The sequence below is a fragment of the Pseudescherichia sp. genome, assembly GCF_031979925.1.
Classification (GTDB): Bacteria; Pseudomonadota; Gammaproteobacteria; order Enterobacterales; family Enterobacteriaceae; genus Pseudescherichia.
In genome coordinates this window covers 1-114954 of sequence record NZ_DALZFB010000012.1, presented here as the reverse complement: position 1 = coordinate 114954, position 114954 = coordinate 1, and the positions used below count along the sequence as shown (strand labels likewise).

Genomic DNA, 114954 nt, shown 5'->3' with positions numbered 1-114954 from the left:
GGGCCTGCGCCTTCAGCTCTTCCGACAGGGGCGGCAGCTGCTTGCCGAGCATAATCAGCTGGCGATACTTATCCTCCCACTGGGTCAGCGAGGCAAAGGTCTTTCTTAGCGTCTCTTCGGTGACGGCGGTGCCAAACGGGTGTCCGGCAAAAGCAGGGCTAGTCATTAATCCACCAGTATCTCAAGGGCGCGATCGACGGCGTTAACCAGCGCGTCGACGTCCGCTTTCGTGTTGTAGGGGGCAAACGAGGCGCGCAGCGTCCCGCTCACCCCAAGGGCTGCCAGCAGCGGCTGGGCGCAGTGCTGCCCGGCGCGCAGGGCGATGCCATACTCCGCCAGCAGGGTGACCATATCGCTGTGGTGCACCCCGGCAAAATCAAACGCCAGCAGGCTGGAGTCCTGGCAGCGGAACGAGCGGAAACCTGGTCGCTGAGCCAGCGCCTCTTCGGCCAGGGTTGCCAGACCACGGCTATAGCTCTCGGCCTGCACGATATCAAACCCCTCCAGCCACTCCAGCGCGGCGCAGAGACCTATCACGCCAGCAACGTTCGGCGTACCCGCCTCCAGCCTGTAGGGTACGGGCTGGGTCGTGAAGCCGTCGAAGTTGACCTCAGCGATCATTTTGCCGCCGCCCAGCCAGGGCGACATCTCGTCCAGCAGGCTGGCCTTGCCGTAGAGTACGCCGATACCGGTCGGGCCATACAGCTTGTGGCCGGAGAAGGCGTAGAAATCGATGCCCAGCTTCTGGACGTCGGCGGGGAAGTGCACCGCCCCCTGCGCGCCGTCGACCACCACCACCACTCCTGCGCTGTGGGCCCAGGCGATAGCTCGGGCCAGATCCGGACAGCCGCCGGTGACGTTGGACATCTGCCCGAGGGCAAGAATGCGGCTGCGCGGGGTGATCAGCTCATCGAGCTGCTCAACGTCCGGCACGCCGTTGGCCGCCAGCGGCAGCTGAACGATGCGCGCCCCGGTCTGCTCCGCCACCATCAGCCACGGCACCAGGTTAGCATGGTGCTCGGCCACGCTGACGATGATCTCATCTCCCGCCTTCAGACGCGGGCGGGCGTAGCACTGGGCGACCATATTAATGGCTTCGGTGGTGCCCCGGGTCCAGACGATATTCTTGCCAGAGGGGGCGTTCAGCAGGGCGGCAACGCGATCCCGCGCCGCTTCATAGCGTGCCGTCAGCCGCTGAGCCTCGGCAAACTGGCTACGGTGGACGTTGCCCGCGCTCAGGCTGTAAAACTGCTGCGTCGCGTCGATAACCGCCTGGGGCTTTAGCGCCGTAGCGGCAGAGTCCAGATAGATACCGGCATCGGCAAGCGCCGGGAACTGGGCACGAAATTGCGCCGGGTTAAAAGCGTTCATAGAATTCCTCATATCGATATAAGGATCGTCGCGCAATTTTCACCAATGTACAAGCAAAGTGCTAACCATCGGAATTATCTGTTTATCCTGGCGAATTTTTGTAAGCCGATTATGCTGATAAGTGTTAGGTGTCGATTGAAGCCTGTTATGAAAAACGGTTTGAATAGCATTTATTGCTAAAAGGAGAAGAAAATGAAAAAGACTGCCGCAATTATCTCTGCTTGTACACTGGCTTTTGCCCTGAGCGCCTGTTCTGGTCCGAACTACGTCATGCATACCAACGACGGTCGTACTATCGTTTCCGACGGTAAGCCGAAGACTGACGATCAGACCGGAATGATTTCGTACAAAGATGCGAATGGTAATAAACAGCAGATTAACCGCAGCGACGTGAAAGAGATGGTCGCGCTGGAGAAATAATCTCTGGTTAAGCTACTGAAATTTAAGCTACTGAAAATAGCCTAAAAAAAAGCACCGCAATTCGCGGTGCTACATTAATCACTATGGACAGACAGGGTAAATGTACAGGAAGTGAAATAGGGTAGTTTTACTACCGTGGTCTGAAGCGCAGACCAAATGCAAACACAACAACACAACATCACAACCGTAAGCCAAAAGCCCATCAGAACACGCATTCCAAAAAAAGCTTTTCGTTCCGGCTCAGGAAGTGCCGCCACTATAGGTATTTGCTGGTAGTTCCTCAACGGACAATTTATAATGGCTCAGATAAAAAAAACTAATAGGTAACCTGTTGTTTCCTGTTTGTTAAAATGATTTAACACCTAAGCCAAAATAACCCATGTCTAAGCGATTACCGCCCCTAAATGCATTACGTGTTTTTGATGCTGCCGCCCGTCATTTAAGTTTTACTCGCGCCGCCGATGAGCTTTTTGTGACGCAGGCCGCAGTAAGCCACCAGATCAAGTCCCTTGAGGATTTCCTTGGACTCAAGCTGTTCCGCCGCCGCAACCGATCGTTGCTGCTGACGGAAGAGGGGCAGAGCTATTTTCAGGATATCAAAGAGATTTTTTCTCAGCTCACCGAGGCCACGCGTAAGCTTCAGTCGCGCAGCGCAAAAGGGGCGTTAACCGTCAGTTTACTGCCCAGTTTCGCTATCCAGTGGCTGGTGCCAAGACTCTCTAGCTTTAACTCAGCTTATCCGGGAATTGACGTTCGAATCCAGGCCGTGGACCGTGAGGTTGATAAGCTGGCGGACGACGTCGACGTGGCCATTTTTTACGGCCGGGGTAACTGGCCAGGCTTGCGTGTAGAAAAATTATACGCAGAATATCTGCTGCCGGTCTGCTCACCGCTGCTGCTTACCGGTGACAAACCGTTAAAAACGCCAGAGGACCTGGCAAAGCATACGCTGCTGCATGACGCCTCCCGCCGCGACTGGCAGACCTATACCCGTCAGCTTGGCCTGAATCTTAACGTGCAGCAGGGGCCAATCTTCAGCCATAGCGCAATGGTGCTACAGGCCGCTATTCATGGCCAGGGCATTGCGCTGGCAAATAACGTGATGGCCCAGTCGGAGATTGAGGCCGGGCGCCTGGCCTGTCCGTTTAACGACGTGCTGGTCAGTAAAAACGCCTTTTATCTGGTTTGTCATGACAGTCAGGCAGAACTGGGTAAAATAGCCGCCTTTCGCCAGTGGATCCTGGCCAAGGCGGCAGCCGAGCAGGAAAAATTTCGCTTTCGCTATGAGCAATAACTTATTTAGACGCGTGGTTAGCGCATGACTTTAGGGTAAGACTATGACCAGCCGATTTATGCTGATTTTTGCCGCTATCAGCGGTTTTATTTTTGTGGCCCTCGGCGCCTTTGGCGCACACGTATTAAGCAAATCGTTAGGCGCTGCCGAGATGGGCTGGATCCAGACCGGTCTTGAGTACCAGGCGTTCCATACCCTGGCAGTGCTGGGCCTGGCAGTCGCGATGCAGCGCCGGATCAGCATCTGGTTCTACTGGAGCAGCGTCTTCCTGGCGCTGGGTACGGTACTGTTCAGCGGGAGCCTTTATTGCCTTGCGCTGTCGCATCTGCGCCTGTGGGCGTTTGTCACCCCGGTCGGCGGCGTCAGCTTCCTTACCGGCTGGGTATTAATGTTAATTGGCGCAATTCGTCTGAAACGTAAAGGCCCTGGTCATGAATAAGCTTGTATTGTTGTGTCGCCCCGGATTTGAAAAAGAGTGCGCCGCAGAGATTACCGATAAGGCCGGACGGCTGAACGTGTTCGGCTTTGCCCGCGTCAAAGAGAACGCCGGGTATGTGATTTTTGAGTGCTACCAGCCGGAAGAGGCCGACAAGCTGGCACGCGATCTGCCCTTTAGCTCGCTGATTTTTGTCCGCCAGATGTTTGTGGTTGGCGAACTGCTGCAGGATCTGCCGCCGGAAGATCGCATCACGCCGATTGTTGGCATGCTGCAGGGCGTAGTAGAGAAGGGCGGCGAGCTGCGTGTTGAGGTTGCCGATACCAACGAAAGCAAAGAGCTGATGAAGTTCTGCCGCAAGTTCACCGTGCCGCTGCGCGCTGCGCTGCGCGAGGCGAAGATCCTCACCAGCTACGAAACCGCCAAGCGCCCGGTGGTGCACGTCTTCTTTATCGCCCCTGGCTGCTGCTATACCGGCTACTCGTACTCAACCAACAACTCGCCGTTCTACATGGGCATTCCGCGGCTGAAGTTCCCGGCCGATGCGCCGAGCCGCTCTACGCTGAAGCTGGAAGAGGCTTTCCACGTCTTTATCCCGGCGGACGAGTGGGATGAACGTCTGGCGAACGGTATGCACGCTGTCGATCTGGGTGCCTGCCCTGGCGGCTGGACCTATCAGCTGGTGAAGCGCAACATGTGGGTCGCGTCGGTGGATAACGGCCCGATGGCGCAGAGCCTGATGGATACCGGGCAGGTGACCTGGCTGCGGGAGGATGGCTTTAAGTATCGCCCGACGCGCAGCAACATTACCTGGCTGGTGTGCGATATGGTGGAGAAGCCCGCCAAGGTGGCGGCGCTGATGGCCCAGTGGCTGGTGAACGGCTGGTGTCGGGAGGCTATCTTCAACCTCAAGCTACCGATGAAGAAGCGCTATGAGGAAGTATCGAACAACCTGGCGTACATCCAGCAGCAGCTGGAGGAGAACGGTATTAACGCCCAGATCCAGGCTCGTCAGCTCTATCACGACCGCGAAGAGGTGACGGTGCACGTTCGCCGCTGGTGGGCGGCCGTGGGTGGCCGTCGCGACGAGCGTTAGGTTATTGGTTTTGTAGGCCCGGTAAGCGCAGCGCCACCGGGCGGTTACGTTAACCTTAGCTGCTGTAAGTTGCCGTCGAGGTGCAGATCCGTCTGGAGTTTTGCCACCTCGCGGCAGATAAACGCCATCTCCCGGTGCGCCTCCAGCTTGCTGCGCCACTTCTCCGGCACGTCATTCAGATGGGCATAGATCCCTTCCAAAGTTTGAAACTGCGTCAGCAGCTGGGCGGCGCTCTTCTGGCCAATCCCCGCGACGCCGGGTATTTTCGAGCTGCTGATGCCCGCAAGCCCCCAGAAATCCGTTAGCTGCTCCGGCAGGACGCCAAACTCGCTCTCAATAAAGGGAGCATCCAGCCAGCGCTTCTGGAAGTAGTCGCGAATGCGCAGGGTAGGAGAGAGAAGCTGGCAATAGCCTTTGTCAGTTGAGACGATAGTAGCCTGATGTCCCGCCTGGGCCACCTTCACCGCCAGCGTGGCGGCGAGATCGTCCGCCTCGTTGCCTTCGGAGATCCAGCAGCGCACGCCGCGCTGTTCAAACGCAGCGCGCAGAGCAGGCATTTCACCGTGCAGGGTATCGGGCATCGGCGGGCGGCCTGTCTTGTAGTCCGGGAGCTTCTGGTGCCGCCAGCCGCTGCTGCGGGCCTCGTCATCGAATACCGCGACCGCATGGGTTGGCTGGCTGTGAACAATCAGCTGCCCCAGAGCGTGCGAGCAGGCATCCACGCAGGGCGAACCCTGTACGGCATGAATACGGCGAATAAGGTTAAGCGCATCAACGATAAGCAGATGAACGGCCACATGAGCCTCCCGGCAATGACAGACCGGCTAAGGGTATCATTGACGGGAGGCGGAGACCATTCATCGCTCAGGGGATCAATCGCAGGCGACGATTTTCATTGCCAGCCCGCCGCGGGAGGTTTCGCGATATTTTGCGTTCATGTCCTTGCCGGTTTCGTACATGGTTTCGATCACCTTGTCGAGGCAGACGCGCGGCTCGCTGGTGCGACGTAGCGCCATCCGGGCGGCATTCACCGCTTTGACGGAGGCGATGGCGTTACGCTCAATGCAGGGAACCTGCACCTGACCGGCAACCGGATCGCAGGTGAGACCCAGGTTGTGCTCCATACCAATCTCTGCCGCAATGCAGACCTGGGCCGGACTGCCACCCAGCAGCTCTGTCAGCCCGGCCGCCGCCATTGAGCAGGCGACGCCCACTTCGCCCTGGCAGCCCACTTCTGCACCGGATATCGATGCGTTCATCTTATAGAGCGAGCCGATGGCGCTGCACACCAGCAGATAGCGCGCCAGCGAGTTAGCGTTCACTTCGCGGATGAACTTGTCATAGTAGGCCAGCACGGCGGGCACGATACCGCATGCGCCGTTGGTGGGTGCGGTTACTACGCGTCCCCCGGCGGCGTTCTCTTCGTTTACCGCCAGCGCAAACATGTTGATCCAGTCGACGACCGCCATCGGATCGGTCGTCGTTTTATCGCTGCTCACCAGCATCCGGCGCAGCGCTGCCGCCCGACGCGGAACGCGCAGCTTGCCCGGCAGCGCCCCTTCCGTGGTGATCCCGCGCTCGATGCCGCCGCGCATGACCGCCCAGACGCTGGCAAAGTGCTGCTCCAGCGCCACTTTGCTGTGCAGGGCCAGCTCGTTCTCCATCATCAGCCCGGAGAGGGACAGGCCGGTTTGCTGGCAGTGGCGCTGCAGATCGGCTGCGTTTTTATAGGGGTAAGGTACGGCAACCGGCGAGTCGCTGGTCTGGCCGAAATGCGCCTCATCAACGATAAACCCACCGCCAATAGAGTAGTAGGTCTGGCTGTAGAGCAGCCTGTCGCCCGCCAGGGCGCTGATGCGCATCCCGTTTTCATGCAGAGAGAGATTGTCGGCATGGAAGTTCATGCAGTGTTCGAGAGGGAACTCTACTTCGTGCTGGCCGTTCGCCAGCGGCAGGCGGCCCCGGGCGCTCACATCGGCAATAAATGCCGGGATAGCATCGATATCGACGCTGTCCGGCAGGTTGCCTGCGAGGCCCATAATAATTGCAATATCGGTATGGTGGCCTTTGCCAGTGAGCGACAGCGAGCCATACACGTCGACTACGACGCGGGTGGTATCGGCAATGATCCCGCGCGTAATGAGGTCATCGGTAAACTGCTTTCCGGCTTTCATTGGCCCGACGGTGTGCGAGCTGGAGGGGCCAATACCAATTTTAAAGATATCGAATACGCTGATCATAATGCATTGTCCGTGGCGTTGGTCTGGGTTCGCCGCCCGGGTGGGCGGCGAGGGGGGGATTAATGAAGCAGTGAAGCGATAAGCTGATACAGCGAGTAGAAGATAGCGGAGATAGCGATCAGGCCCATCACCACCACAAACGCGTTGCTGATATGGCCGCTGTATTTACGCATGGCCGGTACTTTCTGAATGGCATACATCGGCATCAGGAACAGGATCATCGCGATAACCGGACCACCGAGGGTCTCGATCAGGCCGAGGATGCTCGGGTTCAGCGTCGCCACCAACCAGGTAGTCAGCAGCATGAAGATCGCGGTAATGCGGTTCAGCTTGCTCAGCTCAATGGTCTTGCCTTTGCCACGCAGGGACTTAATGACCATGCCGTTAAAGCCTTCGCGCGCGCCCAGGTAGTGGCCGAGGAAGGATTTGGTAATCGCGACCATGGCGATAATCGGTGCCATCCACTCAATCACCGGAGCATGGAAGTGGTTAGCCAGGTAAGAGAGGATAGAGATGTTCTGCTCTTTCGCGGACACCAGGTCGGCTGGGGCCAGGCTCAGCACACAGCTGAAGACGAAGAACATCACCGTCAGCACCATCATGATGTGGGCGTAAGAGAGGATGCGGGAGCACTTTTTCTCTGCGTCATCGCCATACTCTTCGCGCTTGGCAACGGCGAAGGAGGAGATGATCGGCGAGTGGTTGAAGGAGAAGACCATAACCGGAATTGCCAGCCACAGGGTCATCCACAGGCCCTGACCGGTATTAGCGGCAGACTCAAAGGAGAGGGTCTCCAACGCTGCGCCGTTCCACTGCGGGATCAGGTAAACCGCCAGCAGCATCAGGGCAATGACGAATGGGAACACCAGGATGCTCATCGCCTTCACGATCATCTTCTCGCCGAAGCGTACGATGGTCATCATGCCAACGATTAGGATCAGTGAGAGCACGACGCGCGGTGGCGAGACCATGCCCAACTGGTGGGTCAGGAAGCTGTCAACGGTGTTGGTGATCGCCACGCTGTAGACCAGCAGGATCGGGTAGATAGCAAAGAAGTAGAGCAGGGTGATGACCTTACCGGCCCCCACGCCAAAGTGCTCTTCCACCACTTCGGTGATGTCTTCCCCTGGGTTTTTCCCTGACAGCACGAAGCGGGTCAGGCCGCGGTGGGCAAAGAAGGTCATCGGGAAGGCGATAATCGCCATGATGATCAGGGGGATCATGCCGCCGACGCCGGCGTTAATCGGCAGGAACAGGACCCCTGCGCCAATCGCCGTGCCGTACAGGCCCAGCATCCACATGGTATCGCTCTTACGCCACGAGCTTCGCGTTTCCTGCGAAACAATGGTGCTGGTTTGCGTGGTTTCCATCTCTATCTCCATTTACTTTAAAAGCTAAATGTCAGGCGCTTAGTCAAAACCAATGAAAAAGCGCCTGACGGTAATATGAAATTCGGGAAGTAACGTATTGGAATAGTTTTTCTTCGTTACATTTTGCGGCGGCAAGATACATTTATGTTATGACTCTGACAGTGATCGCGATCTCAAATGCAATAATCCACTTTCTATGTGGATAGGTTTAGACCAACACGCTGCTAAAAAAGCGCATTGGGAGATTTATGGTGGCGAAGGCTACCATCGCCAGGATTAGCGATCAAAGCGGCAGACGTGAAATACGATAATCACACGGTAAAAGACGCAGATAGCAGCGTTTTATCAGATTTAAGCAAAACTTTTCTGCATAAATAACGGGGGGTGTTTTATAGGCAATCGATTGCCTATCGAGGGGGAAGTTCAGAGATATAAGTCTGGCGTATAGGTTGGGTAGGCCGGGTAAGCGCAGCGCCACCCGGCATGACAGAAGACTCAGGCACAAATTTCGTAGCAGGGGATATAGGCCGAGCCTGGCAGTTTCATACGGTGCTGAGCAACAAAGCCCTGCAGCAGATCGTCCATCCGGCGCATCATCGCCCGGTCGCCGTGGATCTTATACGGTCCGGCGGCTTCGATAGCGCGAATACCCACCTCTTTGACGTTACCCGCCACAATCCCGGAGAAGGCCCGACGCAGATCCGCCGCCAGCACCTCGACCGGCCGATCCGGATAGAGCTGAAGGTTGGCCATGTTCTCGTGGGTCGGCTCGAAGGGCATCTGCAGATCCGACGCAATACGGATAGACCAGTTGAAGCTGTAGGCATCTCCGGTATTGCGGCGGTGCTCTTTCACCAGCGGCATCGCTTTTTTCATCTGGCGCGCCACTTCCGGCGCATCGTCAATGATGATGCGGTAGTAGCGGCGGGCCGACTCGCCGAGGGTATGGGTGATAAATTCGTCCAGCACGCGGAAGTAGTCGGCGCTCTGTTTTGGCCCGGTGAGGATCAGCGGCAGCACCTGATGCTGGTTGGCTGGGTTCATCAGAATGCCGAGCAAATAGAGCAGCTCCTCCGCCGTACCCACGCCGCCGGGGAAGATGATAATCCCGTGGGCGATACGCACGAAGGCTTCCAGACGCTTCTCGATATCCGGCATGATCACCAGCTCGTTGACCAGCGGGTTAGGCGGCTCGGCGGCGATGATGGACGGTTCGGTCATGCCGATAAAGCGTCCCTCTTTATAACGCTGCTGGGCGTGCCCCACTGCGGCACCCTTCATTGGCGCTTCCATCGCTCCTGGCCCACAGCCGGTGCAGATATTCAGCTCGCGCAGCCCCAGCTGGGTTCCGACGCGGCGGGCATAGAGATACTCAGTCTCGTTGATCGAGTGGCCGCCCCAGCACACCACCATATTAGGCGCTTCGCCCACGTGCAGCGCCCGGGCGTTGCGCAGGATCGAGAACACCAGGTTGCTAATGTGGGTAGAGCTTTCAAGGTTAAGGTGCTGAAAGCGTCCGGCGTTGTGGATCTGTCCGTTAACGAACAGGATATCGCGCAGCACGGCAAAGAGGTTAGCCTGGAGCGAGCGGATAATACGCCCGTCAACGAACGCCTCTTCCGGCGGGTTGATCAGCTCCAGCTTTACGCCACGTTCACGGCGTAACACATTGATATCAAAATTCTCGAAGCGGGACAGTAGCTCTTTACTGCTGTCGGTCTGGCTTCCTGAGTTTAGAACGGCAAGTGAACAGTTACGAAACAGTTGGTAAAGGTCGCTGCTGGCCGAGCTTTTGAGCATATCGACTTCCAGCTGCGACAACAGATCCATTGAGCCTAGCGGGCTAATATGTGTAATCAAGTGAACTCCTTATGGGGCGAAGATCGCCGCTCCCTGTGATTACAATAGCCCTGGCATATGACGTTTAACAACCTCAGGCGCGGAATCCACCGCGCAAATCAGTAAAAAATCGTACTTTTTGCCGCCGTTACTGACGTACCAGACGCCCCGTAGCAGGCTGGAAGTCAGTGTTGCTACGCCATGGGTTGATATCCAGGCCACCGCGACGGGTGTAGCGAGCGTAGACGCTCAGTGTCTCCGGCTGGCAGAAGCGCAGCAGATCGTTAAAGATGCGCTCCACGCACTGCTCGTGAAACTCGTTATGATGGCGGAAGGAGACCAGATAGCGCAGAAGCTTCTCGCGATCGATCTGCGGCCCGCGATACTGAATCTGGACTGAACCCCAGTCCGGCTGGTGGGTGATCAGGCAGTTGGACTTCAGCAGGTGGCTGACCAGCGTCTCCTCCACCACGCTGCCAGCGGCGGCGTTTTGCAGGTAATCAGCATTGAACTGGTAGTCATCGATCGCGATATCCTGATTATCAATGCACTTGCCGTTAAAATGGGCGATCGGCTGGCCTTCGATCTCATCCAGCGGATAGAGCATCACGCTCACCTTGCCCTGCGCGCAGGCGCTGAGATCCCGCTCCAGCGTGGCGCGGACCTCTTCCCAGCAGCTAAAGCGCGTCTGGTTAAAGCTGTTCAGATAGAGCTTAAAGCTTTTTGACTCTACCAGGTTAACGCTGGCGTAGTCCAGCTCGACATGGCCCACCGCCACCTGCGGCAGGCCGTTGGCATTGAGCCATGACAGCTCATAGAGCGTCCAGATGTCGCCGCCGTGAAAAGGCAGGCTACCGGCGTGCAGGCCAAGGGGATCGCGATTCAGGCTGCGGGGAACGCCCTGCAGCAGAGTCGCATCGTAAATATCCTGGTAGCGGGTCGTTTTACCCAGGGTCAGGCCAGCCAGCGCCTGGTGGTTATCATAAGAAGAAGACATGTTTCATCGCCGTTTTGCAGGTAAACTCTCAGCCTTAAGTTTATCCTGGCTGAGTGAAGAGAGGAACCGGTGGACCAAGAGACATCCCATGCCCTGAAGGCTTTTACCGCACGCTACTGCGACGCCTGGCACGAAACGCACAATAGCTGGCCGCAGAGCGAGGCGCTTTACGGCGTGCCGTCGCCCTGCGTGATCTCCTCCCTCAATGACCGGGTGATCTGGCAGCCTCAGCCTTTTGATGCAGAGCCGAATGTAAACGCTGTTGAACGAGCATTAGATATTGTGATACAACCTGCAGTTCATAGCTTCTATTCCACACAGTTCGCCGGTGATATGCTGGCACGATTCGATAATGAGACGCTGACGCTCCTGCAAACCTGGAGTGCAGACGATTTCCTGCGTGTTCAGGAGAATCTCATCGGTCATTTGGTGACGCAAAAGCGGCTAAAGCTTTCACCAACGCTTTTTATCGCCACGCTTGACAGCGAACTTGACGTCATCTCAATCTGTAACTTGACCGGTGAGGTGGTGAAAGAGACGCTGGGTACTCGCCAACGCACCGTGCTTGCCCCTTCAGTAGCATCATTCCTCAACCAGCTTGAGCCGGTTATGTAATCCAATCCGCTATTACTTTGTGAGATATCTCTTACACGGCTGTAAGATATTGCCATTTTGTTAAAAAATATTTTTAATATGTAAAAACGATAAAGCAATTTTAAATCAGTTATTTACTAAAAATTGAGCAATATTTAACGCAAATTAATCGGTACTAAAGTCTTATGGCATCCTTGCAAGGCGAAGCGGAAAGTCCGATTCTATCTGTGTCGACAGGATGTTGCGTACGAAGTGAACGTCAGGATGATGTCGCTTCCGACTCAGGACATACCGGGAAGGTATTACAGGGAAGGCTTCAGGATGAAGCAGAGAGGATAACGCCGGAGCGCGTTAAAGGACACCTCCAGGAAGGAGAATGTGAGCCGGGCAGGATATCCGGTGGATCAGGACGATTTGGAAGCCGCTTTATGGATTAAGCGTGTCGTATCGGGCGATGCGAGCAGGCAGCACGGTTTACGGATGAACAGGTCAGGAGACCGCAGGAAAAGTTTTCATGGATGAGCAGGGAGCACCAAGGTAGCCGGACTGCTGCTAAACGAACCGGGAGCACTGTGTATACAGTGCTCCCTTTTTTTATTTCTCTCCCCGCAATGCTATTCTGCGCGCCAGTTCGATCGTCATTCGAGGTTTCTATGTCCCTTCATATCAGCGTACGCGAGCAGCTGCACGCCATTGAGGCGCTGCTGCGTGAAAAAAATGCCTGGCAGGGCGTTGCCCCAGAGAGCAGCGCGTTTGCCAGTACCCAGCCCTTCTGCCTGGATACGCTTGCGCCGCTGGAGTGGCTGCAGTGGGTGCTGATCCCGCGTATGCACGCTCTGCTGGACAGCGGTCAGCCGCTGCCGCAGGCTTTTGCCGTTACCCCCTACTATGAGATGGCGCTCGACGCCAGCGATCCGCTGCGTGATGTCGTCCTTGTGCATCTGCAACGCCTCGACGCGCTCTTTGCCGGTAGCGACGCCTGATGCTGGAGATTATCTATCAGGATGAGTGGCTGGTGGCGGTGAACAAACCCTCCGGCTGGCTGGTACACCGTAGCTGGCTCGACCGCGATGAAAAAGTGGTGGTGATGCAGACCGTGCGCGACCAGATTGGTCAGCACGTCTTTACTGCCCACCGCCTGGATCGGCCCACCTCCGGCGTGCTGCTGATGGGGCTATCCAGCGAGGCGGGGCGGCGGCTCTCCCAGCAGTTCGAGCAACATCAGATTCAGAAGCGCTACCATGCGATTGTCCGCGGCTGGCTGACGGACGCCGCAACGCTGGACTACCCGCTGGTGGAGGAGCTGGATAAGATTGCCGATAAGTTCGCCCGGGCTGACAAAGAGCCGCAGCCGGCGGTGACCCGCTACCGCGGGCTGGCTACCGTTGAGCTGCCGGTTGCCATCAGCAAGTTTCCGACCACCCGCTACGGGCTGGTAGAACTCGATCCGCAAACCGGGCGCAAGCACCAGCTGCGTCGCCACCTTGCCCACCTGCGCCACCCGATTATCGGCGACAGCAAGCATGGCGATCTGCGCCAGAACCGCAGCGCGGCGGCGCACTTTGGCATGAACCGGCTGATGCTGCACGCCAGTGAGCTGTCGTTCATCCACCCCTTTACCGACGAGCCGTTAACCCTGCGCGCCGGGCTGGACGATGTCTGGATGCAGGCGTTAACCCAGTTTGGCTGGCGCGGCCTTCTCCCGATGCATGAAAGGGTTGAGTTTGTGCCGGACAGCGGCCAGGATGAGACGTATCAGGTAGCAACCAGGGAGTGAAAAATGGCAGAGATTGGTATTTTTGTTGGCACCATGTATGGCAACTCATTGCTGGTGGCCGAAGAGGCGGAGACGCTGCTGACCGGACAGGGGCATAAGGTTAAGGTCTTTGAGGACGGGACGCTGGCGGACTGGGCCTATTACCAGGACAAGACCGTGCTGGTGGTCACCTCCACGACGGGGCAGGGCGATCTGCCGGATAACATCGCGCCGCTCTATCAGGGGATCCGCGACTCGCTCGGCTATCAGCCCAACCTGCGCTACGGCGTGATTGCGCTGGGAGACAGCACCTACAGCCACTTCTGCGGCGGCGGGAAGCGGTTTGCCGAGCTGCTTGCAGAGCAGCAGGCGCAGCGCGTCGGTGAGGTTCTGCTTATTGACGCCAGCGAGCATCCTGAGCCAGAGACGGAGTCGAACCCGTGGGTTGAGCAGTGGGGAACGCTGCTAAAATAGATTCCATTTAGCCCTCCCGCCAGGGGAGGGCTATCATCCTTTTTCCTCTTTTTATCCCTGACGCTTTTCAATTCCGTGAACTTCCCCCCATCGGCTTGTGCCTTTGCCCCAAAGCAGAGTGATAAGCATCCTGAATGTTGTGTGCTTGCACGGTGAGCCGAATCTGGCTGCTTCATATACTTTTCTCGCCAGTTATTAAAACGCAGTACGCAGGGTGATAACGAGCCGCTGCACAGATGCTGCAATAAAACACCAGTACGTCATTCTGATCTCCCTACAGGTTGTGCTTTTCAGAATGAATGTAGCTCAACGCTATAATTCAGGAGTGCAATAATGAGTTCATTAAGCCACGCAGCGAGCAGCGCCGAAAAGCGTACTAACGCCCGCTACTGGATAGTGGTGATGCTGTTTATCGTCACGTCCTTCAACTATGGTGACCGCGCGACGCTGTCTATTGCCGGCTCCGAAATGGCAAAAGATATCGGTCTCGATGCTGTTGGCATGGGGTATGTTTTCTCTGCATTTTCATGGGCCTATGTTATCGGCCAAATACCGGGCGGCTGGCTGCTTGACCGCTTTGGTTCAAAACGCGTCTACTTCTGGTCAATCTTCATCTGGTCACTGTTTACCCTGCTGCAGGGCTTCGTGGATATCTTCAGCGGCTTCGGCATCATCGTTGCGCTCTTCACCCTGCGCTTCCTGGTGGGCTTAGCGGAAGCGCCATCCTTCCCCGGCAACAGCCGCATCGTGGCGGCCTGGTTCCCGGCGCAGGAGAGGGGCACAGCGGTCGCCATCTTTAACTCCGCTCAGTACTTTGCCACCGTTATCTTCGCCCCGATCATGGGCTGGCTGACCCACGAGGTGGGCTGGTCACATGTCTTCTTCTTCATGGGCGGACTCGGCATTGTCATCAGCTTTGTCTGGCTGAAGGTGATCCACGAGCCGAATCAGCACCCTGGCGTGAACAAGAAAGAGCTGGAGTACATCGCCGAAGGCGGCGGGCTGATTAACATGGATCAGCCGGGCACCAAAGTGAAAGTGCCGTTCAGCGTCAAGTGGGCCCAGATTAAGCAGCTGCTTAACTCGCGCATGATGATCGGTGTTTATATCGGCCAGTACTGCATCAACGCCCTGACCTACTTCTTTATCACCTGGTTCCCGGTTTATCTGGTGCAGGCACGCGGTATGTCGATTCTGAAAGCGGGCTTTGTCGCCTCCGTCCCGGCCATCTGCGGCTTCGCCGGCGGCGTGCTGGGCGGCATTATCTCCGACTGGCTGATGCGTCGTACCGGCTCGCTGAATATCGCCCGTAAAACGCCTATCGTGCTGGGTATGCTGCTCTCGATGGTGATGGTCTTCTGTAACTATGTTGACGCAGAGTGGATGATCATTGGCTTTATGGCGATGGCCTTCTTCGGCAAAGGTATCGGCGCGCTGGGCTGGGCCGTTATGGCCGACACCGCGCCGAAAGAGATTAGCGGCCTCTCCGGCGGTCTGTTCAACATGTTCGGCAACGTGTCCGGGATCGTTACCCCGATCGCCATCGGCTACATCGTCGGCACCACCGGCTCCTTTAACGGTGCACTGATCTACGTCGGTGTCCATGCCCTGGTCGCGGTACTCAGCTATCTGGTCATCGTGGGCGATATCAAACGTGTCGAACTGAAACCTGTGACAGGACGCTAATAATGAATACACAATCCAGCCCCGTTATTACCGATATGAAAGTGATCCCCGTCGCTGGCTACGACAGCATGTTGATGAATATCGGCGGGGCACATAACGCTTACTTCACCCGCAATATCGTGGTGCTGACCGACAGCGCCGGGAATACCGGCGTTGGGGAAGCCCCCGGCGGAGAGGTGATCCTCAAGACGCTAACTGACGCGATCCCAATGGTTATCGGTCAGCAGGTGGCCCGCTTAAACCAGGTGGTACAGCGGGTGCACAAAGGTAACCAGGCCGCTGACTTCGATACCTTTGGTAAAGGTGCCTGGACCTTTGAGCTGCGGGTGAATGCGGTCGCGGCCCTGGAGGCCGCGCTGCTCGACCTGCTGGGTAAAACCCTTGGCGTGCCGGTCTGCGAGCTGCTGGGTCCAGGCAAACAGCGCGACGCCGTGACGGTGCTCGGCTACCTGTTCTACGTCGGCGATCGTCAGAAGACCGATTTGCCGTATCTCGTCAAAACCGAGGGCAACCACGACTGGTATCATCTGCGTCATCAGGAGGCGATGAACAGCGAGGCGGTGGTGCGCCTGGCCGAGGCGTCGCAGGATCGCTACGGCTTCAAAGATTTCAAACTGAAAGGCGGCGTGCTGCCGGGCGAGCAGGAGATCGACACCGCCCGCGCGCTGAAAAAACGCTTCCCCGACGCCCGCATTACCGTCGATCCCAACGGCGCGTGGCTGCTGGATGAGGCTATTGAACTCTGCAAGGGGCTGAACGATGTACTGACCTACGCGGAAGATCCGTGTGGGGCAGAGCAGGGCTTCTCCGGGCGGGAAGTGATGGCGGAGTTCCGGCGGGCAACGGGCCTGCCGGTGGCGACCAATATGATCGCCACCAACTGGCGTGAGATGGGCCACGCGGTAATGCTCAACGCGGTAGATATCCCGCTGGCGGATCCGCACTTCTGGACCCTCTCCGGCGCGGTGCGCGTGGCGCAGCTGTGCGACGACTGGGGCCTGACCTGGGGCTGCCACTCCAATAACCACTTTGATATCTCGCTGGCGATGTTTACCCACGTCGGTGCCGCCGCGCCGGGTAATCCGACCGCCATCGACACCCACTGGATTTGGCAGGAGGGTGAGGCGCGCCTGACCAAACAGCCGCTGGAGATTAAGCACGGCCAGATTGCCGTGCCGGACGCGCCAGGCCTTGGCGTGGAGCTGGACTGGGACCAGGTACAGAAAGCCCATGAGCTGTATAAGAAGCTCCCGGGCGGGGCGCGTAATGACGCAGGCCCGATGCAGTACCTGATCCCCGGCTGGACGTTCGATCGCAAACGTCCCGTCTTTGGTCGAAACTAAATTTGTCAGAAAAAGGATTAAACGATGAGTAACCAATTCTCTACCCCGGTTGTAACGTCCATGCAGGTTATCCCGGTTGCGGGCCACGACAGCATGCTGATGAATCTGAGCGGGGCACATGCGCCGTTCTTCACCCGTAACATCGTTATCATCAAAGACAACTCTGGTCACACTGGCGTGGGCGAGATCCCGGGCGGCGAGAAGATCCGCCAGACGCTGGAAGATGCCGCCGCGCTGGTGGTGGGTAAAACCGTTGGCGAGTACAAAAATATTTTGACCGCGGTACGCAACCAGTTTGCGGATCGTGACTCTGCGGGCCGCGGCCTGCAAACCTTCGACCTGCGCACCACCATCCACGTGGTGACCGGTATCGAAGCCGCGATGCTGGATCTACTGGGCCAGCACCTGGGCGTCAACGTGGCGACCCTGCTCGGCGACGGCCAGCAGCGCAGCGAAGTGGAGATGCTCGGCTACCTGTTCTTCGTCGGCAACGCCAAAGCGACGCCGCTGCCGTACCAGAGCCAGCCTGATGACAAGTGCGACTGGTACCGCGTGCGCCATGAAGAGGCGATGACCCCAGATCGCGTGGTGCGCCTGGCCAAAGCGGCGTATGAAAAATATGGCTTTAACGATTTCAAACTCAAAGGCGGCGTGCTGGCGGGGGAAGAGGAGGCCGAGTCTATCGTGGCGCTGGCGAAACGCTTCCCGCAGGCGCGCGTTACCCTCGACCCGAATGGCGCATGGTCGCTGAACGAAGCCATCCAAATTGGTAAATACCTAAAGGGCGTGCTGGCCTACGCGGAGGATCCGTGCGGCGCTGAGCAGGGCTTCTCTGGCCGTGAGGTGATGGCCGAGTTCCGTCGCGCCACCGGCCTGCCGACCGCCACCAACATGATCGCCACCGACTGGCGGCAGATGGGCCATACGCTCTCCCTGCAATCCGTCGATATCCCGCTGGCGGACCCGCACTTCTGGACCATGCAAGGCTCGGTGCGCGTGGCGCAGATGTGCCACGAGTTCGGCCTGACCTGGGGCTCGCACTCCAATAACCACTTCGACATTTCGCTGGCGATGTTTACCCATGTGGCCGCCGCCGCGCCGGGCAAAATCACCGCCATCGACACCCACTGGATCTGGCAGGAGGGCAACCAGCGCCTGACCAAAGCGCCGTTTGAGATCAAAGGCGGGATGGTGCAGGTGCCGAGCACGCCGGGCCTGGGCGTTGAGCTGGACATGGACCAGGTGATGAAGGCGCACGAGCTGTATCAGAAGCACGGTCTCGGCGCGCGTGACGATGCCATGGGCATGCAGTATCTGATCCCTGGCTGGACGTTTGATAACAAACGTCCGTGCATGGTGCGTTAATGCAGAGGCCGGTCCCGGCGGGATCGGCCTGTTCCCTGTTTTTCCGGCTGTAGGGTTTAGGCAATCACTCTGCGTAAGGACGGCTTATGAAAATTGTTATCGCACCGGACTCCTATAAAGAGAGTTTGAGCGCCCTTGAGGTCGCGACCGCCATTGAGGAGGGCTTTCGTGAGATCTTTCCGGCGGCGGAGTATATCAAACTGCCGGTGGCGGATGGTGGTGAAGGCACGGTTGAGGCGATGGTCGCTGCCACGCAGGGGCGGATCGTCCAGGTTACCGTGACCGGCCCGCTAGGCACCCAGGTAGAAGGATTCTACGGTCTCTCCGGCGACGAGCAGAGCGCATTTATTGAGATGGCAGCCGCCAGCGGTCTTGAGCTGGTCGCACCCGAGCAGCGTAACCCGCTGATCACCACCTCGTGGGGAACGGGAGAGCTGATCCGCCACGCGCTGGACGTGGGCGTTAAGCACATCATTATTGGCATTGGCGGCAGCGCCACCAACGACGGCGGCGCGGGCATGGTGCAGGCGCTGGGGGCAAAGCTGCTGGATAGCGAAGGCAACGCCATTGGCCAGGGCGGCGGCGCGCTGGAGACGCTGGCGCAGATCGACACCAGCGCACTCGACAAGCGGCTTCACGCCTGCCGTATCGAGGTCGCCTGTGACGTCACTAATCCCCTGACCGGTAAAGAGGGTGCATCGGCTATCTTTGGGCCGCAGAAAGGGGCGACGTCAGAGATGATCGCTCATCTTGATGAGGCACTTGGACACTATGCCCAGCTGATCAAACGCGATCTCGATCTCGACGTATTGAATCTGGCCGGAGGTGGGGCAGCAGGCGGTATGGGCGCGGCGCTGTATGCGTTCTGCGGAGCCGAGCTGCGTCAGGGCATTGAGATTGTCACCGACGCCCTGCATCTTGATCGCTATGTCGCAGAAGCCGATCTGGTGATCACCGGCGAAGGGCGGATCGACAGCCAGACCGTGCACGGCAAAGTACCGGTGGGCGTAGCAAAGGTGGCTAAGCGCTACAACAAGCCGGTAATAGGCATTGCCGGTAGCCTGACGGCGGACGTCGGCGTGGTGCATGAGCACGGGATCGACGCGGTATTCAGCGTGATCTATGGCATCTGCACGCTGGATGATGCCCTGAAAAACGCGGCGGAAAACGTGTGTATGACGGCGCGTAACGTGGCAGCGGTGTTAAAGGCAGGCCAGGCGCTGTAACTATCGAATGAACGCCCGGTGGCGCTACGCTTACCGGGCCTACGCTGAACACGGTGTGGGTTTGTAGGCCTGCGTAAGCGAAGCGCCACCGGGCATTACCACGGTATCACCCAATCCACCGGCGCGCTTCCCGCGTCACGTTATCCATCTCATCCAACAACTCCAGAAACTCCGGCTCCAGATCCTCGGCGGGCATGCCGCTGCGCAGGTGGTGCTCTATCAGGTGGCAAAGCTGCTTGAGGCGCGGCACGCCGCTGTAGCCGCAGCTGCCGTGCAGCTTGTGAATAGCCTCCGTCAGCTCCTCGGGCGCTTCCCCCACCAGCTGCTCTTCGACTTTATTGCGGATCTCCGGCAGGAAGGCGATCAGCATCTGTAACATTTCCCGAGCCAGATCGGGTTTATTTGCCGCCTGGCGCAGGGCCAGCTGCCAGTCCAGCGAGACGTCAGCGTTCACCGGCGCTTCCACCGGCTCCGGCGGCGTGAGCCACTGACTGACCCCTGGGCCGGGGAGATAGCGCAGCAGCAGGCTGCGGAGCTTATCCTCTTCAATCGGCTTCGCCAGGTAGCCGCTCATGCCGGCATTCAGCAGCTTCTCTTTTTGCCCGGCCATGGCGTGGGCCGTAACCGCGATCACCGGCGTCTGCTGCTGGTGCGGCAGCTGGCGGATGGTTTCGCAGGCGCGAATGCCGTCGATATCGGGCATCTGAATATCCATCAGGATCAGATCGAACTGCATCTGCTTCGCGCGATCGATCGCGTTATGTCCGCTGTCGCACAGCTCGACGTACTGCACCTGATCGTCGAGCAGCGCGCCGATAAGCTTCAGGTTGGCCGGGTTATCGTCTACCGCCATCACGCTCATCGGCAGCTTGCTGTCGTCGTTCAGCGCCTGCTCGCGAGGGCGGTTAAGGCGGCAGTACTCGGTCAGCGCGGGCAGCAGGCGCGTGCTGGTAAGCGGTTTTAACAGGCACGCGGCGGCCCCCTCCTGCTTAAGCTGCTCGGCGTTGATCTGCACGTGACACGGCAGCGCCAGCAGCAGGAAGTCGGTCATAGCGGCGGCCTTCGCCAGCCGCTCATGCTGCATAGTGAGCGGCTCGCGCAGCGTCACCGGCACCGCCAGCAGCAGAATATCGTAGCGATCCTCCGGCAGGGCAGAGAAGGTCGGGCTGTAGATCACCTCCAGCGGCGTTCCCTGGAGCAGATCCAACGTGCTTTGTGCGGCGGCGGCGTTCGGCTCGACGTAGGCCAGCCGCTTGCCAGCGAGGCAGTCGGTAGGCAGCCCCTCGCTGCTGACGTTGGGGTTAAGATCGAGATTGATATGGAACCAGAAGGTCGAGCCGCGACCGGGCTGGCTGTGGAAGGAGATATCGCCCCCCATTTCATTAACCAGCTTCTGAGTGATCACCAGCCCCAGTCCGGTACCACCATGGCGTCGGGAGATGCTGGCATCCGCCTGGCGAAATGCCTGGAAGAGCCGGGACTGGTCGCGCTCTGGAATGCCGATCCCGGTATCACGGATCTGCATCTCAATCTGCACCTTGTTATTACTCAGGGCGCGCTTCTCCACCAGCACGTCAATGTTGCCGTTTTCGGTAAACTTAATGGCGTTGCCCACCAGGTTGGTAATGACCTGCTGCAGGCGCAGCGGATCGCCAATCACGTTATCCGGCACATCGTTTTTAACGTTGAGGGTCAGCTCCAGACCTTTGTCGTGGGCGGAGTGGGCCAGCAGGATCACCACCTCGTCGAGGGCGTTACGCAGCGGGAAGGGAATGCTCTCAAGCATCAGCTTGCCAGCCTCCAGCTTGGAGAAATCGAGCACGTCGTTAATGATGGCGAGCAGGTTGTTAGCCGAGCGCTCAATAGTATGCAGGTGATCGCGCTGGGTAGGCGTCAGCTCAGATTTCAGCGTCAGCCGGGTGAAGCCAATTACGCCGTTCAGCGGGGTGCGCAGCTCGTGGGACATATTGGCCAAAAATTCGGACTTGATGCGTGCCGCCTCCTGGGCGCGCTTCTTCGCCAGGTCCAGCTCGACGTTCTGGATCTCCATCTGCTCAAGGGTTTCGCGCAGGTCCGAGGTCGACTGATCGATGTTGTGCTGCATCTCCTCGTGGTACGCCGCCAGCGACATCGCCATCGAGTTGATACCGTTTTTCAGCATATCCAGCTCGCCCAGCATAAAGCCCTCTACGCGGCTGTCGAGCTGTCCCCGGCGGATACGGTCTACCGTATTGACCATGTTGCGGATCGGCCCGGTGACGTCGCGCATCAGTCGCCAGCCAAAGATCAGGGCAATCCCGGTACAGAAGAGCATCATCAGGGTGGCGATAAAAATCTCTTTATACTGCTGTAAACGCACGGAGCGGAGATCCAACTCCAGCGCGACGTAGCCCAGCGTATTTTTAGCCGCTTTGACATCCGGCAGGGCCGGCTCGTCCGGGGAGTAGCTCTCAGAGACAATGGGCGTGCGCAGGATCAGCAGATCGCCCTGGCGCGTGACGTCCAGGACAGGGGGAAAGGCCACGCCATCCGGCAGCTTTAACGCTTTGGGATCGAGATGAGAATTAGAGGTGACAAACAGCTGATTATGCTCATCGTAGACTGAAATTGCCCGCACGATGTCGGAGTGACGGCGATGGAGAACGCTGATTAGCTGCCCGATAGAGTCCCGGTTTTGCAGGTTCATGCCATATTCGCTTGCCACCGCCAGCGGCTCGATAATACTCGCCCCCGCGTCCTCAAGCTGCTGCTGTAAGTCATTGTAGCGATGGACAACAAAGAAAATGCTGAGCAGTAAACCGATCAGGACGGTTGGCGCTAAGATTAAAATCATCATTCGCGCCCGCAGGCTGTAGTTGGTCATGGAGTTCCGTTATGGGACAATTAGAGTCATTATGTTTGATTGAGAAAAATCCCGGCAATGGCGCAATTCTACTCTGCAAAACGGCGCGTGACGACGCGTGAGATCATAACCGTAACAGTAAACGACCTGGATCCCTTTGGCCAGGGCGTTGCACGCCATAACGGCAAAGCGCTGTTCGTGCCCGGACTGCTGCCCGGCGAGCGTGGCGAAGTGACGCTAACTGAAGATAAGCGCCAGTTCGCCCGCGGGGCAGTGAAGCGGCGACTGAACGACAGTCCGGAACGTGAAACGCCGCCATGTCCGCACTTTGGCGTTTGCGGCGGCTGTCAGCAGCAGCACGCCAGCGTAGCACTGCAACAGCGCAGCAAAAGCAGCGCGCTGGCACGCCTGATGAAACATGAGGTGGACGACATCATTGCCGCCGAGCCGTGGGGCTATCGGCGACGGGCACGGCTGAGCCTCAACTATCAGCCGAAGACGCAAACGCTGGAGATGGGCTTTCGCAAAGCCAGCGCCAGCGACATCGTGAACGTGGTGCGCTGCCCGGTGCTGACGCCCCAACTTGAGGCGTTAATTCCTTCACTACGTGAATGCTTGCAGAGTCTGGAGGGGATACGCCATCTCGGCCACGTTGAGCTGGTACTGGCCGATAACGGCCCGCTGATGGTGCTGCGCCATACTGCACCTCTCACGCTCGCCGATCGCGAAAAACTGGAACGCTTTTCGCATTCTCAGGGCGTTGCGCTTTTTCTTGCTCCGGAAAGCGCCATACTGGAGCAGGTATCCGGCGAGCTACCCTGGTACACTTCTGCTGGGCTACGCCTGACCTTTAGCCCACGTGATTTCATTCAGGTTAATGATAAAGTGAATCAGCAGATGGTAGACCGGGCGCTGGCCTGGTTGGATATTCAGCCGGATGACCGAGTGCTGGATCTCTTCTGCGGCATGGGCAACTTTACCCTGCCGCTGGCAAAACGTGCCGCCAGCGTGGTGGGCGTGGAGGGGGTAGCCGCGCTTGTCGAGAAGGCGAAGGAGAATGCGCAGCAGAACGGTTTGCACAACGTGACCTTTTTCCATGAAAACCTGGAAGATGACGTCACAAAGCAGCCTTGGGCACAGCACGGTTTTAACAAGGTACTGCTCGATCCGGCCCGCGCCGGTGCGGCTGGCGTGATGCAGCATGTGCTAAAACTATCCCCAAAAAAGGTGGTCTACGTGTCATGCAACCCCGCGACGCTTGCCCGTGACAGCGAAGCATTATTAAATGCGGGCTACACTATGTCGCACCTCGCGATGCTGGATATGTTCCCGCACACCGGGCATCTGGAATCCATGGTGTTGTTTGAGCACGAGTGATTAATTCTGGCTTGCCGAATTCGGCAGGCTTCGTCCCTGAAAGGAGAGGACAATGGTTGCGGTAAGAAGTGCACATCTTAATCGAGCGGGTGAATTCGATTCGAAAAAATGGATCGCAAGTCTGGGGATCTCCAGCCAGCCCTCGTGTGAGCGCCTAGCCGAAACCTGTGAGTACTGCCTGCAACACACCCAGGGCCACCCTGACGCCGAGCTGCTGCTGTGGCGCGGCGTCGAGATGGTCGAAATCCTCTCCATGCTCAGTATGGACATCGATACGCTGCAGGCCGCGCTGCTCTTCCCGCTGGCGGATGCCGAGGTGGTGAGCGAAGCGGTGCTGCGCGAAAGCGTGAGTAAGTCCGTTGTTGCGCTGATCTATGGCGTGCGTGATATGGCGGCTATCCGCCAGCTCAAGGCCACGCATACCGATGCCGTCTCCTCTGAGCAGGTCGATAACGTCCGCCGCATGCTGTTGGCAATGGTGGATGATTTCCGCTGCGTGGTCATTAAGCTGGCCGAGCGCGTCGCCCACCTGCGTGAGGTGAAGGACGCGCCGGAAGACGAACGCGTGCTGGCGGCCAAAGAGTGCACCAATATCTACGCCCCGCTGGCAAACCGGCTGGGTATCGGCCAGCTGAAGTGGGAGCTGGAAGATTACTGCTTCCGCTATCTGCATCCGGCGGAGTACAAGCGCATCGCTAAACTGCTGCATGAGCGGCGGATCGATCGCGAACGCTATATTGATGAGTTTGTCAGACACCTGCGCGCCGAGATGAAGCAGGAGGGCGTCAAAGCGGAAGTTTATGGGCGTCCGAAGCATATCTACAGCATCTGGCGCAAAATGCAGAAGAAGGATCTCGCCTTTGACGAGCTGTTTGACGTGCGGGCGGTGCGTATCGTCGCCGAGCGCCTGCAAGACTGCTACGCCGCGCTGGGGATCGTCCATACCCACCATCGTCATCTGCCGGATGAGTTTGATGACTATGTGGCAAACCCGAAGCCGAACGGCTATCAGTCGATCCATACCGTGGTGCTGGGGCCGGAGGGTAAAACCGTTGAGATCCAGATCCGCACCAAACAGATGCATGAGGATGCCGAGCTGGGCGTCGCCGCCCACTGGAAATACAAAGAGGGGACGGTGGCAACCGGGGCGCGCACCAGCCACGAGGATCGCATCGCCTGGCTGCGTAAGCTGATCGCCTGGCAGGAGGAGATGGCGGATTCTGGCGAAATGCTCGACGAGGTGCGCAGCCAGGTCTTTGACGATCGCGTCTATGTCTTTACGCCGAAAGGTGACGTTGTGGATCTGCCCGCCGGATCGACGCCGCTCGATTTTGCCTACCATATCCACAGCGACGTCGGTCATCGCTGCATCGGGGCCAAGATTAGCGGGCGCATTGTGCCCTTTACCTATCAGCTACAGATGGGCGATCAGATTGAGATCATCACCCAGAAGCAGCCGAACCCGAGCCGCGACTGGCTGAACCCGAACCTGGGCTATGTGACCACCAGCCGCGGACGCTCGAAGATCCACGCCTGGTTCCGCAAGCAGGATCGTGACAAGAATATCCTCGCGGGTCGCCAGATCCTCGACGATGAGCTGGCGCATCTGGGCATCAGCCTGAAAGAGGCGGAGAAGCACCTGCTGCCGCGCTACAACTTCAATGAGATGGAGGAGCTGCTGGCAGCCATCGGCGGAGGCGATATTCGTCTCAACCAGATGGTGAACTTCCTGCAGTCGCACTTTAACAAGCCCAGCGCCGAAGAGCAGGACGCCGCCGCGCTGAAGCAGCTGCAGCAGAAGACCTATGCCCCGCAGGGTCGTAACAGCAAAGACAATGGCCGGGTGGTGGTCGAGGGCGTCGGTAATCTGATGCACCACATTGCCCGCTGCTGCCAGCCGATCCCAGGGGATGAGATCGTTGGCTTTATCACCCAGGGGCGTGGGATCTCTATCCACCGCGCCGACTGCGACCAGCTGACGGAGCTGCAATCCCATGCGCCGGAGCGCATCGTTGATGCGGTGTGGGGCGAGAGCTACTCGGCGGGCTACTCGCTGGTAGTGCGCGTCACCGCCAACGATCGCAGCGGCCTGCTGCGCGATATCACCACTATTCTCGCTAACGAGAAGGTGAACGTTCTCGGCGTGGCCAGCCGGAGCGATACCCGGCAGCAGCTTGCCACTATCGATATGAATATCGAGATCTATAACCTGCAGGTGCTGGGACGCGTGCTCGGCAAGCTCAACCAGGTTCCGGACGTGATTGACGCCCGTCGTCTGCACGGCGGTTAACCGCATATTATGTTGTAAGCCGGGTAAGCGTTAGCGCCACCCGGCGTTTTATTCAGGAAATCATATGAATCAAATCAATCGCCTGCTGGGCATCATGCAGCGCCTGCGCGACCCGGAAACCGGCTGCCCGTGGGATAAAGAGCAGACCTTCGCCACCATCGCGCCCTACACGCTGGAGGAGACCTACGAGGTGCTCGACGCCATCGCTCGCAACGATCTTGACGATCTGCGCGGCGAGCTGGGGGATCTGCTGTTCCAGGTGGTGTTCTACGCCCAGATGGCCCAGGAGCAGAGACGTTTTGACTTTAACGACATTTGCGCGGCTATCAGCGACAAGCTCGAGCGCCGCCATCCGCATATCTTTGCCGACGCTACCGCCAGCAACAGCAGTGAAGTGCTGGCGCGCTGGGAGGAGATCAAAACCAGCGAGCGGGCCGAAAAAGCCCAGCACTCGGCGCTGGACGATATTCCCCACGCCTTTCCGGCGCTGATGCGGGCGCACAAGATTCAGAAACGCTGCTCGGCGGTGGGCTTTGACTGGGACTCGCTTGGCCCGGTGCTCGGTAAGGTGCATGAAGAGATCGACGAGGTGATGCACGAGGCGCAGCAGGCGGTAGTGGATCAGGCCAAACTGGAGGAGGAAGTGGGCGATCTGCTCTTCGCTACCGTGAATCTTTCCCGCCATTTAGGAGTAAAAGCTGAAACCGCCCTGCAAAAAGCAAACCTGAAGTTTGAGCGTCGCTTCCGTGAAGTTGAACGAATTGTCGCCTCTCGCGGCCTGGCGATGACCGGCGTTGACCTCGAAACCATGGAAGAAGTCTGGCAGGAGGTAAAGCGCCAGGAAACTGATCTCTAACGAGTTTTGTGAATCAAGCGCGATTAGTAAGATTTTTAAATAACAAGCGCTTGATTTACGTCAAAAACATTTGCCGTAAACGAGCTATTTTCTCACTCCCCGTGGTTCGCTGAAGATGAGAAGAGGAGGGATAATGAAAGTTTGTGGCGACTGCGTAGTTCCGGTATACTACTTTCCCGTCCTGGTTATTCCATCGTCTTTTAAACCTAACTTCTCAGGTTCAGCATGACAACGAACTATATTTTTGTGACCGGCGGGGTTGTATCCTCTCTGGGTAAAGGCATTGCAGCCGCCTCCCTCGCAGCCATTCTTGAAGCCCGTGGCCTTAACGTGACCATGATGAAACTGGATCCGTATATCAACGTCGATCCGGGTACCATGAGTCCTATCCAACACGGGGAAGTGTTCGTTACGGAAGACGGCGCCGAAACCGACCTGGATCTGGGCCACTACGAGCGTTTCATTCGTACTAAAATGACGCGCCGCAACAACTTCACTACCGGCCGTATCTACTCTGACGTACTGCGCAAAGAGCGCCGTGGCGACTACCTGGGCGCAACCGTTCAGGTTATTCCGCACATCACCAACGCCATTAAAGAGCGCATCATTGCCGGCGGCGAAGGCCACGATGTGGTGCTGGTTGAGATTGGCGGTACCGTGGGTGATATCGAATCCCTGCCGTTCCTCGAAGCGATCCGCCAGCTGGCGGTAGATATTGGCCGTGAACACGCGCTGTTTATGCACCTTACCCTGGTGCCTTACATGGCTGCCGCGGGCGAAGTGAAAACCAAGCCAACCCAGCACTCCGTAAAAGAGCTGCTCTCTATCGGTATTCAGCCAGACATTCTGGTTTGCCGCTCCGATCGCGCCGTACCTGCTAACGAACGTGCGAAAATTGCATTGTTCTGTAACGTGCCGGAAAAGGCCGTTATTTCAATGAAAGACGTCGATTCGATTTATAAAATTCCGGGCCTGTTGAAATCACAGGGGCTGGACGATTATATTTGTAAACGATTCAGCTTGAGCTGTCCGGAAGCTAACCTGAGCGAATGGGAACAGGTTATCTACGAAGAGGCGAATCCGTCAGGTGAAGTCACTATCGGTATGGTCGGCAAGTACATCGAGCTGCCGGATGCCTACAAGTCGGTGATTGAAGCGCTGAAGCATGGCGGCCTGAAAAACCGTGTTACCGTCAACATCAAATTGATCGATTCGCAAGATGTTGAAACACGTGGTGTAGAAATCTTGAAGGATCTGGATGCTATCTTGATCCCTGGTGGCTTCGGCTACCGTGGCGTAGAAGGTAAGATCGCCACCGCACGCTATGCGCGTGAACACAATATTCCTTATCTGGGCATCTGCCTGGGTATGCAGGTTGCGCTGATCGAGTTTGCGCGCAACGTGGCGGGGATGGACAACGCTAACTCAACGGAATTTGTGCCAGACTGTAAGTTCCCGGTTGTGGCTCTCATTACCGAATGGCGTGACGAAGAAGGCAACGTCGAAGTGCGCTCTGAGAAGAGCGACCTGGGCGGCACAATGCGTCTTGGTGCGCAGCAGTGTCAGCTTGATGACGATAGCCTGGTGCGTCAGATGTACGGTTCGTCGACTATTGTTGAACGTCATCGTCACCGCTATGAAGTTAACAACATGCTGTTGAAACAAATTGAAGCTGCGGGTCTGCGTGTTGCAGGCCGTTCCGGCGATGATCAGTTGGTCGAGATCATCGAGGTGCCAAACCATCCGTGGTTTGTTGCCTGTCAGTTCCACCCGGAATTTACTTCAACGCCGCGCGATGGGCATCCGCTGTTCTCAGGCTTTGTGAAAGCCGCCAGCGACTACCAGAAGCGTCAGGCGAAGTAAGAGTTAGAGCGACAACGCGTACCTAAGGTACGCGTTGTTTGTCTGGAGTTTTAATTAACTTGTACTGAGGAAATCCTAATGTCCAAAATCGTTAAAGTCATCGGTCGTGAAATCATCGACTCCCGTGGTAACCCGACTGTTGAAGCCGAAGTACACCTGGAAGGTGGTTTCGTCGGTATGGCTGCTGCCCCGTCAGGTGCTTCTACCGGTTCCCGCGAAGCGCTGGAACTGCGCGATGGCGACAAATCCCGTTTCCTGGGTAAAGGCGTGACCAAAGCTGTTGGCGCAGTTAACGGCCCGATCGCTCAGGCTATCCTTGGCAAAGACGCCAAAGATCAGGCTAACATCGATAAGATCATGATCGACCTGGACGGTACTGAGAACAAATCTAACTTCGGTGCTAACGCAATTCTGGCCGTTTCCCTGGCGAACGCCAAAGCTGCCGCTGCTTCTAAAGGCCTGCCGCTGTATGCGCACATCGCTGAACTGAACGGCACCCCGGGCAAATACTCCATGCCGGTTCCGATGATGAACATCATCAACGGTGGTGAGCACGCTGACAACAACGTAGACATTCAGGAATTTATGATTCAGCCGGTTGGCGCGAAATCCCTGAAAGAAGCCGTACGTATGGGTTCAGAAGTGTTCCACAACCTGGCAAAAGTGCTGAAGTCTAAAGGCATGAACACCGCTGTGGGCGACGAAGGCGGCTATGCGCCGAACCTGGGCTCCAACGCCGAAGCACTGGCTGTTATCGCTGAAGCGGTAAAAGCTGCGGGCTACGAGCTGGGCACCGACATCACTCTGGCGATGGACTGTGCAGCCTCTGAGTTCTACAAAGATGGCAAATACGTTCTGGCTGGCGAAGGCAACAAAGCATTCACCTCTGAAGAGTTCACCCACTTCCTGGAAGATCTGACCAAACAGTATCCGATCGTCTCCATCGAAGATGGCCTGGACGAGTCTGACTGGACCGGCTTTGCTTACCAGACCAAAGTGCTGGGCGACAAAATCCAGCTGGTTGGCGACGATCTGTTCGTAACCAACACCAAGATCCTGAAAGAAGGCATCGAGAAAGGCATCGTTAACTCCATCCTGATCAAATTCAACCAGATCGGTTCTCTGACCGAAACTCTGGCTGCGATCAAAATGGCGAAAGACGCTGGCTACACTGCGGTCATCTCTCACCGCTCTGGCGAAACTGAAGATGCAACCATCGCTGACCTGGCTGTGGGCACCGCTGCTGGCCAGATCAAAACCGGTTCTATGAGCCGTTCTGACCGCGTTGCTAAGTACAACCAGCTGATTCGTATCGAAGAAGCGCTGGGTGAACAAGCACCGTACAACGGTCGTAAAGAGATCAAAGGCCAGGCATAATCCCCTGACTTTTCACTCTTAATAGAAAACCCGCTTCGGCGGGTTTTTTTATTGCTGCAATAGCGCAGCTGCGGCACATGACCTTAGGGCAGGGATCTGCGATACTTACCTTTTATAGCCAAACAGAGATGAGTATGCAGTACCCGATTAATGAGATGTTCCAGACCCTGCAAGGCGAGGGTTACTTTACCGGCGTTCCCGCTATTTTTATCCGTCTGCAGGGATGCCCGGTAGGCTGTGCCTGGTGCGACACCAAGCACACCTGGGATAAGCTCGCCGATCGAGAAGTGTCCCTTTACAGCGTGCTGGCGAAAACCAAAGAGAGCGACAAGTGGGGCCCGGCAAGCAGTGAAGATCTGCTGGCCATCATTGAGCGTCAGGGCTATACCGCCCGCCATGTGGTGATTACCGGCGGCGAACCCTGCATTCACGATCTGATCCCGCTGACCATGCTGCTGGAGAAAAACGGCTTTAGCTGCCAGATCGAAACCAGCGGCACGCACGAAGTACGCACCTCGACCAATACCTGGGTAACGGTTTCACCGAAGGTAAATATGCGCGGCGGGTACGATATTTTACAGCAGGCGCTGGATCGTGCAGATGAGATCAAGCACCCGGTTGGCCGGATGCGCGACGTTGAGGCGCTGGATGAACTGCTGGCGACCCTGCACGACGATAAGCCGCGTGTGATCGCACTTCAGCCGATCAGCCAGAAAGAGGATGCGACGCGTCTGTGCATTGAGACCTGTATTGCGCGCAACTGGCGTCTGTCGATGCAGACGCATAAATACCTGAATATTGCCTGATATAAACCGATACGCCCGGTGGCGTTAACGCTTACCGGGCCTGGGTTAACTGCACCGCGACATTTTACTCTCCGCGATAGACGCAACCCGCCGTACAGGTCTCTTTGATTGTCACCGCGCTCAGCAGCGGCACAAGCGGCTTCATCTCATCCCAGATCCACTTCGCCAGCACTTCGCTGGTCGGGTTCTCCAGGCCAGGAATATCGTTGAGATAGTAGTGATCCAGTCGGTCATAGGTCGGCTTGAAGGCGGCCTTCAGCTCGGAGAAGTCCATGATCCAACCCGTATGGGGATCGACTTCACCGGTAATTTCCAGGCGCACCATAAACGAGTGGCCATGCAGGCGACCGCATTTGTGGCCCTCGGGCACGTGTGGCAGACGGTGAGCGGCTTCGAAGATGAAATCTTTAAATAACGTGGTAGACATGATGAATTCTCAGACAGGCAAAAACCGCCGCATACTACCGGAATTGACCATTTTTGGCATTAACTAAAACAGGCAAAAGCGGTAAAGCCTGGGGTGCAAGGGTGAAACCTCTATTTTATCCTTCTAAATCAATTAATTAATCAACCTGTTTTACTGTTAATAACTATGACTAAAAGCGGTTAGCGTTTTTAGTTATTTGTTATTTCCAACCCTTCTTTAATTGTTATTATTCACGCCGTTACCCTTACACTCTGTTCTGTTTTTACGCTTTTTTAATAGCTTTGCTTACTGGAACATAACGACGCATGACGACACAGGCCCCACCTTCCGCTTTGCTTCCGCTGAACCCGGAGCAGCTGGCACGCCTTCAGGCAGCCACCACCGATTTAACACCGACTCAGCTCGCCTGGGTTTCCGGCTACTTCTGGGGCGTGCTTAACCAGCAGCCTGGTGCAGCAGCAATGGCCGCAGCACCGGCCCCGGCGGCAGAGACGCCGACGATCACGCTGCTTAGCGCATCGCAGACCGGTAACGCCCGTCGCGTAGCGGAAGCGCTGCGTGACGATCTGCTGGCGGCGAAGCTCAACGTCAACCTGGTTAACGCTGGCGACTATAAATTCAAACAAATTGCCAATGAAAAGCTGCTGGTTGTGGTTGCTTCGACCCAGGGGGAAGGGGAGCCGCCGGAAGAGGCGGTCGCACTGCATAAGTTCCTGTTCTCGAAAAAAGCACCGAAGCTTAATGGCGCAGCCTTCGCTGTCTTTGGCCTGGGCGATACCTCCTACGAATTCTTCTGCCAGTGCGGTAAAGACTTTGACAGCAAGCTGGCGGAGCTGGGCGCAGAGCGCCTGCTGGATCGCGTGGATGCCGACGTCGAGTATCAGGCGGCGGCCAGCGAGTGGCGTACGCGCATCGTGGATATTCTGAAGGCCCGCGTGCCGACCGAAAGCCCAGCTCAGGCAGCGGTCACCGCTACCGGCGCGGTCAACGAGGTCTTCTCCAGCCCCTATACTAAAGAAGAGCCGCTGGTGGCGACGCTCGCCGTCAACCAGAAGATCACCGGCCGCGACTCTGAGAAAGACGTGCGCCATATCGAGATCGATCTGGGTGATTCTGGCCTGCGCTATCAGCCGGGCGACGCGCTGGGCGTCTGGTACCAGAACGATCCGGAGCTGGTGCGCGAGCTGATAGAGCTGCTGTGGCTGAAAGGCGACGAGCCGGTTAGCGTGGATGGCAAGACGCTGCCGCTCACTGAGGCGCTGGAGTGGCACTTTGAGCTGACGGTAAACACCGCCAGCATCGTTGAGAACTACGCTAAGCTGAGCCGCAGCGAAACCCTGATGCCGATGGTGGGCGACAAGGCCCGTCTTCAGCACTACGCTGCCACAACGCCGATCGTCGACATGGTGCGCTTCTCTGCCGCCCAGCTGGATGCCGAGGCGCTGATTGGCCTGCTGCGTCCGCTGACTCCGCGCCTCTACTCCATCGCCTCATCCCAGGCGGAAGTAGAGAGCGAAGTGCACGTCACCGTTGGCGTGGTGCGCTATGACGTTGAAGGCCGCGCCCGCACTGGCGGCGCATCAGGCTTCCTCGCCGATCGCGTGGAAGAGGATGGCGAGATCCGCGTGTTTATTGAGCACAATGATAACTTCCGCCTGCCTGCTAACCCGGAAACACCGGTGATCATGATTGGCCCAGGCACCGGCATCGCACCGTTCCGCGCCTTTATGCAGCAGCGTGCAGCGGACGAAGCGCCGGGTAAAAACTGGCTGATCTTCGGTAACCCGCACTTTACGGAAGATTTCCTGTACCAGGTGGAGTGGCAGCGCTACGTCAAAGAGGGCGTGCTGAACCGCATCGATCTGGCCTGGTCCCGCGACCAGAAAGAAAAAATATACGTACAAGATAAACTGCGCGAACAGGGCGCAGAGCTGTGGCGCTGGATCAACGAAGGCGCGCACATTTATGTCTGCGGCGACGCGACGCGTATGGCGCGCGACGTTGAGCAGGCTTTACTGGAAGTGATTGCCGAGTTCGGTGGCATGGATACCGAAACGGCTGACGAATATTTAAGTGAGCTGCGCGTAGAGCGCCGTTATCAGCGAGATGTCTACTAATGAGCGATAAACACCCAGGTCCGCTGGTGGTCGAAGGTAAACTGACCGACGCCGAGCGTATGAAACGTGAGAGCAACTACCTGCGCGGTACGATTGCTGAAGATCTGAATGACGGCCTCAGCGGCGGTTTTAAAGGTGACAACTTTCTGCTGATCCGCTTCCACGGTATGTATCAGCAGGATGACCGCGATATTCGTGCTGAACGCGCCGAGCAGAAGCTGGAGCCACGCCACGCCATGATGCTGCGCTGCCGTCTGCCGGGCGGGATCATCACTCCGGCGCAGTGGCAGGCCATCGACAAGTTCGCCGAAGAGAAGACCATCTACGGCAGCATTCGGCTGACCAACCGTCAGACCTTCCAGTATCACGGCATCCTGAAGAAGAACGTCAAGCCTGCCCACCAGATGCTGCATGAAGTGGGTCTGGACGCGCTGGCGACCGCCAACGACATGAACCGTAACGTGCTCTGCACCTCTAACCCGATTGAGTCCGAGCTGCACGCGGAAGCCTACGAGTGGGCGAAGAAGCTCTCTGAGCATCTGCTGCCGCGCACCCGTGCCTATGCTGAGATCTGGCATGACGCGGAGAAGGTAGCGACCACCGACGAAGAGCCGATCCTTGGGCAGACCTATCTGCCACGTAAGTTCAAAACCACGGTGGTGATCCCGCCGCAGAACGACGTCGATCTGCACGCCAACGACATGAACTTTATCGCTATCGCAGAGAATGGCAAGTTGATCGGCTTTAACCTGCTGGTGGGTGGCGGTCTCTCTATCGAGCACGGTAACAAGAAAACCTACGCCCGCACCGCGAGTGAGTTTGGCTTCCTGCCGCTGGAGCACACCCTGGCGGTGGCGGAAGCGGTAGTGACCACCCAGCGCGACTGGGGCAACCGTACCGATCGTAAAAATGCTAAGACCAAATATACACTGGAGCGTGTGGGCGTCGAGACTTTCAAAGCGGAAGTTGAGCGTCGGGCAGGCATGAAGTTTGAGCCGGTTCGTCCGTATGAGTTTACCGGCCGCGGAGATCGCATCGGCTGGGTAAAAGGTATCGATAACAAATGGCACCTGACGCTGTTTATCGAAAACGGTCGCATCCTTGATTATCCGGATCGTCCGCTGAAAACCGGCCTGCTGGAGATCGCGAAGATCCATAAGGGCGACTTCCGCCTGACCGCGAACCAGAACCTGATCGTCGCGGGCGTGCCGGAGAGCCAGAAGGCGAAGATTGAGAAGCTGGCACGCTCCCATGGACTGATGGATGCGGTTAAGCCGCAGCGCGAGAACTCCATGGCCTGCGTCGCCTTCCCGACCTGTCCGCTGGCGATGGCGGAAGCGGAGCGTTTCCTGCCGAGCTTTGTTGATAAAGTCGAAGCGATCATGGAGAAGCACGGCGTTGGCGACGATCACATCGTGATGCGCGTGACTGGCTGCCCGAACGGCTGTGGCCGTGCGCTGCTGGCGGAGATGGGTCTGGTAGGTAAAGCCCCGGGGCGTTACAACCTGCATCTTGGCGGCAACCGTATGGGTACGCGTATTCCGCGCATGTACCGTGAGAACATCACCGAGTCAGAGATCCTTGATTCTATCGACGTGCTGGTAGGCCGCTGGTCGAAAGAGCGTGAAGCGGGCGAAGGCTTCGGCGACTTCACCATCCGTACCGGGATTATCCGTCCGGTGCTGGATCCGGCGCGGGATTTCTGGGAGTAACGTAGTCATGCCCGGTAGCGCTTCGCTTACCGGGCCTACAAAACCGTAGGCCGGGCAAACGCAGTGTCGCCCGGCAGAAGTGAGGGGTATATGTCCAGACTCGATCTTACTGCTTTAAACGATCTGCCAAAAGTCGAACGCATTCTTGCGCTGGCAGAGACTAACGGCCAGCTGGAAAAACTGAGCGCGGAAGAGCGCGTCGTCTGGGCACTAGAGAACCTGCCCGGTGAGTACGTGCTCTCCTCAAGCTTTGGTATCCAGGCGGCGGTGAGCCTGCACCTGGTTAACCAGATCAGCCCGGATATTCCGGTGATCCTCACCGATACCGGCTACCTGTTCCCTGAGACCTACCAGTTCATTGATGAGCTGGCGGACAAGCTCAAGCTGAACCTGAAGATTTACCGTGCGGAGCAGAGTCCGGCATGGCAGGAAGCGCGCTACGGCAAGCTGTGGGAGCAGGGTGTCGAAGGCATTGAGAAGTACAATGAGATCAACAAAGTGGAGCCGATGAACCGCGCCCTGAAAGAGCTGAATGCGCAGACCTGGTTCGCCGGCCTGCGTCGGGAGCAGTCAGGCAGTCGCGCCACGCTGCCGGTGCTGGCTGTCCAGCGCGGCGTGTTTAAGGTGCTGCCGATCATCGACTGGGACAACCGTACCGTCTATCAGTACCTGCAAAAGCACGGGCTGAAGTACCACCCGCTGTGGGACCAGGGTTACCTTTCGGTGGGTGATACGCACACAACCCGCAAATGGGAGCCGGGCATGGCGGAAGAAGAGACCCGCTTCTTTGGCCTCAAGCGCGAATGCGGGCTGCACGAAGGGTGATAAACCTTATGAAAATGCTGACTTTTAGGTCGGCATTTTTTTTGGGATTTATTTCTGTTAATTTTCTCGAGATCGGCACGCTTCATTACTTGCGATCGGGTTTTAACCGGCTGTCAAATTGAAACGGAATGGCTTTTGATTTTTGTGTAAGCCCGAAGAAAGCCGGGTGTTCAGGATTCAGCAGGTAATTATATTCCACGGGGGATAAGGCGCTGGGCACACGCAGGGCGATGGATGCTTTAGTGAAGCACCATGCGTCCCCGTAAGTGGCCAGTTCTGGTGGCGCTTCTTCATCAGCCCAGTTATCAGGTATTTCTTCCATATTGGCCTTTTGAACCTGGTCATCAGGCACATCAATACTCAATAGCGTGAAATAGTCCATAATCTGCGCTGCACGCAGATGCACCAGGGTTTCCAGCATAGTGAGCGAAGCGGTTTCTGATACATAAACCATCGCCGTGCCAACGTTATTCCAGCGGCCCCCAGCCTCTTTTGCTCCATATCCTGTCCAGGCTGTAGAAAGATACTTTGTTTTTGTCAGCCGATAGAGGATCAAGAGTAGACCCCATGCTCCAGACGAGTGATCAGCTTCATGACTTCATAAGCCCCGGTTTCGGATGCCATCAGATCTGCCGGCACTTTCCAGCCCAGCGCACGGTTAGGCTCATTTAACCATTTTTGCGCTTCATCCTTATCACCTTCAAACAGCTCTACCGCCCGATCAAGGACACGAATGATGCGTACCAGCCGTTCACTCTGATCGGCACTGAATCGTGCTTTCAGACTGCGGCTGAATGTGGTTGATGGGATACCTGACATTTTGCGCAGGTCGTTTTGCGTTATCTTGGCCCAGTCAACGATCAGGCTAGCAACTTTGCCATCAAGGCCTTCGTTAATCTGACCCAGTAATGCCACACCATCAGCATTGTTTAAACCAGCCACCTGCCATAAACGGGGCGGCCTGGCCTGAGTCGTGGATACGCTAAACGTTTTCATGGTTAACCTCCATTTGGTAATTTAATTATATCCATATGGTGGCTCATGGGCAAATATTAACCGCTTGAAGTATTACCCTACTAAGGCCTTAACCTTAGCTCTGATCACTTCTAGTTCCTGCTCTGTTACTCTGCCTTTTTTCGCTGCGTTTCTGACTTTCCAGGCGATGCATTTCACCTGATCGGCAAGCGCTACTGCGTTACGCTCACCGGAGAGTTCTACTTCAAAAGGGTAGCCCTTTGCTTTTGTGGTACAGGGAACACAAAGGCAAAGCCCTGTTTTATTGTTATAGATGAATGGACTTAGCACCACGGCAGGACGATGTCCTGCCTGCTCATTTCCTTTAGTTGGGTCAAAATCAACCCATATGAGATCCCCTGAATCGGGTACGAATCGACTTATCATTTACCAGGTTTCCTTACCTTCAGGTTTACCCCAGTCCACCAGCTCATGCTGGTTGTCGGACGTGATATCTTCAACCAGCTCTGCAAGCGAAAACACAGCCTCACTTCTTACTGGTTCGATGACAAGCTTACCCTCTACCAAATCGATCTTAACTTCATCATCAATATTAAGATTAAGGGCCTGCATTAACGTTGCTGGGATCCGGATCGCAGGAGAGTTTCCCCAACGTTTTACATTACTGCGAATCATATCTACCTCATGGTATACAGCCTGTGTCTACATTGTAGATATTTTTTGGTGTAGACACAATGTATCATAGGGCCCAAATCCCACACCATCAGCTTCAGGCACCTTTCTCCGCTTTCGCCAGCTCTTTCATTAGCGGCAGCATGATGCGCATCACGTCGCGGCTGCGGCGCTCAATGCGGCCGGGCAGGGCGCTGTCGAGGAACTGCTGGTTATCCAGCCGGACGTTATGCCAGCTGGTGCCGTCGGGGAAGGCTTTGGTTTTTGCTCGCTGCTGGTAGCCATCCTTTTTCCCCAGCGACCAGTTCGTGGCCTCGACGGAGAGCACCGGAATACCCGCGCGATCGAACACTTCGCTATCGTGGCAGCAGTCGGTGCCTTTCGGATAGTCCGGGTTCAGGCCAGGATTGGTGGTGGCGGTAATACTGTGCTGGCGGGCAATGGCTAAGGCCCGATCCCGGGTCAGCTTGCGCACTGCGGCAGGCGTACTTTTACCGCTGTTAAAGTAGAGTTTGTCGCCGACGATCAGATTATCGAGGTTGATCACCAGCAGCGTATTTTTCTTCTCGGCGTTGCTCATGCGCTGCAACAGATTTTCCGCGCCCAGCCGTCCTTCTTCCTCGCCGCTGGTGGCGATGAATCGAATGCCGTACTGGGTCTGAACATGCTTAAGCTGGTCCGCCAGCTCCAGCATCACCCCCAGACCGGCAGCGTTATCATCAATCCCTTGCAGCGTCAGGCCGCCGAGGTTGTTATCGCTATCGGCATCGCTGCGCGGAGCATAGGTGTCGAGGTGCGCCATCACAATGATCTGCTGGGCCAGCTTGCCTTCATGGGCGGCGATCACTGTACTGCCGGTCACGTTGTGCCAGTTCTGATTCTTATTGCGTGAGGTGTAGATATAGCGGCTGTTAAACTTGCGGATGTCGCTCTGGTAGCCCATCTGTTCAAACTGCTGGCGCAGATAGTCAGCTGATAGCATCTCCGCAGGCGTGCCGGTCATGCGGCCCGGGAAATAGGTAGCAATATGGCGGGCCTGCTCGCTGGCCATCTCGCCGGGCTGACTGGCTTTTGCCTGCGCCGGCACGGTAAAGCACACACCGAGCGCCAGAGCTACAACGAGGTGGCGCAATGCGGGAAACATAGTGAGTCCTTAAAAATGAAGCAAAATTTTTGACGTGCTTAGTATGAAACTGTGATCGCAGTTACACAATTTCGATTACGCTTAAACGCCCGTATTTTCTCGCGTTAAGCACTTTTTGATATTTGCTTTTGCTCAACGTTATTCCATTGAGTAACTACTCATTCCAATTCGTAATTTCATTCGTCCTTAGACGCCCCCTATAGTCCCTCTATCCTTTGTTTTTAGCGACTCATGCGACGTATAACAGACGCACAGAACAGATCGTCTCGTGTGGTAAATTTCCCTTTAAGGAACGGTTATGGATCAAAAACGACTCACCCACCTGCGACAACTGGAGGCGGAAAGCATCCATATTATTCGCGAGGTGGCGGCTGAATTTTCTAATCCGGTGATGATGTACTCCATCGGTAAAGACTCCAGCGTTATGCTGCACCTGGCACGCAAGGCCTTCTATCCGGGCACGCTGCCTTTCCCGCTGCTGCATGTCGATACTGGCTGGAAATTCCGTGAGATGTATGAGTTCCGTGACCGTACCGCCAAAGCCTACGGCTGCGAACTGCTGGTGCATAAAAACCCGGAAGGGGTGGCGATGGGGATTAACCCGTTCGTGCACGGCAGCGCCAAGCACACCGATATCATGAAGACGGAAGGGCTGAAGCAGGCGCTGAATAAGTACGGCTTTGACGCGGCCTTCGGTGGTGCGCGCCGCGACGAGGAGAAATCCCGGGCGAAAGAGCGTATCTACTCCTTCCGCGACCGCTTCCACCGCTGGGATCCGAAAAACCAGCGTCCGGAGCTGTGGCACAACTACAACGGCCAGATCAACAAGGGTGAGAGCATCCGCGTCTTCCCGCTGTCAAACTGGACCGAGCTGGATATCTGGCAGTACATCTACCTGGAAAATATCGAAATCGTTCCGCTCTACCTGGCGGCTGAACGTCCGGTGCTGGAACGTGACGGCATGCTGATGATGATCGATGACGATCGCATCGACCTGCAGCCGGGCGAAGAGATTAAACAGCGCATGGTGCGCTTCCGTACCCTCGGCTGCTGGCCGCTGACCGGCGCGGTAGAGTCTGACGCCCAGACGCTGCCGGAGATCATCGAAGAGATGCTGGTCTCCACCACCAGCGAACGTCAGGGGCGCGTCATCGACCGTGACCAAGCCGGCTCGATGGAGCTGAAAAAACGCCAGGGATACTTCTAAGGAGCCGCCATGAATACCACTATTGCCCAACAAATTGCTAACGAAGGCGGCGTCGAAGCGTACCTGCACGCTCAGCAGCACAAAAGCCTGCTGCGCTTCCTGACCTGCGGCAGCGTCGATGACGGTAAAAGTACCCTGATTGGCCGTCTGCTGCACGACACGCGCCAGATTTATGAAGATCAGCTCTCCACGCTGCACAACGACAGCAAGCGCCACGGTACCCAGGGCGAAAAGCTCGACCTCGCGCTGCTGGTAGATGGCCTACAGGCCGAGCGTGAGCAGGGTATCACCATTGACGTGGCCTACCGCTACTTCTCTACCGAAAAGCGTAAATTCATTATCGCTGATACCCCTGGGCACGAGCAGTACACCCGTAACATGGCCACCGGGGCCTCCACCTGCGATCTGGCGATCCTGCTGATCGACGCGCGTAAAGGCGTGCTGGATCAGACCCGTCGCCACAGCTTTATCTCTACCCTGCTGGGCATTAAGCACCTGGTGGTAGCGGTAAACAAAATGGACCTGGTGGAGTTCAGCGAAGAGACCTTTGAAACGATTCGCCAGCAGTACCTGACCTTTGCCGAGCAACTGCCGGGTAACCTCGATATCCGCTTTGTTCCGCTGTCCGCGCTGGAGGGCGATAACGTTGCCAGCCAGAGCGCGAGCATGCCGTGGTACAGCGGCCCGACGCTGCTGGAAGTGCTGGAGAGCGTTGAGATCCACCGCGTAGTGGAAACCCAGCCGATGCGCTTCCCGGTGCAGTACGTTAACCGCCCGAACCTCGATTTCCGCGGCTTCTCCGGTACCGTTGCCTCCGGTAGCGTTAAGGTTGGCCAGCGCGTCAAGGTGCTGCCGTCCGGCGTAGAGTCCACGGTTGCGCGTATTGTGACGTTCGATGGCGATCTGCAGGAAGCGGGCGCGGGCGAAGCGGTCACGCTGGTGCTGAAAGATGAGATCGATATCAGCCGTGGCGATCTGCTGCTGGATGCGCAGGAGAGCCTGCCAGCCGTACAGAGCGCGGCGGTGGACGTGGTGTGGATGGCCGAACAGCCGCTGACCCCGGGCCAGAGCTACGACATCAAAATCGCGGGCAAGAAGACCCGGGCGCGGGTAGACGGCGTTCAGTACCAGGTAGATATTAACAACCTGACCCAGCGCAGCGTCGATGCGCTGCCGCTTAACGGTATCGGCCTGGTCGACCTGACCTTTGACGAGCCGCTGGTGCTGGATAAGTATCAGGACAACCCGGTTACCGGCGGGATGATCTTTATCGACCGCCTGAGCAACGTCACCGTCGGCGCAGGTATGGTCAATCAGCCGAACGCTGATGCTGTTGCAACACCGTCTGAGTTCAGCGCCTTTGAGCTGGAGCTGAACGCCCTGGTACGTAAGCACTTCCCACACTGGGGCGCACGCAATCTGCTGGGAGGCAAATAATGGCGGAGCATGACGAGAACGTCGTCTGGCACGCCCATCCCGTCACCGCGCAGCAGCGGGAGCAACTCCACGGTCACCGTGGGGTTGTGCTGTGGTTTACTGGGCTATCCGGCTCGGGTAAATCCACGGTTGCCGGTGCGCTGGAGGAGGCGCTGCACCGGCTGGGCGTCAGCACCTATCTGCTTGATGGCGATAACGTGCGCCACGGCCTGTGTAGCGATCTGGGCTTCAGCGACGACGATCGCAAGGAGAACATTCGCCGCGTGGGCGAGGTGGCCCGGCTGATGGTGGATGCGGGGCTGGTGGTGCTGACTGCTTTCATCTCTCCGCACCGTGCGGAGCGGCAGATGGTGCGCGAGCGCGTAGGTGAGGGGCGCTTCTACGAGGTCTTTGTTGATACCTCTCTGGCTACCTGCGAAGCGCGGGATCCAAAAGGGCTATATAAAAAGGCGCGTGCCGGTGAACTACGCCATTTTACCGGGATCGATTCCGTATATGAGGCTCCGGTATCGCCAGAGGTGCACCTTGACGGCGAACAATTGGTAACAAATTTGGTGGCTCAATTATTAGATCTACTGAAACGGGACGATATTATCAGATCCTGAGACAACGCCGGGTGTTGCGCCCGGCAAGTCAGGTCACAGGATCCACTATGCGCAATAGCCAGAATATTACTATCAATCCATCTGAAACCGGCGTTGCTAACGACGAACCGACCTGGTCACTGCCAGGGGCCGTCGTTGGCTTTGCCTCATGGCTGCTGGCGATAAGCATACCTTTTCTGCTGTACGGCTCTAACACCCTCTTTTTCTTTCTCTATACCTGGCCGTTCTTTCTGGCCCTGATGCCCGTTGCGGTTGTGGTAGGTGTGGCAATCCACTCTTTGCTCAACGGCAGGCTGGTCTATAGCAGCCTGGCAACGGCGTTAGCCAGCGTCGCCATGTTTAGCATGCTATTTATGTGGCTGATGGGTTAAAGCACGCCATAATTCAAACCGTAACGCTTTTTAAGACGATGTTTCCAGGAGTGGACAGTGCCTGGAGCGCGTGAGGTATGGTACATTTGGCAGCGTCGTTACGGCATCGGCTTAGAGTGGAGTCCTGGCGTAAGTTATGGGATGATGATGCCGTTTTACAGGGGGCAGGATGGGTAAATTAACGCTGCTGTTGCTGGCTTTGCTGGTCTGGCTACAGTATTCATTGTGGTTTGGCAAGAATGGCCTCCACGACTTCAGCCGCGTCAGCGATGATGTCACGGTACAGCAGGCAACAAACGCTAAGCTAAAAGCGCGTAACGATCAGCTTTTTGCCGAGATCGACGATCTTAACGGCGGTCAGGAAGCGATTGAAGAGCGTGCACGTAACGAACTCAGTATGACCAAGCCGGGCGAAACCTTTTATCGTCTGGTTCCGGATGCGTCCAAACGCAGCCCAGGGTCACCACAAAACAGTCGATAACAGGCCCAGGTTTTCTTACATGGCAGCAATAGTTCCGGCCATCTGTGCCGTCGTACCGGCCGCCGGATTTGGCCGCCGTATGCAAACGGAATGCCCTAAACAGTATCTTTCGATTGGCAATAAAACCATCCTTGAGCACACGGTTGCGGCGCTGCTGGCGAGTCCGCGTGTTGAGAGAGTGATTATTGCCGTCAGTCCGGGCGACGAGCGCTTCGCCGGGCTACCGCTGGCGCATCATCCTCAGATTACCGTCGTTGACGGGGGCGCAGAGCGCGCTGATTCGGTACTGGCGGGGCTGCACGCTGCCGGCGATGCCGAGTGGGTGCTGGTGCACGATGCGGCTCGTCCCTGCCTGCATCAGGACGATCTCTCCCGTCTGCTCTCTCTCTGTGAAACCAGCCGTACGGGTGGCATTCTGGCCGCCCCGGTGCGCGATACCATGAAGCGCGCCGAGCCAGGCAAGAGCGCTATCGCCCACACCGTGGATCGTAACGATCTGTGGCACGCGCTGACCCCACAGTTTTTTCCGCTGGCCCTGCTTAAAATGTGCCTGACGCGGGCGCTTAACGACGGGGCGACCATCACTGATGAAGCCTCGGCGCTGGAGCACTGCGGCTACCATCCCGAGCTGATCGTCGGCCGCGCTGATAATATTAAAGTCACGCGACCTGAAGACCTGGCGCTGGCAGAATTTTATCTTACCCGTAACGCCTATATGGAGAACTGATAATGCGTATTGGACACGGCTTTGACGTACACGCTTTTGGCGGCGAAGGCCCGATTATCATTGGCGGCGTACGTATTCCCTATGAAAAAGGCCTGCTGGCGCACTCCGATGGCGACGTAGCCCTGCATGCCTTAACCGACGCGCTGCTTGGCGCGGCGGCGCTGGGGGATATCGGCAAGCTCTTCCCGGATACCGATCCGGCATTTAAAGGCGCGGACAGCCGCGAGCTGCTGCGCGAGGCCTGGCGTCGTATCCAGGCGAAAGGCTATACCCTTGGCAACGTTGATGTGACAATTATTGCCCAGGCACCGAAAATGCTGCCGCATATTCCGCAGATGCGCGTATTTATTGCCGAAGATCTCGGTTGCCACATGGATGACGTCAACGTTAAGGCTACCACCACCGAGAAGCTGGGCTTTACCGGGCGCGGCGAAGGTATTGCCTGTGAAGCCGTGGCGCTGTTGCATAAGGCGGCTAAATGACCGAGTTTGACGCGCTGACGTACCTGCACGGCAAACCTCAGGGCAGCGGCCTGCTGAAGGCCAACCCGGAAGATTTCGTCGTGATTGAGGATTTAGGCTTCGCTCCCGACGGCGAGGGCGAGCATATTCTGGTGCGGGTGCTAAAAACTGGCTGTAATACCCGCTTTGTTGCCGACGCGCTGGCAAAATTCCTCAAGATCCACGCCCGGGAGATCAGCTTTGCCGGGCAGAAAGATAAGCATGCGGTGACCGAGCAGTGGCTCTGCGCCCGCGTGCCGGGTAAAGAGATGCCGGATCTCAGCGCCTTTCAGCTGGAGGGCTGCAAGGTGCTGGAGTACGCCCGCCACAAGCGTAAGCTGCGGCTGGGGGCGTTGCAGGGCAATCAGTTTACGCTGGTGCTGCGCGAGGTAAGCGACCGTGCCGACGTCGAGGCGCGGCTCAGTGCCATTGCAGAGCAGGGCGTGCCGAACTACTTCGGCGCACAGCGTTTCGGTATCGGCGGCAGCAACCTGCACGGTGCGCTGCGCTGGGCACAGAGCGATGCCCCGGTGCGCGATCGCAATAAACGCAGTTTTTGGTTGTCGGCGGCCCGCAGCGCGTTGTTTAATCAGATCGTCAGCGAGCGCCTGAAAAAAGCGGACTTTAATCAAGTTGTTGACGGCGATGCGCTACAATTAGCGGGGCGCGGAAGCTGGTTCGTGGCGACGCCGGAAGAGCTGGCGGCGCTACAGGCGCGTGTCGATGACAAAGCGCTGATGATTACCGCTGCGCTGCCGGGCACCGGCGAGTGGGGAACCCAGCGCGAGGCGCTGGCGCGTGAAGAGGCGGCCGTGAGCGATTCGCCTCTGCTACAGTCCCTGCTGGTGCGCGAAAAAGTTGAGGCTTCGCGCCGGGCCGCGCTGCTCTATCCGCAGCAGCTGAGCTGGGAGTGGTGGGACGATGTCACCGTTGAGCTGCGCTTCTGGCTGCCAGCCGGTAGCTTTGCCACCAGCGTTGTAAGGGAACTTATCAATACATCGGGTGATTATGCGAATATTGCTGAGTAACGATGACGGGATCCATGCGCCAGGTATTCAGACTCTGGCCCATGCTTTACGGGAATTTGCCGATGTGCAGGTTGTCGCGCCCGATCGTAACCGCAGCGGAGCCTCTAACTCCCTGACGCTGGAATCTTCCCTTCGCACCTTTACCTTCGAGAACGGCGACATTGCCGTACAGATGGGTACGCCCACCGACTGCGTCTTTCTTGGCGTCAATGCGCTGATGCGCCCGCGCCCGGACGTGGTGATTGCCGGGATCAACGCCGGGCCAAACCTCGGCGACGATGTGATCTACTCCGGGACGGTAGCCGCAGCAATGGAGGGGCGTCATCTTGGCTTTCCTGCGCTGGCGGTCTCGCTTAACGGCTACACGCACTATGACACTGCCGCCGCCGTGACCTGCTCGATTCTGCGCGCCCTGAGCCGGGAGCCGCTGCGCACCGGTCGGATCCTGAATATCAACGTGCCCGATCTGCCTCTTGATGAGATCAAAGGCATTCGCGTGACCCGCTGCGGCAGCCGCCATCCCGCGGATAAGGTGATCCCGCAGGAGGATCCGCGCGGCAATACGCTCTACTGGATTGGTCCGCCGGGTGAGAAGCACGACGCCGGGCCAGACACCGACTTTGCTGCCGTGGATGAAGGCTACGTCTCGGTAACGCCGCTGCATGTGGATCTCACCGCACACAGCGCGCATGATGTTGTTTCGGACTGGTTAAGCCGTGCCGGAGTGAACACGCAATGGTAAGCAGACGCGTACAAGCCCTTCTCGATCAGTTACGCAGCCAGGGCATCAAAGATGAGCATGTCCTGGAGGCCATCGCACGGGTTCCCCGTGAGAAATTTATTGATGAAGCGTTTGAACACAAAGCGTGGGAGAACGTCGCGTTACCTATCGGCCAGGGGCAAACTATTTCGCAACCCTACATGGTAGCGCGTATGACCGAGCTGCTGGCGCTGACGCCGGACTCAAGGGTGCTGGAGATCGGCACCGGCTCAGGCTACCAGACCGCAATTCTGGCGCATCTGGTGCGCCATGTCTGCTCCGTGGAGCGGATCAAGGGCTTACAGTGGCAGGCGCGTCGTCGCCTGAAGCAGCTCGATCTGCACAATGTTTCAACCCGTCATGGCGATGGCTGGCAAGGGTGGCAGGCGCGCGCCCCGTTTGATGCCATCATCGTGACGGCCGCACCGCCGGAGATCCCCGCCGCGCTTCTGGCGCAGCTGGATAACGGCGGCATTCTCGTTTTACCCGTAGGCGATGAGCACCAGCAGCTCAAGTGCATCCATCGACGGGGAAGCGAATTTATCATCGAAACCGTGGAAGATGTACGTTTTGTCCCGCTGGTGAAAGGCGAGCTGGCCTGAGACCCGGATTTTTCCTAAAGTTTTCAGCGAGTTTAAGCGTAAGGTGGGGCGGCGTTAAATAACGCCACGGTTTTCAACACGCACAAGTAAATACATTTTTGGGGGATAAATGAGCACGGGAAGCCCAACATTCACCTTAAGCCGGATTGCGGCATTGTCACTGGTTTCGCTCTGGCTGGCAGGATGCTCAAATTCTGGTAATCCACCCGCGCCGGTCAGCTCCGTAGACGGTAGCAGCGCATCCGGCAGCAGCACCGAATCCGGGATGTTAATTACCCCTCCACCGAAGATGGGCAGCACGCCACAGCAGGCTCCACAAATACAGCCGGTTCAGCCAGTTATCACTCCGCCAGCGACGATCCAGCCTTCAGCTGCGCAACCCGTTACTTCGCAGCCCGTACAGACGCAAAATGGGCGAATTGTTTACAATCGCCAGTATGGGAACATTCCGAAAGGTAGCTATACCGGCGGCAGCACTTACACTGTGAAACGCGGTGATACACTGTTTTACATTGCATGGGTAACTGGTAACGATTTCCGCGATCTGGCACAGCGAAATAGCGTTGCCGCCCCGTATAGCCTGAATGTCGGGCAGGTTCTGCAAGTTGGAAACTCATCCGGTACGCCAATAACTGGCGGTAACGCAATCACCCAGGCTGATGCTTCCGCACAAGGAATCGTGACGCAACCTGCACAAAATTCAACCGTAGTAGTTGCGCCGAAACCGACAATTACGTATTCTGAGGACTCAGGTGAACAGAGTGCTAACAAAATGTTGCCTAACAATAAGCCTGCGACGGTAGTCACAGCGCCTGTTACAGCACCATCTGTTAGTACGACCGAACCGACAGCCAGCAGTACCTCTACCAGCGCGCCGATTTCATCCTGGCGCTGGCCAACTGATGGCAACGTTATCGATAACTTCTCTGCAACCGAAGGTGGCAATAAAGGGATCGATATCGCAGGGTCGAAAGGCCAGGCTATCATCGCGACCGCAGATGGACGCGTGGTATATGCCGGGAACGCTCTGCGCGGTTACGGTAATCTTATTATCATCAAACATAACGATGATTACCTGAGTGCCTACGCCCATAACGACACAATGCTGGTCCGGGAACAACAAGACATTAAGGCGGGGCAGAAGATAGCTACCATGGGTAGCACCGGAACCAGTTCTACACGTTTGCATTTTGAAATTCGTTACAAGGGGAAATCCGTAAACCCGCTGCGTTATTTGCCGCAGCGATAATTTGGCAAAGTCGTTATGCTATCCTTTGCTTTGCCGTGGCAGTTTGCATAGATGCGGCTGCTTCGAATAAGAGAAGGAAGTATGGAGATTTTGTTCAGGGATCACGGGTAGGAGCCACCTTATGAGTCAGAATACGCTGAAAGTTCATGATTTAAATGAAGACGCGGAATTTGATGAGAACGGAGTTGAGGCTTTCGATGAGAAAGTCCTGAATGAAGAGGAACCCAGTGATAACGAGTTAGCTGAAGAGGAGCTGTTATCTCAGGGAGCAACACAGCGTGTGCTGGACGCGACTCAGCTGTACTTAGGAGAGATTGGTTATTCTCCTCTGTTAACGGCTGAAGAAGAAGTTTACTTCGCGCGTCGCGCACTGCGTGGGGATGTTGCATCACGCCGTCGCATGATTGAAAGTAACCTGCGTCTGGTCGTGAAGATTGCCCGTCGTTACAGCAATCGTGGTCTGGCTCTGCTGGATCTGATTGAAGAGGGTAACCTGGGGCTGATCCGCGCCGTTGAGAAATTTGACCCAGAACGCGGGTTCCGTTTCTCGACTTACGCAACTTGGTGGATTCGTCAGACCATCGAACGGGCAATCATGAACCAGACCCGGACGATCCGTCTGCCAATTCACATTGTTAAAGAGCTGAACGTCTATCTGCGTACCGCACGTGAACTGTCCCATAAGCTGGACCACGAGCCAAGTGCAGAAGAGATTGCCGAACAGCTTGATAAACCGGTTGATGACGTGAGCCGTATGCTGCGTCTCAACGAGCGCATTACCTCGGTAGACACCCCGCTGGGTGGCGATTCCGAAAAAGCGCTGCTGGACATCCTGGCCGATGAGAAAGAGAACGGTCCGGAAGACACCACGCAGGACGATGACATGAAACAGAGCATCGTCAAATGGCTGTTCGAACTGAACGCCAAACAGCGCGAGGTGCTGGCACGTCGTTTCGGTCTGCTGGGCTATGAAGCTGCAACGCTTGAGGATGTGGGCCGTGAGATTGGCCTGACTCGTGAACGCGTTCGTCAGATTCAGGTTGAAGGTCTGCGTCGTCTGCGTGAAATTCTGCAGACGCAGGGGCTGAATATCGAAGCGCTGTTCCGCGAATAAGCGACACCATTCCAAAAAAGGCCAGTCATCCGACTGGCCTTTTTCTTTGGTGCTTTTAAACTGCAAATGCCTGATGGCGCTGCGCTTATCAGGCCTACGGCTTATGAGTCGTTGTAGGCCGGGCAAGGCAGAGCCGCCGCTCGGCATAACCCAATTAATTGAGGGTATAGTCCAGGGTAATCTCGGCTTTGATCAGCTGAGAAACCGGGCAGCCTGCTTTGGCTTTATTGATGATTTTATCGAAGGTCTCTTTTTCAATACCGGGCACTTTTACCGTGCTGGTCAGCGCGATTTTAGTGATCGCAAAGCCTTCCCCGGACTTATCCAACGATACGTCCGCCGTAGTATCAATGCTCTCTGGGGTATAACCCTCTTCACCCAGCATCAGTGACAGCGCCATAGAGAAGCAGCCCGCGTGTGCAGCGCCGATCAGCTCTTCCGGATTGGTCCCGGCTGCGCCTTCAAAGCGGGTATTAAAACCGTAAGGCTGCTGCTTTAACGCGCCGCTCTCGGTAGAGATGGTGCCTTTGCCGCCTTTGATGTCGCCTTCCCAGTGTGCCTGACCTTTCTTATGGATCGTCATGTATTCGCTCCTTTTTTGGATGAAAACCTAAGTATAGAAGCTCAGGCCAGGCCTACAGAAAACTACGCCATATTCTTAAGGCGGTAGATCCACTCCAGCGCCTGGCGCGGGGTGAGGGTATCCGGATCGAGGTTCTCCAGCGCCTCAACCGCCGGATGAGTCTCCTCGGGCACGGTGAGCAACGACATCTGCGTTCCGTCGACCTGGGTTGCCGCCGCGTTTGGCGTAATGCTCTCCAGCTCGCGCAGCTTCTGCCGCGCCCGCTTGATCACCTCTTTCGGCACGCCCGCCAGCGCCGCTACCGCCAGACCATAGCTTTTGCTGGCTGCGCCATCCTGCACGCTGTGCATAAAGGCGATAGTATCCCCATGCTCCAGCGCATCCAGATGCACGTTGGCAACGCCCTCCATCTTCTCCGGCAGCTGGGTCAGCTCGAAGTAGTGGGTGGCAAACAGGGTCAGCGCTTTAATGCGGTTCGCCAGGTTCTCTGCGCAGGCCCACGCCAGCGACAGGCCGTCGTAGGTAGACGTGCCGCGGCCAATCTCATCCATCAGCACCAGGCTGTTCTCCGTGGCGTTGTGCAGGATGTTGGCGGTTTCGGTCATCTCTACCATAAAAGTTGAGCGGCCGCTGGCCAGATCGTCCGCTGCGCCAACGCGGGTAAAGATGCGGTCAATAGGGCCGATCTCTACCTTTTGTGCCGGGACATAGCTGCCAATGTAGGCCAGCAGGGCAATCAGCGCGGTCTGGCGCATATAGGTACTTTTACCGCCCATGTTTGGCCCGGTGATGATCAGCATCCGCCGCTGTGGGGAGAGGTTCAGCGGGTTGGCGATAAACGGCTCGTTCAGCACCTGCTCAACCACCGGATGACGCCCTTCGCTGATGCGAATGCCCGGCTTATCGCTAAAGGTCGGGCAGCAGTAGTTGAGGGTATAAGCGCGTTCGGCCAGGTTCACCAGCACGTCAAGCTCCGCCAGAGCGCTGGCGCTCTGCTGGAGATCGGCCAGGTGCGGCATCAGCAGGTCAAAGAGCTCATCGTAGAGCTGCTTCTCCAGCGCCAGCGCCTTGCCTTTCGAGGTTAATACCTTATCTTCGTACTCTTTCAGCTCGGGAATGATGTAGCGCTCGGCGTTCTTCAGCGTCTGGCGGCGTACGTAGTGGATGGGCGCGTGGTGGCTCTGGCCGCGGCTGATCTGAATAAAGTAGCCGTGCACCGCGTTATAGCCGACCTTCAGCGTATCGAGGCCCAGTTTCTCGCGCTCGCGGATCTCCAGCTTATCCAGATAATCCGTTGCGCCATCCGCCAGTGCTCGCCACTCGTCCAGCTCGGCGTTATAGCCGGGGGCAATCACACCGCCGTCGCGTACCAACACCGGCGGGGCATCAATGATTGCCCGCTCCAGCAGCTCGCGCAGTTCGCTAAACTCGCCCATCGTCTCCCGCAGCCGCTGTACCGGCGCGCTGTCGACCTCGGCCAGCATCTCTCGCAGCGCTGGCAGCTGCTGGAAGGTGTGACGCATACGGGCCAGATCGCGCGGGCGAGCGGTGCGCAGCGCGAGGCGCGCCAGAATACGCTCCAGATCGCCCACCTGGCGCAGCACCGGCTGTAGCTCGGTCGTGGCGTCCTGTAGCGCGGCGATAGTCTGCTGGCGCTCGGTCAGGGTTTTGGTATCGCGCACCGGCATATGCAGCCAGCGCTTGAGCATCCGGCTGCCCATCGGCGTGACCGTGCAGTCGAGCACCGAGGCCAGAGTATTCTCAATGCCGCCGGCCAGGTTCTGGGTAATCTCCAGGTTGCGACGGGTGGCGGCATCCATAATGATGCTGTCCTGCTGGCGCTCCATCGTGATTGCCCGAATGTGGGGCAGGGAGGTGCGCTGGGTATCCTTCACGTATTGCAGCAGACAGCCTGCGGCGCAGAGGCCCCGCGTCGCGTTCTCTACGCCAAAACCCACCAGATCGCGGGTGCCGAACTGTAGGTTCAGCTGCTGGCGAGCGGTGTCGATCTCAAACTCCCACAGCGGACGACGGCGCAGACCGCGACGCCCTTCAATCAGCGCAGTCTCGGCAAAGTCTTCGGCGTAGAGCAGCTCTGCCGGATTAGTACGCTGTAGTTCGGCAGCCATGGTTTCGCGATCGGCAGGCTCGCTCAGGCGAAAACGCCCGGAGCTGATATCCAGCGTGGCATAGCCAAAGCCTTTGCTGTCCTGCCAGAGGGCGGCCAGCAGGTTATCCTGACGCTCGTGCAGCAGCGCTTCGTCACTAATAGTGCCGGGCGTCACGATGCGCACTACTTTGCGCTCAACCGGCCCCTTGCTGGTGGCCGGATCGCCAATCTGCTCGCAGATCGCTACCGACTCGCCGAGGCTGACCAGCTTCGCCAGATAGTTCTCTACCGCATGGTGCGGCACGCCCGCCATCGGGATCGGCTCTCCGGCCGACGCGCCGCGTTTGGTCAGGGAGATGTCCATCAGCTGCGAGGCGCGCTTCGCATCGTCATAAAACAGCTCATAAAAATCGCCCATCCGGTAGAAGAGCAGGATGTCCGGATGCTGGGCTTTCAGCTTCAGGTACTGCTGCATCATGGGCGTGTGGGCGTCGAAGTTCTCTAATGTACTCATGAAGTTATGTCCAGTTCCCTGATTTTAAATGAGGCAAGGGTCGTTTCGTTGACTTAAATATCTGATAGAGAGATATGATAACGGAGATGAGCATTCACTGGAAAGCAACGATAAAGAACTTCACGAGGCCCCTTCCAGTTTTGAAAAAGGGGAGGCGCATCATACGCGCTGGGAATTTAGCAGGAGTTATGGAAAATCAGGAGTTGTGTGTGAAGACGTTTTTTTCATTCAGCCTTGCGCTGTTGTTTACGTTTGTAATTCAAGGGTGTAAGCAAACCAGCGATTTGGATCCGCAAGATTACTTCAGCGATCAGCAGCTTGTTATGGCAAAGGCAATCGAGCGCGGCGAAATTGACGAGGTAAAAAAACTCGCGCCAGAAACCGATCTTAACAAGCCCGGAGAGCATGATATGACGCTGCTGTTCTGGGCGCTTAGCAATGCCATAAACGATAAAAAAACAGCACCCCGGTTAGAGATCATTACCGAACTGGTGAAGGCAGGGGCGGACCCGCTCCAGCCTCGCCCGGCTGGTGGAAGCAGCCCGGCTGAATTTGTTCTGCAAGGTGACAGTGGAGACTGGATTCGCGCGCTGCTTGACGGAGGCTTGTCGCCTGATGCGAAAGATAAAGTGCATCAGGATCCCATCATACTGGAAACGCTCAATGCTAAAAATACCGAGACGCTAAAAGTGATGCTAGATCGCGGAGCCAATATTAACGTTACCGATTCGCCAGGAAATACGCTGCTGATCTATGCACTGGATTATGGCAAGCATGACCATGTCCTGCTACTGCTGGATCGTGGAGCCAATCCTGAGATCCGTAGCAATGTCGGCTGGACGATGGGTAACCAACTCCAACGCCTTTTGAATGGCGCGAAAGAAGGCGATAAACATTATCAAGATTTGATCAAAATAAAAGAGAAGCTGATCCAGCACGGTGGAAAGTGGCCACCTTCGCCTCCTGTTCGCCCAACCGAGTAACTATCTCATTAGTTTTACAGATACTGTGGTAACAGGAAGCGGTTAATGAGTAGAAGCACAAAAGATAAAGTCTTCTTTTAACGCGCTATGGATATGATCTGTATTGTCTCTGCCGATCCATGGCGGGGCTGATATTAAATTTACCTTTCTAAATCTTTTCTCGCATCCAGCGTCTGCTGGTACTCATCCAGGAAAGGCTTCTCCGCCGGGTCGAGGCGGTCCATGCCGCTGGTGAAGCGGTGCCAGTAGGGGTAGCGCGGTGCCGGGCGCGTGGCATGCTCGATACGCTGGCGTTGCTCGTCACTAAGCGAGAGGTCCACAGCGGCCAGGTTTTCCCGCAGGTGCTCCTCGGTGCGGTTGCCGACGATTAACGAGGTAATACCCGGACGGGAAGAGAGCCAGGCCAGGCACACCTGTGCCACGGAAGCATTCAGCTCTTTACCGACCTCAGCCAGCACATCAATGACGTTATAGGCGTGCTCCATATCGTGCACGTACGGTTCCGGCCAGCCGTTGCCCTGGCGTGAGGTCTCCGGCGTTTTGACGCCTCTGCGCACCGTGCCGGTAAGCAGCCCTTCCCCCATCGGTCCCCATACCAGGGTACCGATATCCTGATCCAGCGCCATCGGCAGCAGCTCGAACTCTGCCTCGCGAGACTCCGGCGTGTAGTAGATCTGCTGGCTAATAGGGCGGATGAGCTTATTCACCTCGGCCGTGCCCAGGGTCTTCATCATCTGCCAGGCAGTATAGTTTGAGGTACCGAAATAGCGGATCTTGCCGCTCTTGACCAGCTCCTCAAGCGCACGCAGCGTCTCTTCCGGTGGGGTGATACCGTCCCAGTTATGGATCTGGTAGAGATCGATATGATCCGTTTTCAACCGGCGCAGGCTATCTTCACAGGCTTTGATCAGATGGAACCGGCTGGCCCCGCTGTCGTTCGGACCGTCACCCATCGGGCTACGGGCCTTGGTTGCCAGCACCACTCGGTTACGGTTCTCCCCCAGCGCTTCGCCTACTACCTCTTCAGCCCCGCCCGCCGAGTAGAGATCGGCCGTATCGACGATATTCACCCCGCGATCGAGGGCGATATCAATAAACCGGCGCGCCTGAGCCACCCCAACGTTACCCGTTTTTTCAAAGCCAGCCTTGCCGGCAAAGGTGAGCGTACCCAGTGCGATCTCAGATACCATTAGGCCTGAATGTCCCAGTTTCCTGTACTGCATGATATCTCCTCCTGTTTCCAACGTTACAAGTAACAAAAGGTAGAAGCCGCTGGGACGATGTGCAAACTGACCAGGATTAATCCGCATCTGCCGTTTGCCTCATGGAAAAGTGTGAACTAGATCTTAAAACTCACTTCTGTTCACCATAGCGAGGGTTTGATGTTTAAAGCACCGATGGCGTTAATCATGGCGATGGCCGTATCTGTCTGCTCGGGCAGCGTCAATGCGGAGGAGCGCGTTCGCTCCCTACAGGTAGGTAAGTTGACCGTTGGACAGGGCCAGCCGGCGATTATCGTCTCGACCTCAGGTGAAGATGAAACAAAAGTATTGCAGGAGGCAGAGCAGGTCGCCCGGACGCAGGAAGCCGATATTCTTGAACTACGCGTTGATAAGCTGGTGTTTGCCACCGATGCGGCAAAGGTCACGGCGCTTGGTCAGGCCGTGCGTAAGAGACTTAACGGCAAGCCGCTGCTGCTAACGTTCCGCACTAAACCTGAAGGGGGCGAGAAAGCGCCTGATGATGCGGCTTACACCGAACTTTATCAGCAGTGGCTGGAGGCCGGATTTGCCGATCTGATCGACATTGAGATGCGCATTGGCGAGGCAGAAGTGCGCAAGCTGATTGACTTCGCGCACCAGCATCGCGTAGCGACCATTGTGTCGTATCACGATTTCAACGGCACCCCGAGCAATGAAGCGATGCTGCAACGCCTGGAGCAACAGGCGCAGTACGGCGCGGACGTGCTCAAACTAGCTGTGATGCCAAAGACCCCTGAGGATGTGAACCGGTTGACCAGCATAACCTGGCAGATGCGCCAGCGCAGCGATCGGCCGCTGCTGACGATGGCGATGGGCGGGCAGGGAACAGTCACCCGTCTGTCCGGAGAGATCTATGGCAGCAACCTGACCTTTGGCAGCATGGGCAGCGCCTCCGCGCCGGGACAGATTGACGTAAAGGTGCTGCATCAGACAATGGCGGCGCTGCATAAGGCAAATAGCCCCAGTCAATGACCGGGGCAGAGCGCTAATTAACTGAAAAACAGCTACAGGCCGCGCTGCGCCATCAGCTTCGCAAGGTCGACCAGACGGTTGGAGAAGCCCCACTCGTTGTCATACCAGGCGAGGATCTTGACCAGGTTCCCCCCAATGACCAGCGTAGAGAGGCCATCGATGATTGAGGAGCGCGGATCGCCCTGGTAGTCGCTGGAGACCAGCGGTTCGTCGCTGTAGCCAAGAATGCCTTTCAGCGGACCCTCGGCGGCGGCCTGACGGAAGGCGTCATTGACTTCATCGACGGTCACGTCACGCTTCAGGGTCACGGTCAGGTCAACTATCGAGACCACCGGCACCGGCACACGCAGCGAGTAGCCGGTAAGACGGCCTTCGAGTTCAGGGATCACGCGGCCCAGCGCCTTCGCCGCGCCGCTGGAGTAGGGAACGATGGAGAGGGCCGCAGCACGTGCCCCGCGCAAATCTTTCTCTGGCTGATCGTGCAGCGCCTGGCTGTTGGTGTAGGCGTGGGTGGTGTTCATCAGACCGTGCTCAATGCCGAAACGCTGATGCAGCACCTGGGCGGCAGGGGCCAGGCCGTTGGTGGTGCAGCTGCCGTTGCTCACCACAAAGTGTTTCTGCGGATCGTAGCTGTCGTGGTTAACCCCCAGCACGATGGTGAGATCGTCATTTTTGCCAGGCGCAGAGATGATCACCCGCTTCGCGCCGCCGCTGGTGATGTGCACCGAGGCTTTTTCCCGATCGGTAAAGAAGCCGGTGGCCTCAATCACAATCTCGACGCCAACGCTGGCCCAGGGAATATTCGCCGGATCGCGTTCGGAAAAGACCCTTACGGATTTACCGTCAACCTTCAGTTCACCTTCCGCCGCCTCGACCGGCACGGAGAGCGTGCCCAGCAGCGAGTCATGCTTTAACAGATGCGCCAGGGTTTTGCTGTCCGTCAGATCGTTAATTGCCACGATCTCAATTTCTGCATTACCTAACGCGGCACGTAACACGTTGCGACCGATCCTGCCGAAGCCATTAATACCGACCTTAACCATGATGTACTCCTGTTATGCTGTAACTGGAATCAGAACCTGGAATCAGAACCTGGAATCAGAACCTGGAATCAGAGTAGGCCGCGTCCGTTATGGCGTAAATGACAAAAAAGGATCACTTTACGCCATCTTACGGCTGTGGAAGCGCTGGCGATACTCACCTGGGGTGAGCTTGAGCTGCTTTTCAAAAATTCTGCGTAGATTGATGCTGCTACCAAAACCGGTTGCCACCGCCACGCGATCCAGCGTGTCCATGGTCTGTTCAAGACGGTTCCTGGCGGCGGCCAGGCGCGCTTCTGCCACATAGCGTGCAGGAGTTGTTCCCGTTTCACGGGTAAAAACGCGAGTAAAGTTACGGGGACTCATCGCCGCCCGATCCGCCAGCGCCTCTACCGACAGATCGGCAGTCAGGTTCTCCTGGATCCAGCGCTGCACCTCGCCAATGGGGCCGGGACCGTCGGCATCAAGCAGCTGGAAACGGCTGAACTGCATCTGTCCGCCGGGGCGGCGCAGATACATCACCAGATCCTGGGCAACGTCGCGGGCAAGCGTAAAGCCATAGTCCTCTTCCACCAGCGCCAGCGTGAGGTCAAAGCCGGAGCTAACCCCCGCAGAGGTCCAGATATGGCCATCCTGGATATAGAGCGGCCCACCCTCCACCCTTACCAGCGGATAGCGGGACTGCATCTCCTCCAGCCGCCGCCAATGGGTCGTCGCCCGGCGACCATCCAGCAGGCCTGCCTGGGCCAACAAGAGCGCGCCGCCGCAGATAGAGACCACCCGGCGTGCGTGGGGCGCGGCCAGGCGTAGCCAGTCCACTACCGCGCTGTTCTCCTGTTCATTCATACCTTTGCCGGTGACCATAATGGTATCCCGCGGCTCGGCATAATCGAGATCAACCAGCCTGAAGTCCGCCAGCAGATTTAAGCCCGACTGACCATGTATAACCTGGTGAGGCTGGGTGGTCGCGATGTCTATCCGATAGCGGGCAGTGGAAAACCCTTCCAGATGCAAGCGGTTAGCGTGCATCAGAATATCGGCTATACCTGCTGCCTCAAATAACATCCCGCCATCAGGGACAATAATAAGGAATGATTTCATGTCCTGAAAAGTACCCTTTTTATGAAATAAGTCAACTTTTACCTGCACAGATAGAAGTGCCTCATTTTACCTATTTCATGCTTTATGGAAGAATTAAATTCTAAAAGTATTAGAAAAAGCGGTGTTAAAATGTTTTTTTTAACGTGACCTGTGTAACAGTGATGGTAAAAAAAATATTCCGCTGCTAACGTTTGCACACATGAAAATCTTATTTTTAAAAAGTGCCTTAAAATACTCTGGAACTCATTGAAATACGAAGAAAGTATTAATTTAAATTAATTTTACGTTAAAGCTAATAAATTACCGTGATGTGCGGGGATTCCCCTCGCTTATTGCAGCAGCATATTAATGATAATGCTTATTTATTCCGGCATAAGGAAATAAGGACAGCACAGCTATGTTCAGCATTCACCGACGTAACAATTTAGTAAAACGCTTTCGTTCCGGAACGTGCTTATTTACTGCAAGCATTATTCTGCCGACGCTGGCGTACGGAGCCTCTCCTGAATACGATGCCCTGATTGTACAGGCGCGTGATGGGGAGCGAGCGCCGCTGCTGAATTACTTAAAAGCTCAGGAACAGCAGACGCCGCTCACGCCCGATCAGGTGGCTGACTGGCTGCAGGTTACCGCCTGGGCAGATGACAATGCCGAGACGATCCGTATCTGGCAGCGTTACCAGGACCGCCTTCAGGTTCCGCCACGTGGGAAAATTGCCGTTGCCCGTGCGCTGCGTAACCAGAAAAACTGGAATGCGTCGCTGGCCGTCTGGGAGAACGTCCTCAAGGAAGATCCAAAGAATGCTGACGCGCGCACCGGCTGGATCATGACCCTCGCCGATGCCCGCCGTAACGAGCAGGCGATCACCGAAGCCAATAAATGGGCGGCGGAAGAGCCGGGAGCCGAGCGTGATGCGCTGGTGGCCTACGTCTACCACTCGCAGGGTAAAAACTGGGATGCGCTGCTGGCGACCAGCCGGGCTGAGGCGCTGGATCCGCAGAACAAAAGTGTCCGGGACACCAAGCTGGCGGTGCTCTCTGCCAACCGCATCGCCGGTCCGGCGCTGGACCTGACGCCGCCGTCAGCGGCTTCCGGCCCGCTTGAACGACGCCTTGAGCTGGACGCGGTCGCGCAGACCGTGCGCTCGGCGTTTACCCCTACCCGCAACGAAGAGGAGCGTTTCCTCGTCGCGGATAAAGCCATCGCCCGCTACGACGCCCTGCTTAGTGCCTGGAAGGACGATCCTTCGGCGCAAGCCGACGTGCGTCGCGCACGTATCGACCGGCTGGGCGCGCTCGTGATCCGCAAGCGCACTAAAGAAATCGTCCGGGAGTATGAGTCCCTCTCCGCCGACGGCCAGCCGATCCCGAACTATGCCAAGCGCTGGGTGGCCTCGGCTTACCTGGCAGAAAAAAACCCGCAGAAAGCCGAAGAGATGCTGATGGCGATCTACTATCCCAACGGCCCAATCCCGGCGACGCCGCTTACCGAAGACGATCAGCAGGATCTCTTCTACGCCCATATCGACAGCGGCAACTACCCGGCGGCGAAACGTCAGGTCGACGATCTGATCAAACAAAGCCCCTACCTGACCCGGGTTTTGGGTTCCCCCGTGCCGCAGCCTAACGATAGCTGGCTGCTGGGCCAGACCCTGCTGACCCAGTATGAGATCGAGACTAATAACCTGCCGGAGGCACAGAAACGCGCCGAGTGGCTGGCACGTACCGGCTCCGGTAACCAGGCGCTGCGCGTCACCTACGCCTCGGTGCTGCTCGCCCGTGGCCTGCCGCGCCAGGCCGAACACGAGCTGAAGCTGGCTGAGGTCATCGAGCCGAGCAACCTGGAGCTGGAGAAGCAGCAGGCCTGGAACGCCCTTGAGCTACAGGAGTGGCGGCAGGCAGACGAGCTGACCAACGACGTGATAAAGCGCAGCCCGGATGATGAATCCTCCCTGCGTCTCGCCCGCGCCCGTGACGTACACAAGAAGACCGAGCTGCGGATCAACGGCTCGCAGGGGATCTCCTCTGACAGCCCGGTGAGCGGCCAGCACGACTTCACCCTCAACTCGGCGCTCTACAGCCCGCCGATCGGCGACAACTGGCGGCTCTTCACGGCCTACAACTTCGCCAGCGGCGAATTTGAAGAGGGCAAGGGGATCAACCGCGATCTTGGCGTCGGTGCCGAATGGACGGCGCGTGACTACTGGGCCGAAATGGAGGTATCGACGCGTAACTACGGTGACGGGCAGAAGACGGGCGGACGCCTGTCGGCCTGGCATGACTTCAATGACAACTGGCGTCTGGGCGGCAATGTGGAGCGGCTGTCGCGCAATACGCCGCTGCGCGCCCTGCGCAACAACGTCTACGCCAACGGTGGCGATCTCTTCCTGCGCTGGCACCAGACCGAGCGTCGTGAGTACCAGCTTACCTTCGCCGCCTCACACTTCTCTGATGATAACGATCGCATTGAATACGGTTTGAGCGGCAAAGAGCGGCTGTGGACTACCCCGCGCTTTACCCTCGATTTCACGCCGGGCATTAGCGGCAGCACCAACACCAAGGAGGATGTCTTCTACTACAACCCGAAACGCGATCTCTCTGTCGTACCGGCGCTGACCGGCGAGCACGTGATGTATCAGCACTACGACACGGTATGGAAACAGGAGATTGCCGCTGGGGCCGGTGCCTACTGGCAGAAGGGCCACAGCGTCGGGGCAATAAACCAATTTGGGTATGGACAACGGGTTCAGTGGAACAACGTCGTGGACGGCGGATTGATGCTGACCTGGGATAAACGTCCCTATGACGGTAAGCGTGAGCGGAATATCTCCCTCGCATTTGATTTGAATGTCAGGTTCTGAGGACAGTTCATGTTTAATAAATGGCTGCGAGCCGCAACACTCATCGCCGGATGGATGCTCATCACCGCCTGTAGCAGTGCTGAGAAGCCGGGCTATCTTCCACCTTCTGCCAGACCGCCGCTGAACGCGGATCAGGCCTGGCCAAAAAACAGTTTCCTGGTACTGGGCTATCACGACGTTGAGGATGGCGCTGCGGACCAGCGCTATCTCTCCGTCCGGACCAGCGCGTTAAACGATCAGATCGCCTGGCTGCGTGACAATGGGTATCAACCTGTTACCGCGCAGCAGGTGCTGGACGCCCACGACGGCAAAATTACCCTGCCACAAAAAGCGGTAATGCTGACCTTTGACGATGGCTACAGCAGCTTCTACACCCGCGTCTGGCCGATCCTCAAAGCCTACAACTGGCCTGCGGTATGGGCCCCGGTAGGCAGCTGGGTTGATGCCCCAGCCAATCAGCCGATCGACTTCGGCGGTTTAAAAACGGCGCGTGACAAGTTCGCCACCTGGCAGATGGTGAAGGAGATGGGCGAGTCGCCGCTGGTTGAGGTGGGGGCGCACACCTGGGCCTCGCACTACGGCATTCAGGCGAACCCGCAGGGCAGTAAAGAGCCGGCGATTGCCAACCGGGCCTATATCAAGGCCACCGGCAAGTATGAAACCGACGAGGAGTATGAGGCACGCATCAATAAGGATCTCGACCTGGTGACTAAAAAAATCACCGAGGTGACCGGCAAAGCGCCTCGTGCCTGGGTCTGGCCCTACGGTGCCGCCAACGGGACGTCGTTGAAGCTGATCCATCAGCACGGCTACCGGATGGCCTTTACCCTCAACGAGGGGCTGGCCAACGCCGCGAACCTGGACGATATCCCGCGCATCCTGATCACTAACAACCCGTCGCTGAAAACCTTTGCCAGCCAGGTTGCCCAGGTGCGTGAGAAGCAGAACATGCGCGTGATGCATATCGATCTGGACTACGTCTATGACAAGGATCCGGCCCAGCAGCGGCGCAACATCGATGCCCTGATCCAGCGCGTCTACGACATGAAGATCTCCCACGTCTTCCTGCAGGCGTATGCAGATCCCAAGGGCGACGGCAACATTCATGAGCTCTACTTCCCGAACCGCTGGCTGCCAATGCGTGCCGATCTGTTCAACTTTATCTCCTGGCAGCTGCAGAGCCGCGGCGGGGTGAAAGTCTACGCCTGGATGCCGGTGCTGGCTTTCCAGATGGACGATCCGCTACCGCTTGTTACGGCCTGGAACCCGGAAACCAACCGCAGCGCGGTAGAGCGTAAGCAGTACGTGCGTCTCTCGCCGTGGAACCCGGAGGCCCGCAGGCGTATCACTGAAATCTACGAAGATCTGGCTAAAGGGGCTGCCTTCAGTGGCGTGCTGTTCCACGATGACGCCTTCCTGAGCGATTTCGAGGACGCCTCGCCGGATGCACTGCGCGCCTACAAGGCCGCTGGCTTCCCGGGCAGCATCGAGGAGATTCGCAGCAATCCGGAGACCTTCAAACGTTGGACGCGCTTTAAGAGCAAGACGCTGATCGACTTTACCCGCGATCTCACCGAGTCGGTACGCGCCATTCGTGGGCCACAGGTGAAAACCGCCCGCAACATCTACGCTCCCCCGATCATGGAGCCAGAGAGCGAAGCCTGGTTTGCGCAGAACCTCGACGACTTCCTGACTACCTACGACTGGACGGCACCGATGGCGATGCCGTGGATGGAAGGGGTACCGGAGGGCGAGGACAACGCCTGGCTGGACAGAATGGTGAAAATTGTCGGCCAACGCCCTGGTGCGCTGGAGAAAACCGTCTTCGAACTGCAGGCGCAGGACTGGCGTGCTGACGCGAAAGAGAAAGATATCAGTGGCAAACAAATGACCGAGTGGATGCGCCAGCTCAAGCTGAGCGGTGCAGATAGCTACGGCTACTACCCTGACGATTTCCTTAACGATCAACCCGAGATGTCTGAGATCCGCTCTGCCTTCTCATCATACTGGTATCCACAAAAATGACCGATCGCATTGTAGCGTTTCTCATACTGTGCCTGATGTTCAGCTTCCCGCTGGGGGTCGCGGCTATTTTCACCGGCGACATGATCCTGAACTTCGTTTTCTTCTGGCCGCTGTTTATGTCAGCGTTATGGATGAGCGGTGGACTCTACTTCTGGTTCCACCGGGAGCGTCACTGGCCCTGGGGGCCAAACACGCCAGCGCCAGAGCTGGAGGGGAACCCGCTCATCTCCATTCTCGTGCCTTGCTATAACGAGGGACTGAACGCACGGGAGACCATCGAAGCGGCGCTGGCCCAGCGTTATGAAAACATTGAAGTTATCGCCATTAACGACGGCTCAAAAGATAACACCGGCGAGGTACTGGATCAGCTGGCCATTGAGTATCCGCGCCTGCGGGTGATCCATCTGGCGGAGAACCAGGGCAAGGCGGTGGCCTTGCAGACCGGTGCGGCCTCGGCGCGGAGTGATTTTCTGGTCTGTATCGATGGCGATGCGCTGTTGGATCGCGACGCCGCGGCCTACCTGGTGGCACCGCTGCTGCAATACCCTCGCGTTGGGGCGGTAACCGGCAACCCGCGCATCCGCACCCGCTCTACGCTGGTGGGCCGCGTGCAGGTTGGCGAGTTCTCCTCGATCATCGGCCTGATCAAGCGCACCCAGCGCGTCTACGGCCAGGTGTTCACCGTCTCCGGCGTGATTGCCGCCTTCCGCCGCCGCGCGCTGTCGGAGGTGGGCTACTGGAGTCCGGATATGATCACGGAAGACATTGATATCAGCTGGAAACTGCAGCTGCGTCACTGGACAGTGTTCTATGAGCCGCGTGCGCTCTGCTGGATCCTGATGCCGGAGACGATGAAAGGGTTATGGAAACAGCGCCTGCGCTGGGCCCAGGGTGGGGCAGAAGTCTTTATTGTTAATATGCGCCGCCTCTGGGCCTGGGAATATCGCCGCATGTGGCCGCTATTCCTTGAGTTTTGCCTGTCGACGGCCTGGGCCTTTGCCTATGCGGTAACGATCCTGCTGTTCCTTGTTGGGCTGGTTATCCCCATGCCTGACTCTCTCCATGTACAACATCTGTTCCCACCGGCTTTCACCGGGCTAATGCTCGGCGTGGTTTGTCTGCTGCAATTTTTGGTCAGTCTGCTTATTGAACGGCGCTATGAAAAAGGTATCGGCGCGTCGCTCTTCTGGATCATCTGGTTCCCGGTGGTTTATTGGATGTTGAGTTTGTTCACAACGCTGGTCGCCTTCCCCAAAGTGATGCTGATGCGTAAGCGCAGCAGAGCGCGCTGGGTAAGTCCTGACCGTGGTATAGGAAGAAATGACCAATGAAACAACCGCTGATTTTTACTGAACTCCGTCTCATGCCGCGTATTTTTGACGTGGCCCTGACCCTGATTGCCTGGCTGGGGTTCTCCTACCTGGTCTATGCAGGGTTGATGACCGCGCTGGCCAACGCGCCGTTTATTGGCTTTGGCCCGCTGTTCTCCACCGTGAATACGGTGACGTTCTACCTGATGGTGGCGCTGATCAACGCTGCGGTGCTGATTGGCTGGGCTAAATATAACCAGATTCGTTTCCGCGTTGAGCGCCGCAAGCGCCGTCCGGGACTGGGACGTGACGAGCTGGCCGCCAGCTTCCGCATCGCCCCGGCGCTGGTGCAGGATCTGAGCAACGGCCGTGTCCTGACCGTGTTTCATTATGATACCGGGGCTATCAGCCGCGCGGAGGTGGACAAGGGCCTTATCGCCAGCGTTGCCTAAAGCCGTTCAGCGCCTTGCCCAGAACGCGGGAGAGCGACCTGGGCAAGGTACTTCATCCTACCAAAACCGCCGTTCTCGGTTATATTGTTAAAAACCAGAGAGGGCGTCTATGAAATTTCCCGGTGTACCTGTGAATGAAAGAGAGCGCTTAAAATCGCTCTATATGATGGATCTGCTTGATAAAAATGATGATGAGCGGCTGCTGCGCCTGACGCGGTTGGCAAAGGCGACCTTCAATGTACCTATTGCGTTAATCACCCTGCTGGACCGGGATCGGCAGTGGATGATCTCCTGTGATGGCTCGAATATGCGGCAATCGTCGCGCAACGTCTCCTTCTGTGCCCATGCGATCCTGCTGCAAGGCATTATGATCGTTAAAGATACGCTGAAGGACGATCGCTTCGAAAATAACCCTCTGGTACTCGACGAGCCCTTTGTACGCTTCTACGCAGGCTGCCCGGTGCGTCTGCCCGATGGTTCAATTGCAGGAACCATCTGCCTGATTGACAATAAGCCACGGGATTTCACCTCCGAAGAGATTAATCTGCTGCTCGATCTGGGCGCGATTGTCGAAGATGAGTTCGTTATTATCAATATGGCGATGACCGATAAACTTACTGAGTTGCCCAATCGACGTGGTTTTTTCCAGATAGGTGATAAACGCTTTGGCGAAATGACCCGGTACAATACACCCTTTAGCCTGCTCTATTTCGTGGTCGAGGATCTGCAATCGCTTAACGATATTTGGGGCCATGCTGAAGGTGATAATGCCCTGCGTGCTTTTGCTAAATGCCTTAATAGCTGCATGAAAAGCGGGGACGTCTGCGGACGTGTTGAGAGCAGCGGTTTTGCCGTGCTGCTGGCAAATAATGGCCAGCATGACGCCGATGCTTTCTTATTTAATCTGCAAAGCAAAATAGATGACTGGTATCTTAATGTGGGGAAAAAATATCCGCTTAATTATGCCTACGGAATGCTTAACAGCAGTGCGGATAAATATGCCGATCTCGTCGAGATGCTAAAAGATGCCGATACGGTGATGTATTCTGAGAAGCGTAAGGGACGTTGATTAAGATGCGTGTAGGGGGCAAGAGAAAGCCCCCGCAGGGGCTACGCTTTATGCTATTAATGAGGGACTTCAGAGACCTTCTGAACTTCGGACTGGTTTATCTGTTGCTTCACCCCGTTAGCATCCTTATAGCCTAACAGGCCTGCATCGGTCTGCTCAGGTTTGCCATCGGTGATAATAGTACGACCATCGGTAGTATGAATAGCATAGCTGGTACGCGTACAACCAGACAGGGCCGCCGCGCCAAGTAATATTGCAACAGGTAAAACGATCGCTTTTTTCATTAGACTCTCCTGATTGTCGGTGAATAGTAAAGACCTCATCAACACGTGATTAAAATCGAAGCCTTAAATTAAGTGTAGAAGATTTTTTTCACTCTACAACTTTCGTATTAAAATCAGGTCACCTGCCAATAAAGGGGGGTGCCGTAGACCTCGACAAAATAATCAATTACTGCTCTGACCGTTAAAGGCGGATGGCGGGTGTTAGGGTAAATTACAGCAATATGCTGCGGCCCGGCGTTTATTGTTGGCTGGTAGTCTGACAGGAGCTGAACTAATGTTCCCTGTCGCAGACAATTACCCATCATCCAGTCCGGAAATAAGACGATCCCCATGCCGCCCAGCGCGGCGGTAAGCAGCGTCTCGGCATTATTTGAACTGAGATGGGCTGCCACCGGGTAGTGCACCCACTCACCGCCAGGCTCTTTAAATAGCCAGCGATTAGGGCCGGACGATCCGCTATAGACCAGGCAGCGATGCTGACTCAGCTCTGCGGGCGTTTGCGGCGTACCGTGTTTTTCCACGTAGTCTGGCGACGCGGCCAGGTAGTAGCGCTGGGTTCCTAAAATACGCGCGTGGAAAGAGGAGTCGGTTAATGTGCCGATGCGAAAGATCAGATCGGCAGCGTCGCGATGGGGATCGATATAGTCGTCGGTCTGGTTCAGCTCAATCTGTAGCTGCGGGTAACGCTCCACAAGGCCGCTTAGCCAGGGGGCGATATGGTGATGACCAAAAAACACCGGGGCGTTAATACGCACCAGTCCGGCGGGCACGGCGGCACGGTTTTGCAGCTCCGTCTGCGCGCTATGCATGTTTTCCAGCATGGCGCGGGCGTGCACCATAAAGAGATGCCCCGCTTCGGTGGGGATCACCGCCCGGGTATTACGGTAGAAGAGCTGCTGCCCCAGCGTATTCTCCAGCTGGATCACGGTGCGAGAGATCATCGAGGCGGAAACGCCCTCCCGGCGGGCCACCGCTGAAAAACTCTGTCTATCATAGACGGCAATAAAAAAGCGCAGCGCGCGTAAGGTAATCGAGCCTGTATCGTTCATTAATGCAAAACCTGCAAAGGTGTTTCCTGCATTATAGCGTTTTTTAATATGTCAGGTTGTTATAGGCTGCTGCGCTTCTGTTTTTATGGGATACGTAGTCATGCAATTCTTACTGATTTTACTGGTTATCGTTGGCGGCATGGGGCTGTCGGTAGAAGCCGGCATTCTCGGCCCGCTGGGGGGCGAAGTAGGGCACCTGTGGGCCACCTTCAGCATCTTTGGCGTCGGAGCCGCGCTCACCTTCCTGTTGATGCTCTTCTTCAGTCCGCGCAACAGCCCCTCCTTTTTCAGCCAGCCCGGCTGGCAGCTGCTCGGCGGCGTGCTGGGTCCGGCTTACGTAGTGATCCTGACTCTGGCCGCACCGATTGTCGGTGTAGCGATGTGTATGATCGGCATTCTCGCCGGGCAGGTGTTTAAGAGCCTGGTGATCGATCACTTTGGACTCTTTGGTACCGGGCGCAGAGAAATTGATGCGAAGCGCCTGTGGGCACTGGTATTCATCATCGCCGCGCTGGCGCTGGTGGCAAAAGGATAACGAACAATGATTCTACTGATGATTATTCTCTCCGTGGTGGGCGGTGCGCTGCTGAGTGTGCAGGCGGCGATCAACGGTCAGCTGGGCAGCAAGGTAGGCGTGTTTCGCAGTGCGTTTCTGACTTTCTCTGTCGGGGCGCTGATTACTGCGCTGCTGATCTTCTTCTTTGAGACAAAGCATGCGGTGACCCTGCTGGAGGTGCCTAAGTGGCAGCTGCTGGGGGCGCTGCTGGGCGTGCCCTATATCGTGATTATGGTGCTGGCGGTGCAGCGCATCGGCACGGCGGTGGCCACCGTCGCGGTGATCTTTGGCCAGCTGGCAATGAGCATGCTGATCGACAACTTTGGCTGGCTGCATAACGAGGCGATCCCTTTCTCCGCTACTCGCCTGGGCGCGGTGGTCTGCCTCGGTATCGCCCTCTGGTTTATCTACTCCGGCAGCAAAAGCCGTGCTGTAGAGTAGGGCGTTGCACCATCAACTTGCACTGCCCACTTTTGGGGCGCACTTTTCGCCTGCTGCGTCCGCGGCAGGCACCGTTTGCGGGCGTTAGCGCCTGGCATAGCTTTTGCAACCTCCTCTTCAGAAGGCAGCGCAACACCACATATCTGTACAAAATGGCTGGCTAGGGTTCCGGTTCATCGCTGATGAATGCTGGTCCGAGAGCTGGCGACCTCTCTGAGGTTACACGGCGGGACAAAAGCCCGGGAGACAGCAGCACCATTGGGTGTCGCGCTGCTCCCTGTTTTTGTGCCAACCCGAGGTCAGATAATGAAAAAACGTTCCTTTCTCCGCACGCTTGCTCTGTCGCTGGCCCTGCTTACCAGCGTTCCCTCCTTCGCGGCGGCTAAAAAAGAGTTCAACGTCTGCTGGACCATCTACGCGGGCTGGATGCCATGGGGCACCATCAGCAGCGAGAAGATCATCGACAAATGGGCGAGTAAGTACGGCATCAAAATCAACGTCGTTCAGCTCAATGACTATATCGAATCCATTAACCAGTACACCGCTGGCCAGTTCGACGGCTGCACCATGACCAATATGGATGCACTGACCATTCCGGCGGCGGGCGGCGTCGATACTACGGCGCTGATCCTCGGCAGCTACTCCGAAGGCAACGATGGCGTAGTGCTGAAGGGCGAAGGCAAAAAGCTCACCGACCTGAAAGGGATGAAAATCTACCTGCCGGAGCTCTCTGTCTCCCACTATCTGCTGGTGCGCGGCCTGGAGAAGGCCGGGTTGCAGGAGCGTGACGTAACGGTGGTCAACACCTCCGACGCCGACATCGTCTCCGCCTTCGCCACCGATGACGTCCAGGCGGCGGTAGCGTGGAACCCGCAGCTCTCCACCATCAAGGCGACGCCGAAAACCACCGAGGTCTTTAGCTCTACCGCCGTGCCGGGCGAGCTGATTGACATGATGGTGGTTAATACCGAAACGCTGAAGGATAACCCGGCGCTAGGCAAGGCGTTGACCGGAGCATGGTACGAAATGATGAGCCTGATGAAAGCCCAGGACGCGAAGGCGCTCAATTCAATGGCGGCAGCCTCCGGTACCGATCTGGCGGGTTATCAGGCGCAGCTGAAAACCACGCATCTCTTCTATACCCCAGCGGATAACCTCGCTTTCACCACCTCCGGCGATTTGGCGAAAACCATGCAGCGCGTAGCGCAGTTCTCCTTTGATAAGGGGTTGCTGGGTGACGGGGCGCAGAGCGCGGACTTTATCGGCATGGCCTTCCCGGGCAACGTGACCCAGGGCGACGCGGGCAACGTCAAGCTGCGCTTTGACGACAGCTTCGTGAAGCTGGCCGCCGACGGCAAACTTTAAGACTAACGGAGCCTGTGCATGCGACAAATTAACCGCCACCCACAGCCTGGTATGCGCCTTATGCTGGTGCTGCTGCCGTTTGTCCTGTTGCTGGCGGCCTACTTTCTTGGCTCTGCGGTGCGCCTTGAGGCCAATCCGCATGACAAGCTACTGCCGGGCCTCGACGGTATGCTGGCCGCCATTGACCGGATGGCCTTTACGCCGGACAGGCGCAGCGGCGATTACCTCTTCTGGCTGGATACTCTGGTGAGCCTGGCGCGCCTGCTCACCGGGCTGGTTATCGCCTCGCTGATTGGCCTGTGCATCGGCATCACCGCCGGGGTCTTTCCAATGTGGCGGGCCTCGCTGTCGCCGCTGATGACCGTGCTATCGATGATCCCACCCCTGGCAATCCTGCCGGTGCTGTTTATCGTTTTCGGCCTCGATGAGCTGTCAAAGATCATGCTGATCGTTATCGGCATCACGCCGATGCTGGCCCGGGATCTCGAACACCGGGCGCGGGAGATCCCACCGGAGATCCTGATCAAGGCCCAGACACTGGGGGCCAGCAGCTGGACCCTGGTGCTGCGCGTCGTGCTGCCCCAGCTGCTCTCGCGCTTGCTCACCTCTCTGCGGCTGCTGCTCGGATCCGCGTGGCTGTTCCTGATCTCCGCCGAGGCGATCTCCTCCACCGCCGGGCTGGGCTACCGCATCTTTCTGGTCCGCCGCTATATGGCGATGGACGTCATCATTCCGTACGTCGTCTGGATCACCCTGCTGGCCTGGCTGATGGATCTGGCGCTGCGGGCGCTGCACAGAACCTGTTTTCCCTGGGCGGAAGGAGGGAAGGCATGAGCTTTATCGATATCAACAACATCTGGCAAGAGTACGGCAACCACGTGGTGCTGGAGCGGGTCAACCTGCAAATTCAGCAGGGGGAGTTTTGCTCTATGGTCGGGGCATCTGGCTGCGGTAAGTCGACCTTCCTGCGCCTGCTGCTGGGCCAGGAGCGGCCCTCCCGGGGCAGCATTACCCTCGACGGCCAGCCGCTGGCAGCGGAGCCGGATCGCAGCCGTGGCGTGGTGTTTCAGCGCTACTCGGTGTTTCCGCATCTGAACGTGCTGGATAATGTCGCCATCGGCCTCGAACTCCCCAATAGTCCGCTGCTCGGTCGCCTGTTCGGCAGCCGTAAAAAAGCGGCCCGCGAAGAGGCGGCGCAGATGCTGGAGAAGGTCGGCCTCGGCCACGCCCTGACGAAATATCCGACCCAGCTCTCGGGCGGGATGCAGCAGCGGTTAGCTATCGCCCAGGCCTTCATCATGCAGCCACGGGTGCTGCTGCTGGATGAGCCGTTTGGTGCGCTCGATCCGGGCATCCGTAAGGATATGCACGCTCTGCTGCTCCAGCTGTGGAGCGAAACCCGGATGACCGTTTTTATGGTCACCCACGATCTCTCTGAGGGTTTTAACCTCGGCACGCGCCTGCTGGTGTTCGACAAGGTGCGCATTGACCCCCATGAGCCGAACGCTTACGGGGCGCGGATCACCTACGACATCCCGCTGAACGAGGCGCGTATGGCGGAGGTCATGACCCCGCCGCCCGCTAACGTCATTTCTTTAAGGAGCTAATTCGATGACGCACTCTCTGCATACCTCCATCGCCATTCGTGAGGAGACCGTTCCCGGCGGCGGTCACGCCTCTTTTATTCTCAAGCGTGGGCAGATCCTGCGCCTGACCGACATTGATGGCGGGGCGAACGTCAGCATGATGATGCTCAACGCTCACGAGAAGAGCGAGCGCCTGAACCTGCCGGATACCCTCAAAGGCCAGCATACCGCCAGGCTCACCGCCGGGCACTGCTTCTACTCAGATATGGGGCGCGTGCTGGCGGGCATCGTGGCGGATACCTGCGGCTGGCACGATCCCTTTGGCGGGGTGCTGAACGCCGAGGAGACCGCCGAGAAGTATGGTCAGGGCCGCTATCAGGAGCTGCGCAACGGCTTCTACCGCAACGGCATGGATAACCTGCTGGTGGAGATGGGCAAATGGGATCTCAATCTTGAGGACCTGCTGATGGTGGTGAACTTCTTCAGCAAGGTGAGCGTTGACGAGCAGGGCGCTTTCACCTTCCACAGCGGCTTCTCAACGCCGGGCAGCTATGTCGAGCTGTATGCTCCGATGGACACCCTGATCGTCCTGACCGCGCTGCCACACCCGATGGATCCGCAGCCTGAATACGCCCCGCGTCCGGTACAGCTGAGCTGGTTTGAGACCATCGACAACGAGGCCGCCGTTAACGCCCTGCTGACCCGCCCCGAAAACGGGCGCGCTTTTACTAACACCCAGCTGTTTGCCCTGTAAGGAGCCGAAAAATGTCTCTTGTTGAAAGCCAAAAACATCCGGCAGAGGCGGTGTTCCGCCATACCATTCCGGCGGGTGAGCACTACCTGTTTGAAGTGAAGAAAGGGCAGACCCTGCGCCTGCACGATCTCGAAGGCAACCAGGCCATCGATACCCTGTTCTATAACGCCGATAACCCGCGCGAGCGCTACGATCCCCAGCGCACCCTGCGCCGTCAGAACAACGCCTACCTGACCACCGGGAGCGTGCTCTGGTCGGGGCTGGGCAATCCGCTGCTGACTATCGTGGCCGACACCTGTGGCCGCCACGACACCCTCGGCGGAGCCTGCGCTCAGGAGAGCAACACCGTGCGCTACTCACTCGACAAGCGATATATGCACAGCTGCCGGGATAACTTTCTCTGCGCCTGCCTGCACGATGGTCGCCTGCACAAGCGCGATATCGGGGCGAACATCAACTTCTTTATGAACGTGCCGGTGACGCCAGAGGGCGGGCTGACCTTTGAGGACGGTATCTCCGCCGCGGGCAAGTATGTAGAGCTGCGCGCGGAGTGCAACGTCATTGTGCTGATCTCCAACTGCCCGCAGCTCAACAATCCCTGCAACGGCTGGAACCCGACCCCTGCGGAGGTGCTGGTATGGAACTGAGCCGCCTGCGCCTCGTGCTCTACCGCCTGTTTGCGGTGCGGGCCAATCGCCTGACGCTGGACAATAAGCCACAGAAATAACAGCCTTTTCCCCCTGGACGACCAGGCGGCGAGATTATTCCCGGCGGGACGACCCGCCACGGTTCGGGTCTGGATCATGTTTACAAAATTACTTATTGCTAACCGGGGTGCTATCGCCTGCCGTATTCTGCGCACCCTGCGGGAGATGAACGTGAAAGGGGTGGCGGTCTGGTCGGAATCCGACGCCAGCAGCCTGCATATTCGCCAGGCCGACGAGGCGATTAGCCTGGGCGAAGGCCCGGCAGCGCAAACCTATTTACAGGTGGATAAGATCCTCGCCGCCGCCCGGGAGAGCGGGGCGCAGGCCATCCACCCCGGTTACGGCTTCCTATCGGAAAACGCCGCCTTTGCCGAAGCATGTGAAGCCGCCGGGATCGCCTTCGTTGGCCCCACCCCTGAGCAGCTGCGCATTTTTGGCCTGAAACACACCGCTCGCGCGCTGGCGAAAAGCCACGGCGTGCCGCTGCTGGAGGGTACAGAGCTGCTGGCTGACGTCGCCGAAGCGCTGGCCGCAGCAGATAGCGTCGGCTATCCGGTAATGCTCAAGAGCACGGCGGGGGGCGGCGGGATCGGGATGCGCGTCTGCTACAGCCCGGCGGAGCTGGCAGAGGCCTTCGACGCGGTACAGCGGCTGGGGAAAAATAACTTCAGCGATGCGGGCGTCTTTATTGAGAAGTACATCGAGCGCGCCCGCCATCTGGAGGTGCAGATCTTTGGCGACGGCGAGGGAGAGGTGATCGCTCTCGGCGTGCGCGACTGCTCGGTGCAGCGGCGTAACCAGAAGGTGCTGGAGGAGACCCCCGCCACGGCGCTGCCTGCGGGGATGGCCGAGGCGCTCTGTCTGGCGGCTATCGAACTGGGCAAGGCGGTGAACTACCGCAGCGCCGGGACGGTAGAGTTTGTCTACGACAGCAGCGCGCAGCAGTTCTACTTCCTGGAGGTCAACACCCGATTACAGGTCGAGCATGGCGTGACCGAGCAGGTGTGGGGCGTGGATCTGGTCCAGATGATGATCGCTCTGGCCGCAGGCGATCTCCCCCCGCTGGCGAAGATCGCCGCAGGGTTAAGCCCGTGCGGCCATGCGATCCAGGCGCGTGTCTACGCCGAGGATCCGGGCCGTCAGTTCCAGCCCTCGCCGGGCCTGCTGACTAACGTTAGCTTCCCGGAGCAGGATCGTACCACGCTGCGGATCGACACGTGGGTAGAATCTGGCTGCGAGATACCGCCATTCTTCGATCCCCTGCTGGCCAAGATCATTACCTACGCTGACACCCGCGACGAGGCGATCGATCGGCTGGACCGCGCGCTGGACGAAACCCGCCTTTATGGCGTAGAGACCAACCGCCAGTACCTGCGGCAGATTTTACGTGATGCCCCCTTTGCCAGCGGCCAGCCGTGGACCCGCTGTCTGGAAAACCTGAGCTACCAGGCGACAACGCTGGAGGTGGTTAGTGCCGGGACGCAGACCACGGTGCAGGACTATCCGGGACGGCAGGGCTACTGGGCGGTAGGCGTGCCGCCATCAGGACCGATGGACGATCGCGCCCTGCGCCTTGGCAATCGCCTGCTGGGCAACGCCGACGACGCGGCGGGGCTAGAGATCACCGTCAGCGGCCCAACGCTGAAGTTCAACACCGATGCGGTGGCGGTGGTCACCGGCGCAGCGATAAGCGTCGAGCTGAATGGCCAGCCGCAGGCAATGAACTGTACTTTCCATATTTGCGCTGGTATGACCCTGAAGCTAGGGGATACGCTGGAAGCAGGCGTGCGCAGCTACCTCTGCCTGCGCGGTGGCCTCGACGTGCCGGACTATTTAGGCAGCAAGAGCACCTTTACCCTCGGCCAGTTTGGCGGCCACGCCGGGCGCGCCCTGCGTACCGGGGACGTGCTGCACCTTACGCCGTTAACCGATTCCAGCTGCGGCGCGGCTCTGCCTGCGGCGCTGCATACGTCTCTCGGGACGGTGCGCGAGCTGCGGGTGATCTACGGCCCGCATGGCGCGCCGGAGTACTTTACGCCCGAGTGGATCCCGACCTTTTTTGCTACCGAGTGGGAGGTGCACTTTAACTCCAGCCGCACCGGCGTGCGCCTGATTGGCCCGAAACCGGAGTGGGCGCGGGACAGCGGCGGCGAGGCGGGGCTGCATCCCTCGAATATTCATGACAATCCCTACGCCATCGGCGCGGTGGACTTTACCGGCGACATGCCGGTGATCCTCGGCCCCGACGGCCCGAGCCTCGGCGGCTTTGTCTGCCCGGTGACGGTAATCGAGGCGGATCTCTGGCAGCTTGGCCAGCTAAACGCCGGGGATCGGGTACGCTTTGTGTCGGTGGACATCGACACTGCCCGCCTGCTGGCGCAGGGGCGTAGCCAGGAGCTGGCGAGCCTGCAACCGGTGGCGATCAACTGGCATACGCAGCCGCTCACCACTCCGGTGGTGATGGAGACCGGGACGGCGGATAAACGGCTGGTGGCGCGTCTCTCTGGCGATACCCATCTGCTGCTGGAGATTGGCGACGCCGAGCTGGATCTGGTTCTGCGTTTTCGCGGTCACGCCCTGATGCAGGCCCTGGAGGCGCTGGCCCTTGACGGGGTGATTGACCTGACGCCAGGCATTCGCTCACTACAGGTGCACTACCAGCCGGAGGCGCTGAGCCTGACGCGCCTGCTCGGGATCGTGCGCGGCGTGTGGCAATCGGTATGCCAGCAGGAGGATCTGCAGGTGCCGTCACGCGTGGTCTGGCTGCCGCTGTCGTGGGACGATCCGGCGTGCCAGAAGGCCATCGATAAGTACATGACTACCGTGCGCCGGGATGCTCCCTGGTGTCCGAGCAATCTGGAGTTTATCCGCCGTATCAACGATCTTGGTAACATTGACGAGGTCTACCGCACGGTGTTTGACGCCAGCTATCTGGTGATGGGCCTGGGGGATGTCTATCTCGGTGCGCCGGTGGCGACGCCGCTCGATCCGCGCCACCGGCTGGTGACCACCAAATATAACCCGGCGCGCACCTGGACGGCGGAGAACTCGGTGGGCATTGGCGGAGCGTACCTCTGCGTCTACGGCATGGAGGGGCCGGGAGGCTACCAGTTCGTTGGACGTACGTTACAGATGTGGAATCGCTATCATGCGGTCGAGGATTTCGGCGGCAAGCCGTGGCTGCTGCGCTTCTTTGATCAGATCCGTTTCTACCCGGTCTCCGCCGAGGAGCTGCTGACAATTCGCCGCGACTTCCCTCTCGGGCGCTATCCGCTGCGCATTGAGCAGAGCACGCTGCGGCTGGCGGAGTACCAGCAGTTTCTGGCCGAGGAGGCGACCAGCATTGAGGCTTTCCGTCGCCATCAGCAGGCGGCGTTTAATGCAGAGAGAGAGCGCTGGGTGGCCTCCGGCCAGGCGCACTTTGACAGTAACGACGCCATGCCGGACGTAGGGGACGATGTCCCGCTGCAGGCTGGTCAGCGTGGAATCGATAGCCCTATCGCCGGTAACCTCTGGCAGGTGTTGGTTAAGCCCGGCGACAGGGTAAAAGAGGGGGATGTGATGGTGATCCTCGAGTCGATGAAGATGGAGATCCCGCTGCGGGCTACCTGCGATGGCGTAGTAGATCAGGTTCGTGTGCAGCCGGGTTCATCGGTGCGGGCCGGGCAGTGCGTGGCGGTGGTTAACGCCGAACGCGCCGTCGCTTAGCGAACACGCACGCCCTTCGGCGGGCTGGCCTTTAGCGGGGCGTTGACCGGCATCTCGTCGGCCCATTGGGTGGCTGAGGACATCATCTCAGCCACCATCCCGCGGGTCAGTCCCAGCCGATAGGCCTGCTGGCTGGCCTCTTCCCACTTTCGCTGCTCATACAGCTCGACCAGGCAAACAAACTGGTGCAGCAGACCCCGGTGCTGTTGCAGGGCCATGCGGACGTCCTGGGAGATCACCACTTGGCCAATCAGCTCCTCAAGCGGGACCTCAAACACGGCATCCAGCAGTGAGAACAACCCCACCATAAACGCATCGTTGGCCGAGACTCTGCCACGCAGGCGGGCCGCTGCCAGTTCGCAAAACTTGGCACGGATCAGGCTTTGATAGTAGGTTTCATTGGTTTTAACGTTATTAATCGAGCTTAAGCAGGTCACCAGCACAAAGCGCCGCAGCTCTTTGGCTCCCAGGTAAACCACAATATCTTTTAGTGAGTGGCTGCGCGTTCCCTTAATTCCCCGGGTGTTATAGAGAATATTCTGCGCATAACGCATCACCTTATAAGAGAGGGCGACGTCGTGCTTGAGCAGATCTTCAATGCGTTGCAAGTTGGGCGCATCGGAATTGACCTCCTGAATCAGGTTCAGGGAGACAATGTGGTTCTGCACCAGCTTATTACTTTTATAGACTATTGGCTTACTGAAGAAATAACCCTGAAAAAGGGTAAAGCCAGCGTTTTTAAACAGTTCGTATTCGTCGAAGGTTTCAATCTTTTCCGCCAGCAGCAGGGTATTTTTCAGCAGCTCCTCGCGACACAGCAGGTAGTCCTGAATTTCCGGCCAGCTATTTTCCCGAATATCGAATTTGATAATGCTGATGAAGGGAATAAAGATATCCCAGTCGCTGCTGAGGGAAAAATCATCCAGCGCAATGCGAAACCCCTGCTGGTGCAGCCGCTTGATGGCGACCAGCAGTGCCCCGGTCGGCTCGGCGGTTTCAAGGATCTCAATGACCACTCGATCTTTAGGCAGCGTTTCCGCCAGCCCCTGGAGCAGCAGTTCATAGGGAAAGTTAACAAATACCGTACCCGACTCTTTTTGGCTGCCGCTGGGGGCACCAAAAAACTGCTCTTCAATAAGCTGGGCGGTGGCATGTTCAGGTGAAACGTTGGGGAAACGGTTAGCCATACTGTCCCGGAACAGGAGCTCATAGCCAAACGTCTGCAAATTTTCATCAAAAATCGCCTGTCTGGCGACAAAAGAAAACATTCTCTATCCTCACCCCAGCGCTTTTGCTCATTACTATGCCGCGTAATGCGCGGGCTGACTAATACTTTTCTCAAATTATCCTTTATTTGTAAAGTTTCGTCACAAAAAAAGGGGATCTGTTTATCTTTTAAAAACAGGCGGTTGATAGGAGAGGGTGTTTTGAGCAAGTAAAGAAGAGAGAGGGAGTAGAGCGCGCCGCTCAGGCCAGAGACCCGAACGGCGCGGAAACTGCGGTTACGCGGTCTGCCAGGAAGATTTTACTTCTTCCGAGTTCTTGTTGAGAACCACGTTGTTACCGTCAACTTTTTCAACCCAGCTTAGAGGGATATAGTGGTGCACACCGCCGGAAGCCGAATCACTTTTTGCCAGTTTGATTTTGTCTTCGCCTTCGAGGTGGTCAACGGTGCCAACGTGGGTACCACAGCTGGCAATAACCTGAGCGTGTTCACGGATTTCACTTTTATTAACCATACATCCTCCTTTGTTGTGATGAAGTTTGAGTATAGTCGACGTTTTTAACTCTGCAGGGCAGAACAATCTGAACTCTTTGAGCGGCTATTAAAGAAGATGTAATATGAATACTCTTTTCCCATCCAGGAGCGTCTCCTATGGCTGGCCCCCGCATCGCCCGTGAAAAACTCACTATCCGCAGAATGATTGCCCTCTATCAGCGCGGCGCACCCACGGCATCTACGGAAGAGGGGCACTACGCGGCGCTCTTTGCCTATGCAGAAAAACGGCTGGATAAGTGCGTATTTGGCGAGGAAAAACCGGCCTGCAAGCAGTGCCCAGTGCACTGCTACCAGCCGGCGAAGCGGGAAGAGATGAAGCAGATTATGCGTTGGGCCGGACCGCGTATGCTGTGGCACCACCCGATCCTCACCGTGCGCCATCTGATTGACGATAAGCGCCCGGTGCCGCCGTTACCGGAGAAGTATCAGCGTAAGAAATAATATTCCTCGTGCACGCGCCTGTAGGCCCGGCAAGCGCCGCGCCGCCGGGCGTTATGTCGGCATCGTTACGCCGGGTGGCGGCTTCGCCTTACCCGGTCTACATGGGCGTATACCCGCACAACTATCCGAGCATTGTCTTATCAATCCCCAATCTTTTCATCCGTGAGAGCAACGTGGTGCGCTTCAGGCCCAGGCGCTGGGCGGCCCCTTTCGGCCCGGCGATAACGCCGTTGGTCTCCCGCAGCACCCGCAGGATCAGCTGAGACTCCTCCTCACCGTCAGCGGCCATCGCCACCGGCGTAGTGGGAGCAACGGCAATCTCCGGCAGCGAGAGCTGTAATACGCTGCCACGTGTCAGCAGCACTGCCCGCTCTATCACGTTCTCCAGCTCGCGCACGTTGCCAGGCCACTCCATGCTGGAGAGAGTGCGCAGCGTCTCGGCGGGAATGCTGTCGATATTGCGTCCCAGCCGCCGGGCAATTTTAAAGGTGAAGGCTTTCACCAGCAGCGGAATGTCTTCCGGGCGCTCGCGCAGGGGCGGGATGTGGATCGGGAAGACGTTGAGCCGGTAGTAGAGATCGCTGCGGAACTCGCGATCCTGCACCATCTGTTTGAGATCCCGGTTGGTCGCGGCGATCAGCCTGACGTCGGTCTGGATCAGCTTGTTGCTGCCGAGGCGCTCGAACTCCTGCTCCTGCAATACGCGCAGCAGCTTGGGTTGCAGCTCCAGCGGCATGTCGCCTACCTCGTCCAGAAAGAGCGAGCTTTTATCTGCCAGCTCAAAGCGCCCGATGCGCTGGGCGCTGGCGCCGGTAAAGGCCCCGCGCTCGTGACCAAAAAGGTCGCTCTCCAGCAGGCCCGCAGGCATCGCCGCGCAGTTCATCTTCACCATTCGCCGCGCGTTGCGCCCGCTCAGGTTGTGGATCGCTCGGGCAATCAGCTCTTTGCCGGTGCCGGTCTCGCCGAGGATCAGCACCGTGCTGTTGCTCTGGGCGACCATCTCCACCTGCTTGAGGACGCTGAACATCGCCTCGCTGCGGCCGATGATCTCGCCGAACTCGCTCTCGACGTTGTTAAGCTGTTCGGTCAGGGCGAGGTTCTCATCCACCAGCCGCTCCTTCAGACGCTGGATCTCCTGATAGGCGAGGGCATTATCGACGGCAATCGCCACCCGCTCGGCAATCTGGCGCAGCAGCTGCAGGTTCGCGGTCGTAAAGACCTTCTCTTCACACTGGGCCAGTTTCAAAACGCCCAGAAGATTGTCGCCGGACATCAGCGGCAGCAGGCACAGGGTCTGGATCTGGTTGCCCCAGGTCTCAAACAGCCTCCGCTCATACGGAGCCAGTCGGTCGCGCTCGTGCAGGTTGAGCAGCAGCATCTCTTTGCTCTTAAATACCCGCTCGGAGAGGGTGCCTGCCTCGTCGACCTCGCTCTGCTCATGGAGAGGCGCACGCTCGTTAAGGTAGTGCGTCGAGTAGATGTTCAGCTTGCCGTTGCGGCTGCTGCGTAGCACGATGCTGATGGCGTCGATATCAAAATAGCGGTGGATCTCTTTGGCAATCTCGCCCACCAGCTCGTCCATATCGAGGCGGGAGAGCACCGCATTGGTGATGGCGACCAGAATGCGAAAGTTGTCGCGCTCGCGGCAGAGCAGATCGTAGTCCGGGCCGCTGTCGCTCCGACTCTGGATCTGCTCTACCACTACGCTGACGATCTGAGTGAAGGTGTGCAGGCGCTCCATCTCCTGCGCGCTCCAGGGTCTGTCGTCGTGACGAATGAACTCGCAGCCGCCGAAGATTTGCCCCTCTGCCGCCAGCGGCAGCAGCCCGTAGTGGCCAAAGGCGGGATAAAGATCGCTTTCCGCCAGCTGCGGCCAGGCCTCGCTAAAGGCCTGATAGCTACAGTGCAGGGCCTGTGGGCGAGAGAGAATACGCCGCACCGGGCCATGGGCCAGGGTGGTTTCATCCTCATACTCGACGGGCTTGCCATCCGGGCCGGAGGCGTAGTAGCAGGCCCGGCGATCCCCGGCCCGCCAGAGAACAATTCCAGCGCGATCCGCCAGCGCCGACTCCCTGACCAGCCCGCTCAGAGCTTGTGCCAGTGCGGTGAGATCCGGCTGCTGTAATAGAGTGCGGGTGACGTCGAACAGCCCCTGCTGTCCGAGATCGCCCATCGGTGTATTCGACATTGTGCTAATCCAGAAAGGCACCGAAAAAGGTGCCAAAAGTTTTTATTTTGCTATAAAAATAGGTTAACAGATCCGCGGCAGGGGTTCGGCATGGGGCAGATCCAGAGTGCGCTTCACGCCGTAGAGGCCGCTTAGGCGCACCCCTTTTCGAGCCACGACCTCACCGATAATCGCCGCATCGCACCCCAGCGAATGACTATGCAGCCGTTCAACGACGGCCTCGGCGGCCTGACGCTCGGCGACAATCACCAGTTTGCCCTCGTTGGCAAAGTTGAGGGCGTCGAGGCCCAGTAGCTCGCATACGCCGCGCACGGCGGGCTTCACTGGCAGGCTGGCTTCGTTAAGCTCAATGCCGCAGCCGCTGCTGGCGGCAAACTCATGCACCACCGCGTTGACGCCGCCGCGCGTGGCATCACGCAGAGCTTTAATCCCTTCAATGTTGCGCAGGGACTGGATCAGCGGCGTGAGCACCGCACAGTCGCTCACCAGCTCACCGTCCAGCCCAAGCTGCTCGCGCAGGTTGAGGATGGTCGCGCCGTGGCAGCCCAGCGTCCCGCTCACCAGCACCACGTCCCCCGGCTGCAGCCCCTGCGCGCGCCAGTTCAGACCGGTGGGGATCGCGCCGATGCCCGCGGTGTTAATAAATAGCTTATCCGCCGCCCCGCGCTGCACCACCTTGGTGTCGCCGGTGACGATGGCGATATCTGCCGCCTTCGCCGTGGCCGCCATGCTGTTGACCACCGCCTGCAGGGTGGTCATCGGCAGCCCCTCCTCAAGGATAAAGCCGCAGGAGAGGTAGCGTGGGATCGCGCCGCTGACCGCAATATCGTTAGCGGTGCCGCACACCGCCAGCTTGCCGATATCGCCTCCTGGAAAGAAGAGGGGGTCGATCACGTAGCTGTCGGTAGAGAAGGCCAGCCGATCCCCGCCCGCCGCCAGCTCGGTCAGATCGAGACGAGCCTGATCCTCCTGCTCCGCCAGCCACGGGTTATCAAAGGCCTGCATGAACAGGGCGTTAATCAGCTGCTGCATCGCCTGGCCGCCGCTGCCGTGGGCCATTTGCACCGTACTCATACTTCACACTCCTGGGCGCGATAGTGATACCAGGCGGCGCAGGCTCCTTCTGAAGAGACCATCAGCGCGCCGAAGGCGGTTTGTGGGTTGCAGGTTTGACCAAACAACGGGCACTGGTGTGGCTTACAGCGGCCCGTCAGCACCTCGCCGCAGCGGGCGCGCGGATCGTCGTAGGTCTGCTGCGGACGGAGCTGAAAATGCGCTTCTGCATCGAAGCGCCGGAACGCGTCGCTGAGCCGCACTCCCGAATGGGCAATTACGCCCAGCCCGCGCCACTCGCTTTCGCCCTCAACGGTGAACACCCTGGCGATAGCCTGCTGCGCCAGCGGATTGCCGTTATCGGGCACCACCCGCCGGTATTGGTTCTCTACCCGGCTACAGGCTGCTATTTTCTGCTCAACCAGCATCATCACGCCTTGCAGTAGATCAAGTGGTTCGAATCCAGCCACGACTAATGGGCGCTGAAACTCATCGGCGATAAAGCCGTAGGCCGCCGTGCCGGTCACCATGCTGACGTGGCCGGGGGCCAGAAAAGCGTCGATGCTGTTATCCGGCTGCTCCAGCAAGCTGCGCAGCGTGGGGCCGAGGGTAATATGCTGGCAAAAGAAGAAGAAGTTGGTAAGGTTGCGGGCGCGGGCCTGCTCCAGGGTTACGGCGGTGGCGGGCATGGTGGTCTCAAATCCCAGCCCAAAAAAGACCACCTTGCGGTCGGGATGGGCCTCGGCAAGCTTCAGCGCATCCATCGGCGAGTAGACCATGCGCACGTCGGCCCCGCGTGATTTTGCCGCCAGCAGCGAGCCGTTTTTTCCCGGGACGCGGATAGCGTCGCCAAAGGTGCAGAAGATCACCTCCGGACGGCTGGCAATCTCGACGCAGGCGTCGATGCGCCCCATCGGCAAGACGCAGACCGGACAGCCGGGACCGTGGATAAACTCGATGTTTTCCGGCAGCAGCTGGTCGAGGCCGAACTTAAAGATGGCGTGCGTATGGCCTCCGCACACCTCCATAATCCGCAGCGGGCGCGCCGGGGTATAGTCGAGGTGGCGGGCGCGGTCGCGTAAGCGCGCAAGCAGCTGCATTACCGCCTCCGGGGCGCGGTACTCATCAACGAAGCGCATCAGGACGCTCCCCATACAGCAGCGCGCCGACGTCCGGCTCAACCTCAAACATGTTTTGCAGCGCCGCCAGAGTATCGCGGGCCTCGGCTTCGTCGATCACGCTCATGGCGAAGCCGACGTGAACCAGCACCCACTGGCCGAGGCGGGAGCAACCGGACTCATCCTCACTGCCCACCAGGGTTAAATCAACGTCGCGCTGGATGCCGCATACCTCTACCTTCGCCTGTAGCCCGTCGATGGCGCCGATCTGTCCCGGGACGCCTATGCACATGGCTGCGCCTCCAGCCAGGCCAGCCACTGGTCCATGCCTTCCCCGCTGGTGGCGGAGAGCTGGATAATCTCAATGTCCGGGTTCACCGCCCGGGCGCTGGCGAGGCATTTTTCCACGTCAAAATGGAGATAAGGCAGCAGATCGATTTTGTTGAGCAGCATCAGCGAGGCAGCGGCAAACATATGCGGGTACTTGAGAGGCTTGTCTTCCCCTTCGGTGACCGACAGCACCGCCACCTTATGACGTTCGCCGAGATCGAAGCTGGCCGGGCAAACCAGGTTACCGACGTTCTCGATAAACAGGATCCCGCCGTTGGCCAGCGGCAGGCGCGGGGCGGCGTCGGCGATCATCTGCGCATCCAGATGGCAGCCCTTACCGGTATTGACCTGAATAGCCGGGGTGCCGGTGGCACGAATGCGCGCCGCGTCGTTGACGGTCTGCTGATCGCCCTCAATCACTGCGCAGTCTGCTTTGTCCTTCAGGCGCAGCAGGGTCTCACTCAGCAGGGTCGTTTTGCCCGCGCCAGGGCTGGAGACCAGATTGAGCACCAGCTGCTGCTTCGCGGCAAAGCGGGCGCGGTTGCGGGCCGCGAGATGGTTGTTTTTGGCTAAGACGTCGATCTCGATCTCCAGCATCCGCCGCTGGCTCATGCCTGGCGCATGAGTTCCGGCCACGCCGTGACCGTAGTGGAGATCGCCCTCTGGCGTGCGGGCGGGGGTAAAGGAGGAGGTCTTCACCCCGGTAATGGTCTGGCCGCTGCGCAGGGCAGGGGCAAAGGGGGCGCTGCGAAATGGTGAGTGGGGACGGTGTTCGTCGCCCTCTATATAGAGATTGCCATCGCCGCAGCCGCAGGTACTACACATAGTCTACTCCTGTTCAATTTCGAGTCGCTGGATCTGCAGGCCGTCATCGGCCACGATCTGCAACATATCGCTCTGGCACTGGGGACAGCGCCGCACCCGCTGGCTCAGCAGGGTCACGTACTGCTGGCAGGTTTCGCACCAGCACTCCGCCTGCTGCTCGTCGAGATGCAGCGTGCAGCCTTCCGCCAGCGTGCCCCGGCATACCAGCTCAAAGCAGAAGGTGAGGGCGCTACTCTCCACGCAGGAGAACGCCCCTATCTTCAGCCATACGCCGGTCACCCGCCGAGCGCCATGCGCCGTCGCCTGCTGTTCAATAAGCTCCAGCGCCCGCTGGCAGAGGGTAATTTCGTGCATAGGGCCTCCCGTTATTCACTGCGCCGATAATGCAATAACGGTGCCAGCCAGCAAAAACGACGTTACTGACGATGTCGACGCTGACGAAATGACACCGCCTCCCCTTTAATGTTGTTTAAAATCAATAAATTAAAAAGTGGCACGGAAAGTGCTAAATGGGGTGGTCACAACTAACCGGGTAACCTGAAATGACCATCTGGGAAATTAGCGAAAAAGCTGACTTTATCGCCGAACGCCATCATCGCCTGCAAGAGGAGTGGCAGGCTTACTGCAACTCGCTGGTTCAGGGCATTACGCTCTCTAAAGCTCACCTGCATCACGGCATGCACTGCGCGCCGGAGCGGGATCTCTGCTTTGTCCTGTTCGAACACTTCCTTATCACCGTCACCCTGGCGGACGGCTTTAACAGCCACACCATTCACTATCTGGTGGAGAGCAAAAATGGCGGCGAGCCGCAGCTGATTGCCGAGGCGCAGCTGGCACAGGATGGGCGCATCGATGGCCGGATCAGCAACCGCGACCGTGCTCAGGTGCTGGAGCACTATCTGCAGAAAATTGGTCCGGTTTACAACGGCCTGTACGCGGCCATTCAGCAGGACGAGCCGGTCGATCTTCGTCGGCTTGTCAATCAATCCGCTCAGGCCTCCGTGGCCTGAATGCCTGGCGTGTCGAAGGGTGTCGAAATGACAGACCGTCGGCACGATTTCGTCAAAAATGACCACCTGAGGAGTGTCCGGTGAATCGTTTTGTTATCGCTGACGCCACGCTCTGTATTGGCTGCCACACCTGTGAAGCGGCCTGCTCAGAGACGCACCGCCAGCACGGGCTGCAATCGATGCCCCGCCTGAGCGTGATGCGCAGCGCGAAAGAGTCTGCCCCGCAGCTTTGTCACCACTGTGAGGATGCGCCCTGCGCCGGGGTCTGCCCGGTCAACGCCATCAACCGCGTAGACGGGGCCGTTCAGCTCAATGAGAGCCTGTGCGTGAGCTGCAAGCTGTGCGCTATCGCCTGTCCCTTCGGCGCGATTGAGATGAGCGGCAGCCGCCCGCTGCATATGCCAGCCAACGTTAATTCACCGAAAGCGCCTCCCGCGCCGCCTGCCCCTGCTCGCGTCAGCTCCCTGCTCGACTGGGTGCCCGGGGTACGCGCCGTGGCGGTGAAGTGCGATCTCTGCGATTTCGATGAAGGCGGACCGGCCTGCATTCGTACCTGCCCAACCAATGCGCTGCGGATGGTCAATTCGCTGGATATCGCCCGGGCCAGCAAACGCAAGCGCGAGCTGACCCTCAACGGCGACTATGGCGACCTCTCGCTGCTCAACCTGCAAGGAGGCGCGAAATGAGCGCGTTTATGCTGATCGAGCTGGCCGTCCTGCTGTTTGTTGCGGCAGCAGTGCTGGCGTTGCTTTTTTCGTTTCATCGTGGCCTGAGCGGCCTGCTGGCCGGGGTTGGCGGGGCGGTAGCCTGTGGGATGGTGATCGTCGTTGCCGCCGGGCTGTTGACCGGCAAAACGGCAAGCGGGGAGTATGCGGCGATCTGGCTACATCAGCTGATACGCCTGACGCCGCTCAACGCCGTCTGGCTGCTGGCTATCGCTCTGCCGGGACTGTTTATCAGTCTCTATAACGTGGCGTGGCACCGTCATGGGCAGGTGAAGGCCAACGGCCTGCTGATCAATATGCTGATGGCGGCGGCGGTCTGCACCATCGTTGCCAGCGATCTGCTCACCCTGGTGGTGATGGCAGAGATCATGGCGCTGTGCGGGGCGTTTCTCACCGGCTGCGCGCAGTCCGGCAAGCTGTGGTTTACCCTGGGACGCATCGGGACGCTGCTGCTGGCCGCCGCCTGCTGGCTGCTGTGGCAGCGCTATGGCACGCTGGAGATAAGCACTCTCGCGGTACGCTTCGCTGAGGATGCGCCGGGGACGGCCATCTGGCTGCTCTGGCTGGTGGGCTTCGGCATGCTGGCTGGAATTATTCCTCTGCACGGCTGGGTACCGCTGGCGCATGCCGGGGCCGATGCGCCTGCGGCCGCGCTCTTCTCCGGCGTGGTGATGAAGGTTGGGCTGTTTGGCCTCTTCGTTCTGCCGCTGCTGGCCGGGCAGGCCATGCCGCTGTGGTGGTGCCTCGGTCTGCTGCTGCTTGGGGCGGTGACCGCGTTTGTTGGCGGTCTCTATGCCCTGATGGAGCACAACATCCAGCGCCTGCTGGCGTATCACACCCTGGAGAATATCGGCATCATTCTGCTGGGTCTCGGCGCAGGCCTGACCGGCGTGGCTCTCAACCAGCCCGCGCTGATCGCGCTGGGTCTCATTGGTGGCCTTTATCACCTCATCAACCACAGCCTGTTTAAAACCCTGCTGCTGCTGGGCGCGGGCAGCGTCTGGTTCACCACCGGCCATCGCGACATTGAGAAGCTGGGCGGCATCGGTAAACGGATGCCGGTTATCTCCCTGATGATGCTGGTGGGGCTGATGGCGATGGCCGGACTGCCGCCGCTGAACGGCTTTGCCGGTGAGTGGGTGATCTACCAGGGCTTCTTCGCCTTAAGCGGCAACGACCTCTTTATTGCCCGCCTGCTCGGCCCGCTGTTGGCGGTGGGGCTGGCGATCACCGGCGCGCTGGCGGTGATGTGCATGGCTAAGGTCTACGGCGTCACCTTCCTTGGCGCACCGCGTACCCAGGAGGCCGCAAAGGCTGGCCGTGCACCGTGGCTGATGACCGCCTCGGTCGTCGGACTGGCGGCCTGCTGCCTCGTTGGCGGCGTCGCCTCGCCGTGGCTGCTGCCGCTGCTCTCCGCCGCGGTGCCGTTACCGCTCGTTACTTCAAGCGTGGTCTCGCAGCCAATGATTGCCCTGCTGCTGATCGCCTGCCCGCTGCTGCCGTTCGTCATCATGATGCTGTTCAAAGGTCGCCGTCTGCCGTCGCGCTCGCGCGGTGCAGCCTGGGCGTGCGGCTACGAGCATGAGCCGTCGATGGTTATCACCGCTCACGGCTTCGCGATGCCGGTGAAGGAGGCGTTTGCCCCGGTGCTCGGCCTGCGTAAGCGGTTGAATCCAATCATGCTGATGCCGGTCTGGCAGCGTACCGCCCCGGCGCTGGTTCGCCGCCTGGCGCTGGTGGAGCTGGCGGTGCTGGTGGTCATTGTTATTTCACGAGGAGCCTGAACATGAGCATTCTCTATCCGTTACTTCAGGCGCTGATGCTCTTTGCCTTTGCGCCGCTACTGTCCGGGATAAGCCGCGTGGCCCGCGCCCGTCTGCACAACCGCCGTGGGCCTGGGGTACTACAAGAGTACCGGGATCTGATCAAGCTGCTGGGCCGTCAGAGCGTCGCCCCGGCGGATGCCAGCTGGGTGTTCCGCCTGATGCCGTTTGTGATGATCGGCGTGATGCTAACCATCGCCACCGCGCTGCCGGTGGTGACCGTGGCGTCACCGCTACCGGCGCTGGGGGATCTCATCACCTTAATCTACCTCTTCGCCATTGCCCGCTTCTTCTTTGCGATCGCCGGACTCGATACCGGCAGCCCCTTTACTGGCCTCGGGGCCAGCCGCGAGGCGATGCTCGGTGTGCTGGTGGAGCCAATTCTTCTTCTCGGCCTGTGGGTAGTGGCGCTGGTGGCGGGATCGACCCACATCAGCAGCATGACCGCTACGCTCTGGTTCTGGCCTGCCGGACACACTATTCCGCTGCTGCTGGCACTCTGCGCCTGCGCCTTCGCCACCTTTATCGAGATGGGCAAGCTGCCGTTCGATCTCGCCGAAGCCGAGCAGGAGCTACAGGAGGGCCCGCTGACCGAGTACAGCGGCTACGGCTTTGCCCTGCTGAAGTGGGGCATCAGCCTCAAGCAGCTGATGGTATTGCAGCTGTTTGTCGGCCTCTTCCTGCCGTGGGGTCAGATGGTGACCTTTAGCGCGGGCGGCCTGCTGCTGGCGCTGGCGATCGCCGTCGTCAAGCTGGTGCTGGGCGTGCTGGTGATCGCTCTGTTTGAGAACAGTATGGCGCGGCTGCGCTTCTGCGCGACCTCCCGCGTAACCTGGGCCGGGTTTGGCTTTGCATTTTTAGCGTTCGTCTCCTTGCTGGCGGCGTGATGAAAGAGAGTTTGAACATGTCTGAAGAAAAATTGGGTCAGCACTACCTGGCGGCGCTGCACCAGGCGATTCCCGGCGCGGTGCTGGATGAGGCCTGGCAGACCCGCGATCAGCTGACCATTACCGTGAAGGTGAACGCCCTGCCAGAGGTCGTGGAATATCTCTACTACCAGCAGGGGGGCTGGCTGTCGGTGCTATTTGGCAACGACGAGCGTCAGCTGTGTGGGCGCTATGCCGTCTACTACGTGCTGTCGATGGAGCAGGGCACTAAATGCTGGATCACCGTGCGCGTAGAGGTCGACGCCAACACGCTGGAGTTTCCCTCCGTCACGCCGCGCGTGCCTGCCGCCGTCTGGGGCGAGCGCGAGGTGCGCGATATGTACGGCCTGATCCCGGTTGGCCTGCCGGACGAGCGTCGGCTGGTGCTGCCGGACGACTGGCCGGATGAACTCTATCCGCTGCGTAAAGACAGCATGGATTACCGCCAGCGCCCCGCGCCGACCACCGACAGCGAGACCTACGAGTTTATCAACGAACTTGGCAGCAAAAAGAACAACGTGGTGCCCATCGGCCCGCTGCACGTCACCTCCGACGAGCCGGGCCACTTCCGCCTGTTTGTCGATGGCGAAAACATTATCGACGCCGACTACCGCCTCTTCTACGTCCACCGCGGCATGGAGAAACTGGCAGAGACCCGCATGGGCTACAACGAGGTGACCTTCCTGTCGGATCGCGTCTGCGGCATCTGCGGCTTCGCCCACAGCACCGCCTATACCACCTCGGTGGAGAACGCGATGGGCATTGTGGTGCCGGAGCGCGCCCAGATGATCCGCGCCATTCTGCTGGAGGTGGAGCGTCTGCATAGCCACCTGCTGAACCTCGGCCTGGCCTGCCACTTCGTCGGCTTCGACTCCGGCTTTATGCAGTTTTTCCGTGTGCGTGAGACCTCCATGAAGATGGCGGAGATCCTCACCGGGGCACGTAAAACCTACGGCCTGAACCTGATCGGCGGCATTCGTCGCGACATGCTGAAAGAGGACATGATCCAGACCCGTCAGCTTGCCCGCCAGATGCGTCGCGACGTGCAGGAGCTGGTCGATGTCCTGATGAGCACGCCGAATATCGAGCAGCGCACGGTAGGAATTGGCCGTCTCGATCCGCAGATCGCCCGCGACTTCAGCAACGTCGGCCCGATGGTGCGCGCCAGCGGCCATGCCCGCGATACCCGCGCCGATCACCCCTTTGTCGGCTACGGCCTGCTGCCGGTAGAGGTGCACAGCGAGCAGGGCTGCGACGTTATCTCCCGCCTCAAGGTGCGCATTAACGAGGTGCTCACCGCCCTGAATATGATCGAGTTTGGGCTGGATAACCTGCCCGGCGGCCCGCTGATGGTGGAGGGCTTCACCTATATCCCTAACCGCTTCGCCCTTGGCTTTGCCGAAGCGCCGCGCGGGGATGATATCCACTGGAGCATGACCGGGGATAACCAGAAGCTCTACCGCTGGCGCTGTCGGGCGGCGACCTACGCTAACTGGCCTACCCTGCGCTACATGCTACGCGGAAATACCGTCTCCGACGCACCGCTGATCATCGGCAGCCTCGACCCCTGCTACTCCTGCACCGACCGTATGACGGTGGTGGACGTGCGTAAGAAGAAGAGCAAGGTCGTGCCTTACAAAGAGCTTGAGCGCTACGGCATCGAGCGTAAAAACTCGCCGCTGGAATAAGGAGTCGCCATGTTTACCTTTATCAAAAAAGCGATCAAAACCGGTACGCCGACGGCGTCGTATCCGCTGGCTCCCATCGAGGTGGATAAGCACTTTCGCGGCAAGCCGCAGCACGATCCCCGCCAGTGCATTGGCTGTGCGGCCTGCGTCAACGCCTGCCCCTCTAATGCCCTGTCGGTAGAGACCCTGCTGGCAAGCAGCGAGCAGGCCTGGCAGTTTAACCTCGGGCGCTGCATCTTCTGCGGGCGCTGCGAGGAGGTCTGCCCCACCGCAGCGATTACCCTCTCTCAGGAGTACGAGCTGGCAGTGTGGAAGAAAGAGGATTTTTTACAGCAGTCGCGCTTTGACCTGTGCCACTGCCGCGTCTGCGAGCGGCCCTTTGCCGTGCAGAAAGAGATCGACTACGCCATTGCGCTGCTGGCGCATAACGGCGATAGCCGGGCGGAACATCACCGCGAAGGCTTCGAAACCTGTCCGGCGTGCAAGCGGCAGAAGTGCCTGGTGTCGTCCGATCGCATTGAACTCACTCGCCATATGCAGGAGGCCAGCTGATGAACAACTTACTGGGACCGCGCGATGCCAACGGCATTCCCGTGCCGATGACGGTGGAGGAGTCCATCGCCAGCATGAAGGCGTCGCTGCTGAAAAAGATCAAACGCTCGGCTTACGTCTACCGCGTCGACTGCGGGGGCTGTAACGGCTGCGAAATCGAAATCTTCGCCACCCTGACGCCGCTGTTTGACGCCGAACGCTTCGGTATTAAGGTTGTGCCCTCTCCGCGCCATGCCGACATCCTGCTGTTCACCGGGGCGGTAACCCGGGCGATGCGCTCCCCGGCGCTGCGGGCCTGGAACTCCGCTCCCGATCCAAAAATCTGCATCTCCTACGGGGCGTGCGGCAACAGCGGCGGCATCTTCCACGATCTCTACTGCGTCTGGGGCGGCACCGACAAAATCGTCCCGGTGGATGTCTACATTCCCGGCTGCCCGCCAACGCCCGCCGCGACGCTCTACGGCTTTGCCATGGCGCTGGGTCTGCTGGAGCAGAAAATTCACGCTCGCCTGCCGGGGGAAGAGGATAACCAGCCAGCGGCGCTGCTGCATGAGGATATCGTCCAGCCCCTGCGGGTAAGCGTCGATCGCGAGGCGCGGCGGCTGGCGGGCTACCGCTACGGTCGCGAGATCGCTGACGACTACCTGCGCCTGCGGGCGCTGGGGGAGAACCAGGTCGCACGCTGGCTGGCAGCAGAGGACGATCCGCGTCTGAACGAGATTGTGGCGCACCTTAACGCCGTCGTCGATGAGGCGCGGATCTCATGAGTGAATCCGTGGTCTTCAGCCAGCTGAGCCGAAAGTTTATCGATGAGAACGACGCGACGCCCGCCGAGGCGCAGCAGGTGGTTTACTACAGCCTCGCCATTGGTCACCACTTAGGGGTGATCGACTGTCTGGAGGCGGCGCTGACCTGTCCATGGGACGACTATCTGACGTGGATCGCCACCCTGGAGGAGGGGAGCACCGCCCGTCGCAAAATGGCGGGGGTGCCGAAGTATGGCGAGATCGTTATCGACCATTCGCATATCGCGATGCTGGCAGGCGCCTTTGACCGGGCGCTGGCGATTCAGACCCCGCAGCAGCAGACGTGGAGCCGCGTGCTGCTCAGCATGCTGCATGATATTCATCAGGAGAGCGCCATCTATCTGATGGTGAGGAGAGTTCGTGACTGACGTTTTACTCTGCGTAGGCAACAGCATGATGGGGGACGATGGCGCAGGTCCGTTGCTGGCGGAGATGTGCGCCGCCCGGCAGCCCGGCGCGTGGCGGGTCATCGACGGCGGCAGCGCCCCGGAGAATGACGTGGTGGCGATCCGCGAGCTGCGTCCGGATCGCCTGCTGATCGTTGACGCCACCGACATGGGACTCAACCCCGGCGAGATCCGCATTATCGATCCCGACGATATTGCCGAGCTGTTTATGATGACCACCCACAATATGCCGCTGAACTATCTGGTGGATCAGCTCAAAGAGGATGTAGGTGAGACGATCTTTCTCGGCATTCAGCCGGATATCGTCGGCTTCTACTACCCGATGACCCCGCCGGTAAAAGAGGCGGTAGAGGCGGTCTATCAGCGACTTGAGGGCTGGCAGGGGCAGGGGGGATTTACGGCGCTGTAGTGATAGCGCCCGGTGGCGCTGCGCTTACCGGGCCTACAGGATCGTAGGCCGGTGCAAGCGCAGCGCCGCCCGGCAAAAACCTACTCTAAATCCGCCCCGTTGCTGGCGATCACCTTCTTATACCACCAGAACGACTTCTTGCGGACGCGGTCCAGCGTGCCGTTGCCGCGATCGTCACGATCAACGTAGACAAAACCGTAGCGCTTGCTCATCTCGCCGGTTGAGGCAGCCACCAGATCGATGCAGCCCCAGGAGGTGTAGCCGAGCAGGGGAATGCCGTCTGCCACCGCCTCGCCCATGGCACGGATATGCTCCCGCAGGTAGCTGATGCGGTAGTCGTCGTTAATCTCACCGTTAGCGTCGAACTCGTCCCGCGCCCCCAGCCCGTTCTCCACCAGGAACAGCGGCTTCTGGTAGCGGTCATACATCATGTTCATGGTGATGCGCAGGCCAAGGGGATCGATGCCCCAGCCCCACTCGCTAGCCTCGATCCAAGGGTTTTTCAGCGATTTAACAACGTTGGCCGCGCTGGTGTTGCCCGCGTTCATCTCCGCCGAGGCGCAGCGGGAGGCGTAGTAGCTGAACGACACAAAATCGACGGTGTGCTTGAGGATCTCCTCGTCACCGGGCAGGATCTCAATGGCGATCCCCTTCTCGCGGAACATACGCCCGGTCCACGCCGGGTAGGCCCCGCGCGCCTGAACGTCAATAAAGAACAGGTTTTCGCGATCCTTCTCCAGCGCCGCCCAGACGTCCTCTGGCTTGCAGGAGTAGGGGTAGAAGTTACCGCCCGCCAGCATACAGCCGACCTGGTTGTCTGAATTCACCTCGTGAGCAATTTGGGTGGCCAGCGCGCTGGCGATCAGCTCGTGGTGCGCCGCCTGGTACTTGACCCACTCCGGGTTCTCACCCTCCTCGAACACCAGCCCCGCGCCCGAGTAGGGGCTGTGCAGCATAATGTTAATTTCATTGAAGGTCAGCCAGTACTTCACCAGCCCGTCAAACGCCTCGAAGCAGGTCCGGGCGTAGCGGGTGAAAAACTCCACCATCTTACGGTTACGCCATGAGCCGTACTCGCGCACCAGATGCATCGGCACGTCGAAGTGGCACAGGGTCACCAGCGGCTCAATGTTGTACTTCCGGCACTCCTCAAATACTGCCCGGTAGAAGGCGATCCCTTCAGGGTTAGGCGTCAGCTCGTCGCCGTTGGGATAGAGGCGCGCCCAGGCGATAGAGGTGCGAAACACGGTGAAGCCCATCTCCGCCATCAGGGCAATATCTTCCCGGTAGCGATGATAGAAATCGATCGCCTCGTGGCTGGGGTAGAACTCATCGTCGCGCAGGGAGAAGCGCTTCTCCAGGCCCAGCTTGACCGGCATGCGATTTGCGCCGTGCGGAATGGTATCCACGGTGGTCAGCCCCTTGCCGCCTTCGCGATACGCCCCTTCCGACTGATTGGCGGCCAGTGCGCCGCCCCATAAAAATCCCTCTGGAAATACAGACATAGTTTACCTCTTGTTAAATCAGGCCCGGGCCGCTGCCGCTGGCTTTGCCGCCTGCAACGCGCGTGCTTTGGCTGCCTCATCCTCGACGGGCAGATCCTCGAAGCCCAGCAGCAGGGTCAGCACAAACGACAGCACGACCGCCAGCGCCATCACGGCAAAGACCCAGACAATGCTCATTGGATTAGCGGGGTCGAAGAACTGGACGCTGGTAAAAAGTCCCGGTGCAGCCATCGAGTGGCTGGCAAGCCCGGCGATCCCGGCCACCGCGCCGCAGATAAAGCCGCTGATCAGGCTGGCGACCAGGGGGCGCTTCAGGCGCACCGCCACCCCGTAGAGCGCAGGCTCGGAGATCCCCGCCAGAATAGCCGAGGCCGCCGCCGCCAGCGCCGTCTGGCGCAGCTCCGGGTTTTTGGTTTTCCACGCCACCGCCAGCGACGAGCCGCCCAGCGACAGGTTGGCGCCAATCTCGGACGGCATCACCATGCCCTCTTTGCCGGTCTCGGCGATGGTCTGGATGATAGTCGGGGTAAAGACGCGGTGCATGCCGGTCATTACCAGCAGCGGCCAGAGCGCGCCCATGATCGCCACCGACAGCCAGCCCAGGTAGCTGTGAATGGTGTAGACCAACGCGGAGATGGCGCTACCGATCCAGATCCCGATCGGCCCGATCAGCAGGATGGCGAGCGGGGCGGCGATCAGCACGATCAGCATCGGCTTCAGGAAGTTTTTCGTCACCGCCGGGGTGATGCGATCCACCCAGCGTTCGATCCAGGAGAGGCACCAGGTCATCACCAGCGCCGGGATCACCGTGTAGGTGTACTTCACCGCCGTCACCGGAACCAGGGCGAACTCTACCTGCTGGCCCTGGGCCGCTTTCGCCATCAGCTCGATAAAGCTCGGATGCACCAGCACCCCGGCGATAGCAATCGCCAGCGACATGTTGGTTTTAAACTTCACCGCCGCCGAGGCGGCCACCATCAGCGGCAGGAAGAAGAAGGCCCCGTCGCCAATCACGGTGAGGATCGTCAGCGTGGAGGAGCCTTTCTCCAGCACGCCGGTCATCTCAAGGATCATCGCCAGCAGCTTGACCATCGAGCCACCGATGATCGCCGGGATCAGCGGCGACATGGTGCCGATCAGCGCGTCGAGAATGCCCGCGCCAATGCGCCGCAGGGTCAGCTTTTGCGGCCCGGTGTCTGCCACCGGCTGCATATCGGCCGGCAGCAGGCGCACCACTTCGGCATAGGCCTGCGACACCGTATTACCGATGATCACCTGGCACTGGCTGTCGCTGCGCACCACGCCCATCACGCCGGGGGTGCTTTTCAGCGTGGCGCTGTCGATCTGCGTCTCATCTTTCACCACAAAACGCAGGCGCGTCATGCAATGGGTGACGGCGGCGATATTGTCCGCTCCGCCCAGCGCGGTGACCACGGTCGTCGCCAGCGCGGCATAGTTTTTGGCCATCGGATTTGTATCCTGTTTTAGTAGGGGGTTACGCCTGCACCGCAAAAGGTGAGACGTGATGTAGGAAACCGGTTCCACAAAATCATGCTGAGTTTCATTTTTATATTCAATGGCGGATGTTTAGAACCGTGAAACGGATCACTGAAGATCGCAATGGGTAAAGCCCTGCAAATCCGCCGGTAGTGCAGTAAACTGCGGATATGCTAATGAAAGGAAAGCAATCATGACCACGATGCTGGAGGTAGCGAAGCGGGCAGGGGTATCGAAGGCGACGGTATCCCGCGTGCTGTCAGGCAACGGCTACGTCGGCCAGGAAACGAAGGAGCGCGTATTCAGGGCGATCGAGGAGAGCGGCTACCGGCCTAACCTGCTGGCGCGTAACCTGGCGGCGAAAACCACCCAGACCCTCGGGCTGGTGGTGACCAACACCCTCTACCATGGGGTCTACTTTAGCGAGCTGCTGTTCCATGCGGCGCGGATGACGGAGGATCGCGGTCGTCAGCTGATCCTTGCCGACGGCAAACACAGCGCTGACGAAGAGCGGCAGGCGATCCAGTATCTGCTCGATCTGCGCTGCGATGCGATCGTGATCTACCCGCGCTTTCTCAGCGTCGACGAGATCGACACGATCATCGACGGCCACACTCAGCCCATTATGGTGCTCAACCGGCGGCTGCGTAAAAACAGCAGCCACTGCGTCTACTGCGACCAGAAAAGCACCAGCCTGGCGGCGGTAGAGACGCTGCTGGCCCAGGGGCATCGGGATATCGCCTTCATCACCGGCTCCATTGACTCGCCTACCGGTAACGAGCGTCTCTCCGGCTATAAAGAGGCGCTGGAGCGCCATGGCGTGGCGGTGCGCAACGAGCTGATTGTCGAGGGCAAGTGGACGCCCGCCAGCGGCTCGGCAGGTGTAGCGACGCTGCTGGAGCGCGGGGTGCGCTTCAGCGCGCTGGTAGCCAGCAATGACGACATGGCGATTGGGGCCATTAGCCAGCTGCACAGCAGCGGCATTCCCGTCCCGGAGCAGGTCTCGGTGATTGGCTTCGATGATATTGCCATCGCCCCCTATACCGTCCCGCCGCTGGCCAGCGTCAAAATCCCGGTAACAGAGATGATCAAAGAGACCATCAACCGCCTTATTTTTATGCTTGATGGCGGGGAGTTCACGACCCAGCCACCCTTTACCGGCGAGCTGATCCTGCGCGGCTCCGTTAGCCACGGTCCGCACGTCTGACGTCGACAGCTGTCATCGTCACAAGTGTCGATGACAGTTTTCTCTTGTTTTAAAAACGTTATAAATCAATAGAATAAACTCTGGCACGATTCGTGAATACTCCGGCACACTACCGTTAATGCTGGAGAATTTGATGAACCGTTTCATCATGGCCGACGCCAGTAAATGTATTGGCTGCCGTACCTGTGAAGTTGCCTGCGTGGTTTCCCATCAGGCGCAACACGATTGTGCCTCTTTAACCCCCGACACCTTCCTGCCGCGTATTCACGTTATTAAAGGCGTGAACGTCTCTACCGCAACCCTGTGCCGTCAGTGCGAGGACGCCCCGTGCGCCAACGTCTGCCCCAATGGTGCTATCAGCCGGGATAAGGGCTTCGTTAACGTCATGCAGGAGCGCTGCATTGGGTGCAAAACCTGCGTGGTCGCCTGCCCCTATGGTGCGATGGAAGTCGTTGTGCGCCCGGTGGTCCGCAACAGCGGCGCGGGCCTGAACGTGCGAGCGGAGAAAGCCGAGGCCAACAAGTGCGACCTCTGCCACACCCGCGAAGCCGGTCCCGCCTGCATGGAGGTCTGTCCTACCGAGGCACTGGTCTGCGTCGACAGGGCACGTCTGGAGCAGCTCAGCGCCGAGAAACGCCGCCGCGCGGCCCTCGATACCGCCGCCTCACTTCTCTTTTAACTGAACAGCATTTCAACTTTTAACAGGTCTGTTACTGATGAAAAAAATTACGAGCGTTTGTCCCTACTGCGGCGCAGGCTGCAAACTGAAGCTGGTAGTCGATAACAACAAAATTATTCGTGCCGAAGCGGCGGAAGGCATCACTAACCAGAATCAGCTCTGCCTGAAGGGCTACTACGGCTGGGATTTCCTTAACGATACGAAACTCCTGACGCCGCGCCTGACCCAGCCGATGATCCGCTACCAGAAAGGCGGCAAACTTACGCCCGTAAGCTGGGATGAAGCCATTCGTTACACCGCAAAACGGCTGGGGGAGATCAAGGCCCAATATGGCGGCCGGGCGATCATGACCACCGGCTCCTCGCGCGGTACCGGCAACGAAACCAACTACGTGATGCAGAAGTTTGCCCGCGGCGTGCTGCATACCAACAACGTCGACTGCTGCGCCCGGGTCTGCCACGGCCCGTCGGTAGCGGGCCTGCAGGAGGCGCTCGGCAACGGGGCGATGAGCAACTCCATCGGCGATATTGAACACTCCCGCTGCCTGCTGGTGTTCGGCTACAACTGCGCCGACTCGCATCCGATCGTTGCCCGCCGGGTGATCAAAGCCAAACAGAACGGAGCGAAGATCATCGTCTGCGATCCGCGCCGGATCGAAACCGCGCGCATTGCCGATCAGCATCTGCAGATCAACAACGGCTGCAATATGGCGCTGGTCAACGCTTTTGGCTATGTGCTGCTGGAGGAGGAGCTGTACGACAGGGAGTACGTGGCCAGCTTTACCAGCGGCCTCGATGCCTATCGTGAGGTGGTTAAAGACTATGCGCCCGAGGCGGTTGAGCACCTGACCGGGGTCAGCGCCCAGCAGATCCGCCAGGCAATGCGCACCTACGCGGCAGCACCGTCGGCCACCATCATGTGGGGCATGGGCGTCACCCAGTTCGGCCAGGCGGTGGACGTGGTGAAAGGGCTGGCGAGCCTGGCGCTGCTCACCGGCAATCTGGGCCGGGAGCATGTCGGCGTCGGGCCGGTGCGCGGGCAGAACAACGTCCAGGGGGCGTGCGATATGGGGGTGATCCCCAACCAGTTCCCTGGCTACCAGGACGTGGTGGATCCGGCGGTGCGGGAGAAATTCGCCAGGGCTTGGGGAATCAACGCTGCGGATATGGACGACCAGGTCGGGGTGCGTATTACCGAAGTGCCGCACCTAGCGCTGGAGGGCAAGGTCAAAGCCTACTACATCATGGGTGAGGATCCGCTGCAGACCGAAGCCGACCTGGGCCTGGTGCGCAAGGGCTTCGAGGCCCTCGACTTCGTGGTGGTGCAGGATATCTTTATGACCAAAACCGCCGAGCAGGCGGATGTTCTGCTGCCCGCAACCTCATGGGGCGAGCACGGGGGCGTCTTTACCTGCGCCGATCGTGGCTTCCAGCGCTTCGAGAAGGCGGTGGAGGCGCAGTACAACGTCAAACGCGACTGGGAGATCATCAGCCTGATCGCCACCGAGATGGGCTACCCGATGCACTACGACAGCAACCAGCAGATCTGGGATGAGCTGCGCGAGCTGTGCCCGCTCTTCTACGGCGTCACCTATGAGAAGATGGGCGATATGGGGCACGTGCAGTGGCCCTGTCCAACCCTGGATCATCCGGGTACGCCTTACCTCTACCAGGGCAACAGGTTCGATACCCCGGACGGCAAAGGGCACCTGTTTGCGGCGCAATGGCGCGCGCCCGCTGAAGTGCCGGACGCCGACTTCCCGCTGGTGCTCTGCACCGTGCGTGAGGTGGGGCACTACTCCTGCCGTTCGATGACCGGCAACTGCGCGGCGCTGCAAACTCTCGCCGACGAGCCGGGCTTTGTGCAGATCAACCCGGACGATGCGCAGGCGCTGGGCATTCATGACCGGCAGCTGGTGTGGGTCGAGTCCCGGCGCGGAAAGGTGATCAGCCGTGCCGACGTGAACAAGCGCATTAATCGCGGTAGCGTCTACATGACCTATCAGTGGTGGATTGGAGCCTGCAACGAGCTCACTCAGGACAACCTTGATCCGATCTCCAAAACGCCGGAGACCAAGTACTGCGCGGTGAAGGTCAGTGCCATTGCCGATCAGCCCTGGGCAGAAAACTATACCCAGACCAGCTATCAGGCGATGAAAACCCGCCTGCGCGACGCGGCGGTGTAGGGGCATGAGCGAGAGCGGCGTCCTTATCCGCGTGCGGGGCAAAGTGCAGGGGGTGGGCTTCCGCCCCTTTGTCTGGCAGCTGGCGCAGCGGCTCCAGCGTACCGGCGACGTCTGTAACGACGGGCAGGGCGTGGTGGTGCGGCTCTGGGGAGAGGAGGGCGGGTTTATGGCGCAGATGCGGCAGGCCTGCCCGCCGCTGGCGCGTATCGACCAGACCGACGCCGTGCCGTTTCACTGGCCGCAGCATCCTGTGGCGTTCACTATTCTGCCCAGCGCGGGGGGCGGAATGGATACCCAGATCGTGCCGGATGCGGCTACCTGTCCGGCCTGCCTGGCGGAGATGAACGATCCCACGGATCGCCGCTATCGCTACCCCTTCGTCAACTGCACCCACTGCGGGCCGCGGATGACCATTATCCGCGCTATGCCCTATGACCGCCCGCAGACCGCCATGGCGGCTTTTCCGCTCTGTCCGGCCTGCGAGGCGGAGTATCGCAACCCGGCGGATCGCCGCTTTCACGCCCAGCCGGTGGCCTGCCCGGAGTGCGGCCCGCAGCTGGCGTGGCACGCGGCGGGCGAGACGCTGGCAGGAGAGGCGGCGTTGAGGGCGGCGGCGGCGGCGCTGGATGCAGGCGGCATCGTGGCGGTGAAGGGCCTCGGCGGCTTTCATCTCGCCTGCGACGCATATAACCCGCAGGCGGTAGCGCGTCTGCGGCTGCGCAAGCGTCGTCCGGCCAGGCCGCTGGCGGTGATGATCGCCGGGTCGCAGAACCTCCCTGAGTCGGCTCGCGCGGCGCTGGAGACCCCGGCCGCGCCGGTAGTGCTGATGGATAAAACCCTGCTGCCCGAGTTGGACGCGGCTATCGCGCCGGGGCTGAACGAGGTGGGCGTCATGCTGCCCGCCAATCCCCTCCAGCATCTGCTGATGCAGAGCCTCAACCGCCCGCTGGTGATGACTTCCGGCAATCTCAGCGGTAAGCCACCGGCGTTAAGCAACGACGAGGCGCAGCGGGATCTCGCCGCCATCGCCGACGGTTTCCTGCTGCATAACCGCGATATCGTCCAGCGGATGGACGACTCGGTCATGCGGCCCGACGGGGAGATGCTCCGGCGCTCGCGTGGGTTTGTGCCGGACGCGCTGCCGCTGCCGCCGGGCTTTACCGATGTGCCGCCGCTGCTCTGCATGGGCGCGGATATGAAAAATACCTTCTGCCTGGTGCGCGGCGGGCAGGCGGTGATGAGCCAGCACTTCGGCGATCTTGGCGACGAGGGCGTCGAGGCGCAGTGGCGACAGGCGCTGGATCTGATGCAGTCCATCTATAACTTCTCTCCTCGCCAGATTGTCTGCGATGCCCATCCGGGTTACCGATCCAGCCAGTGGGCAGAAGAGCGCGGGCTGCCGATCACGCAGGTGCTGCATCATCACGCCCATGCGGCGGCCTGCCTGGCCGAACACGGCTGGCCGCTGACGGGCGGGGACGTTATCGCCCTGACGCTGGACGGCATCGGCATGGGGGCTGATGGCGCACTATGGGGCGGGGAGTGCCTGCGGGTGAACTACCGCGAGTGTGAGCATCTGGGCGGTCTACCCGCCGTCGCGCTCCCCGGTGGCGATCTGGCCGCGCAGCAGCCCTGGCGGAACCTGCTGGCCCACTGCCTGGCGTTTGTCCCCGACTGGCAGCGCTACCCGGAAACCCAGCCGGTGCAGACACAGAACTGGCAGCCGCTGGCGCGGGCCATTGTGCGCGGTATCAATGCGCCGCTGGCCTCCTCCTGCGGACGGCTGTTTGACGCCGTGGCCTGTGCGCTGGGGTGCGCCCCGGCGATCCTGAGCTACGAGGGGGAGGCGGCCTGTCGACTGGAGGCGCTGGCTGAACGCTGCCCTGACGTAGCGCATCCGCTCACCCTGCCGCTGCACGAGGGCAGGCTCGATCTGGCGCGCTTCTGGCAGCAATTGCTGGGCTGGCAGGCGGAACCGCACGAGCGGGCGTGGGCTTTTCATGACGCGCTGGCTCAGGGCCTGGCTGAGCTGATGCGGCAGCATGCCGATGCGCATGGGATCCGCACCCTCTGCTTTAGCGGCGGGGTGATCCATAACCGACTCCTGCGCGCCCGCCTGAACATCTATCTGCGCGATTTTACGCTGCTGTTTCCTCGCAGGCTGCCTGCGGGAGACGGAGCCATTGCCTTTGGGCAGGCGGCCATCGCCGCCGCCAGACTTTTATAAATAAGGAATCTGATAATGTTGATGCGAGTTTTACGCAGCGAGCCGCGTGCGGCGCTGCTGATGCTGGGGCTGATTATGGCTAACCTGCTGGCCTGGGGCTGGGCGTGGCACGCCTTTGCCAGCAGCCCGGCGTTGATGGCCGCCAGCCTGCTGGCGTGGGGATATGGCCTGCGCCACGCGGTCGATGCGGATCACATTGCCGCCATCGATAACGTGACGCGCAAAATGATGCAGCAGGGCAAACGCCCGTTTGGCGTCGGGGCCTGGTTCTCTCTGGGTCATTCCAGCATCGTCGTGCTCGCCTCGGTGGCCATTGCTGCCACGGCGGCAGCGTTTCAGCATCGGATGGCGTGGTTTCACGAAACCGGCAGCATGATTGGCACCGCGGTGTCGGCCATCTTTCTGCTGGCAATGGCGCTAGTAAACCTGGTGATTTTGCGCGGCGTATGGCGCAGCTTCCAGGCGCTGAAGCAGGGTAAACCGGTGGATGCCGAAAGCGCCACGCCGGGTGGGGTGATGCACTGGCTATTTAGCGCCGCCTTTCGCCTGGTAGGCCGGAGCTGGCACATGTATCTGGTAGGCTTTCTCTTTGGTCTCGGCTTCGATACCGCAACGGAGATTGGCGTGCTGGGGATCTCCGCCGCCAGCGCCTCTAACGGCATCTCTATCTGGTCGATTATGGTCTTCCCGGCGCTGTTTGCCAGCGGCATGGCGCTGGTGGATTCGCTGGATAACCTGCTGATGGTCAACGCCTACGGCTGGGCCTTCGCTAAACCCCAGCGCAAGCTCTACTACAACATGACCATCACCGGTACCTCAGTGGTGGTGGCGCTGTTTATCGGCGGGCTGGAAGCGCTGGGGCTGCTGGTGGATAAGTTCGCGCTGAGCGGCGGCGTGTGGGACGCCATCGCCACCTTGAACGACAACCTCGGCGACGCCGGTTTTATCGTGGTGGCGATCTTTATTCTTTGCTGGCTAGCCTCGATCGTTAACTACCGGGTGCGGGGTTATGACTCGCTGGCGGGAGCTGCTTCAGCAGAGTAAACGCCTCTTTCATGCGATCCTCGCTAATCGCAAAGGCGCAGAGCTGACCGCCTGCATCAAACCCCTGAGCGACCATTCCTTCAGCGCTGGTTTCCATCTGCCAGCGCAGATCGCGCCGTCCGGACTCGCCCGCCAGCTGTAGGGGCAGTTCAGGGGTTTTGACCTTTACCAGCATCGCGGGCAGTTTAAGCGGAACGCGGGCACCGAGCAGGTTTTTCGCCAGATACATGGCGCTGAGCTGAATCGGCTGGAGGAACGGCAGGACGTTGTCGTTAATCTCCGCGCAGTCGCCAAGCGCATAGATATCCGACTGCGTGGTTTGCAGGTAGCTGTCGACCTTCACCCCGCGATGCGTTGCAGCTCCGGCGCGCTGCGCCAGCGCGGTTTCCGCCCGCAGGCCGGTGGCAGCCACCACCGCATCTACTTCAACGCTGCGGCTGCGATCCAGCTGAACGCGGATACCGTCAGCGGTTTCTTCCAGGCGTTGCAGCTGCGATTTCAACAGCAGCTGCACGCCCATATCGGTCAGGCGGTGCTGTAAGCGACTGCTTACTTCGGGCGGCATCAGCATCGGCAGAATGCTGGCCGCCTGGTCAACCAGGGTAACCTCTTTTCCGGCGCGGCAAAAATCCATCGCCAGCTCGGTGCCAATCAGACCGCTGCCGATAATCATCACCCGCTGCGCGTCGCGAAGCGCGGTTTCACAGGCGCGATACTCCCGCTGGCTGTTGAGGGTAAGCATCAGCTCAAGCCCCTCAACCGGCGGCACAAAGGCGGATGCGCCCGTCGCCAGCACCAGCTTATCGTACTGCCAGGATTGTTGACCCGCTTTCACCACGTGCGCGGCGGCGTCAATATCGGTCACCCAGGTCCAGGGAAACAGCCGCAGGTTAAACTGTTCGGCAAACTCACCCGCCGCCTGGCGGGTGAGGTCGTCTGCACGCTGGCTCTGGCTGATTACGTGGCTTAAGTCCGGTTTGTTGTACTCGTCGATGCTATCGGCTGCAATCAGCGTCAGCGGCACGTTCGCATCAAGCTTGCGGATATTCTTCACCAGCTGGCGGGCAGCAAAGCCCGAGCCAATAATTACGATGCCGTGGTTCATTTGACCTCCGTCGCCAGTTCGTCAAAGACCTCTTTGCCCAGGGAACATTCCGGGCAGAGGAAGTTGTCCGGCACGTCGCACCACGGCGTACCGGGAGCGACGTCCTGCATCGGCTCGCCTTTCGCTGGGTCGTAGATCCACTGGCACACGCTGCACTGCATGCTCGGTCCCAGATCGGCGGCGGTTGCACAGGGGCTGGCGTCCGGTGTCGTTGCGGCCACAGGGGCAGTGACAGGTAACGGAGTAAGTGCCCACTGACGTGCAATGTCGCGGCCATGCTGGCGGCAAATTTCCAGCGCATCAATATCCGGACGCCATTTTGCCTTCAGGCTCAGGGACATCTCAAAACCGGCATCCTGAAGACGCGTAGAGAGGCGATCTACCGCGCCGCCGCTCCAGCCGTGGGAGCCAAAGGCGCTGGCGCGTTTGTTGCGGAAGCGCAGGCCGGTCATCTCCTCCACCAGGCCAGCAATTTTCGGCATCATCACGTTGTTCATGGTGGAAGTGCCCACCAGCACGCCTTTAGAGCGGAAGACGTTGGTTAATACCTCATTTTTATCGCTGCGCGCCACGTTAAAGATTTTGACCGCTACGTTGGGATCGACTTCGTTGATCCCCTGGGCAATGGCGTCCGCCATCATGCGGGTGTTATTGGACATGGTGTCGTAGAAGATGGTGATGCGGTCTTCCTGATAGTCTGCGGCCCACTTCAGATACAGCTCAACGATCTGGGTCGGGTTTTCACGCCACACCACGCCGTGCGAGGTCGCAATCATATCCACCGGCAGGTTGAAGCCGAGGATTTCGGTGATTTTGGGTGTCACCAGGCGGCTGAATGGGGTCAGGATGTTGGCGTAGTAGCGCTGGCACTGCTCAAACAGTTCCCCCTGATCCACCTCATCGTTGAACAGGCGTTCGTCGCAGTAGTGCTGGCCAAAGGCGTCGTTGCTGAACAGCACCGCGTCGCCGGTCATGTAGGTCATCATGCTGTCCGGCCAGTGCAGCATGGGGGTTTCAACGAAGATCAGCTGCTTGCCGTTGCCGATATCTAACGTATCGCCGGTTTTCACGGTATGGAAGTTCCACTCCGGATGGTGGTGATGACCGTTAATGGAGTCGATGGCATTGGTGGTGCAGTAGATCGGCGTATTCGGGATATGGGACATCAGCTCGGTCAGCGCACCCGCGTGGTCCTCTTCGGCATGGTTAATGATGATGTAGTCAATGGCGTCAAGGTCGATTTCGCTGCGCAGGTTCTGCACGAACTCGCGGCTGAATTTATGATCGACGGTATCAATCAGCACGTTTTTGCCTTCACGAATGAGATAGCTGTTATAGCTGCTGCCGCGCAGCGTTTTATATTCGGTCCCATGGAAATCGCGAACTTCCCAGTCACGTTGGCCAACCCAATGAATGTTATTTTTAACCAGAATAGACATAGCAACCTCAATTTGAATAAAGCTAATTTGACTCAGATGCTTTGCTTATATCAAGTTGCGTGCCAATTATTTAACTTACTGAAATTTATAGCAATAATTAGAAAATAACTCCAGATGGGTAGTCATTATGACTATCATTGCTGTTGTCAATATGACACTATAAATTGTCAAAATGACAGCGAGGTTAAGATGAGTTTTTCGGTTGAGGTGCTGGCGGGGATCGCTATTGAGCTACAAAGCGGTATCGGTCATCAGGATCGCTTTCAGCGGCTAATCGTTACCCTGCGCCAGGTCTTAGGCTGCGACGCCTCGGCGCTGCTGCGCTACAGCGCGCGGGAGTTTATTCCGCTGGCTATCGACGGCCTGGCCCCGGACGTGCTGGGGCGGCGTTTTACTCTGGAAGGGCATCCACGGCTTGAGGCCATTGCCAGGGCAGGCGACGTGGTGCGTTTTCCGGCCGATAGCGACCTGCCCGATCCCTACGACGGCCTCATTCCGGGCCAGGAGGAGCTGAAGGTACACGCCTGTATCGGCCTGCCGCTGTTTGCCGGGCAGCATCTGATTGGTGCGCTGACCCTCGACGGCATGTCGCCGGATCGCTTTGATAACTTCAGCGACGAGGAGCTGCGGCTGATTGCTGCCCTGGCGGCGGGGGCGCTCAATAACGCCCTGCTGATAGAGCAGCTGGAGAGCCAGAATATGCTTCCAGGCGCGCCCGCGATCTTTGAGCCAGTGACCACCACCCGGATGATCGGCCTGTCGCCGGGCATGACGCAGTTGAAAAAGGAGATCGACATTGTTGCCGCCTCGGATTTGAACGTGCTGATTAGCGGCGAGACCGGCACCGGCAAGGAGCTGGTGGCGAAAGCTATTCATGAAGGCTCTCCGCGTGCAGACCAGCCGCTGGTCTACCTTAACTGCGCGGCGCTGCCGGAGAGCGTGGCGGAGAGCGAGCTGTTTGGGCACGTCAAAGGGGCGTTTACCGGGGCGATCAGCAACCGCAGCGGCAAGTTTGAGATGGCCGATAACGGCACGCTGTTCCTCGATGAGATTGGTGAACTGTCGCTGGCATTGCAGGCCAAGCTGCTGCGCGTATTGCAGTATGGCGATATTCAGCGCGTCGGGGACGATCGCAGTCTGCGGGTTGACGTCCGGGTGCTGGCGGCCACCAACCGCGATCTGCGGGAAGAGGTGCTGGCCGGACGCTTTCGCGCCGATCTGTTCCACCGCCTGAGCGTTTTCCCGCTGGCGGTGCCGCCGTTGCGCGAGCGCGGTGAGGACGTGGTGCTACTGGCGGGGTACTTCTGCGAGCAGTGTCGGCAGCGCTTTGGCCTCGCGCAGGTGCTATTAAGCAGCGGAGCGCGTTCACAGCTGCTACAGTATGGCTGGCCGGGCAACGTGCGCGAGCTGGAGCACGCTATTCACCGTGCCGTCGTGCTGGCGCGTGCCGCGCGGGCAGGGGATGAAGTCACGCTGGAGGCGCAGCACTTTGCCTTTGCCGATGCGCCTCTGCCGCAGATACCGGACGCCGCGCCCCTCGTGCCGGGCAGAAATCTGCGCGAGGCGACGGAGGATTTTCAGCGGCAGACTATCCGCCAGACGCTGGCGCAGCATAACCAGAGCTGGGCCGCCTGCGCCCGGGCGCTGGAGATGGACGTAGCTAACCTGCACCGGCTGGCGAAACGGCTGGGCTTGAAAGGCCAGCCAGATGATTTACCATGATTCATTCAGGTCGAATTTGTATTAGGGACAACCCATGTTTAAGCGTCGTTATATCACTCTTCTTCCCGCGCTTGTTTTGCTCTCTGCCTGCAGCAGTAAACCCGCAGCGACAGAAACGCCTGCCGCGACCACCACCGGCACGCCGTCCGGCGGTTTCCTGCTTCAGCCGCAGCATGATGTCATCATGTCAGGCGGTGACTTTGCCAATAACCCGGCGGCAGAGCAGTTCATCAACAAAATGGTCAGCAAGCATGGTTTCGATCCCCAGCAGCTGCGTGAAATTTTATCCCAGGCGAAGCGTCTCGATTACGTCCTGCGCCTGATGGATCGCCAGGCACCTACCGGACCCGCACCTGTCGGCCCGAACGGCGCATGGCTGCGCTACAAGAAGCAGTTTATTACCCCGGACAACGTGCAGAACGGTGTCGCATTCTGGAACCAGTATGAAGACGCGCTTAACCGCGCCTGGCAGGTCTACGGCGTACCGCCGGAGATTATCGTGGGCATTATCGGCGTTGAGACCCGCTGGGGCCGCGTGATGGGGAAAACCCGCATTCTGGATGCGCTGGCGACCCTGTCGTTTAACTACCCGCGCCGCGCCGAGTACTTCTCCAGCGAGCTGGAGACCTTCCTGCTGATGGCGCGTGATGAGCAGGACGATCCGCTGGAGCTGAAAGGCTCCTTTGCCGGGGCGATGGGCTACGGGCAGTTTATGCCCTCATCCTATAAAAAGCTGGCGGTCGATTTTAACGGTGACGGGCACATTAACCTGTGGGATCCGGTTGACGCCATCGGCAGCGTGGCGAACTACTTCAAAGCTAATGGCTGGGTGAAGGGCGATCCGGTTGCGATCCCGGCTAGCGGCCAGGCGCCTGGCCTGGCGAACGGCTTTAAAACCAAATACAGCGTGTCGCAGCTTGTCGCCGCGGGCCTGACGCCGCAGCAGCCGGTGGGCAACCATCAGCAGGTGAGCCTGCTGCGTCTTGATATTGGTACCGGCTATGAATACTGGTACGGCCTGCCGAACTTCTACACCATTACCCGCTATAACGCGAGTACCCACTATGCAATGGCGGTCTGGCAGTTGGGCCAGGCGGTATCGCTGGCGCGCGTGCAGTAATCCCTTCTCCCCCTTCTGCGGGAGGGGGAGTGTTATAACTCGATCTATATTCATTCAATGGCTGAGAAGAATTAATAAATTGACGTTAATAATTTATTTTTAATATTTATCACAACGTTAAATAAATAAGGTGGCGCTCTGATATCATCAAACACGTTAATATAATGGATGCGCACATTTTGCCTCTATTACTCCCTTTATGTAGTCTTATACTTTCGATACTTTATACATGACAGGAGATTAACAATGGCAATCCCAGCTTACTTATGGCTCAAAGATGATGGTGGCGCGGATATTAAAGGTTCCATTGATGTCAAAGATCGTGAGGGCAGCATTGAAATTTTAGGGTTTGCTCATGGATTGTTTCTGCCTACTGATAATAATAGTGGGAAAATTACCGGAACAAGAGTGCACAGTTCAATAACATTTGAAAAAGAGTTTGACTCTTCCAGTCCATATCTATACAAGGCTGTTGCCAGAGGGCAGACGCTGAAATCAGCAGGGATTAAGTGGTATAACATCAACTTTAATGGACAGGAAGCTGAATACTTTAATATGTTTTTAGAGAATGTAAAAGTTGTGGCAGTTTGTCCAGTAATGCACGATGTAAAAAATCCTGCGATGGAAAAGCATAATCATCTCGAATCAGTTTCATTAAGATATGAAAAAATTACATGGAAACATTGCGATGGGAACATCATATTCTCTGACTCATGGAATGAAAGATGATTAGATGTACATTCAGACTCAACGGTAAGGGGATGAGTGTTCTAAGCTGTCCTGGCGTAGGTTTCTTCCGCGCATACTCTGGTTATTCAGGTTCGACACGTAATAATCCGCGCGATACTGCCGTCCCGGATGCAGGGCCATTACCAGCGGGGCGATACTATATTGTCAGCAGACCTGAAGGTGGGACGCTCGGACCTCTTCGTGACCTTACTGCGTCGATAATAAGCGGGTCCAATCGGGCTGTGTGGTTTGCATTGTTTCGTGATGACGGCAGCATCGATGATTTGACCTTTATTGACCAGGTTCAGCGTGGTCATTTTCGACTACATCCTGCTGGATATAGAGGAATAAGTGAAGGTTGTATCACCTTTCCAAGTCGTACTGAATTTGAAATATTAAGGCAGTCATTACTTCACACAGCAACGATAAAAGTAACGGCATCGTTAACCGCTTTTGGTACGGTACAGGTCTATTAATGAAAACTGCTAATTATATTTTGTGCTGGCTCTTTTTTTCTGCTTCATACGTTCTATTGTATGGACTCGTGTTCGCCTTTTTTCCTGAGGTATGGTTATGGGACCATGTGCGTAAACTCTACACAGGTTTTATTGATGAAGGAACATGGAATGATGTTTATATGAGTTTTGTTTTAGTAATGGCTTTGTTACTAAATATCAGCTTTATATTTGTTCTCCTTTCTATTATTCAACACGTAAAACGAAAGCGTAACTTGTAAACATTTTCTACTCGCTCTTCTCCCTCTTCGCTGCGGCTGGCTTTAAGCATCATCGTCGACGCTAGTGGCGGCGGGACGGATACTTACGTCAGCGCACGCTGGCCTTTTTTCTGAATCGGCCTCGTAAAATCCCGCCTTCGTCCCCATATTAAGAGAGAAAGTGCTATCTTATCTCTCTCATTTCAGCCGTTTACGGAGCGGTTATGACTGACAGTGAATTGATGCAGCTGAGCGAGCGCATAGGCCAGGCGCTGAAGGCACGCGGCGCAACCGTGACCACGGCCGAGTCCTGTACCGGCGGCTGGGTGGCGAAAGCCATTACCGATGTTGCCGGCAGCTCCGCCTGGTTTGAACGGGGTTTTGTCACCTATTCTAATGAAGCCAAGGCGCAGATGATCGGCGTTAAACCCGAGACGCTGGCCCAGCATGGCGCAGTGAGTGAGCCAGTGGTGGTTGAGATGGCGATCGGTGCGATTAAGGCTGCCCGTGCAACCTATGCGGTATCGATTAGCGGCATCGCTGGCCCCGACGGCGGCAGCGAAAGCAAGCCGGTTGGCACGGTCTGGTTTGGCTTTGCCAGCGCGGCGGGAGAGGGGATCACACGGCGGGAGTGCTTCGCCGGTGACCGTGAAAACGTGCGTCGTCAGGCCACCGCGTATGCCCTGCAAACCCTGTGGCAACATTTTCTACAAAGAGCTTGATACTGTATGCGTATACAGTATAATGAGCGCAACAAAACAGTAATCCCCGGCGAGCATCACCTGCTTTACCCGGCATGACAGGAGTAATAATGGCTATCGACGAAAACAAACAGAAAGCGTTGGCGGCAGCACTGGGCCAGATCGAAAAGCAATTCGGTAAAGGCTCCATCATGCGCCTGGGTGAAGACCGTACTATGGACGTAGAAACGATCTCCACCGGTTCGCTTTCGCTGGATATCGCCCTTGGTGCGGGTGGCCTGCCTATGGGCCGTATCGTAGAGATCTACGGGCCGGAGTCCTCGGGTAAAACGACTCTGACGCTGCAGGTTATCGCTGCTGCGCAGCGCGCGGGTAAAACCTGTGCCTTTATCGATGCAGAGCACGCGCTTGATCCTGTGTATGCGCGCAAGCTGGGCGTTGATATCGACAACCTGCTCTGCTCCCAGCCGGATACCGGTGAGCAGGCACTGGAGATCTGTGACGCGCTGGCGCGCTCCGGTGCGGTTGACGTGCTGGTGGTTGACTCCGTTGCGGCACTGACCCCGAAAGCAGAGATCGAAGGCGAGATCGGTGACTCTCACATGGGCCTCGCGGCACGTATGATGAGCCAGGCGATGCGTAAGCTGGCGGGTAACCTGAAGCAGTCCAACACCCTGCTGATCTTCATCAACCAGATCCGTATGAAGATTGGTGTGATGTTCGGTAACCCGGAAACCACCACCGGCGGTAACGCGCTGAAATTCTACGCCTCCGTGCGTCTCGACATCCGCCGTATCGGCGCGGTGAAAGAGGGCGATAACGTGGTAGGTAGCGAAACCCGCGTGAAAGTGGTGAAAAACAAGATCGCTGCGCCGTTCAAACAGGCTGAGTTCCAGATCCTCTACGGTGAAGGTATCAACTTCTACGGTGAGCTGGTTGACCTGGGCGTGAAAGAGAAGCTGATTGAAAAAGCGGGCGCATGGTACAGCTACAACGGCGACAAGATCGGTCAGGGTAAAGCGAATGCCACTACCTGGCTGAAAGAGAACCCGGAAACCGCGAAAGAGATCGAAACGAAGATTCGTGAAATTCTGCTCACGAACCCGGACACCAAGCCGGACTTCACGGTTGATGACAACGACGTCAACGCGAAAGAGACCAACGAAGATTTTTAATAATCTGACGTGATGAACAAGGGCTGCCGATGCAGCCCTTTTTGCTATTTATCCATCCAGCAGGTGTGCCATGACAGATACCTCGCCCCGCCGCTCCGCTTATGCTCGCTTGCTCGACCGCGCTATGCGTATCCTCGGCATGCGTGACCACAGCGAACAAGAGTTCCGCCGCAAGCTGACCGCCCCGGTGATGACCAAAACTGGACCGGAGCCGGTAGACGCTAGCGAAGATGATATTAATAACGTCGTGAACTGGTGCTATGAAAACCGCTATCTTGACGATGCCCGCTTTGCCCGCCAGTTTATCGCCAGCCGCAGCCGTAAAGGCTATGGTCCGGCACGTATCCGTCAGGAGCTGACCCAAAAGGGGATAGACCGGGAAACGGGTGAAGAGGCAATGCGCGAATGCGATATCGACTGGATTGAGATTGCCCGCGAGCAGGCGCAGCGAAAATATGGCGATCCGCTGCCAGCGGTCTTTGCTGAGAAGGTAAAAGTACAGCGTTTTTTACTCTATCGGGGGTTCCTGATGGAGGATATTAAAGAACTTTGGTGAAATTTTACGGCCTGGCTGCATACGGGATTTTACTTCGCAGTCAAGAAAACTTATCTTATTCCCACTTTTTCCAGTAGCTGGTCGTTGCCTGTAACAGGGAGAAACGTCCGCTACGACATTTCGTTAGCTTGATTTCAGGATAATTATGAGCAAGAGCACCGCTGAGATCCGTCAGGCGTTTCTCGATTTTTTCCATAGTAAAGGTCATCAGGTTGTTGCAAGCAGCTCCCTGGTACCCAACAACGATCCAACTCTGCTGTTTACTAACGCCGGGATGAACCAGTTCAAGGATGTTTTCCTTGGTCTCGACAAGCGTAATTATTCCCGCGCAACGACCGCGCAGCGCTGCGTGCGTGCGGGCGGTAAACACAACGATCTGGAAAACGTCGGTTACACCGCGCGCCATCACACTTTCTTCGAAATGCTGGGTAACTTCAGCTTTGGCGACTATTTCAAACACGATGCTATCCAGTACGCATGGGAACTGCTGACCGGTGAAAACTGGTTTAACCTGCCGAAAGATCGCCTGTGGGTAACCGTCTACGAAACCGACGACGAAGCTTACGAAATCTGGGAAAAAGAGGTGGGTATCCCGCGCGAACGTATCATCCGCATTGGTGATAACAAAGGCGGTGCCTACGCTTCTGATAACTTCTGGCAGATGGGCGATACCGGCCCGTGCGGCCCGTGCACCGAGATTTTCTTTGACCACGGCGCACATATCGCCGGCGGTCCTCCGGGCAGCCCGGACGAAGACGGCGATCGCTACATTGAGATCTGGAACATCGTCTTTATGCAGTTCAACCGCCAGGCCGATGGCACCATGGAGCCGCTGCCGAAGCCGTCGGTGGATACCGGTATGGGCCTCGAGCGTATTGCGGCGGTATTGCAGCACGTCAACTCAAACTATGAGATTGATCTGTTCCGCGATCTGATCGCTGCCGTGGCGAAAGTGACCGGTGCAACCGATCTGAACAACAAATCTCTGCGCGTGATCGCCGACCATATCCGCTCCTGTGCGTTCCTGCTCGCCGACGGCGTGCTGCCGTCGAACGAAGGCCGTGGCTACGTGCTGCGCCGCATCATTCGTCGCGCGGTTCGTCATGGCAACATGCTCGGCGCGAAAGAGGCCTTCTTCTATAAGCTGGTTGCGCCGCTGATCGACGTGATGGGTGCGGCAGGCGAAGAGCTGAAGAGCCAGCAGGCGCAGGTTGAGCAGACCCTGAAAACCGAAGAAGAGCAGTTTGCCCGCACGCTGGAGCGTGGCCTGGCGCTGCTCGACGAAGAGCTGGCGAAGCTGACCGGCGATACGCTGGATGGTGAGACCGCCTTCCGTCTGTATGACACCTACGGCTTCCCGGTGGATCTCACCGCCGACGTCTGCCGCGAGCATGGCATCAACGTTGATGAGAAGGGCTTTAACGCCGCGATGGAAGCGCAGCGCAACCGCGCCCGTGAATCCAGCGGCTTTGGCGCAGACTACAACGCGATGATCCGCGTTGAAGGCGCATCCGAATTCAAAGGCTACGACAGCCTGGAGCTGACCAGCAAGGTGACCGCGCTGTTTGTCGAAGGCCAGTCCGTCGACACCATTGGCGCAGGGCAGGAGGCAGTAGTCATTCTTGACGCTACGCCGTTCTACGCGGAATCCGGCGGCCAGGTTGGCGACAAGGGCGAGCTGAAAGGTAACGGCTTCACCTTTACCGTGACCGATACCCAGAAGTATGGCCAGGCGATTGGTCATCAGGGCAAGCTGGCATCCGGCTCCCTGAAAGTGGGCGACGGCGTTAAGGCCGAGGTGGATGAAGCCCGCCGCGAACGTATCCGCCTGAACCACTCTGCGACGCACCTGATGCACGCCGCGCTGCGCGAAGTGCTGGGCACCCACGTGGCGCAGAAAGGCTCGCTGGTGAACGACAAGGTGCTGCGCTTTGACTTCTCCCATTTTGAGGCGATGAAGCCTGCGGAGATCCGCGCGGTAGAAGATCTGGTTAATGCCCAGATCCGTCGTAACCTGCCGATCGAAACCCAGATTATGGATCTGGAAGACGCCCGGGCCAAAGGCGCAATGGCGCTGTTTGGCGAGAAGTATGACGAGCGCGTACGCGTGCTGAGCATGGGCGACTTCTCTACCGAGCTGTGTGGCGGTACTCATGCCTCCCGCACCGGTGATATCGGGCTGTTCCGCATCGTGTCTGAATCTGGCACGGCGGCAGGCGTTCGCCGTATCGAAGCCGTTACCGGTGAGAATGCGATTGCCAGCCTCCATACACAGAGCGACCAGCTGCAGGATATTGCCCAGCTGCTGAAGGGTGACAGCCAGAACCTGGGCGACAAAGTGCGCACCGTTCTGGACAAAACCCGCCAGCTGGAGAAAGAGCTGCAGCAGCTGAAAGCGCAGCAGGCGGCGCAGGAGAGTGCGAACATCTCCGATAAAGCTGAAGAGATTAACGGCGTGAAGCTGCTGGTGAGCGAGCTGGCGGGCGTCGAGCCGAAGATGCTGCGCACCATGGTTGACGATCTGAAGAACCAGCTCGGTTCTGCGGTTATCGTTCTCGCCACGGTAGCAGAGGGTAAGGTTTCTCTGATTGCGGGTGTGTCGAAAGAGGTGACCGATCGCGTGAAGGCAGGGGAGCTGATTGGTATGGTTGCCCAGCAGGTCGGTGGTAAAGGCGGTGGACGTCCGGATATGGCCCAGGCCGGTGGTACCGACGCAGCCGCGCTGCCTGCGGCATTAGCCAGCGTGAAGGGCTGGGTAAGCGCAAAACTGTAATAACAAACAAAGCGAATGCAGACGCCATAGCCCCTGGGTTATGGCGTACTTGCCACTACGCTATTGATAACGATAAAGTCAGGTTGAAGTTGTGTATATCGACTAAACTTACGTTTAACAGAATGTGATGCCGTGACTGCTTACACTTTACGTGTTTGTCATCGCTTACTTTTTGGCGTTATATGATGGATAATGCCGGGATACAAGAGACCCGACTCTTTTAATCTTTCAAGGAGCAAAGAATGCTGATTCTGACTCGTCGAGTTGGTGAAACCCTCATGATTGGGGACGAGGTCACCGTGACAGTTTTAGGGGTTAAGGGCAACCAGGTTCGCATTGGCGTGAACGCCCCTAAAGAAGTATCTGTTCATCGTGAAGAGATCTACCAGCGTATCCAGGCTGAAAAATCACAACAGTCCAGCTACTGATATCATCGCGTCTCGCCGTCTGGCGAGACGCGGCTCTTTCCAGCCTGCTTTTTTTCACTCTTCTTTCTCATTCTCCCCCTTTTGCATGACATTTTCATTTCTCTGCTCTCTTTCTTTACGCTGCGCTACGGCAAGGATTCTGCTGATAAAACACTCTTTTTGATCCTTTTCAGCGCAAATTGTTTGCGAAGTGTGCAAACGAATCAGGGGCAGGAAAAATTGTTTGACTTATAAGTCCCAGAAAGTAATATGTGCGCCAACGCAGCGACGATGAGCAGAAACAAGTTCTTCGAAGCACTCGTAAGAGGCGTGTTGGTGAGGTGGCCGAGAGGCTGAAGGCGCTCCCCTGCTAAGGGAGTATGCGGTCAAAAGCTGCATCCGGGGTTCGAATCCCCGCCTCACCGCCATTTGCATCCGTAGCTCAGCTGGATAGAGTACTCGGCTACGAACCGAGCGGTCGGAGG

106 protein-coding genes, 1 tRNA gene and 1 riboswitch (1 of these 108 only partly in view) are annotated in these 114954 nt (G+C 58.2%); of the genes, 73 read left to right on the top strand and 34 right to left on the bottom strand.

Translation table 11 applies throughout. From position 1 onward, the window contains the following. Both csdE and csdA read right to left on the bottom strand, forming a co-directional pair. On the bottom strand, positions 1-166 hold the 5' portion of the coding sequence (csdE, locus tag RTM13_RS17700) for a cysteine desulfurase sulfur acceptor subunit CsdE (protein WP_312213761.1). 278 nt of this gene lie to the left of the window's left edge; only the first 166 of its 444 coding nucleotides appear in the window; the start codon lies at positions 164-166; its stop codon lies off the left edge, out of view. Beyond that, positions 166-1371, bottom strand: a complete 1206-nt coding sequence (csdA, locus tag RTM13_RS17695; RefSeq protein WP_312213760.1) for a cysteine desulfurase CsdA — start codon at positions 1369-1371, stop codon at positions 166-168. Before csdA ends, csdE begins: the two co-directional genes overlap by 1 nt. Positions 1372-1563: 192 nt before the next feature. On the opposite strand from csdA, the gene RTM13_RS17690 reads away from it, so the two are divergent. From RTM13_RS17690 to rlmM, 4 genes are all read left to right on the top strand, one after another. Next, positions 1564-1791, top strand: coding sequence for a YgdI/YgdR family lipoprotein (locus RTM13_RS17690; protein WP_042387893.1), 228 nt, complete (start codon positions 1564-1566; stop codon positions 1789-1791). Positions 1792-2170: 379 nt separating this feature from the next. Then, a complete protein-coding gene (gene gcvA, locus RTM13_RS17685; RefSeq protein WP_312213758.1) occupies positions 2171-3085 on the top strand; it encodes a glycine cleavage system transcriptional regulator GcvA in 915 nt (304 codons plus the stop codon). A 43-nt stretch (positions 3086-3128) separates the two neighbouring features. Beyond that, entirely contained in the window at positions 3129-3524 is a 396-nt protein-coding gene (locus RTM13_RS17680; RefSeq protein WP_312213756.1) for a DUF423 domain-containing protein, read from the top strand. After that, entirely contained in the window at positions 3517-4617 is a 1101-nt protein-coding gene (rlmM, locus tag RTM13_RS17675) for a 23S rRNA (cytidine(2498)-2'-O)-methyltransferase RlmM (protein ID WP_312213754.1), read from the top strand. The genes RTM13_RS17680 and rlmM overlap by 8 nt, the downstream gene beginning before the upstream one ends. Positions 4618-4661: 44 nt before the next feature. Here rlmM and xni read toward each other — a convergent pair whose 3' ends face one another. From xni to queF, 5 genes are all read right to left on the bottom strand, one after another. Continuing rightward, positions 4662-5414 carry a flap endonuclease Xni gene (gene xni / locus RTM13_RS17670; protein ID WP_312213752.1) on the bottom strand — a complete coding sequence of 251 codons (753 nt, stop codon included), beginning with the start codon at positions 5412-5414 and terminating at the stop codon, positions 4662-4664. Between the two features lie 75 nt (positions 5415-5489). After that, positions 5490-6857 carry an L-serine ammonia-lyase gene (locus RTM13_RS17665; RefSeq protein ID WP_312213750.1) on the bottom strand — a complete coding sequence of 456 codons (1368 nt, stop codon included), beginning with the start codon at positions 6855-6857 and terminating at the stop codon, positions 5490-5492. A 59-nt stretch (positions 6858-6916) separates the two neighbouring features. Continuing rightward, positions 6917-8227 (bottom strand): HAAAP family serine/threonine permease, encoded by a 1311-nt coding sequence (locus RTM13_RS17660; protein ID WP_312213748.1) that lies wholly within the window; start codon positions 8225-8227, stop codon positions 6917-6919. Positions 8228-8722: 495 nt separating this feature from the next. Next, the gene (ppnN, locus tag RTM13_RS17655; protein WP_312213746.1) at positions 8723-10087 is read right to left on the bottom strand and encodes a nucleotide 5'-monophosphate nucleosidase PpnN; all 1365 of its coding nucleotides are present in this window, start codon (positions 10085-10087) and stop codon (positions 8723-8725) included. A 127-nt stretch (positions 10088-10214) separates the two neighbouring features. Further along, on the bottom strand, positions 10215-11063 hold the full coding sequence (gene queF, locus RTM13_RS17650; RefSeq protein WP_312213744.1) for an NADPH-dependent 7-cyano-7-deazaguanine reductase QueF: 849 nt from the start codon (positions 11061-11063) through the stop codon (positions 10215-10217). Positions 11064-11132: 69 nt separating this feature from the next. Here queF and syd point away from each other — a divergent pair, with 69 nt between their 5' ends. From syd to RTM13_RS17610, 8 genes are all read left to right on the top strand, one after another. Further along, entirely contained in the window at positions 11133-11678 is a 546-nt protein-coding gene (syd, locus tag RTM13_RS17645) for a SecY-interacting protein (RefSeq protein ID WP_312213742.1), read from the top strand. A gap of 632 nt (positions 11679-12310) precedes the next feature. After that, on the top strand, positions 12311-12640 hold the full coding sequence (locus RTM13_RS17640; RefSeq protein ID WP_312213740.1) for a YqcC family protein: 330 nt from the start codon (positions 12311-12313) through the stop codon (positions 12638-12640). Further along, the gene (gene truC, locus RTM13_RS17635; RefSeq protein ID WP_312213738.1) at positions 12640-13434 is read left to right on the top strand and encodes a tRNA pseudouridine(65) synthase TruC; all 795 of its coding nucleotides are present in this window, start codon (positions 12640-12642) and stop codon (positions 13432-13434) included. The genes RTM13_RS17640 and truC overlap by 1 nt, the downstream gene beginning before the upstream one ends. 3 nt (positions 13435-13437) lie before the next feature. Continuing rightward, entirely contained in the window at positions 13438-13887 is a 450-nt protein-coding gene (locus tag RTM13_RS17630) for a flavodoxin (protein ID WP_312213736.1), read from the top strand. 333 nt (positions 13888-14220) lie between these two features. Then, complete coding sequence (gudP, locus tag RTM13_RS17625) at positions 14221-15573, top strand: galactarate/glucarate/glycerate transporter GudP (RefSeq protein ID WP_312213734.1); 1353 nt, start codon at positions 14221-14223, stop codon at positions 15571-15573. Between the two features lie 2 nt (positions 15574-15575). Next, positions 15576-16916, top strand: coding sequence for an enolase C-terminal domain-like protein (locus RTM13_RS17620; protein ID WP_312213732.1), 1341 nt, complete (start codon positions 15576-15578; stop codon positions 16914-16916). A 24-nt stretch (positions 16917-16940) separates the two neighbouring features. Next, positions 16941-18281 carry a glucarate dehydratase gene (gene gudD, locus RTM13_RS17615; protein ID WP_312213730.1) on the top strand — a complete coding sequence of 447 codons (1341 nt, stop codon included), beginning with the start codon at positions 16941-16943 and terminating at the stop codon, positions 18279-18281. Positions 18282-18367: 86 nt separating this feature from the next. Further along, positions 18368-19507 carry a glycerate kinase gene (locus RTM13_RS17610; protein WP_312213728.1) on the top strand — a complete coding sequence of 380 codons (1140 nt, stop codon included), beginning with the start codon at positions 18368-18370 and terminating at the stop codon, positions 19505-19507. Positions 19508-19613: 106 nt separating this feature from the next. Here the strand turns inward: RTM13_RS17610 and barA are convergent, their stop codons facing one another. Beyond that, on the bottom strand, positions 19614-22370 hold the full coding sequence (gene barA, locus RTM13_RS17605) for a two-component sensor histidine kinase BarA (protein ID WP_312213726.1): 2757 nt from the start codon (positions 22368-22370) through the stop codon (positions 19614-19616). Between the two features lie 57 nt (positions 22371-22427). On the opposite strand from barA, the gene rlmD reads away from it, so the two are divergent. The 6 genes from rlmD (at position 22428) to queE (ending at position 30918) form a co-directional block, all read left to right on the top strand. Beyond that, complete coding sequence (gene rlmD, locus RTM13_RS17600; RefSeq protein ID WP_312213725.1) at positions 22428-23726, top strand: 23S rRNA (uracil(1939)-C(5))-methyltransferase RlmD; 1299 nt, start codon at positions 22428-22430, stop codon at positions 23724-23726. A 52-nt stretch (positions 23727-23778) separates the two neighbouring features. Then, a complete protein-coding gene (relA, locus tag RTM13_RS17595; protein WP_312213723.1) occupies positions 23779-26016 on the top strand; it encodes a GTP diphosphokinase in 2238 nt (745 codons plus the stop codon). A gap of 64 nt (positions 26017-26080) precedes the next feature. Further along, a complete protein-coding gene (gene mazG / locus RTM13_RS17590; RefSeq protein WP_312213722.1) occupies positions 26081-26872 on the top strand; it encodes a nucleoside triphosphate pyrophosphohydrolase in 792 nt (263 codons plus the stop codon). A gap of 225 nt (positions 26873-27097) precedes the next feature. Beyond that, positions 27098-28735, top strand: coding sequence for a glutamine hydrolyzing CTP synthase (gene pyrG / locus RTM13_RS17585; protein ID WP_312213720.1), 1638 nt, complete (start codon positions 27098-27100; stop codon positions 28733-28735). A gap of 78 nt (positions 28736-28813) precedes the next feature. Further along, positions 28814-30112, top strand: coding sequence for a phosphopyruvate hydratase (gene eno, locus RTM13_RS17580; protein ID WP_312213718.1), 1299 nt, complete (start codon positions 28814-28816; stop codon positions 30110-30112). Positions 30113-30246: 134 nt separating this feature from the next. Beyond that, entirely contained in the window at positions 30247-30918 is a 672-nt protein-coding gene (gene queE / locus RTM13_RS17575; protein WP_042387845.1) for a 7-carboxy-7-deazaguanine synthase QueE, read from the top strand. A gap of 64 nt (positions 30919-30982) precedes the next feature. On the opposite strand, the gene queD is transcribed toward queE, so the two are convergent. Beyond that, on the bottom strand, positions 30983-31345 hold the full coding sequence (gene queD / locus RTM13_RS17570; RefSeq protein ID WP_103818306.1) for a 6-carboxytetrahydropterin synthase QueD: 363 nt from the start codon (positions 31343-31345) through the stop codon (positions 30983-30985). Between the two features lie 305 nt (positions 31346-31650). Here queD and cysJ point away from each other — a divergent pair, with 305 nt between their 5' ends. The 3 genes from cysJ (at position 31651) to cysH (ending at position 35999) form a co-directional block, all read left to right on the top strand. After that, positions 31651-33462, top strand: coding sequence for an NADPH-dependent assimilatory sulfite reductase flavoprotein subunit (gene cysJ / locus RTM13_RS17565; RefSeq protein WP_312213716.1), 1812 nt, complete (start codon positions 31651-31653; stop codon positions 33460-33462). Next, a complete protein-coding gene (cysI, locus tag RTM13_RS17560; RefSeq protein ID WP_312213714.1) occupies positions 33462-35174 on the top strand; it encodes an assimilatory sulfite reductase (NADPH) hemoprotein subunit in 1713 nt (570 codons plus the stop codon). Before cysJ ends, cysI begins: the two co-directional genes overlap by 1 nt. Before the next feature lie 90 nt (positions 35175-35264). Beyond that, positions 35265-35999, top strand: a complete 735-nt coding sequence (gene cysH / locus RTM13_RS17555) for a phosphoadenosine phosphosulfate reductase (RefSeq protein ID WP_312213712.1) — start codon at positions 35265-35267, stop codon at positions 35997-35999. Between the two features lie 85 nt (positions 36000-36084). On the opposite strand, the gene RTM13_RS17550 is transcribed toward cysH, so the two are convergent. From RTM13_RS17550 to RTM13_RS17530, 5 genes are all read right to left on the bottom strand, one after another. Further along, positions 36085-36555: an RES family NAD+ phosphorylase gene (locus RTM13_RS17550; RefSeq protein ID WP_312213710.1), complete on the bottom strand. Its 471-nt coding sequence runs from the start codon at positions 36553-36555 to the stop codon at positions 36085-36087. After that, on the bottom strand, positions 36552-36995 hold the full coding sequence (locus RTM13_RS17545) for an antitoxin Xre/MbcA/ParS toxin-binding domain-containing protein (protein WP_268106928.1): 444 nt from the start codon (positions 36993-36995) through the stop codon (positions 36552-36554). Before RTM13_RS17545 ends, RTM13_RS17550 begins: the two co-directional genes overlap by 4 nt. Before the next feature lie 72 nt (positions 36996-37067). Further along, positions 37068-37400, bottom strand: coding sequence for an endoribonuclease MazF (gene mazF, locus RTM13_RS17540; protein WP_312213706.1), 333 nt, complete (start codon positions 37398-37400; stop codon positions 37068-37070). Next, the gene (mazE, locus tag RTM13_RS17535; protein WP_312213704.1) at positions 37401-37649 is read right to left on the bottom strand and encodes a type II toxin-antitoxin system antitoxin MazE; all 249 of its coding nucleotides are present in this window, start codon (positions 37647-37649) and stop codon (positions 37401-37403) included. It abuts the gene before it with no gap. Between the two features lie 94 nt (positions 37650-37743). Continuing rightward, positions 37744-38790 (bottom strand): aminopeptidase, encoded by a 1047-nt coding sequence (locus RTM13_RS17530; protein WP_312213702.1) that lies wholly within the window; start codon positions 38788-38790, stop codon positions 37744-37746. A gap of 298 nt (positions 38791-39088) precedes the next feature. Here RTM13_RS17530 and cysD point away from each other — a divergent pair, with 298 nt between their 5' ends. The 10 genes from cysD (at position 39089) to RTM13_RS17480 (ending at position 46508) form a co-directional block, all read left to right on the top strand. After that, entirely contained in the window at positions 39089-39997 is a 909-nt protein-coding gene (gene cysD / locus RTM13_RS17525; RefSeq protein WP_042387833.1) for a sulfate adenylyltransferase subunit CysD, read from the top strand. A gap of 9 nt (positions 39998-40006) precedes the next feature. After that, on the top strand, positions 40007-41434 hold the full coding sequence (cysN, locus tag RTM13_RS17520; protein WP_312213700.1) for a sulfate adenylyltransferase subunit CysN: 1428 nt from the start codon (positions 40007-40009) through the stop codon (positions 41432-41434). Then, a complete protein-coding gene (gene cysC, locus RTM13_RS17515; RefSeq protein WP_312213698.1) occupies positions 41434-42039 on the top strand; it encodes an adenylyl-sulfate kinase in 606 nt (201 codons plus the stop codon). The genes cysN and cysC overlap by 1 nt, the downstream gene beginning before the upstream one ends. A 47-nt stretch (positions 42040-42086) precedes the next feature. Then, entirely contained in the window at positions 42087-42410 is a 324-nt protein-coding gene (locus RTM13_RS17510) for a DUF3561 family protein (protein WP_312213696.1), read from the top strand. Between the two features lie 169 nt (positions 42411-42579). Continuing rightward, positions 42580-42891 carry a cell division protein FtsB gene (ftsB, locus tag RTM13_RS17505; protein ID WP_103818268.1) on the top strand — a complete coding sequence of 104 codons (312 nt, stop codon included), beginning with the start codon at positions 42580-42582 and terminating at the stop codon, positions 42889-42891. 19 nt (positions 42892-42910) lie between these two features. Next, complete coding sequence (gene ispD / locus RTM13_RS17500; RefSeq protein WP_312213694.1) at positions 42911-43618, top strand: 2-C-methyl-D-erythritol 4-phosphate cytidylyltransferase; 708 nt, start codon at positions 42911-42913, stop codon at positions 43616-43618. A gap of 2 nt (positions 43619-43620) precedes the next feature. Further along, positions 43621-44100 carry a 2-C-methyl-D-erythritol 2,4-cyclodiphosphate synthase gene (gene ispF, locus RTM13_RS17495; RefSeq protein ID WP_312213692.1) on the top strand — a complete coding sequence of 160 codons (480 nt, stop codon included), beginning with the start codon at positions 43621-43623 and terminating at the stop codon, positions 44098-44100. Continuing rightward, positions 44097-45146, top strand: a complete 1050-nt coding sequence (truD, locus tag RTM13_RS17490) for a tRNA pseudouridine(13) synthase TruD (protein WP_312213690.1) — start codon at positions 44097-44099, stop codon at positions 45144-45146. The genes ispF and truD overlap by 4 nt, the downstream gene beginning before the upstream one ends. Further along, positions 45127-45888 (top strand): 5'/3'-nucleotidase SurE, encoded by a 762-nt coding sequence (surE, locus tag RTM13_RS17485; RefSeq protein ID WP_312213688.1) that lies wholly within the window; start codon positions 45127-45129, stop codon positions 45886-45888. Before truD ends, surE begins: the two co-directional genes overlap by 20 nt. After that, the gene (locus RTM13_RS17480) at positions 45882-46508 is read left to right on the top strand and encodes a protein-L-isoaspartate(D-aspartate) O-methyltransferase (protein WP_312213686.1); all 627 of its coding nucleotides are present in this window, start codon (positions 45882-45884) and stop codon (positions 46506-46508) included. The genes surE and RTM13_RS17480 overlap by 7 nt, the downstream gene beginning before the upstream one ends. A gap of 54 nt (positions 46509-46562) precedes the next feature. Here RTM13_RS17480 and RTM13_RS17475 read toward each other — a convergent pair whose 3' ends face one another. Then, the gene (locus tag RTM13_RS17475; RefSeq protein WP_312213684.1) at positions 46563-46763 is read right to left on the bottom strand and encodes a hypothetical protein; all 201 of its coding nucleotides are present in this window, start codon (positions 46761-46763) and stop codon (positions 46563-46565) included. On the opposite strand from RTM13_RS17475, the gene nlpD reads away from it, so the two are divergent. Both nlpD and rpoS read left to right on the top strand, forming a co-directional pair. After that, positions 46669-47757, top strand: a complete 1089-nt coding sequence (nlpD, locus tag RTM13_RS17470) for a murein hydrolase activator NlpD (RefSeq protein ID WP_312213767.1) — start codon at positions 46669-46671, stop codon at positions 47755-47757. The two genes, RTM13_RS17475 and nlpD, sit on opposite strands and share 95 nt — an antisense overlap. 121 nt (positions 47758-47878) lie before the next feature. Then, positions 47879-48871 carry an RNA polymerase sigma factor RpoS gene (gene rpoS / locus RTM13_RS17465; protein WP_312213682.1) on the top strand — a complete coding sequence of 331 codons (993 nt, stop codon included), beginning with the start codon at positions 47879-47881 and terminating at the stop codon, positions 48869-48871. Between the two features lie 154 nt (positions 48872-49025). On the opposite strand, the gene RTM13_RS17460 is transcribed toward rpoS, so the two are convergent. Continuing rightward, a complete protein-coding gene (locus tag RTM13_RS17460) occupies positions 49026-49454 on the bottom strand; it encodes an OsmC family protein (RefSeq protein WP_312213681.1) in 429 nt (142 codons plus the stop codon). Between the two features lie 62 nt (positions 49455-49516). Then, the gene (gene mutS, locus RTM13_RS17455) at positions 49517-52078 is read right to left on the bottom strand and encodes a DNA mismatch repair protein MutS (protein ID WP_312213680.1); all 2562 of its coding nucleotides are present in this window, start codon (positions 52076-52078) and stop codon (positions 49517-49519) included. A gap of 188 nt (positions 52079-52266) precedes the next feature. On the opposite strand from mutS, the gene RTM13_RS17450 reads away from it, so the two are divergent. Further along, complete coding sequence (locus RTM13_RS17450) at positions 52267-53061, top strand: ankyrin repeat domain-containing protein (RefSeq protein WP_312213679.1); 795 nt, start codon at positions 52267-52269, stop codon at positions 53059-53061. Positions 53062-53201: 140 nt separating this feature from the next. On the opposite strand, the gene RTM13_RS17445 is transcribed toward RTM13_RS17450, so the two are convergent. Next, on the bottom strand, positions 53202-54284 hold the full coding sequence (locus RTM13_RS17445) for an aldo/keto reductase (RefSeq protein ID WP_312213677.1): 1083 nt from the start codon (positions 54282-54284) through the stop codon (positions 53202-53204). A gap of 159 nt (positions 54285-54443) precedes the next feature. On the opposite strand from RTM13_RS17445, the gene aroD reads away from it, so the two are divergent. Continuing rightward, a complete protein-coding gene (gene aroD, locus RTM13_RS17440; RefSeq protein WP_312213675.1) occupies positions 54444-55295 on the top strand; it encodes a type I 3-dehydroquinate dehydratase in 852 nt (283 codons plus the stop codon). Between the two features lie 32 nt (positions 55296-55327). Here aroD and gap read toward each other — a convergent pair whose 3' ends face one another. Together gap and RTM13_RS17430 are read right to left on the bottom strand one after the other, a co-directional pair. Then, positions 55328-56338: a type I glyceraldehyde-3-phosphate dehydrogenase gene (gap, locus tag RTM13_RS17435; protein WP_312213673.1), complete on the bottom strand. Its 1011-nt coding sequence runs from the start codon at positions 56336-56338 to the stop codon at positions 55328-55330. A gap of 117 nt (positions 56339-56455) precedes the next feature. Further along, a complete protein-coding gene (locus tag RTM13_RS17430) occupies positions 56456-57436 on the bottom strand; it encodes a helix-turn-helix domain-containing protein (RefSeq protein ID WP_312213671.1) in 981 nt (326 codons plus the stop codon). Positions 57437-57833: 397 nt separating this feature from the next. Between RTM13_RS17430 and pgaA the strand changes: the two genes are divergently transcribed. The 5 genes from pgaA (at position 57834) to RTM13_RS17405 (ending at position 65152) form a co-directional block, all read left to right on the top strand. Next, positions 57834-60296 carry a poly-beta-1,6 N-acetyl-D-glucosamine export porin PgaA gene (gene pgaA, locus RTM13_RS17425; protein ID WP_312213669.1) on the top strand — a complete coding sequence of 821 codons (2463 nt, stop codon included), beginning with the start codon at positions 57834-57836 and terminating at the stop codon, positions 60294-60296. Positions 60297-60305: 9 nt separating this feature from the next. Continuing rightward, positions 60306-62321, top strand: a complete 2016-nt coding sequence (gene pgaB, locus RTM13_RS17420) for a poly-beta-1,6-N-acetyl-D-glucosamine N-deacetylase PgaB (protein WP_312213667.1) — start codon at positions 60306-60308, stop codon at positions 62319-62321. Next, complete coding sequence (gene pgaC, locus RTM13_RS17415; protein WP_312213665.1) at positions 62318-63652, top strand: poly-beta-1,6-N-acetyl-D-glucosamine synthase; 1335 nt, start codon at positions 62318-62320, stop codon at positions 63650-63652. The genes pgaB and pgaC overlap by 4 nt, the downstream gene beginning before the upstream one ends. Next, on the top strand, positions 63649-64083 hold the full coding sequence (pgaD, locus tag RTM13_RS17410; RefSeq protein WP_312213663.1) for a poly-beta-1,6-N-acetyl-D-glucosamine biosynthesis protein PgaD: 435 nt from the start codon (positions 63649-63651) through the stop codon (positions 64081-64083). Before pgaC ends, pgaD begins: the two co-directional genes overlap by 4 nt. 109 nt (positions 64084-64192) lie before the next feature. Next, a complete protein-coding gene (locus RTM13_RS17405; protein ID WP_312213661.1) occupies positions 64193-65152 on the top strand; it encodes a sensor domain-containing diguanylate cyclase in 960 nt (319 codons plus the stop codon). A 56-nt stretch (positions 65153-65208) separates the two neighbouring features. Here the strand turns inward: RTM13_RS17405 and RTM13_RS17400 are convergent, their stop codons facing one another. Both RTM13_RS17400 and RTM13_RS17395 read right to left on the bottom strand, forming a co-directional pair. Then, a complete protein-coding gene (locus RTM13_RS17400; RefSeq protein ID WP_222888661.1) occupies positions 65209-65436 on the bottom strand; it encodes a YgdI/YgdR family lipoprotein in 228 nt (75 codons plus the stop codon). Between the two features lie 113 nt (positions 65437-65549). Next, positions 65550-66485: a LysR family transcriptional regulator gene (locus RTM13_RS17395; RefSeq protein WP_312213659.1), complete on the bottom strand. Its 936-nt coding sequence runs from the start codon at positions 66483-66485 to the stop codon at positions 65550-65552. Between the two features lie 100 nt (positions 66486-66585). Between RTM13_RS17395 and RTM13_RS17390 the strand changes: the two genes are divergently transcribed. The 8 genes from RTM13_RS17390 to uca all read left to right on the top strand — a co-directional run bounded on the left by RTM13_RS17390 (position 66586) and on the right by uca (position 75602). Beyond that, entirely contained in the window at positions 66586-67020 is a 435-nt protein-coding gene (locus tag RTM13_RS17390; RefSeq protein ID WP_312213658.1) for a DMT family transporter, read from the top strand. Positions 67021-67026: 6 nt separating this feature from the next. Then, positions 67027-67482 (top strand): DMT family transporter, encoded by a 456-nt coding sequence (locus RTM13_RS17385; RefSeq protein WP_154058403.1) that lies wholly within the window; start codon positions 67027-67029, stop codon positions 67480-67482. 149 nt (positions 67483-67631) lie between these two features. After that, positions 67632-67730, top strand: a riboswitch (guanidine-I (ykkC/yxkD leader). A 58-nt stretch (positions 67731-67788) separates the two neighbouring features. Next, positions 67789-68847 carry a putative urea ABC transporter substrate-binding protein gene (locus tag RTM13_RS17380; protein ID WP_312213656.1) on the top strand — a complete coding sequence of 353 codons (1059 nt, stop codon included), beginning with the start codon at positions 67789-67791 and terminating at the stop codon, positions 68845-68847. Positions 68848-68865: 18 nt separating this feature from the next. Next, entirely contained in the window at positions 68866-69681 is an 816-nt protein-coding gene (locus RTM13_RS17375) for an ABC transporter permease subunit (RefSeq protein ID WP_312213654.1), read from the top strand. Further along, positions 69678-70454, top strand: coding sequence for an ABC transporter ATP-binding protein (locus RTM13_RS17370; RefSeq protein ID WP_312213652.1), 777 nt, complete (start codon positions 69678-69680; stop codon positions 70452-70454). Before RTM13_RS17375 ends, RTM13_RS17370 begins: the two co-directional genes overlap by 4 nt. A gap of 4 nt (positions 70455-70458) precedes the next feature. Beyond that, on the top strand, positions 70459-71187 hold the full coding sequence (locus RTM13_RS17365) for an urea amidolyase associated protein UAAP1 (protein ID WP_312213650.1): 729 nt from the start codon (positions 70459-70461) through the stop codon (positions 71185-71187). A gap of 11 nt (positions 71188-71198) precedes the next feature. Further along, the gene (locus RTM13_RS17360; RefSeq protein ID WP_042387709.1) at positions 71199-71834 is read left to right on the top strand and encodes an urea amidolyase associated protein UAAP2; all 636 of its coding nucleotides are present in this window, start codon (positions 71199-71201) and stop codon (positions 71832-71834) included. A 156-nt stretch (positions 71835-71990) separates the two neighbouring features. After that, positions 71991-75602 carry an urea carboxylase gene (uca, locus tag RTM13_RS17355; RefSeq protein ID WP_312213648.1) on the top strand — a complete coding sequence of 1204 codons (3612 nt, stop codon included), beginning with the start codon at positions 71991-71993 and terminating at the stop codon, positions 75600-75602. Here the strand turns inward: uca and RTM13_RS17350 are convergent. Together RTM13_RS17350 and RTM13_RS17345 are read right to left on the bottom strand one after the other, a co-directional pair. Next, positions 75599-76870 (bottom strand): HDOD domain-containing protein, encoded by a 1272-nt coding sequence (locus RTM13_RS17350; RefSeq protein ID WP_312213647.1) that lies wholly within the window; start codon positions 76868-76870, stop codon positions 75599-75601. The two genes, uca and RTM13_RS17350, sit on opposite strands and share 4 nt — an antisense overlap. 234 nt (positions 76871-77104) lie before the next feature. Then, on the bottom strand, positions 77105-77341 hold the full coding sequence (locus tag RTM13_RS17345; RefSeq protein WP_042387703.1) for a DUF2171 domain-containing protein: 237 nt from the start codon (positions 77339-77341) through the stop codon (positions 77105-77107). Positions 77342-77478: 137 nt separating this feature from the next. Here RTM13_RS17345 and RTM13_RS17340 point away from each other — a divergent pair, with 137 nt between their 5' ends. Next, complete coding sequence (locus tag RTM13_RS17340; protein WP_312213646.1) at positions 77479-77823, top strand: nitrous oxide-stimulated promoter family protein; 345 nt, start codon at positions 77479-77481, stop codon at positions 77821-77823. 121 nt (positions 77824-77944) lie between these two features. Here the strand turns inward: RTM13_RS17340 and flhA are convergent, their stop codons facing one another. From flhA to hypA, 6 genes are all read right to left on the bottom strand, one after another. Next, the gene (gene flhA, locus RTM13_RS17335) at positions 77945-80011 is read right to left on the bottom strand and encodes a formate hydrogenlyase transcriptional activator FlhA (RefSeq protein ID WP_312213645.1); all 2067 of its coding nucleotides are present in this window, start codon (positions 80009-80011) and stop codon (positions 77945-77947) included. Between the two features lie 63 nt (positions 80012-80074). Then, a complete protein-coding gene (gene hypE / locus RTM13_RS17330; RefSeq protein WP_312213643.1) occupies positions 80075-81085 on the bottom strand; it encodes a hydrogenase expression/formation protein HypE in 1011 nt (336 codons plus the stop codon). Next, on the bottom strand, positions 81082-82203 hold the full coding sequence (gene hypD / locus RTM13_RS17325; protein WP_312213641.1) for a hydrogenase formation protein HypD: 1122 nt from the start codon (positions 82201-82203) through the stop codon (positions 81082-81084). The genes hypE and hypD overlap by 4 nt, the downstream gene beginning before the upstream one ends. Then, positions 82190-82474: a HypC/HybG/HupF family hydrogenase formation chaperone gene (locus tag RTM13_RS17320; RefSeq protein WP_312213639.1), complete on the bottom strand. Its 285-nt coding sequence runs from the start codon at positions 82472-82474 to the stop codon at positions 82190-82192. Before RTM13_RS17320 ends, hypD begins: the two co-directional genes overlap by 14 nt. After that, positions 82465-83337 carry a hydrogenase nickel incorporation protein HypB gene (gene hypB / locus RTM13_RS17315; RefSeq protein ID WP_312213637.1) on the bottom strand — a complete coding sequence of 291 codons (873 nt, stop codon included), beginning with the start codon at positions 83335-83337 and terminating at the stop codon, positions 82465-82467. The genes RTM13_RS17320 and hypB overlap by 10 nt, the downstream gene beginning before the upstream one ends. A 3-nt stretch (positions 83338-83340) precedes the next feature. Beyond that, positions 83341-83691 (bottom strand): hydrogenase maturation nickel metallochaperone HypA, encoded by a 351-nt coding sequence (hypA, locus tag RTM13_RS17310; RefSeq protein ID WP_312213635.1) that lies wholly within the window; start codon positions 83689-83691, stop codon positions 83341-83343. A gap of 188 nt (positions 83692-83879) precedes the next feature. Between hypA and hycA the strand changes: the two genes are divergently transcribed. From hycA to hycI, 9 genes are all read left to right on the top strand, one after another. Beyond that, the gene (hycA, locus tag RTM13_RS17305; RefSeq protein ID WP_312213633.1) at positions 83880-84347 is read left to right on the top strand and encodes a formate hydrogenlyase regulator HycA; all 468 of its coding nucleotides are present in this window, start codon (positions 83880-83882) and stop codon (positions 84345-84347) included. 80 nt (positions 84348-84427) lie between these two features. Further along, a complete protein-coding gene (locus tag RTM13_RS17300) occupies positions 84428-85033 on the top strand; it encodes a 4Fe-4S dicluster domain-containing protein (RefSeq protein ID WP_312213631.1) in 606 nt (201 codons plus the stop codon). Then, the gene (gene hycC, locus RTM13_RS17295) at positions 85030-86856 is read left to right on the top strand and encodes a formate hydrogenlyase subunit 3 (RefSeq protein WP_312213629.1); all 1827 of its coding nucleotides are present in this window, start codon (positions 85030-85032) and stop codon (positions 86854-86856) included. The genes RTM13_RS17300 and hycC overlap by 4 nt, the downstream gene beginning before the upstream one ends. Before the next feature lie 2 nt (positions 86857-86858). Beyond that, the gene (locus tag RTM13_RS17290) at positions 86859-87782 is read left to right on the top strand and encodes a respiratory chain complex I subunit 1 family protein (protein ID WP_312213627.1); all 924 of its coding nucleotides are present in this window, start codon (positions 86859-86861) and stop codon (positions 87780-87782) included. A gap of 17 nt (positions 87783-87799) precedes the next feature. Beyond that, positions 87800-89509, top strand: coding sequence for a hydrogenase large subunit (locus RTM13_RS17285; protein WP_312213625.1), 1710 nt, complete (start codon positions 87800-87802; stop codon positions 89507-89509). A 9-nt stretch (positions 89510-89518) separates the two neighbouring features. Further along, entirely contained in the window at positions 89519-90061 is a 543-nt protein-coding gene (locus RTM13_RS17280) for a formate hydrogenlyase complex iron-sulfur subunit (protein ID WP_312213623.1), read from the top strand. Further along, positions 90061-90828 carry an NADH-quinone oxidoreductase subunit B family protein gene (locus RTM13_RS17275; RefSeq protein WP_312213621.1) on the top strand — a complete coding sequence of 256 codons (768 nt, stop codon included), beginning with the start codon at positions 90061-90063 and terminating at the stop codon, positions 90826-90828. The genes RTM13_RS17280 and RTM13_RS17275 overlap by 1 nt, the downstream gene beginning before the upstream one ends. After that, complete coding sequence (locus tag RTM13_RS17270; protein ID WP_312213620.1) at positions 90825-91235, top strand: formate hydrogenlyase maturation HycH family protein; 411 nt, start codon at positions 90825-90827, stop codon at positions 91233-91235. Before RTM13_RS17275 ends, RTM13_RS17270 begins: the two co-directional genes overlap by 4 nt. Continuing rightward, complete coding sequence (gene hycI / locus RTM13_RS17265) at positions 91228-91683, top strand: hydrogenase maturation peptidase HycI (protein ID WP_312213618.1); 456 nt, start codon at positions 91228-91230, stop codon at positions 91681-91683. The genes RTM13_RS17270 and hycI overlap by 8 nt, the downstream gene beginning before the upstream one ends. A gap of 80 nt (positions 91684-91763) precedes the next feature. Here the strand turns inward: hycI and RTM13_RS17260 are convergent, their stop codons facing one another. Beyond that, complete coding sequence (locus tag RTM13_RS17260; RefSeq protein ID WP_312213616.1) at positions 91764-93188, bottom strand: 6-phospho-beta-glucosidase; 1425 nt, start codon at positions 93186-93188, stop codon at positions 91764-91766. Between the two features lie 18 nt (positions 93189-93206). Then, positions 93207-94655: a PTS cellobiose/arbutin/salicin transporter subunit IIBC gene (gene ascF / locus RTM13_RS17255; RefSeq protein WP_312213614.1), complete on the bottom strand. Its 1449-nt coding sequence runs from the start codon at positions 94653-94655 to the stop codon at positions 93207-93209. A 223-nt stretch (positions 94656-94878) separates the two neighbouring features. Between ascF and RTM13_RS17250 the strand changes: the two genes are divergently transcribed. The 5 genes from RTM13_RS17250 (at position 94879) to RTM13_RS17230 (ending at position 102027) form a co-directional block, all read left to right on the top strand. Continuing rightward, entirely contained in the window at positions 94879-95892 is a 1014-nt protein-coding gene (locus RTM13_RS17250) for a LacI family DNA-binding transcriptional regulator (protein ID WP_312213612.1), read from the top strand. Positions 95893-96025: 133 nt separating this feature from the next. Then, on the top strand, positions 96026-96571 hold the full coding sequence (gene hydN, locus RTM13_RS17245) for an electron transport protein HydN (RefSeq protein WP_312213610.1): 546 nt from the start codon (positions 96026-96028) through the stop codon (positions 96569-96571). 37 nt (positions 96572-96608) lie between these two features. After that, positions 96609-98756, top strand: coding sequence for a formate dehydrogenase subunit alpha (fdhF, locus tag RTM13_RS17240; RefSeq protein WP_312213608.1), 2148 nt, complete (start codon positions 96609-96611; stop codon positions 98754-98756). A 4-nt stretch (positions 98757-98760) separates the two neighbouring features. Then, the gene (gene hypF, locus RTM13_RS17235) at positions 98761-100983 is read left to right on the top strand and encodes a carbamoyltransferase HypF (protein ID WP_312213606.1); all 2223 of its coding nucleotides are present in this window, start codon (positions 98761-98763) and stop codon (positions 100981-100983) included. A 15-nt stretch (positions 100984-100998) separates the two neighbouring features. Next, a complete protein-coding gene (locus tag RTM13_RS17230; protein ID WP_312213604.1) occupies positions 100999-102027 on the top strand; it encodes a HoxN/HupN/NixA family nickel/cobalt transporter in 1029 nt (342 codons plus the stop codon). Here RTM13_RS17230 and norW read toward each other — a convergent pair. Together norW and norV are read right to left on the bottom strand one after the other, a co-directional pair. Then, a complete protein-coding gene (gene norW / locus RTM13_RS17225) occupies positions 101972-103132 on the bottom strand; it encodes an NADH:flavorubredoxin reductase NorW (protein ID WP_312213603.1) in 1161 nt (386 codons plus the stop codon). The genes RTM13_RS17230 and norW overlap by 56 nt on opposite strands. Continuing rightward, positions 103129-104571, bottom strand: a complete 1443-nt coding sequence (gene norV / locus RTM13_RS17220; RefSeq protein ID WP_312213601.1) for an anaerobic nitric oxide reductase flavorubredoxin — start codon at positions 104569-104571, stop codon at positions 103129-103131. Before norV ends, norW begins: the two co-directional genes overlap by 4 nt. Positions 104572-104760: 189 nt before the next feature. Here norV and norR point away from each other — a divergent pair, with 189 nt between their 5' ends. The 10 genes from norR to RTM13_RS17170 all read left to right on the top strand — a co-directional run bounded on the left by norR (position 104761) and on the right by RTM13_RS17170 (position 114897). After that, positions 104761-106293 carry a nitric oxide reductase transcriptional regulator NorR gene (gene norR, locus RTM13_RS17215; protein ID WP_312213599.1) on the top strand — a complete coding sequence of 511 codons (1533 nt, stop codon included), beginning with the start codon at positions 104761-104763 and terminating at the stop codon, positions 106291-106293. Between the two features lie 34 nt (positions 106294-106327). Then, a complete protein-coding gene (gene mltB / locus RTM13_RS17210; protein WP_312213597.1) occupies positions 106328-107413 on the top strand; it encodes a lytic murein transglycosylase B in 1086 nt (361 codons plus the stop codon). A 246-nt stretch (positions 107414-107659) separates the two neighbouring features. Next, positions 107660-108142: an Hcp family type VI secretion system effector gene (locus RTM13_RS17205; protein ID WP_312213595.1), complete on the top strand. Its 483-nt coding sequence runs from the start codon at positions 107660-107662 to the stop codon at positions 108140-108142. Further along, positions 108139-108618, top strand: coding sequence for a DUF2778 domain-containing protein (locus RTM13_RS17200; RefSeq protein ID WP_312213593.1), 480 nt, complete (start codon positions 108139-108141; stop codon positions 108616-108618). Before RTM13_RS17205 ends, RTM13_RS17200 begins: the two co-directional genes overlap by 4 nt. A 463-nt stretch (positions 108619-109081) precedes the next feature. Further along, positions 109082-109579 (top strand): nicotinamide-nucleotide amidase, encoded by a 498-nt coding sequence (gene pncC / locus RTM13_RS17195; RefSeq protein ID WP_312213591.1) that lies wholly within the window; start codon positions 109082-109084, stop codon positions 109577-109579. 89 nt (positions 109580-109668) lie between these two features. Continuing rightward, on the top strand, positions 109669-110733 hold the full coding sequence (gene recA / locus RTM13_RS17190) for a recombinase RecA (RefSeq protein WP_312213589.1): 1065 nt from the start codon (positions 109669-109671) through the stop codon (positions 110731-110733). A 70-nt stretch (positions 110734-110803) separates the two neighbouring features. Then, positions 110804-111289, top strand: a complete 486-nt coding sequence (gene recX / locus RTM13_RS17185) for a recombination regulator RecX (protein WP_312213587.1) — start codon at positions 110804-110806, stop codon at positions 111287-111289. Positions 111290-111434: 145 nt separating this feature from the next. Continuing rightward, on the top strand, positions 111435-114062 hold the full coding sequence (gene alaS / locus RTM13_RS17180) for an alanine--tRNA ligase (protein WP_312213585.1): 2628 nt from the start codon (positions 111435-111437) through the stop codon (positions 114060-114062). A gap of 242 nt (positions 114063-114304) precedes the next feature. Continuing rightward, on the top strand, positions 114305-114490 hold the full coding sequence (csrA, locus tag RTM13_RS17175; protein ID WP_000906486.1) for a carbon storage regulator CsrA: 186 nt from the start codon (positions 114305-114307) through the stop codon (positions 114488-114490). A gap of 314 nt (positions 114491-114804) precedes the next feature. After that, positions 114805-114897: transfer RNA gene (locus RTM13_RS17170), tRNA-Ser, on the top strand. The last annotated feature ends 57 nt before the right edge of the window (positions 114898-114954 follow it).

Bases quoted from the DNA above. Each gene is read 5' to 3' on its own strand.
- csdA (WP_312213760.1), bottom strand. From the start codon at position 1,371: ATGAACGCTTTTAACCCGGCGCAATTTCGTGCCCAGTTCCCGGCGCTT.
- RTM13_RS17690 (WP_042387893.1), top strand. From the start codon at position 1,564: ATGAAAAAGACTGCCGCAATTATCTCTGCTTGTACACTGGCTTTTGCC.
- gcvA (WP_312213758.1), top strand. From the start codon at position 2,171: ATGTCTAAGCGATTACCGCCCCTAAATGCATTACGTGTTTTTGATGCT.
- RTM13_RS17680 (WP_312213756.1), top strand. From the start codon at position 3,129: ATGACCAGCCGATTTATGCTGATTTTTGCCGCTATCAGCGGTTTTATT.
- rlmM (WP_312213754.1), top strand. From the start codon at position 3,517: ATGAATAAGCTTGTATTGTTGTGTCGCCCCGGATTTGAAAAAGAGTGC.
- RTM13_RS17665 (WP_312213750.1), bottom strand. From the start codon at position 6,857: ATGATCAGCGTATTCGATATCTTTAAAATTGGTATTGGCCCCTCCAGC.
- RTM13_RS17660 (WP_312213748.1), bottom strand. From the start codon at position 8,227: ATGGAAACCACGCAAACCAGCACCATTGTTTCGCAGGAAACGCGAAGC.
- queF (WP_312213744.1), bottom strand. From the start codon at position 11,063: ATGTCTTCTTCTTATGATAACCACCAGGCGCTGGCTGGCCTGACCCTG.
- RTM13_RS17640 (WP_312213740.1), top strand. From the start codon at position 12,311: ATGTCCCTTCATATCAGCGTACGCGAGCAGCTGCACGCCATTGAGGCG.
- truC (WP_312213738.1), top strand. From the start codon at position 12,640: ATGCTGGAGATTATCTATCAGGATGAGTGGCTGGTGGCGGTGAACAAA.
- RTM13_RS17630 (WP_312213736.1), top strand. From the start codon at position 13,438: ATGGCAGAGATTGGTATTTTTGTTGGCACCATGTATGGCAACTCATTG.
- gudP (WP_312213734.1), top strand. From the start codon at position 14,221: ATGAGTTCATTAAGCCACGCAGCGAGCAGCGCCGAAAAGCGTACTAAC.
- RTM13_RS17620 (WP_312213732.1), top strand. From the start codon at position 15,576: ATGAATACACAATCCAGCCCCGTTATTACCGATATGAAAGTGATCCCC.
- gudD (WP_312213730.1), top strand. From the start codon at position 16,941: ATGAGTAACCAATTCTCTACCCCGGTTGTAACGTCCATGCAGGTTATC.
- RTM13_RS17610 (WP_312213728.1), top strand. From the start codon at position 18,368: ATGAAAATTGTTATCGCACCGGACTCCTATAAAGAGAGTTTGAGCGCC.
- barA (WP_312213726.1), bottom strand. From the start codon at position 22,370: ATGACCAACTACAGCCTGCGGGCGCGAATGATGATTTTAATCTTAGCG.
- rlmD (WP_312213725.1), top strand. From the start codon at position 22,428: ATGGCGCAATTCTACTCTGCAAAACGGCGCGTGACGACGCGTGAGATC.
- relA (WP_312213723.1), top strand. From the start codon at position 23,779: ATGGTTGCGGTAAGAAGTGCACATCTTAATCGAGCGGGTGAATTCGAT.
- mazG (WP_312213722.1), top strand. From the start codon at position 26,081: ATGAATCAAATCAATCGCCTGCTGGGCATCATGCAGCGCCTGCGCGAC.
- pyrG (WP_312213720.1), top strand. From the start codon at position 27,098: ATGACAACGAACTATATTTTTGTGACCGGCGGGGTTGTATCCTCTCTG.
- eno (WP_312213718.1), top strand. From the start codon at position 28,814: ATGTCCAAAATCGTTAAAGTCATCGGTCGTGAAATCATCGACTCCCGT.
- queE (WP_042387845.1), top strand. From the start codon at position 30,247: ATGCAGTACCCGATTAATGAGATGTTCCAGACCCTGCAAGGCGAGGGT.
- queD (WP_103818306.1), bottom strand. From the start codon at position 31,345: ATGTCTACCACGTTATTTAAAGATTTCATCTTCGAAGCCGCTCACCGT.
- cysJ (WP_312213716.1), top strand. From the start codon at position 31,651: ATGACGACACAGGCCCCACCTTCCGCTTTGCTTCCGCTGAACCCGGAG.
- cysI (WP_312213714.1), top strand. From the start codon at position 33,462: ATGAGCGATAAACACCCAGGTCCGCTGGTGGTCGAAGGTAAACTGACC.
- cysH (WP_312213712.1), top strand. From the start codon at position 35,265: ATGTCCAGACTCGATCTTACTGCTTTAAACGATCTGCCAAAAGTCGAA.
- RTM13_RS17545 (WP_268106928.1), bottom strand. From the start codon at position 36,995: ATGAAAACGTTTAGCGTATCCACGACTCAGGCCAGGCCGCCCCGTTTA.
- mazF (WP_312213706.1), bottom strand. From the start codon at position 37,400: ATGATAAGTCGATTCGTACCCGATTCAGGGGATCTCATATGGGTTGAT.
- mazE (WP_312213704.1), bottom strand. From the start codon at position 37,649: ATGATTCGCAGTAATGTAAAACGTTGGGGAAACTCTCCTGCGATCCGG.
- RTM13_RS17530 (WP_312213702.1), bottom strand. From the start codon at position 38,790: ATGTTTCCCGCATTGCGCCACCTCGTTGTAGCTCTGGCGCTCGGTGTG.
- cysD (WP_042387833.1), top strand. From the start codon at position 39,089: ATGGATCAAAAACGACTCACCCACCTGCGACAACTGGAGGCGGAAAGC.
- cysN (WP_312213700.1), top strand. From the start codon at position 40,007: ATGAATACCACTATTGCCCAACAAATTGCTAACGAAGGCGGCGTCGAA.
- cysC (WP_312213698.1), top strand. From the start codon at position 41,434: ATGGCGGAGCATGACGAGAACGTCGTCTGGCACGCCCATCCCGTCACC.
- RTM13_RS17510 (WP_312213696.1), top strand. From the start codon at position 42,087: ATGCGCAATAGCCAGAATATTACTATCAATCCATCTGAAACCGGCGTT.
- ftsB (WP_103818268.1), top strand. From the start codon at position 42,580: ATGGGTAAATTAACGCTGCTGTTGCTGGCTTTGCTGGTCTGGCTACAG.
- ispD (WP_312213694.1), top strand. From the start codon at position 42,911: ATGGCAGCAATAGTTCCGGCCATCTGTGCCGTCGTACCGGCCGCCGGA.
- ispF (WP_312213692.1), top strand. From the start codon at position 43,621: ATGCGTATTGGACACGGCTTTGACGTACACGCTTTTGGCGGCGAAGGC.
- truD (WP_312213690.1), top strand. From the start codon at position 44,097: ATGACCGAGTTTGACGCGCTGACGTACCTGCACGGCAAACCTCAGGGC.
- surE (WP_312213688.1), top strand. From the start codon at position 45,127: ATGCGAATATTGCTGAGTAACGATGACGGGATCCATGCGCCAGGTATT.
- RTM13_RS17480 (WP_312213686.1), top strand. From the start codon at position 45,882: ATGGTAAGCAGACGCGTACAAGCCCTTCTCGATCAGTTACGCAGCCAG.
- rpoS (WP_312213682.1), top strand. From the start codon at position 47,879: ATGAGTCAGAATACGCTGAAAGTTCATGATTTAAATGAAGACGCGGAA.
- RTM13_RS17460 (WP_312213681.1), bottom strand. From the start codon at position 49,454: ATGACGATCCATAAGAAAGGTCAGGCACACTGGGAAGGCGACATCAAA.
- mutS (WP_312213680.1), bottom strand. From the start codon at position 52,078: ATGAGTACATTAGAGAACTTCGACGCCCACACGCCCATGATGCAGCAG.
- RTM13_RS17450 (WP_312213679.1), top strand. From the start codon at position 52,267: ATGGAAAATCAGGAGTTGTGTGTGAAGACGTTTTTTTCATTCAGCCTT.
- RTM13_RS17445 (WP_312213677.1), bottom strand. From the start codon at position 54,284: ATGCAGTACAGGAAACTGGGACATTCAGGCCTAATGGTATCTGAGATC.
- aroD (WP_312213675.1), top strand. From the start codon at position 54,444: ATGTTTAAAGCACCGATGGCGTTAATCATGGCGATGGCCGTATCTGTC.
- gap (WP_312213673.1), bottom strand. From the start codon at position 56,338: ATGGTTAAGGTCGGTATTAATGGCTTCGGCAGGATCGGTCGCAACGTG.
- RTM13_RS17430 (WP_312213671.1), bottom strand. From the start codon at position 57,436: ATGAAATCATTCCTTATTATTGTCCCTGATGGCGGGATGTTATTTGAG.
- pgaA (WP_312213669.1), top strand. From the start codon at position 57,834: ATGTTCAGCATTCACCGACGTAACAATTTAGTAAAACGCTTTCGTTCC.
- pgaB (WP_312213667.1), top strand. From the start codon at position 60,306: ATGTTTAATAAATGGCTGCGAGCCGCAACACTCATCGCCGGATGGATG.
- pgaC (WP_312213665.1), top strand. From the start codon at position 62,318: ATGACCGATCGCATTGTAGCGTTTCTCATACTGTGCCTGATGTTCAGC.
- pgaD (WP_312213663.1), top strand. From the start codon at position 63,649: ATGAAACAACCGCTGATTTTTACTGAACTCCGTCTCATGCCGCGTATT.
- RTM13_RS17405 (WP_312213661.1), top strand. From the start codon at position 64,193: ATGAAATTTCCCGGTGTACCTGTGAATGAAAGAGAGCGCTTAAAATCG.
- RTM13_RS17400 (WP_222888661.1), bottom strand. From the start codon at position 65,436: ATGAAAAAAGCGATCGTTTTACCTGTTGCAATATTACTTGGCGCGGCG.
- RTM13_RS17395 (WP_312213659.1), bottom strand. From the start codon at position 66,485: ATGAACGATACAGGCTCGATTACCTTACGCGCGCTGCGCTTTTTTATT.
- RTM13_RS17390 (WP_312213658.1), top strand. From the start codon at position 66,586: ATGCAATTCTTACTGATTTTACTGGTTATCGTTGGCGGCATGGGGCTG.
- RTM13_RS17385 (WP_154058403.1), top strand. From the start codon at position 67,027: ATGATTCTACTGATGATTATTCTCTCCGTGGTGGGCGGTGCGCTGCTG.
- RTM13_RS17380 (WP_312213656.1), top strand. From the start codon at position 67,789: ATGAAAAAACGTTCCTTTCTCCGCACGCTTGCTCTGTCGCTGGCCCTG.
- RTM13_RS17375 (WP_312213654.1), top strand. From the start codon at position 68,866: ATGCGACAAATTAACCGCCACCCACAGCCTGGTATGCGCCTTATGCTG.
- RTM13_RS17370 (WP_312213652.1), top strand. From the start codon at position 69,678: ATGAGCTTTATCGATATCAACAACATCTGGCAAGAGTACGGCAACCAC.
- RTM13_RS17365 (WP_312213650.1), top strand. From the start codon at position 70,459: ATGACGCACTCTCTGCATACCTCCATCGCCATTCGTGAGGAGACCGTT.
- RTM13_RS17360 (WP_042387709.1), top strand. From the start codon at position 71,199: ATGTCTCTTGTTGAAAGCCAAAAACATCCGGCAGAGGCGGTGTTCCGC.
- uca (WP_312213648.1), top strand. From the start codon at position 71,991: ATGTTTACAAAATTACTTATTGCTAACCGGGGTGCTATCGCCTGCCGT.
- RTM13_RS17350 (WP_312213647.1), bottom strand. From the start codon at position 76,870: ATGTTTTCTTTTGTCGCCAGACAGGCGATTTTTGATGAAAATTTGCAG.
- RTM13_RS17345 (WP_042387703.1), bottom strand. From the start codon at position 77,341: ATGGTTAATAAAAGTGAAATCCGTGAACACGCTCAGGTTATTGCCAGC.
- RTM13_RS17340 (WP_312213646.1), top strand. From the start codon at position 77,479: ATGGCTGGCCCCCGCATCGCCCGTGAAAAACTCACTATCCGCAGAATG.
- flhA (WP_312213645.1), bottom strand. From the start codon at position 80,011: ATGTCGAATACACCGATGGGCGATCTCGGACAGCAGGGGCTGTTCGAC.
- hypE (WP_312213643.1), bottom strand. From the start codon at position 81,085: ATGAGTACGGTGCAAATGGCCCACGGCAGCGGCGGCCAGGCGATGCAG.
- hypD (WP_312213641.1), bottom strand. From the start codon at position 82,203: ATGCGCTTCGTTGATGAGTACCGCGCCCCGGAGGCGGTAATGCAGCTG.
- RTM13_RS17320 (WP_312213639.1), bottom strand. From the start codon at position 82,474: ATGTGCATAGGCGTCCCGGGACAGATCGGCGCCATCGACGGGCTACAG.
- hypB (WP_312213637.1), bottom strand. From the start codon at position 83,337: ATGTGTAGTACCTGCGGCTGCGGCGATGGCAATCTCTATATAGAGGGC.
- hypA (WP_312213635.1), bottom strand. From the start codon at position 83,691: ATGCACGAAATTACCCTCTGCCAGCGGGCGCTGGAGCTTATTGAACAG.
- hycA (WP_312213633.1), top strand. From the start codon at position 83,880: ATGACCATCTGGGAAATTAGCGAAAAAGCTGACTTTATCGCCGAACGC.
- hycC (WP_312213629.1), top strand. From the start codon at position 85,030: ATGAGCGCGTTTATGCTGATCGAGCTGGCCGTCCTGCTGTTTGTTGCG.
- RTM13_RS17290 (WP_312213627.1), top strand. From the start codon at position 86,859: ATGAGCATTCTCTATCCGTTACTTCAGGCGCTGATGCTCTTTGCCTTT.
- RTM13_RS17285 (WP_312213625.1), top strand. From the start codon at position 87,800: ATGTCTGAAGAAAAATTGGGTCAGCACTACCTGGCGGCGCTGCACCAG.
- RTM13_RS17280 (WP_312213623.1), top strand. From the start codon at position 89,519: ATGTTTACCTTTATCAAAAAAGCGATCAAAACCGGTACGCCGACGGCG.
- RTM13_RS17275 (WP_312213621.1), top strand. From the start codon at position 90,061: ATGAACAACTTACTGGGACCGCGCGATGCCAACGGCATTCCCGTGCCG.
- RTM13_RS17270 (WP_312213620.1), top strand. From the start codon at position 90,825: ATGAGTGAATCCGTGGTCTTCAGCCAGCTGAGCCGAAAGTTTATCGAT.
- RTM13_RS17260 (WP_312213616.1), bottom strand. From the start codon at position 93,188: ATGTCTGTATTTCCAGAGGGATTTTTATGGGGCGGCGCACTGGCCGCC.
- ascF (WP_312213614.1), bottom strand. From the start codon at position 94,655: ATGGCCAAAAACTATGCCGCGCTGGCGACGACCGTGGTCACCGCGCTG.
- RTM13_RS17250 (WP_312213612.1), top strand. From the start codon at position 94,879: ATGACCACGATGCTGGAGGTAGCGAAGCGGGCAGGGGTATCGAAGGCG.
- hydN (WP_312213610.1), top strand. From the start codon at position 96,026: ATGAACCGTTTCATCATGGCCGACGCCAGTAAATGTATTGGCTGCCGT.
- fdhF (WP_312213608.1), top strand. From the start codon at position 96,609: ATGAAAAAAATTACGAGCGTTTGTCCCTACTGCGGCGCAGGCTGCAAA.
- hypF (WP_312213606.1), top strand. From the start codon at position 98,761: ATGAGCGAGAGCGGCGTCCTTATCCGCGTGCGGGGCAAAGTGCAGGGG.
- RTM13_RS17230 (WP_312213604.1), top strand. From the start codon at position 100,999: ATGTTGATGCGAGTTTTACGCAGCGAGCCGCGTGCGGCGCTGCTGATG.
- norW (WP_312213603.1), bottom strand. From the start codon at position 103,132: ATGAACCACGGCATCGTAATTATTGGCTCGGGCTTTGCTGCCCGCCAG.
- norV (WP_312213601.1), bottom strand. From the start codon at position 104,571: ATGTCTATTCTGGTTAAAAATAACATTCATTGGGTTGGCCAACGTGAC.
- norR (WP_312213599.1), top strand. From the start codon at position 104,761: ATGAGTTTTTCGGTTGAGGTGCTGGCGGGGATCGCTATTGAGCTACAA.
- mltB (WP_312213597.1), top strand. From the start codon at position 106,328: ATGTTTAAGCGTCGTTATATCACTCTTCTTCCCGCGCTTGTTTTGCTC.
- RTM13_RS17205 (WP_312213595.1), top strand. From the start codon at position 107,660: ATGGCAATCCCAGCTTACTTATGGCTCAAAGATGATGGTGGCGCGGAT.
- RTM13_RS17200 (WP_312213593.1), top strand. From the start codon at position 108,139: ATGATTAGATGTACATTCAGACTCAACGGTAAGGGGATGAGTGTTCTA.
- pncC (WP_312213591.1), top strand. From the start codon at position 109,082: ATGACTGACAGTGAATTGATGCAGCTGAGCGAGCGCATAGGCCAGGCG.
- recA (WP_312213589.1), top strand. From the start codon at position 109,669: ATGGCTATCGACGAAAACAAACAGAAAGCGTTGGCGGCAGCACTGGGC.
- recX (WP_312213587.1), top strand. From the start codon at position 110,804: ATGACAGATACCTCGCCCCGCCGCTCCGCTTATGCTCGCTTGCTCGAC.
- alaS (WP_312213585.1), top strand. From the start codon at position 111,435: ATGAGCAAGAGCACCGCTGAGATCCGTCAGGCGTTTCTCGATTTTTTC.
- csrA (WP_000906486.1), top strand. From the start codon at position 114,305: ATGCTGATTCTGACTCGTCGAGTTGGTGAAACCCTCATGATTGGGGAC.